Genomic DNA, 115343 nt, shown 5'->3' on the forward strand with positions numbered 1-115343 from the left:
CTTTCATGGCTTGGATCCGTTGCCGCCGGACTTGCCGTGCAGCGTCTCGAACGGCGTCTCGGCGAAGAGTTCACGGTAGTTCTGCGCCAGCGTGGAGCGGTTGTTCACCCCCCAGCGGCCCGCCACATCCAGGATGCTCACGCGCGAGCCTGTCGCGCTGGTGGTCTGCAGCTCCGAGCGGATGCGCTCCATACGGCGGCGGCGAATGAATTCAGCCGGTGTCAGGCCCAGGTGGGCCCGGAAGGCCAGTTGCAGCGAACGCTCAGTGACGCCGGCATGCGCAGCCACGTGGCGCACGGACAGGTTGGTGTCCGACAGATGCTCCAGGATGAACTGGTAGGCGCCGCGATAACGCAGCGGCAGTCGCAGCCGCACCGCATCACCGCCCTCCGCGTCCGTCTCCGCCGGGTTGGCCAGCACGGCCTGGTTGAAGTCGCGCTTGAGCACGTAGAAGGCCTGCTCCACATGCTGCTTGTAGGCCGCCAGCGAATCGCCAATGCGGCCCTGCGTCTGCAGCAGCTTGGAGCGGCAGTACTGCAGGTCCATCGAATAACGGCTCTGGCGCACCTGCGACTCGTTGTGCGCCAGCGTGCTCAGCATGTCGAATGCGGCATTCGAGGCCCCACCGGCCATCAGCGCCATCGCGCTTTCGATGCGGGCATTGGATTCCAGACCCGCCAGGCGCCGGTCCTTCAGCCAGGACAGGCATTCGATGAGCCGGCCCGCATCGCTGATGTCGCTGGCGCCGCAGGCCGAGGTGATCAACAGCTGCAGGTGCTGCAGCCGGTGGGCGACCAGCACCATGTCACCCACCGATCTCTCCTGCTCCGCGAGCTGGCGGCGCAACGCCACCGGCGCGGGCATGGTGCCGGCGCGTTCTCGGAAGCTGGTGGCAAGCGCATGGTCGGACAGCTCATCCGAGCGCCGCGCCAGCTGCACGGCGGCCAGTTCCAGGCGATGGCATTCCACCACCTGGGCCAGCTGCAACCAGCCCTGCTCTTCACACACGGCGGCGGACGCGGTCACCAGCGTGGCGCCACGGCGGCATTCCCCGAGCAGTTGCAAGGCGTCCGCCTGGCAGTTCATGGCCTCCACCATCAGGTCCGGCGGCGCGGCCGCGTCGTCCACGATGGAGCGGAAGCATTCAATGGCGCGGCCCGGGCGGTTCAGGCAGAGAAAGGTCCAGCCCTGGTCCAGCGACGAGCACCACCGCAGCCACTGCCGGGACACGCGCCCATACAGCTTGCGCACGTCCTGCAGCATCTCCTGCGCTTCCTGTTCGCGGCCCAGCGCCAGCAGCGTGCGGGCCACCATCTGCACCAGCAGCGAGCGCTGGCGGTCCTCCATGTCGGTGGGAATGCGCCAGAGGCGGCGCAGGCCGATGTGGGCGGCCTCTTCTAGGTGTCCGCGCAGGATGCGGTCTGCGGTGTCGGGGTCGGCTTCGCGGCAGCGAAGGACGCTCAGGGCCAAGGGGATCTGCATCGGATGTTTCCTCCGGCTGCGGATTTCACAGGGGGGGTGCGGGTGACCTTCGGGTCGCCGCGAAGCCATGTGCGGTTATGCGATGGGGTTCGCGTCCCGGGACAACGCTTCGGCCGCGCACGCTTGCATCCGCAGCACGGCTTCTAGATTCGCGCGGCGTGATCGAGAAGCCGCGTCACACGAGGCCTCGGTCTCGACATCCGCAGGAGGGCGGACCATGTCCGATGAAAAGACCGAGAAACCGACACAGAAGCGGCTTCGCGACGCGAAGCGAAAAGGCCAGCACGCCAAGAGCCAGGACGTCACCGCGGCCATGGTGCTGGGCGCGATGACCGCCTGCCTGGCCGCCGCTGCCGCGATGACGGCCGACCGGCTGCTCTCGGTGGTGTCGCGCCTGCTGGACGACCTGGGCCAGGTCCGCGCGTCGACCGACCTCATGCCGATGCTGGCACCCATGGTGGGCGAAGGCATCCTGTGCCTGCTGCCGTTCATCTTCACCGCCATGCTGGCGGGCATCGCGGGCTCGGCGATGCAGGTGGGGCTGAACATCTCGATGGAACCGGTCTCGCCCAAGTTCGACAAGCTCAACCCCGCGCAGGGGCTCAAGAAGATCTTCTCGATGAAGTCGGTCATCGAGTTCGTGAAGACCGTGGTGAAGGCGCTGGCCATGGCGGCCGTGCTGTGGAAGGTCATCCTGGACCTGATGCCGGCGCTGATGAGTTCGGCCTACCTGCCGGCCGCCGCCATCGCCGCCGCGGGCTGGGACGCGGTGCTGCACCTCATCTTCGGTGGTCTGCTGCTGTTCCTGGTGATGGGGCCGCTGGATTTCGGCCTGCAGAAGTTCCAGTTCCTCAAGGACCAGCGCATGTCCAAGGACGAGGTCAAGCGCGAGCACAAGGAATCCGAAGGGGACCCGCAGCTCAAGGGCAAGCGCAAGCAGATCGCCCGCGAGATGGCCACCTCCGCGCCGAAGGAGACCGTGCCCGGCGCCTCGGTGGTGGTGACCAACCCGACGCACTACGCGGTGGCGCTGCGTTACGCCCCTGGCGACACGCCCGTGCCCATCATCGTGGCCAAGGGCGTGGACGAGGAAGCAGCCGTGATCCGCCGCCTGGCCGAGGAGCACGGCGTGCCGCTGATGGCAGATCCGCCACTGGCTCGCGCGCTCTACACGCTGCCGCTGCAGGAACCGATTCCGGAGCGCATGTTCGAAGCGGTGGCCGCCATCCTGCGCTGGGTGGCGATGGTCAAGGCCGCCGGTGGCGGCCCCGCGCCCCGGCAACCTGGCGGAGGCATGTAAACCATGGCCATCAAACTTGGTGCCGGCATCGGCAATGACCTGGCGATGGCCGGGCTGGTGGTGGCGATCGTCAGCCTGATGATCCTGCCGCTGCCCACCTTCGCGATCGACTCGCTGCTGGCGGTCAACATCTCCATCAGCGTGCTGCTGCTGATGACGACGCTGTTCATCCCGAACGCCATCGCGCTATCGACCTTCCCGTCGCTGCTGCTGTTCACCACCCTGTTCCGTCTCTCGCTGAACATCGCCTCCACCAAGTCCATCCTGCTGCACGCCGATGCGGGCCATGTGATCGAGACCTTTGGTGAACTGGTGGTGGGCGGCAACCTGGTGGTGGGCATCGTGATCTTCCTGATCATCACCATCGTGCAGTTCATCGTGATCTCCAAGGGCTCGGAGCGGGTGGCCGAAGTGGGCGCGCGTTTCACGCTGGACGCGATGCCGGGCAAGCAGATGAGCATCGACGCCGACCTGCGCGCCGGCCTGCTCACCGGCGAGGAGGCCCGCAAGAAACGCGCGCTGCTGGCGATGGAAAGCCAGATGCACGGCGGCATGGACGGTGCGATGAAGTTCGTCAAGGGCGACACCATCGCCGGGCTGATCATCACGCTGGTGAACCTGGTGGCCGGCATCATCGTCGGCGTGATGTACCACGGCATGACCGCCGGCGAGGCGGCCAACCGATTCGCGGTGCTGTCCATCGGCGATGCGATGGTCTCGCAGATCGCCTCGCTCTTCATCTGCGTGGCCGCCGGTGTGCTGATCACCCGCGTGGCCGACGATGGCGAAAAGAAACCCCGCTCCCTGGGTCAGGAGGTGGGGGCCCAGATCACCGGCAACGCGCGCGCCATGTATCTGGCCGGCGCGCTGGTGCTGGCCTTCGCCGCCGTGCCGGGCTTCCCGGTGCTGCAGTTCCTGGGCATCGCGATCGGGCTGGGCGCGGCCGGGTGGGCGCTGGACAAGCGGCGCCGCAAGCAGGAACAGGTGGCCATCTCCAAACCCATCAGCGCCTTGCAGCGCGATGGCGCCAAGGGCGAGCCGCCCTCCATCCGGCAGGAGCCCCCCCTGTTCGCCAAACCGCTGGCGGTGCGCATGTCCCGCCAGCTGGGCATGCTGCTGGAGGCGGATGCGCTGGACGAGGCCATCACCACCGAACGGCAGCGCCTGCAGGAAGAGCTGGGGCTGCCCTTCCCCGGCGTGGCGATGTGGGTCACCAACAACCTCGAGGCCCTCGAATTCGACGTGCTGCTCAACGACGTTCCCACCCGCGAGGTCAAGCTGCCCGGCCGCATGATGCTGCTCACCGACCCCGCGTCGCCGCTGGCCGAGCGCGCGGAGCGCCATGGCCCCGTGCTGGACCAGCCCGAGTCGCTGTGGCTCAAGGAAGGCCCGCTGCCGGAGGCGGAACGCCGCACGGTGCTCACCATCGAGAACGTCATCGCCCGCCACGTCACCGGCGCGCTGCGCCAGCATGCCCACATGTTCATGGGGGTTCAGGAGGTGCAGTGGGTCATGGAACGGGTCTCCGCCGAATACCCTGGCCTGGTGGCCGAGGTGCAGAAGATCCTGCCGGCCCAGCGCATCGCGGAGGTGCTGCGCCGGCTGCTGGAGGAGCAGGTGCCGGTGCGCAATGTGCGCACCATCCTGGAAGGCCTGATCGCCTGGGGCCCGAAGGAGAAGGACATGCTGCTGCTGACCGAATACATCCGAGCGGACCTGGGCCGCTACCTGGCCTACGAGGCCGCTGGCGGGGGCACGGTGGTGCAGGCCATCCTGATGGAACCGGATGCCGAGCAGATGATCCGCCAGTCCATCAAGTCCACACCGGCGGGCAACTATCTGGCGATCGCGCCGGAGGCCTCGGCGATGCTGGCCGACCAGATCGCGCAGATCGCCGGGGACCAGGCGCGCAAGGGCGTGGCCGTGGTCACCTCCATGGACATCCGCCGCTATGTGCGCAAGATGATCGAGGCCCGCCTGTCCTGGTTACGCGTCTATTCGTTCCAGGAGCTGGGCAACACCATCGAACTGCGGCCCATCGGCCGGGTGGCGGTATAAGGAGCGGAACCGCATGAACCGTGACATCAACCGCCTGCCGGAATCGGGCACCACGACGGACACGCCGGGCGGTACCGGCGCGACGGCGCTGATCGCGCAGTTGTTCCGCCAGGTGCTGCGCCTGCAGCCCCGCACCGAACGCAGCGGGCGAACGCCCTTCCCCGATGCCGACGCGGCCGGCCCCAGTGCCGATGCCGCCTGGCGGGCGCCCGCGCCGGACAGCGCGCGGCTCACCCCGGACACTCCGCTCCCCACCGGACCGCAGGCCCGCCTGCCGGGGAACGCCAGCCGGCCAGGCCCCGGCGCCGGCGACCGCCACGCCTCGCACGACGGCGGCGTGGACGCCGCGGCCGACATCAAAAGCCGTCGCGGCATCGCCGCCATCGGCCAGGTCGCTGGCGCGGACGGCCGTGGCGCCGGCAGAGGACGCCTCTCTGATGCGGCGGACCTGGGCGGCACCCCGGCGGTCCAGGCGGCTTCCGACATCCTGGACCGGCACCAGGCCGCCGGGGATGCGCTGGACCAGCTGGCCCGGCAGCTGCAGGGGTTGTGCACCCGTGGCGCGTCCATCTCCCAGCACTGGAGCGCCACGCTGAACCTCGATGCCCACGCGCTTCCGGATACACGGCTTCGCATCCAGGCTTCGCAGAGTTGGATCAGGCTTCGTTTCTCCACGCAGTCGGCCGACAGCGTCCGCTTAATTTCCGACCATACGCCGGCGCTGCGCAGTTCCCTGGAGCAGTCGCTGGACATGAAAGACCAGGTCGACATCGATTTCGAATGAACGCTGCCCTCTTGTCTCCACCGGCCGCCACACAGCCGCGCCGCGCCCCGCCCGCCATGCCGGAACACCTGCCCGTGCTCCATGACGCGCTGCCGGACCTGCGGCTGGCCTTGCCCTCGCTGCCCCTGGCGGCGGCTGCGGCGGCCCGGGTCGCCTTCGACCCCCGCTGCCCCGCCCTGCTGTCGCGTTATCTGGGCAATGCCACCGTGCGCATCGGCCGTCGCCAGGGGCTGCCGCCGGGGCTGCGCGTGGCGTTGTCTTCACTGGCGGGTGACGTGGTGGTGGAGCTGGACCCACGCCGCTGCACCGCCTGGGCACTGCTGGACCGGCTGGCTCGCAAGCCGCACCAGCAGGCACTGGCCTGCGCGTTGGCAGGCGAAATGATCGACCGCGCCTCGCGCGCCCGGGGCTTCCAGGACGTGGGGCTGGAGGTGCGCTCGCTGGTCTCCAGCGACGCGTCCCGTCCACCCACCACGAGTGTGGCCACGGTGCGCATCGATGACCACGAGGTCGAACTGCTGGAGATGGACCCGGCCTTCAGCCTGTTCGCGGCCGAAGAGATGCGGGAACGTCCCGTGGCTGTGCCGGCCGAACTGCGCGCCTGGCAGCTGACGGGGGTCGCGCAGCTGGGGGAACGCACGCTGAGCGCCCACCAGTGGGCCACCGTGGCTCGCGGCGACGTTTTCCTGCTGGAGCAACCTCCGCTGACGCTGCGCTGGCGCATCGGCGCCGGCCGTGCCTGGCGAGCCACCGCGCGGCTGTCGATGGGAGACGCGCTCGTGAGCCCGGCCCACCAACGGCAGGCCCTGACATTGACCCTGGAAACCGCCCCCGCGAGGGCCGAGGAGCATCCCCCGATGGACACCCCCATGGACAGTGCCCTGCCGGGCACCCTGCCTGAGATCGAGCTGCCCGTGCAGTTCGAGCTCCAGACCGCCAGCCTGCCGCTGGAGGAGATCGCCGCCCTGGGCCCGGGCCAGGTGGTGGCCCTGGACGTGCCGGTGGACCAGGCCGTGGTCCAGCTGATGTGCCAGGGCCGCCGCGTGGGCAGCGGCCAGCTGGTGGTGGTTGGGGACCACCTCGGCGTCCGGATCGACCGCATGGCCTGGGCGCGTGATGCAGCCGCTGATCGCTGACCCGATCTCTCTGCTGCTGGTGCTCATGGCGATGGGCATCGTGCCCTTCGCCGCGATGGTCATCACCAGCTACAGCAAGATCGTCATCGTGCTCACGCTGCTGCGCAACGCGCTGGGGGTGCAGCAGGTGCCGCCCAGCACCGTGATCAACGGCGTGGCCATCATCCTGAGCTGCTACATCATGGCGCCCATCGCCATGGAGGCGAGCGATCGCATCCGCAACATCGAGCCCCGGCCGGACTACACCGCCTCCCAGCAGATGCTCAACGCGGGCGGCGCGGCGCTGGAGCCCTTCCGCCGCTTCCTGCAGCGGCACGCCGACGAACGGGAAAAGGCCTTCTTCGTGAAGTCCGCGCTGGCGATCTGGCCCAAGGAGCGCGCCGACAAGCTCTCCAAGGACGACCTGCTGGTGCTCGCCCCCGCCTTCCTGCTCACCGAGCTGACGGCGGCGTTCAAGATCGGTTTCCTGATCTTCCTGGCCTTCACCGTGGTCGACCTGGTGATCGCCAACATCCTGCTGTCCATGGGCCTTTCCCAGGTCACGCCCACCAACGTGGCGATTCCGTTCAAGCTGCTGCTGTTCGTGGCGCTGGATGGCTGGGCCCGCCTGGTGCATGGGCTGGTGCTGACCTATCGGTGAGCCTGTTGATGAGCCTGTTGATGAACCCCTTGTCCATGCCCTCACTACAAGGAGCACCCCATGGGTTATGACGCCGTGCTCGAGCTCGCCTCCGAGGCGCTGCGCATGTGCCTGCTGCTGTCCTTGCCCGCAGTGCTGACCGCCTCCATCATCGGCCTGCTGGTGGCCTTTGTCTCGGCCATCACCTCGCTGCAGGATTCCAGCATCTCGCAGGGCATCAAGCTGCTGGCGGTCACCATCGTGGTGCTGATCGCCATCCCCTGGGCGGGCACCACCATGCTGCAGTTCGCCGACAAGGCGCTGTCGCTGGCGTTTCAACCATGAAGATCGGCGGCGACGCTCATTGGCGCGGATCGTCCGGGGATGAGGTCCCCCGCGCGCGCCACGGGCCCACCGCCCCGGAGCGGCGGCCGGGACCCCGTTCCGGTCGCTTCGGCGGCTTCGCCCCCGGGGTGCAGGAGACGCTGGACCAGTTCCTGGCCTGCATCGAGGACGGCGACCCCACCCAGCGCCACATCGCCCTGGTCGACTTCCTGCTGGCCACCACCACCCTCGCCCACGAGCTGCGGCGCAGCGGCACCCCGCTGGCCGCGCTGCAGCTGGTGGCGATGCAGGCCGCCACGGAGGCGGGCGTCGGCGATCGCGAGCCGCCGCCTGGAGACGACGAGGCCGGGCGGCCCCAACCCTTCAGCCTGGCCGATGTGAAGGCGCTGCTCATCGCCCGCATGGAAGCAGCCCGCCGGGCACAGATGCTCGCGGGCGTGGACACCGCCAGCGCGCACCACCAGGGGGGGGACGGCATGCGTTTCGCGCTGCTGCCGCTGGTGGTGCTCAATGCCCACCGGCCACGGCCACCGCTTCATCGGCGCATCGCGGCCGACCGCACGGCGCTGATCCGGGCCGGGCTGGCGCTGGCCACCCAGGGCCAGACGCCCGGCCCCAGCCCGGCCGCGAGCGCCACGCTGAACGCGATCTCCGGCATGGCGGAAGGTGGTCTTCACGATCACGGGGCCAGGCCCCGGGACGGCACGGCAGGTGGCATCACCGGGCCGATCAACAACGCGCCCGCCAGCGGCCAGCCGTGAGCTACCAGCGCTTCGAAGGGCTGGTACGCGATCTGTGCCAGGTCCTCAACCTGCCGGACGCCGAAGGCGTGCTGCGCAGCGGCTACCTGTCCATCCAGGGCTTCGAGATCGTCGTGGCCAACTACGACAGCGATCCGGAGGCCATGTACCTCAACTTCAATTTCGGCGTGGTGCTGGCCGGGCGCAGCCTGCGCATCTTCCGGCTGATGCTGGAGGCCAACCTGACGGTCTATGCGCAGGACCAGGCGCAGCTGGGCATGGATGCGGACTCCGGCAGCGTCCACCTGATCGTGCGGGTGCCCATGACCGCCGGCGTGGACGGCCCCTGGCTGGCCGAGACGCTACAGCATTACTTCAGCCACGGCAGCTACTGGCGCGACACCCTGCTCAACTCCAGCGACGAGATGTTCTACGGCGTGGCCGCCGGCCACTATCAATGGATACGGGCCTGACCCTTCGGGATTTCGGGTTTCCCGCCGGTTTTTCGGAAGCGCAGGGGTGTCAACCCCCGGGACGACTACGCTGGCAACCGATCGTGTCGAAGGAGACCCGGATGATTCCAACGCTGCATGCCGTGCCCGGTCTGCTGCCTCACGCCACCAGCCTCGCGTCCGGATGCACGTCCGGCGCGGCAGCCACGCCCGACTCACCCGACTCACCCGCCTCACGCTTCCAGGCGCTGATGCAGGCGGGGCCATCCCCGGAGGGCGCCCTGACGAGTGCCGGTGACGGGAACTGCTACAGCCCCATGACCACGGAACAGCTGCAACAGGTTCAGCAAGCCCGGCAGGCGCGGGAACAGGCGCAAGCGCAGGCACGGGCACAAGCCCAGGCGCTGGATTCGCAGGTGCTGTCCGGCCTGGTCGGATCGACCGGGCTGGGCGGTGGCGGCGACCAGGCTTCCGATGACGAATAGCGAGGCACACAACATGAAGGTGGATAGCGGAGACGGTATCAACCCGCAGCCGGAGACGGGCGATCCGGAATCACGGATGGACATGACCGAGGCGCCCCTGAGCCGTGGCGGCAAGGTGGAGCACTTCTTTGGCGAGCTCTCGATGCTCCTGGGGCTGGACCGGGACAACCTGGCCGGGCTCAGCCCGCGCCAGCCCTTCAGCGGTCCGGACGGCATGATCTGCCGCATCGAGACCCAGCAGGACGGCAGCCAACTCGTGGCCCGGCCGCAGGTGGTCCTGCCGCTGGACAACGAGGAGATCGGCCGCCTCACCGTGCCCCGGGTGCTGTCGCTGCAGCGCACGCTGCTCTCGCAGCTGGGATGGCTGCTGGGCGAATCGTCCGAAGGGCTGCTGCAGCTCTCGCCGCTGCGCTGGACACGTGAGGCGCAGGAGGTGGCCAGGGAGCTCGACCTGGGGAGCGCTGTCGGCCGCATCGTGCTGACGATGCTGACCGATGAAGAGGGCGCGGACGGCCAGGCGGCTGCGCTGCCGTCGCTGCCACGTCCGTCGCACTGAACGTCCAGCTCCCCCACGAGCCCCCGCGGCATCGGTATGCACGGGGTCATGGGGCTTGTGGCGGGGAACGTGAGCGCGCGCCCGGACCGTCTCCCGACGGTTACCGGGCGCCCCCATCCAGCCGCCCCATCACGCGCTGCACATAGTCCTGGGTCTCGGCATACGGCGGAATGGCCATGCCATAACGCATCACCGCGCCCTCCCCAGCGTTGTAGGCCGCGACCACCAGGTCCAGGCGGTCGCCGAACATACGGCTGAGGTCGCTCAGGTAACGTGCGCCGACGTCAATGTTCACCTCAGGCTGCATCAGCTCCGAGGGGTTCTTCACGCCATACCGCGCACCGGTGCCCGGCATCACCTGCATCAGACCCAACGCGCCCGCCTTCGAGCGCGCGCGGGGGTTGCCATTGGATTCGACACGGATGATGGCGTGCAGCAGCTGCGCATCCAGGCTGTAGCGCCGGCTGGCGGCATGCACAAGATCGGAGAAAGGCCGAGGACCACTCTCGCCGCCGCCGGCGGCCGTGTCGGCGAGCCGCGACCGCTGGCCCATGGACCGCCCCGCCAACCCCGCCGCCTCGATCACCATGACCGGCGCGCCGGCCATGGTCGTATTGGTGGTCGTGTTGGTGGCGGGCGCGGTGCCGGCCAGCGTCGGGTTGGCGGCCACCGCGGGTCACGGCCGGCGCCGCCTGCCACCGGCACCGGCGAGCAGCGCGCCAGGCTCATCGGAAAGGCGCCAGGGTCGATCATCAGCGTACGAACCTGTCCGTCGCTGAACTCGCAGCGCTGCAGCACAGGCGCCGCCACGGCGGGCGTGACCACCAGCAGCGCCAGTATCACCACCCGCAGACCTGCGCAGAGATACCCACCGTGGCGGCCCGTCAGGCGGCCGGTCAGGCGGCTGCACAGCCCTGTGGACGAGGGAACTCCCCAAAGGGCGCTAAGGCCGGCGCGTTTCGCCGGCCTGGACCATGCGGGCCGTGCTCGCATGGTCCCGCTTCAGAAGCCGTTCTGGTTGACGCTGCCGCCGCCGAAGCCGCCGCCACCCGAACCACCACCGCTGAAGCCGTCGTTGAAGCCCGAAGTGAAGGCATTCATCGCGTCGTTGCCGAAGCCACTGCCCGAGCCGGTACCGGTGCCGCTGTCGGTGGCGGGGCCCTTGCCTTGCATGGTGCGGCCCAGGTCCTCCAGGAACTTGCCCAGGGCCTGGTTGCCCTGATTGCCTTGCGAGCCCTGCGACCCTTGCGAGGGTGAACCACTGTTGTTGCCGCCGCTGCCGCTGTTGCCGGAGCCGCTGCCTTGCTGATCCTGCTGCTGCTGTTGCTGTTGCTGTTGCATCAGCATCATCAGCAGCATCTGCAGCAGCTTCATCATCTGCTGCATCTGCTGCTGGCCACCAGCGCCGCCTGCGCCGCTCACATCACCGGCGCCGCCGGCTCCGCTGGCGCCATCGGCGCCATAGCTTCCGTATCCGCCGCCGGCGCCATACAGCGAGGTGGCACCGCCGCCTCCCACGCCGCCGACACCGCCGACACTGAAGTCACTTCCATTTGCCATGACGTTCTCCGTCTTTCCTGAGGTTGGGACATGCGGGGCGATGCTCAGCCTCGTTTCCCGCCCATGCAGGATAGGAATCGGCGCCTTGGCCAGTGGGGCCAATGCGAATGAACGTCAGGGATTTGCGAACGATCGTGATGAGCCGACCGTGGTGCCGCAGTGTTCAGCGATAGTGAGACGGCGCGGCCGCCATCACTGCGTGGTCGGGCCGGCCTTGGGGGCCTGCGGCGCGGGCCCCAGCAGTTCCAGCGCCAGGTCCGCCAGGGACACGCCGAGATCCAGCTGCCGGGCCGCCTCTTCCGGGCTGGTGACCCAGGCCGATGGACAGGCCTGCAGCAGCCCTTCCGCCGAATGGCCCAGCACCCATTGCATCTCCGCCAGCAGAACCTGCTGCACGGCCAGCAATTGATTGGCATCGATGCGGCGGATGTCCGATTCCACCAGTGGCAGGATCACTTCCGGCCGCGCATGCAGCCGTCCCTCCAGCCTCACCAGCTGGAAACGGCAGATCAGGTCGCCCGGGCCGGTGAAAGGCACACCGGCGCCCAGACGGCGACGTTCGTTGGCGGGCAGGTCCAGCAGTTCGGCCACCTCGAGAAAGAAGGCCTTGGCATCGTTCGAATCGTTGTGTGGTCCCATGGTCGCGACAGTGGTCGGCGCGTCAGGTCGCGGCACCTGGGGCTCCGCCACGGAACGTCCGCGAGCTGGAGTACATCGGCTGCGAAAGGTTGTACAGAGGTGCCCCAATGGCGACACCTGTGATCTTAATGACGCGTACAGGTTGGCAGTGTCCCGTTTCCCGATGGCGCCACGTTTTTCATCCGCTTTGTGCGCTCGGTGGCCGCTTGTTGGCGTCGGTCTTCTCAGGCGCCCGGATCGTACAGCCTATCGTGCACCGTGCCACTCGCCATCGGGGTTTCGCATGGGGAACGCCATCGCAACGAATGCCGCACGTCCCGTGCGGCCAGCGGCTGGACAGTCCATTGCAATCGATACCAACGTCATTCTTTCATTCAAGCCGAATCCGCATCCCCCAATTGGGGTGATGCGTCCATGAGACACCACGAGTCCTGGTCGGCATGCCATCAGACGCGGATGTACAGAGCGGGATCGGTTCATGCCTTACGGCCTATCCGCTGGGCTGATCGCCAGGTTCGAGATCCTCGTCCGGTGTGCCCGCCCAGTCATGACGACTGCCGTGGCAGCCCCTGCAGCGTCTGCGTCGGGCTCTCGGTATAGACCTGTCGGTAGTTGTGCGCCAGGGTCGAGCGGTTGCTCACGCCCCAGCGTGCCGCCACCTCCTGCACGTTCACCCGCGCGCCGTTCGCGCCGGCGGCCTGCAGTTCATCGCGGATGCGCTCCATGCGGCGGCGGCGGATGAATTCAGCCGGGGTCATGCCCAGGTGCGCCCGGAAGGCCATCTGCAGCGAACGCTCGGTGACACCGGCCTTGGCCGCCACCATGCGCACCGACAGGCCCGGGTCGCCCAGATGGTCCAGCACGAACTGATACGCGCCGCGGTACTTCAGCGGCAATCGCAGCCGTGCCGCATCCCCACCTGCCGGCGCCGTGGTGGCGCGCGCATGGGCATCAATGCGATGCGCCTGTGCCAGGTCGCGCTTGATCATGTAGACGGCCTCTTCCACATGCTGCTTGTAGGCGCGCATCGCGTCGCTCACCTGCCCTTGCAGCAGGTACAGCTTGGAGAGGCAGTACTGCACATCCATCGAATACTTGCCGGCACCCGCGCGCGGTTCGTCGCGCCCCAGCATGGCCAGCGATTCACGCGCCGCGCGACCATTGCCACGCGCCAGCAGCGCGATGGCCGTCTGCACACGGGCATTCATTTCCAGTCCGGCCAGGCGGCGTTCCTTGAGCCAGACCAGGCACTCGGCAAAACGTTCCACGGCGCTCGCCTGGTCCGAGACGCAGGTCAGCGTCAACTGCAGATGCTGCAGGCGTTGCGCTACCAGCGGCTTGTCCCGCATGAGGTGTTCGCGCTCGGCGAGTTCACGGCGCAGGTCCGCGGGCGCGGGGGCGCCAGGCAGGCTGTCGCGGAAGCCTGGCGACAGCGCGTGGTCCGACAGTTCGGCGGCGCGTCGCGCGATCTGCAGCGCCATCAGTTCCATGCGGTGACACTCCGCCAGCGCGCACATCTCTTCCAGCCCTGCGGCGGCGCACTGGTCCACCGAGCTGTCCAGCAGGTTCAGGGCCCGCTGGCACTCGCCCAGCGCCATCAACGCATCAGCGGCGCCATGCATCGCCTCCACGGCCATCTCCACCGGCGACTCGGCGTCCTCCACCACGGCGCGGAAGCACTCGATGGCGCGGCCGGGACGGTCCATGCACAGGAAGGTCCAGCCCTGGTCCAGATTGGAACTCCAGCGCACCCATTCCCGCGAGACCTGGTCATGCAGCCGCAGTGCGGCCTGGAAGTGCTCCTGCGCCTCCTGCTCCCTTCCCAGCGCCAGCAGCATGCGTCCGATCATCTGCGCCAGCAGCGACAACGACATCGCGTCCGCGCCGCCGGGACGTGCCGTGCGTAGCGTTGCCACGCGCAAGGCTTCCTCCACACGGCCGGCGAAGACCAACATGGCCGCATCGGGCTCGTTCAGGCCACACCGGGCCATGCTTACCGCCAAAGACATCTGCATCAGGACCTCCACTGCTTCGCGCCTCGATCAGGGCGCCTCTCCTTGCATTCGTGCCGGAATTCACGGTTTCGGGTTATGCGCTTTACTTAGGGCTTGTACGCAGAAGTAAGACTTTCTTCACGATGTTTCGAAAACCATGTCGTCAATGACAACCGGCGGCGATGACAGCGCCGTGAGACAGCCGGCCAGGCACGGGACTGGCGTCAGGCCACCTTCAGGCCACCTTCAGGCCACCCACAGGCCAGAAGAAGCCGGATACCCCTGGAAATCAAGCAGCCCTCGTCCATGCGCGAAGGCTGGAGCGAGGGCTGCGGGGGGTGATCACCGCCTGGTGGGCAAGGGATCAGCGCCGTTCAGGCATGGCTGAGGAATGGTGGTGGGCGATCAGCCATTGGCCGTTCACCCATTCGTAGTCGAACGTGTAGCGCGCCTGCACCTTGGAGCCATCCCTGAAGCGGAAGGTATAGGTGCCGACATCGCGGGCCTCGTTGCATCCGATCTTGATGGTCCGCTTGTCGATCGTGCCCTGCGGCGCGTTCTTCAGGAACTTCACGAAGTAGTCCCGGATCTCGGCAGGCGTGGTACGCGGCTCGTTGGTCACGGTCGGCAGCAGGACGGCGTCGGTGGTGTAGTTGGCCGTGACCCTGTCAGGATCGAGCGTGGCCAGCGAGGCGTTCCAGCGGTCGAACAGCGCGGCCACCTGGGCCTGGCTCGCGGCGGCGCAGGTGGCCGTACCAGCGGCACGGTCCTGCGCCAGGACCGGTGCGGCGGCCAGCGCCAGCGCAGCGACGGCTCCACCCACGGCGCCCCGGCGCAGCGTGGCGTGAACGGAGGAAACGCGGGAGCGGACGGAAACGGTCATGCTGATGAATTCCTGGAAGATGTTGAGCAGACACCCCGGAGGGCGCCACATCGGCGCTGGTGTGCGTCGGTGCAGGACAAATTCTGGAAAGCGCAGATGAACCGATCCGCCTTGGACGATGAATCGCGGATGAAGCCTTGATGAATGGCAGATGAACGGTGTGAGATTCCCGACCGGCTGGGCTAGGTCCGCCGCTCCAGGCATTTCATCAGCCACTGCGCCAGCACCTCCGTCACGAAGGCGGCATTCTCCAGATTCGAGATATGCCCCGCCCCCGGCACGATCACCTGCTCGCAGCCGATCACCTCGGCCATGCGTGCGGTCTCCTCCGGTGGACGGGGGATATCCGAGTCGCCGCACATCAGCAGCACACGTTCGGGGTCGAGCTGCGCCAGGCGCTCCAAGGCATCCGGCCGGCCGAAGATCACGTGGCCCAGGGGCACCACGGAGTTGCGCAGACGCTCAGCGGAGAAGCCTTCCAGTGCACGCCGGAAGGCCATGGGCAGCGGGCCATCCGGATCGGCGCCACGCCGGAAGAACAGCGGCACCACGGCATCCAGCAACGGCGGCGGAAACTTGCCCAGCACCTCGACCGTGTCGAGCATCTGGAAGTAGCGTACCCGTGTGGCCTCCGGCTCGGCACCCAGATAGGTGTCCATCAGCACCAGCGAGCGCACCCGGTCGGGTTCGTTCAAGGCCAGCGCCGCCCCCCACATGCCACCGACCGACAGGCCCACCACCGCGCATTCCCGGATGCCCAGCGCATCCAGCAGCCGGCTCATCTGCCCGGCGAGATCCTCTGGCGTGCAGGTGGCCTCGGGCAACGCACCGGACTGGCCGTGCCCCCACAGGTCGGGCGCGATGACGCGGTGGGTCCGGGACAGCGCCTCGATCTGCGGGGCCCACATATGGGAGTCCCAGAGATAGCTGTGGCCCAGCAGGACCGGGAAGCCGGTGCCGTGGTCCTGGTAGTGGAGAGGATGGCCGTCGAGATCTAGAAATGGCATGGGCGGTACCGGTGGGGAGAAAGGAGTCAAATCCAGCGGGCGCCCGGGTTGGGTCAGCGCCCGGGGATTGGTCAGGGCGTCCCGAGCACGGGCGATTCACCCTTGAGGGCCGGATCCCAGTGCTCATCCGCCTTGCCGCCGACGATCCGCCAGGTGTCGTACCAGGTGGTCGTGTAGGCCCCCTGTTCGGTGCGCACCACCCGTGGGTAGAGCACCGTGACCAGATCCCCTTCGGCGATCACCGCCAGGATCGGCGTGCGCAGCGAGGGCGACAACGGCTGCGGCTTCTCGCCCAGGGTCTCGGTGAAGAAGCGCACGTTCGGTCCCGAGGGAATCACCGGCCAGGCAGGCACGGTGGGCACCGGGGGACGCGCGGCCGCCACCAGCGGCACGGCCACGCTCAGGGCCAAGAGGCTCATGTGGAACAGCTTCATGGTCGGTCCTCGTTGACATGGACACAAAGGGCAGGCGCATCCTTCCCGGGTGCGGTCCGCGGCGCAAGGCATCGCACCCCCTGTGGGGATATGCAACTTCGCATTCCCGGACACCGCTTCGCAAACGCCTGTCAGGGCTTGGGCAGGCGCTGGATCTCGATGCGCCAGTCCAGCCCGAAACCGATGTTGTGGGCGGCCGCGAAGCTGCCCTGATTCAAGGCCAGCGACAGGTTCATCAGGCTGTTCACATACACCAGCGGCTGACCGACCGGCACCTGGCCGAAGGTGCGCGCATACGGGGCCTCCAGCTCATCGACCAACGTATCGCCCCGGAAGATGCGCACATGGACCCGCTCCCCCGTGGCCACCCCCAACTGGTCGAAAAGCGCCTTCGGGATGTTGGACCAGACATTGCCGAACTGGATGTCCAGCACCGGGATGAGGCCGGTCACCCGGTCGCCCTCGCGTGTGGGCTGACGGTAGGCAAGCTTCACCAGCGAGTCCGGCGGCAGCGAGGGGCCGACCTGCTCGAAGCTGATCCGGCCGGCCGCCAGGCGGGCACCCGTGTAGCCGTAGACATCCCGGCCATGGAAGGTGTGCGATTCCCCCGAACCCGGCCGCCGATTGACGCGTTCATCAATCTCCCGCAGCCCCGCGATGCCGTCGCGCTCGGCCACCAGGGTCAGCAGGCCGTTCTCCGGCCCCACGAAGTAGTGGCCGGTGCGGGTCTTGAGCACGATGGAGCGGCGCGGGGTGCCCACGCCCGGGTCCACCACGGTGACGAACACGGTGCCGGCGGGCCAGAAGTTCTCCGCCTGGCTGAGGCGGTAGCCGGCGGTGAAGATGTCCCCGGCCTCGTGCGTGAGGTCGGAGATCAGCAGGTCCTGCGAGACACCGTAGTCTTACTGTGTCATAACAATGGTGACGTTCGGCCGCAGCACGTACATGGGCCGAGACGAAGGTTCAGCTCATAGCTCAGCAGGTGACGCAGAGACGTGATTGAGGTCGGTACGTGACGCTGAGCGCGCTGGGCTACCCCTCGGGACGTAATCTTTGGGAAGGTCAGGCAACGCGCGGATTGCGAAGTTTTTTTTGCCGCCGATTGGCTTCTCGGCAGTCAGTCGTTCGGCCATCAGAAACCCATATGCCGCGATGCACAGGGCGGCGTGATGGTGAAAGCCGCGCCAGCCGCGACCTTCGTAGTGATCAAGACCGAAGTCCTGCTTCAGGTCTTGATAGTCGCGTTCAATGCGCCAGCGCTGGTGGGCGGCGCTGACAAGCTCGTTGAGCGACGTCGTTGCTGGCAGCGTAGACAGGAAATACTTGGTCGGCTCGGCTTGCCCATGCGGCCACTCGATCAGCAACCACTGTTGCGCACGAAGCCGTGCTTTGCCGGAGTTCCCGCCAGCGTGACGCACGCGCACCGCCGCGAAGCGATCGCTGAGCGTGTGATTCGTGCCCTCGCGCCAGCTGATCGTTTGAAAGGCCGAGGCGGGCAGAGACATCGCCAACGATTTGACGCTCAGGGGCTGCAACTCTGGCGTGCGTCGAGGCATCACAGGCGGGCGGCCGTTACCGCTGTAGGGTGCGGGCGGCAACGGCTCAACGCCGGGTGGCCACACCACGACTGCGGAGGTCACGCCGACTACGTACTCAAGCCCCATCTCGGTCAACGCTCGGCGGAATTCGGTGTCCACGCCATATCCGGCATCGGCCAGAACGCAGTGCTTCGGCGCGCCCTCAGCAAGCAAGCGCCGCAACTGTTGCAGCGCGATCTCGGTCTTGGTTGCGAAACGCATGGCCTCAGGAACCCCTGCCTTGCGCCGGCGCTCATCGTCGGCAATCCAGTCCTTGGGCAAATAGAGCTGCCATGCCACCGGCAGGCTGCCCTGACTGCACGACAGCGAGACGCTGACCGCCACTTGGCAGTTGTCTTGCTTGCCCAGGACCCCGCAATACTGGCGAGCGACGCCTACCGAATGGCGCCCCTTCTTCGGAAATCCTGTGTCGTCGATGATCCACCAGCCACCTTCGCTGAAGTCCATCTTGGGCACGACCCACTGGCAGACGCGACGAAGCATTTGCTCGTCGGACCACTCAGCCTTCGCCACGAAGTGATGCAGCGACTGATGTCGCGCACTGGCATGAACCGGGTCCACACGAGCGGCCATGGGCTCAACGCTCTTGCGAGCCAGCGGCAACATCAGTCCCGTGCAATAGCCACGAAGCCCCTCGTGGCGGTCGGCGTGTCCAAGGCCCGAGGCCAAATGCTCCAGGTATTCCTCAAAGCGGTCTGCGGTGTTCATCGATCCTCAACCAAAGAACCAAGAAGTCCTCATAATGCCTTGATTTTATTGACAAAGTAAGACTATGGTGGCCGATACCGGCGCCCCCCCGGGGGCCGGCATGCGAAGCAGCTTGCGGGACCGCGAAGGGGCAGGACTGGAGACCCCCGGGGTTCACTCCTTCAACGACCCCGGCGTGGTCTCCCTTTCGCGCTGCCGCAGGTTGGCCCATCCCGGGGTGTCGAAGATGATTTCCCGCTCCCCTTCCACGGCCGCCATGCGGCTGCCACGCGCCACCGCCAGATTGCCGGCCGGGCCGTCCTGTTCGATGTTGCGCTGGAAGGCGATCAGCGAGGCGGGCATCCACGACTCGTCCGAAGACATCAGGGCGGCCCGGCGCGCCTGGATCTCGGCGTGCGCCTCCTTCATCCGTGGCGGCAGCTGCTGCTCCACCAGCGACAGGCGGTCCAGCTGTTCGGCCACCGCCGGGTGCAGGCGCTCCCGGGCGTAATAGACATGATTGGACTCGCGGATCGCGTCGATCTTGTGGAAGAACGCGGTCACCGCCTCCTGGCCCTTCTGCTGGGCCTGCTCCGGCGGCAGGTGGCGATGCGGATAGGCGAACAGGTCGACCCACTTCTGCTGGTTGGACAGCACCGCGCGCTTGAACAGGGCCTTGTCGGAGGTCTCCGTGTCACTGAAGGTCTTCTCCGGCACGATCTTGCCGTCGCGCAGCGGCACCCGCACCCGCACACTGCTGCTGGCGTCGTCATACATCAGCGAGCCGCTGGCCAGTTGCATGGCCGGAATGCCGACCGAACGCAGGTAGGCGCTGCCGTCCAGGCTGGTGTTGGCCCGCAGGCGGTCGTACCAGCCGCTGCGCACGTTGTTGATCTGGTAGGTGCCGGTGGTGTCGCGCTCACTCACCCGGGTGGACCAGCCCTTCTCGTAGGAGGCGCCGCTGGAGACACCAAAGCGGCCGCCGTTGTCGCCCCCCGTGGCCACGGACAGTGCGCCGCTAAGCGACGCATCGGAGCGATGCGTGGCGCTTTGCTGCTGCATCAGCGTCACGGAGAGTCCCTGGTCGGCGAAGCGGGCGATGAAGTCCTCCAGCAACTGTTCACGCTCCACATCGTCCCGGCACTGCGGCGCGCGGTCGTGCAGCATGCGGGCCATCTGGCCCATGGTTTCGCGCACGTCGGCATCGTTCTGGCGGAACACGGGGCCCGTGGGCGTCTCCTCGTCCCTTTCGATGCGGCGATCCACCCGCCACATGGCGCCCTGCAGGTCGCTGCGTTCGTAGCCGTAGGCGGCAATGTCCACGCCGCCGGCCGCGCGGCCGAGGTCGCCCCGATGCCCCGGCATGATGTGGCCGACCTGCAACCCGCCCCCGCCGGTCACTCGCCAGCGCTGGTCGCGGCCCATGAACATCTCGCCGCCATGCGTGGCGGCGCCGGCGCGGAAGATCTGCTCCAGCGTGCCCTCCCCGCGCGCATCGAAGCGCACGTTCAGCGGCCGCTTGCGGTCCCGGACGGACGGCAGGTCGACCTGGGAGTTAGCCAGATTGACACTGGTGCCCCGCGCCGAGGCGCCCAGGGTGACGGCATCGCTCACCCGGATGTGGTTGCCGAACTGCACCTTGTCCAGGAACTTGCCCACCACCTCGCCCGCCTCATGGGCGTTTGGCTCGGCGGGTCTGGGCGAGCGGGCCTCGATGGTGGCGATGACGGTGTCGGCGGCCTTGCGCGTGGCGTCGTCCAGCGGGATGCCCAGGCGGTCCGCCAAGGTCAGCAGGGCATCGAACCCGAGCGGGAGGTGGGCCGCCTCCTCATACATCCGGTGCCGGAGCCGGTCCAGCGCCACCGATTCATACAGCGGTGTCCGCTCGATGCCCTCGGTCGAGAGATCCAGCGGCCGCTGCGCCAGGTACTGCCGGGCCAGCAGGTCGATGGTGGTGTTGATGACGCCATCGGGGCCCTCCTCGGGCCTGGGGCCATGCACGATGTCGGCCGTCGACAGCCCGGCCCGGTGGTCCGGCGACCACGACTGGCTCAGCGCCAGCGCCGCCAGCCCGCGCACGGTGGCGTCGTCTGGGTCGGCAGCCCAGGGCAGATGGGTCTGCACGTGCGTGGCCAAGTGGCTCTGGATGTTGCCGACCAACCGCTCGATGGGCTCGGCCGCGACTTCGGCCGCGAGCTTGGTGGCCTCGTCGGCCAGGATGTGGCGGTCCGCGCCCGCCAGGCCATAACGGATCATGGAATTCAACGGGCCGCCCTGGTCCACCGGCCGGCCCAGTTGTTCCATAAAGGCCAGGGCATGCTGCTTCACCTGCTGCAGCGGCGTGCCCGGCCCCTCGGCCCGGAAATGGTTGTCCCAGAAGAAGTCCTCGGCGATGGCGGCATGGGACTCGGGGGGCGCGCCACCGGCCAGCGCCTCGCGCGCGCGGTCGCGCACACGCTCGGCCAGCGTGGGGGCGCCCGGCCCCTGCCCGGCTTCCAGGTCTCCCAGTTCGATCTCCTCTCCCGGGCCGGCCCGGCCTCGCGCCGCCGCCTGCTCCGTCGCCAGCTGGCCGGCCTCCAGGTAGCGTTGCAGCGCTGGCAGTTGGCCGGGCGGCAGTTGCGGGCAAAGCACCCTGGCGAGATCGGCGAACTGGTCGTTGCCCGCGATGTCCTGCAGCACCGCGCGGGCCAGCGTCAGGGCCGGATCGCGGTCCGCCGCGGGCAGGCCGTCCTGGTGCAGCAGCTGGTCGATGAGGTGCTCATCACGCAGGGTGGCAAAGACCGCGGGGGCCAGGGTCACGCTGCCATGCGGCAGCGCCGCCAGGGCATTCAGGCAGGCCAGCGACACGGCCAGCCCCAGTTCCGGCCCGTGCTGGCGGGCGATCTCGTCGATATGGGCCAGCACGGGGGCCTTCTCCGGCCCGAAACGCGCATGAACGGCCATGGCCTCGCTGTCCCAGAACGCGGACACGCCGTTGTCCCCAGCCAGGGCCCGCACCGCGGCCTGCATGGCCGGGCTGGAGCGGCCGCCGGTGGCGCCAATGGATTCGGCGCGCAGGTCGCGCAGGGTGCCCGCCATCCAGGCAATGTCGTCGGGCAGGCCGACCATGCGCTTGGCGGCATCCCGCACCCGGGTGAAGACGCCGGGAGCCGGCATCGTCACGTTGGGCACACCGCCGGGCGCGGCCAGCTCCCGCGTGGCGGCGGCGAAGCGCTCCAGCGTGGTGGCCTGGCCCGTCAGCGCGTTTTGGCGGGCCGGGCGGCCGTATTCGAGGCGGTTGATCCGGGACATGGCCGGACGCGGCGTGCCACGCCCCGGCAGGTTCTCCAGCGTCGGGTCCGTGCTTGGCGCCGGGCGGGGGCTGCCGCCCGACAGCATCGGCGGGGACAACTCCTCCTGCGGCGGCGAGGCAAAGCTCGGGCCGCCTGGAGCGCCGGACTGGATGCGATCATCTGCCATGAGGACTTCCTTTCTGCCGGGGACGTTGGCGCAGGGATCAGCGCTTGTGGCGGGCGACCAGCTCTGTCACGGCCAGCGCGGTGGCGATGATCTCGTTGAGCTGCGGCAGCAGCACCTGCGCGGGCTGGGGCAGCGGCGTCCACAGGATGGCCAGGTGGCCCTCCACCACGACGAAGCGCTGGTTCTCGCCGTCAACGCCCCAGGTGGCGGCTTCGGACAACGCGCTGATCCACAGCTCGTTGTTGAGCGCGCTGGCCTCCGCGATGCGGAAGAACGCGGCCAGGCGGCCGTTGCGGCCCGGCGCGATGGCGACGGTCAGTACGTCGTTGATGGTGATCGCCAGGCCGGCGTCGGGCGCGCTGCCCAGGTCCGTCTTCAGTGCGCGGGCGAAGGCTTCGAGGCAGCCGCGCACGGTGGGGGTGGATGCGTGGGCGGAAGAGGTCTTGAGGGTCATGGTGATGAATTCTGAACAATGAGATGAAAGCGCCAGGGCGGATGGGTCCGCCCCGAGGTGTGGATCAGTGCGCCGGCTCGTACGCGGGCCGTGTAGTGGGGCGGGTGGGCGACGCGTCACCGCTGGCGGGACGCTTGCTCGCGCTCGCCTCGGGCGCATCGTCATCCGTGCACAGCAGCCGCGAGACATCGCTCAGCACACCCGGCGTGGCCGGTATTGGCAGGCCGGAGCGGCGGATGGCCTCGCGCGCCTGCGCTTCCAGCGTGTCGATCAGCGGCAGGTCCGTGCCATCCGGCTTCTTGATCATGCCGGTCTTGAGCACCAGCGGGATCTCGGTGCAGGCCAGCAGGATGGCGTCGGCCCCCTTGTCGGCCAGTTCCTGGGCAGCCTTCAGCAGCAGCTGGTGGCCCACGTCGTTCTTGCCGGCCTTCACACCGTCATAGATGCCGGCCATGACCGCATCCTTCTGCGTGTCGGCGTTCGGGGTCAGCCACTCCCGGCCCTTGGCGGACTCGTGGTTCTGGTAGACGCCGGTGTTGACCGTGCCGGAGGTGGCGAGCAGGCCCACATTGCGGGCGCCAGGCGCGTGCTGGTCCAGCAGCTTCATCGTGGCGTCGACGATGTGGATGACGTCCAGGTTGAGCTTTTCGTCCTCGATGATCTTGGCCAGCTGCGGATAGAAATAGTGCGCCGTGTTGCAGGTCATCACGATGTCGTCCGCGCCCGCGTTCTTCAGCCGGCGCAGGCTGGCCGCCATCTCGGGAACCGGGTCGCGGCCGCCGGAGAGGATGGCACCGGTGCGGTCCGGGATGTCGGTGGCCTGGTCCAGCAGCAGGGGCACGTGGTCCTGGTCCTTGGTCGCCTTGTCGTTGAACTTGACCATGTAGTCACTGAACTGCATGGCCGCGGCCGGGCCCATGCCGCCCATCACACCGATGCGGCGCGGACGCGCCTCGCCCTCCGCCAGCGCCGTCATCACCCCTTGCAGGAAGTTGGTGGCCGGGGACGGCTTGACGGTGAAGGTGCCCGCCGGGGTGGTCAGGCGGCTGGCCTTGGTCTCGGCGCGGGCCAGGGCTTCCTTGCCCAGCGCCTCCAGCGTGTCGATCAGCGGCAGGTCGCCGCCATCGGCGTCCTTGACGTGGCCGGTCTTGAGCACCAGCGGAATCTCCGTGCAGGCCAGCAGGATGGCGTCGGCGCCCTTGTTGCGGAGCTCCTGCGCGGCGGCGAGCAGCATGGCCTCGCCCTCCTTCATCCTGCCGGCCTTCACGCCTTCGTAGATGCCCTTCATGACACAGGACTCCTGCGTCGTCTTGTCGGGGTAGATCCAATCCTTGTGGTGGCCGGTCTGCTCGGAACGCTGCTCGTAGATCCTGGAGTCCAGCGTGCCGGAGGTGGCCAGCAGGCCGATGCGCCTGGCGCCCGGCTTCTGCGCTTCCAGCTCCTTCATGGTGGCATCCACGATGTGCAGCAGGTCCAGCTTCAGGCCGAATTTCTCGATGGCCTCCAGCATGTCCGGATGGAAGTGGTGGGCCGTGTTGCAGGTGATGGCCACGATGTCCGCACCGCCCTCGTCCAGCCGCTTCAGGCTGGCGGTCATGTTGGGCACCGGGGACTCGGTCCCCTTCAGGATGGCCGACGTGCGATCCGGGATGTTGGTCGCCTGGTCGAGCAGCACACGGGCATGCTCCTGGTCGGTCTTGGCGTCGGTTTTCAGCTTGATGAGCTGGTGGCCGAACTGGTTGGCGGCGGCGGGCCCCATGCCGCCCATCACGCCGATGACGGCGCGCGGGCGCTGGCCGGTCTCGCTCTCGGGCGCCACGCTGCGCGGGCTCAAGGGGACGGTGGAGGTCGGCGTAGAACTGGGGCCCGCGGGCTGCGAGTCTTCGGACGTCGAGTGGGACGGCGATTCCGGAAGAACCGGGGTGTTCTGAATTTCGGTGAGTTTCACCATTGGTCACTCCTTTGATGCAGGCATGGCAATGGTTCTCAGCGCGCCTTTCCGGCGCAGGGCCCAACCGAAAATGTGGATGGAAAAACGAGCGGCGTCGTGGGCACCGGGGACATGCCGGCCGCGATCGTCACAACCGGGTCACGAAAACTGGACGCCGTTTCGCATTCACCCGCCCTGCAGGGACGCCGTGGCGGCCCGCATCGCGGCCACGAACGCCTCCACCGGCTGCGGCGAATGCTCGCCCGGCGCGATCAGCGCCCGCACCTCGACTGGAATTTCCGGCGTGATCGTGCGCACATGAAGCTCTTTGCAGCGGCTCGATTGCGCGGTAAACGAATCGATGATCGCCGGCCCGAAGCCTTCCTCCGCCAGCACCATGGCGATGTGATGCGTCTGCACCGAGATACCGGCCGAGGGCACCACGCCCAGCCGGTTCCACTGGTCGGCCAGCATGGCACCCAGCGGGTCGCGCTCATCGATGCGGATGAAGGGTTCGATCAGCACGTCCGCCAGGGCGATGGTGGTGCGCTTGTCCGAGCCCGCGCGCTGCAGCCGCGCCACATGCACCAACCGGCCAGTGGCCACGCGCTCCTCCCGCAGGCCCGCGTGCTGCACGTTGCCGTAGACGATGCCCACGTCCCCCTCCTGCAGCGCCATGGCGCGGGCCACCTCGTTGGAATGCAGCGTGCGCACGGAAATCGGCATCTCCGGATACCTGCCGCGGAAGCGCGCCAGCGCCTCCGGCAGCGCCCGCACGGCCAGCGACGGCACGATGAGCACCCGCAGCGTGGTGTCCGTGCCGGTGCGCAGGCCCACCGCGATGCGGCGCACGCCTTCCAGCTGCGACATGAGCTGCTGCATCGCCGGGTACAGCACCTGCGCCTCGCGCGTGGGCATCAGGCGGTTGCGCTGGCGGGTGAAGAGCTGGTAGCCCAGCTTGAGCTCGGCATGCTGCAGGGTCTGGGTGACGGCCGGCTGCGTGACATGCAGCAGCCGCGCGGCACCACTGACGGTGCCGGTGATCATCAGGGCATTGAAGGCTTCGATATGGCTCAGGCGCATGCATCACTCCGGGGCATGAGGGTTCCTGCCGGTGCACCGGCGGCACCGCTGCCGCACGATGGGGCGCAGGCATTAGTACAGCTTATGGTGGGATCAACATTCGCGATGCAGGCATCGTGCCTGCTTCCCTACGATCGGATACACCAAATCCCCTGAACCGATGGAGAACCGAATGTTCCGTGCCCTGCCCCATCCCCGGATCCGCAAGCTGTCGATCCTTCCGGTGCTGCCACTGCTGGCCGCCCCCGGCCTGGCGCTGGCCGACCCTGGCACGCTGGACAAGGCCAGGCAGAGTGGTGCCATCACGGTGGCCTATCGCGAGTCGTCCATCCCCTTCTCCTACCTGGGCGGTGACGGCAAACCGACCGGCTTCGGCTGGGAGATCTGCAACAAGATCGTCGAGCAGGTCAAGGTGGCCACCGGCCGCAAGGACCTGAAGGTCAACAGCCAGCCCGTGACCTCGCAGAACCGCATCCCCCTGCTGCAGAACGGCACGGTGGACATCGAGTGCGGTTCCACCACCAACAACTCGGAGCGCAACAAGCAGGTCGGCTTCGCCATCAACTATTTCTATACCGGCACGCGCTTCATCACCAAGGCGTCCAGCGGTCTGAAGTCGGTGGAGGACTTGAAGGGCCGCAAAGTGGTCTCCACCGTGGGCACCACCAACTTCCAGGTGCTGCGCCGCCTCAACGCCGAGCGCGGGCTGGACCTGGACCTGATCGGTGCCAAGGACCACGCCGAGTCGCTGCTGCTGGTGGAACACGGCCGCGCCGACGCCTTCGGCATGGACGATGTGCTGCTCTACGGGCTGCGCGCCAGCGCCAAGGATCCGGCGGCACTGGCCATCTTTGGTGATCCGATCCGGGTCGAGCCCTATGCCATCATGCTGCGCAAGGACGACGCGCCCTTCAAGGCGCTGGTCGACCGCGTGCTGACCGGGCTGATCAGGAGCGGCGAGTTCGAGCAGCTCTACAAGAAGTGGTTCCAGTCCCCGATCCCGCCGCACAACATCAACCTGAACGCGCCGATGAGCGCGGAGCTGCAGGCCAACCTGAAGGCGCTGTCGGACAAGCCGACGTTCTGACCCGCGGGCCGCTCCCACGCTCGACACGCCCGGACCTCAGGGCCCCGGGCTGTGGTCCAGCCGATAGCCCAGGCCCCGCACGGTCTTGAGCAGCGGCAAGGCATGGCCGGCGTCGATCTTGGCGCGCAGGCGCCGCACATACACGTCCACGATGTTGGTGAGCGGGTCGATGTGGGTACCCCACACATTGGCGAGGATGCGCTCGCGGCTGAACAGCCGCCCCGGCGCGCTCATCAGCAATTCCAGGAAGGCCAGTTCCTTGGCCGTCAGCGTGATCGGCTGGCCGGCGCGCTGCACCTGCATGCGCTCGCGGTCCAGCACCAGGTCGGCGACCTGCAGGGTCTGCACCACCGCGCGTTGCTCGCGCCCGCGGCGCAGCAGCGCATCAATGCGCGCCAGCAGTTCTTCGAAGTCGAAGGGTTTGGTCAGGTAGTCGTCCGCGCCCAGGCGCAGGCCACGCACCTTGTCGCCGGTGCCGTCCATGGCGGAGAGCATCAGGATGGGCACCTGGCAGCCCTCCGCGCGCAGGGTCTGGCAAAGGTCCAGGCCGCCCAGGCCGGGCAGCATCAGGTCCAGGATGATCATCGACGTGGCCTGGCCGCGCGCGCGGGCCAGACCCTCCGGGCCGGTGCGGGCGACTTCCACGGTGAAGCCCTCAGCTTCCAGTCCGCGGGAGAGAAAGTCCGCGATGCGCGGATCGTCTTCAATGACAAGCAGGTGTCGGTTCATGACTGCGGGAAAGAGGCAAGCGGCAGCCGCATGCGCACCGTGGTGCCACGGTCCACTTCGCTGTGCAGGTCGATATGCCCGCCATGCGCCTGCATGATGGTGCGGGCGATGGACAGGCCGATGCCGGTGCCGTCCGCGCGATGGCGCCGGGCCCGGGGGCCGCGCACGAAGCGGTCGAACACCTGCGTCAGTTCTTCTTCCGAGATGCCGATGCCCTCGTCGGTGACACTGAGCTCCACCTCCTCCTGCAACACCGCGCACGCCACGCGCACCCGGCCCTGCGGGCGGGAGTAGCGGATCGCGTTGTCCAGCACGATCATCAAGGCTTGGCGCAGCCGGGTGGGGTCGGCGTCGATGGTGAGGTCGTTGGGGATGGCGCCGGTCTCCAGCCGCTGGCCGTGCAGCGTGGCCAGGGCCTGCGCTTGGGCCACGGTGTCGGCCAGCAGCGGGCCCAGGGCCAGGCGTTCGGGCAGGATGTCCAGCTCGTCCGCTTCGGCACGGGCCACCAGCAGCAGGTCATCCACCAGGGAGGTCAACTGCTTCACCGCCGCGACGATGCGCTGCAGCGTCATTCGGTGCTGCTCGCCGGTCATGCTCAGCGAGCGCAGCGCGATGTCCGCCTCGCCCCGGATCACCGTGGCGGGCGTCCGCAGTTCGTGCCCAAGGTCCGCGAAGAGCTGGCGGCGGCGCTGGTCCAGCTGCTGGAGCGTGCCATGGGCCTGCTCCAGCTCCTGTGTGCGGGCCTTCACTGCGTCCTCCAGCCGGCGCCGCACCACGTCCATGGCGGCGCGGTGCTGCTGGAGCTCATGCGCCATGGCGTTGAAATGGGCGGCGACACGGCCGAACTCGTCGACGTCATGCACCGGAATGCGGTGCTCCAGCCGCCCGGCCTGCAGTGCCTGCGTGCCGGCGAGCAAGTCGTCCAGCGGGCGGCGAAGCCGGCGGCTCAGGTGCACATACAGCGCCACCGCCACGCCAAAGGTCAGCCCCACCATGCCCACCGCCTGCAGGCGCAGCCGGTGGATGCCGTTTTCGGTGGCGGCGCGGGCGATCGGCACGGCCTGGCGCTGGCGGTCGATCGCGCCGTTGAGCAGGTCGCGCAGGTCGCGGCCGTGGGTGGTGTCGAACACCTGGTTCAGGTGGCGCCACACATCCGCGAAGCTGGAACGGTCCGGATGCGGCTCCAGCTCGCGCAACTGGGTGCGCAGCTCCGTGATGTTGGCCCCCAGCAGGCTGGTGATCTCCACGAGCTGCGCGGCGTCGTCGGGGATCTCCATGTCGTCGCGGGCGGCGATCTCGCGCCAGGAGGCCAGGTTGCGGCGGGACATGTCGGTCAGCCGCTCTGCGCTGGCGGACATGCGGTCCAGCAGCCGCTCCCGGATCTCTGGCAACGCCGACACCCCCATGGTCTGCTGGGCGGCCCAGGTGCGCAGGCGCTGCTTGTCGGCGGAGAGGTCCAGCAGTTCGGACAGCAGGTCGCTGGTGAGCCGGCTGTGGGCCGTGTAGCTCTCCACACGCATGGTGCCGAGATAGACAAAACCGGCCTGTATGCAGACCAGCACCAGCATCGCGGCCAGGGCGAGCGTCACGCGGGATCGGAACATGGGGCTCGTGGAGGTCGGGTCAGGGGCAGCGCAGCCCCTGGATGCCCAGCAGGCGGGCGGCCACGCAGGCATTGATCGGCGCCGTGGCCGAGGTCATGGATTCTCGCAGCGCGCGGCGCAGGCGGTCCGCATCGGCCGAAGGCACCAGCGAGCGCAGCAGCGCCACCACACCGGCGGCGTTGGCCGAGGCCAGGGAGCTGCCGGTGTCCATGTCGTACTCGCCACCGGGCACCGTGGTCAGCACCGAGCGGCCGGGCGCGGCCAGGCGCTCCTCGACCGTGCCGGCGGTGTTGATCGCTCCCACGGCCGGCAAGGGGTCACCCGCCGTGGCCACCACCAGCGTGCCGGGCACATTGCTGGGGAACCCGGCGGCCAGCCGCTCCGGCGGGGCCGCCGCCACCACCACGGCACCCCGGGCCTGGGCATGTTGCAGCAGCCTGGTCAGCAAGGGGTCGCTCGGGCCACCCAGGCTGAGGTTGATCACATCCGCCCCGTCGGCAATGGCTGCGCCCAGCGCCTGGGCCAGGGTGAAGGAGTTGCAGCGGGCCGTGGCGGAACCGCTCTCCCCGCTGCGGACGGTGTCGGCCCAGCAGGCGCGGTAGCTCAGCAGCATGGCACCCGGCGCCAGGCCGACGATGCCGGTCCGGTTGTTGACCCGCGCGGCGATCAGGCCCAGCACCTCGGTGCCATGGCGTTCGGGGAACGTCTCCACATAACCGCCGCCACCGCCCACATAGTCGCGCTGGCGGGGCAGACGGCCCTGCAGGTCGGGATGGCGGGCGTCGACCCCGGTGTCGATGACGGCCACCTTCACGCGGGCGCCCGTGCCCAGCTGCTGCAGCGGCGCCACCGCCATCTGCTGGAAGCCGCGCTGCAGGCCGTAGTACGGGTCGTTGTAGGGGGGCGTGGCACCAGTACCGGTGCTGTTGCTGTTGCTGGTGGCGGCACCCGCTCCGCTGGTCGAGACGGCGCCAGCAGGCTGCGCGGTCGTGCCCATACCGGAAACCGCGCCGGTGTCACCACCGGGGGCCTGCAGCACCTTGGTGCCGGTGAAGGTCTCGAACTCCTGCAGCGGCTGCGCCAGCTGGACCCGTTCATCTTTCTTCAGCCGCTGGATCACCGCGTCCAGATCGTCGCCCGGAGCGATGGCAAACAGCATGCAGCGCAGGTTCAGCGGGGCGATGGTCCAGGCGGCCCGCTCCCGCAAGCCGTACTCGCGGGCCACGGCCTCGGAGACCGCCGCGGCGCCTGCGCTGCCGGCATAACCCGCCATGCGGCGATAGTCCCCACGCGGAGAGCCTCCGGCGCCGGACAAGGGTTCGCCCGCGTCCTTGACGGCCAGGATGAGGCGGCGTTCAACAGGGCGGGGACCGGCCTCGGGCACCCCATCGGGGCCGCCGGCCTCGGCCTGCGCTCCAGGCCCACGATCAGATCCGGTGGCGGGGCCACCCACTGTTCCCGTCGCCTGACCCCAGACGCTCAGCGGCGCCATCACCAGGCCCGCCAGGGCCAGCACCGCCGCCAGCATCATCCCGAATCTTGTTGTCCTCACACTGCTCCTGCCTCGCACAGCCTGACCGCCACCCCCTGGCCGCTCGCGCCCGCGCTCATCGCGAGGCTTCCGGCAGGGCCACGCCCACGGGGACCACCAGCACCACGCCCGGCTCGCTGCGCAGGTGTTGCGCCAGTGAACCCGCCGCCGACGCGGGAATGGACTCCGGATGCAGCGGCGCCAGCAGCAGGCTGCTGGCCTCCTCGTCCGCCCCCACGATGCGCAGGCTATGCTGGGTCAGCAGGCGGCGCAAGGTGTTCACATCGATGTTGCCATCGGGCACCAGGCGCAGGATGGCCCCCGGCGGCAGCGCCGCCGGCTGGCTCAGGGTCACGAAGTCGGGTTGCTGCGGGTCCATCATCACGCGCAGGCCCAGCACGCAGATCGCCACGGCCTGCACCGCCACCGCCATGATCAGCCAGCGCTTGTTCTTCGAGCGGCCGGCCACCACGGTGGCGGTGGCCAGGTCCAGTTCGTCATTGCGGGCCGGGCCGCGGCGGGCGCCGGCGGCCATGGCCTCGGCCTCTTCCTCGCGGGCCCACAGACGCTGCAGGCCGGCGCTCATCGCGGCCTCGTCCTCGGCCGCCACGGGGCCGTCCTGCATGCCGCGGAAGATCTGCTCCTGGTAGTCCAGTTCGTCGCTGCAGTGGCGGCAGTCCACTACATGCTCCTGCACCATGCGAGCCTGCTCGGGCGTGGCGCTGCCGGCCACCACCCAGGGGATGGTGTCCCACACCTGCCGGTGCTCGTTCAGCGCAAAGGCCTCCGGCTCGGCGCCCGCGCGCAGGTCGGCGGAGAAGTCGCCATCGGACGATTCCTGAAAAGAGCCGCTGGGGAGCCCGGTCATGGGCTCGTTGCTCGCCGGGTGCTTTGGCCCGACAGTCGGTCCGTTGTTCGCTTTCATGGCCCGTGTCCTTCGGTGCCGCTCATGGGGCGGCTGACGCCACCCAGTTCGGGCAGCACATTGCGCAGGCGGATGCGTGCATGGAACATGCGTGCTTTCACCGTTCCCGTGGCGCAATTCATGATGCGGGCAATGTCCTCGCAGGATTCGCCCAGGTAATAAGCCAGTTCCAAGGTAACCCGTTGTTCCATCGGCAAGGCGGAGAGCCCACGGGCCAGCCAGTTGCGCAGTTCGCGGTCCGGCCCCTCGTTGACCGAGGGTTCCGCCATCGCGAGTTCCGCCTCGTGCACGGACGAGGCATTGATTTCTTCCGACGCCACCCCGTCCCGCAAGGCCTTCAGCATGCAGCGGTAGGCAATGCCATGGACCCAGGTGCTTACCCGGGATTCTCCCCGGAAGTTGCCGGCCGTGCGCCAGACCACCCACAGGGCCTCGTTCACCACCTCGTCGGCCAGGTCCTGGCGGCCGCAACAGCGCAGCACGAACCGCGAGAGCCGGGGCCGGCAGTGCCGGTAGAGCTGCTCGAAGGCGGATCGGTCGCCGGCGGCGGTGGCCTGCAACCAGGCGCGCAGGCACGGTTCAACGGCCGTATCCGTTTCGTTGGCAACGCTTTTGAGCATGACGTGGACTTTTCTGCAGAGAAGTGTCGTTCGTAGGTGCCACAATCCGCGCCAATGGTTGTTTCCCGCCGTAAAAAAAACGAGATGACTCGTCAGGAATTCCGCGTCTCCTCCGGGAGGGCGGACGCATGGCGAGCCCCACCAGGGAAAACCCCCAGCCGCGTCGCCGCACGCTGCGCGCCCTTGCTCGCCGCGCTGCTGGCCGCTCCCACGGTGCATGCCCAGACCTACAGCGGCACCCTGTCGGTCGTGACCGAACGGGTCTCACGGGGGATCAGCATGAGTGGCGACCGTCCCTCCGCGATGCTGGACCTCGGCTACCGGGACGACCGCAACTGGGCGCTGGGCCTGGGCCTGGCCACCGTGCACGGCCAGGGTGACGCCACGGCCGAGGCCATTGTCTCCGCCACCCGCTGGTGGCAGATTGACGACAAGCGCACCCTCACCGTCTCCGCCGCCCATTACGACTATGCCGGCGGCGGCAATGCCAGCCGCCTGCGCTATGCCGACTTGTCCGTCGGCGGGCTCTGGGATTCCCCCACGGGCCAGTGGGCCGCTTCGGTCTCGCTCTCGCCCGACCTGCCGGTCACCACCGGGGACGGCTACCAGGGCCACCTCGGCGGCACCATCCTGGAACTGACCTGGCACCGGCGCCTGATGGGCGCCGTGGCGGCCGACGTGGGCTGGGGGGTGGTGGACAACTGGGACCGCAAGACCAGCTCCTACACCTTCGCCAACGGCGGCCTCAGCTACACGGCCGGCGCCTGGCGCTTCAGCCTCGTGCGGCTCTATAGCGCGGTGCCCCCGGACGCCAAGGGCGCCCGCCCGCGATGGATCGCGGGCATGGCCTGGACGTTCAAATAGCCCTCACCCGCCGCCGCTGGCGGACGGCCGGATCAAGGACCCGATCAGTGGCCAGATCAGTGGCCAGATCAGTGGCCGGACTGGCGACCCGCCGGCTGTCCGGGAACGCCGCCTACAGCGCCTGCTGCTCCAGGAAGCGCTGCGCATCCAGCGCCGCCATGCAGCCTGTCCCGGCGCTGGTGATGGCCTGGCGGTAGACGTCGTCCTGCACGTCGCCAGCGGCGAAGATGCCGGGGACGCTGGTCATGGTGGCGTAGGCCCTCGGCCCGCCCCGGGTGACCACATACCCGTCACGCAGCGCCAGTTGCCCCCGGAACAGCTCAGTGTTGGGCACATGGCCGATGGCGATGAAGCAGCCCTGCAGCGCGATCTCGCGGGTCAGGCCCTCCCGGGGCACGCTGAGCGTGCTGCGGATGCGCACGCCGGTCACGCCCGAAGCATCCCCCAGCACCTCGTCCAGCACCGCATGCAGGTGCAGGTGAATGGCGCCGGCCTGGACCTTCTCCATCAGCTTGTCGACCAGGATGGGTTCGGCACGGAACCGGTCTCGGCGGTGGATCAGGTGCACCTTGCTGGCGATGTTGGAGAGGTACAGCGCCTCCTCCACGGCCGTATTGCCGCCGCCCACCACGCAGACCTCCTGCTCGCGGTAGAAGAAACCGTCGCAGGTCGCGCAGGCGCTCACGCCTCGGCCCATGAATTCCGCCTCGGACGGCAGCCCGAGGTATTGGGCCGACGCGCCCGTGGACAGGATCACGGCGTCGGCGGTGTAGCTACTGTGGTCCCCCTTGAGCACAAAAGGCCGGCGGGAGAAGTCCACCTCCTGGATGTGATCGAACAGCAGGTTGGCCTGGAAGCGTTCGGCATGGCGCTGGAAGCGCTGCATCAGCGCCGGTCCCTGCACGCCCATCACGTCCGCCGGCCAGTTGTCGACGTCGGTGGTGGTCATCAACTGGCCGCCCTGCGCCATGCCAGTGATCAGCAGCGGCTTGAGGTTGGCGCGGGCGGCGTAGATGGCGGCCGTGTAGCCGGCGGGACCGGAGCCGAGGATCAGCAGGCGGGCATGGCGAGGCGGGGGCGACGAAGAATGGCTCATGGTGCTTATGGGGTCCAACGAAAGTCGAGCGATATTCAGATCAGGATTGCGGCGACGCCGGGGCCAGCGGAGCTCAAGCGTCCATCAAGGCGGGAGGCGGGAGGGGGCGAAGGCTCAGAGTTGCGCATGGTCCAGCCGCTTGGAGAATTCTTCCGGCGGCAGGAAACCGATGGTGCGGGCGGCCGCCAGTTCGCGGTCCTGTCCATCGAAGAACAGGATCCCGGGCGGGCCGAAGAGCTGGAAGCGCTTGAGCAGGGCCTTGGCCTCGGCGCTGTTGGCGGTGACGTCCGCCTGCAGCAAACGGGCCTTGAACAGCCGGGCCGCGATGGCGGGATCGGCAAAGGTCAGGTGTTCCATCTCCTTGCAGGCCACGCACCAGTCGGCATAGAAGTCCAGCACTACGGGCCGGTCGGTGGCCGCCAGCGCGGCGTCCAGCTGGGCCACGGTGGTGATGCGCTCGAAGACCGGCGCCCCCGTGCCAGCGGCCTGGGCGGCCATGGCCGCCACCGGGCCACCCGCGCCTCCCCGCGCCAGATGGCGCAGCGGCTGCAGCACGCTGTCCCCGCCGGAGAAGGCGCCGCCGATCATGGCCACGGACCACAGCGCCACCAGCGTGCCGCCGGCCCGCAGGGCGCGGGGCTTGCCGCCGTCGAAGGCGCCCAGGCAGATCACAGTGACCAGCGCGACCGCGCCGATCAGGAACATCAGCGCGCCCGTGGGCAGCACCGGCGACACCAGCCACACGGCCACCGCCAGCAGCACCACGCCGAAGAAGGTCTTCACATGCTCCATCCAGCGGCCCGCGCGCGGCAGCAGCGTGCCGGCGGACAGGCCCAGCGCCAGCAGCGGCACACTCATGCCACAGGCCAGCGCGAACAGTGCCGAGCCGCCCAGCACCACGTCGCGGGTCTGGCTGATGTAGACCAGCGCGCCGGCCAGCGGCGCGGCCACGCAGGGCCCCACCAGCAGCGCCGACAGGCCGCCCATCAGGAACACGCCGATATGGCGGCCACCCTGCAGCTGGTTGGAGGCATTGTTGACCCGGTCCTGGATGAAACCCGGCATCTGGAACTGCCACACGCCGAACATCGACAGCGCCAGGATCGACAGCAGCAACGCAAAGCTGCCCAGCACCCAGGGGTTCTGCAGTGCGGCGGCAAAACCAGAACCCAGCAGTCCGGCCACGATGCCCGCCGCCGTGTAGACCAGCGCCATGCCCATTGAATAGGCCAGCGCCAGCGTGAAGCCGCGCATGCGCGACACCGGCTGGCCCTGCCCCACGATCACCGAGGACAGGATGGGCAGCATCGGCAGCACGCAGGGCGTGAAGGACAGCAGCAGGCCGCCCAGCAGGAACATGCCGATGACCTTGAGCAGGCTACCTGATTGCAGCGCGGCGGCGCTGCTGTCGAGGGGGGCGGCGCCCGTGGTGGCGACGGCGTCCGCCGCGCTGGTGGGGGTGCTGGTGGTCCGCGCCGCCGCCCTGGGGCCACCGGAGGTGGCCGGCGTCTCGGGCAACGGCACGGAGAGCGCATCCGGCTGCGCATCCCAGCGCGCGATCAGGCCGCCCGCGCCGTCATCCTTCAGGTGCACCAGCGCCTGCTGCGGCGGGTAGCAGAGCCCCCGGTCCGCGCAGCCCTGGTAGCGGACGGTCAAGACCGCGGGCGCCGGCCCGGCGGGCAGCGGCTGCACCACGCGGATCTTGCCGGCCCACAGGGTCATGGTCTTGTTGAAGTTGGGATCGAATTCCTCCTTGCCCCCCGGCAGCCGGGCCGCGGGCAGCGTGGCGCCCTCCGCCTCGATGGCGAAACGCTCGCGGTACAGGTGGTAGCCGGGCGCGATATCGAACGCCACCACGGCCGCACCAGCGTCCACGGAGGCGCTGCCGACAAAAGCCAGCGCCGGGTCGAGGAAGTTGTTGGGGTCCGCCGCCGACGCTGGCGTGGGCGCGGCGGAGAAGGCCAGTGCCAGCGCGCTCAAGGCGCCGGCCAGCAGGGAAGCGATGTTTCTCATGATGGGATGCAGACTTGAAGCAGTTGATCGGGATCGTGGTGATGAAGGTCGCCATCAGGGCCGACCAGCAGGAAGCCGACCCCCGGGGTACTGAGCCGTTGGGGGGCCTGGGGCCCGATCAGCATGGCCATGGTGGCCAGCGCGCCTGCGGCCACGCACACTGGCGCGACCACGCTGACCGCCTGCCAGTGGCGCACCGGCTGGCCGCTGCGCGGGTCGAGGATGTGGCAGCAGCGGCGGCCGTCGCTAGCGATGAAGAAGCGCTCGTAGTCGCCGCTGGTGGCCAGGGCGCCGCCCGTGAGTTCGATGTGGCCGCAGGTGGCGTCCGCCTGGCGGGGATGCTGGATGGCGAAGCGCCAGGCGCGGCCATCGGGCCGGGCGCCCAGCACGCGCAGGTCGCCGCCCAGGTTGACGAAGCCGTGGCGGATGCCGAGTTCCGCCAGCGCGGCCACCGCGCGGTCGGCGGCATATTCCTTGCCGATTCCGCCCAGGTCGATTTCCATGCCGGGACGGGGCAGGCTGATGCTGCGGCCGTCCCACCCGACCAGGCCCCAGCCGACCCGCGGCAGCAGCGCCTCCAGGGCCTGGGCCGTCGGCTCGATGCCCGCCTTGAAATCCCAGAGCCTGCGCAGGCAGCCGCTGGTGATGTCGAAAAGGCCTTCGCTCTGGTGGTGAAGCTGGGCGGCGAAGTCCAGCAGCCGGGCGGTTTCGGCATCCACCGCCAGCCCCCCGCCCTGCCCCGCGCGCTCATTGATGCGCGAGACGACGCTGTCCGGCCGGTAGCGGGAGAACTTGCGCTCGATGCGGCGCACCTCGCGCTCCACCGCGGCGCCGGCCTCGATGGCGCGGGCCGGCGGAACACCCGCCAGAACGACCTCGCAGGGCGAGGCCATGGCGGTGAAGGCGTGGCGATGGGACATCGTCTCGAGGGGGTCAAAGGGCGGGCGGCTGGCCATGGCGCGGTGGACGCCAGGTCAGAACTTGTGGGAGATGCCCACCTGCAGCCAGTCCGCCTGGAAGCGGTCCAGCCCTGGCGAGCCATGGCCGCCCAGGCGCCAGTCGGCGCGCTGTTCGTAGTGCTCGATGGAGAGGTCGGCCACCCAGCGAGGACGGAACTCGTAGGCCACCTTCAAGCCCGCCGTCACCGCGCCGAAGGCGGAGAGCCGATGGTCGCCGGAGATGTACTGTGGCGAGGTGCTGGTGTAGCCGGGCGGGAACGGCGCACCCAGGGTGGGGTCGTAGACCGGGTCGTAGTAGAAACGCGCCGCGCGCTGGGTGGTGTAGCGCAGCAACGGCGTCACCGTCCAGCCGCCCCGCAGGGGCTGCACCCAGGCGGTCTCCAGCGTGTTGGCCCGCACGCCGTAGCTGTCCGCGTAGTAGCGCCAGCTGCTGCGCAGGGTGGTCTTCCAGTCCTGGAAGTGGTGGTTCCACCGCAGCATCGCGGTGTATTGGTCACGGGTGTCGGGGCGGCGGTCGGGGAACTTGTAGGGGTCGTTGTAGAACCCGTGGCCCCAGCTGCCGCCCAGGTTGAACTGCAGCAGGTCATTGGCGGTCCAGGCCTGCGTCACGCCCGCGATCATCTGCAGCGTGTTGCGGCTGCGGCTGAGCGTGGGGTCGTCGCTGGAGCCGATCCAGTCGTTGCTGTAGGCGGCGCCGATGTTCCAGCTGCGGTTGTTGTCCTCGCTGGAGCGGCGGTAGTCCGCGGAGAGGGTGCGCGAGCGGTAGTCGTGTTCGATGGAATAGGCCGCGCCGACGGACCAGGCGTCCCGGTCGTTGTAGCGGGTCAGGCGCACGTCGCCGGCCTTGCGGTACTCGTCCAGGCGGGAGGCGCCAGAGATGGCGCTGTGATAACGCGGCGAGGCCCCGGAGACGCTGTCGGTCACGACGCTGCCCTCCACCGACCAGCGGCCGGCAAACGGCACCATCAGGTAGACGGACGGCGCGTTGACCTTGATGCGGTCCAGCCCGGGCTGGCGGTCGCGGTAGCTCAGGAACTTGGCAGCGATCTCGGCCTGCGCGGGCGGCTCCTCGGCGAACACGGGGGCACCGCCGGACAGCAGCAGCGCGGCGGCGACCACCCCGCCCCAGGCGCCGGGGACCGCGCGGGTGCCGTCACCGTGGCCGGTGCCGTCGCCGGCGTCATGACTGGTGCCATGGCCAGCATTCGCGTCGGCGTTCATCGGCTCGGCCACCGTGGCACCGGTGCCTGCATCGCAGGCCGGGAGCGTATCCATGACCTCAGTTGCAGCCACAGCCACCTCCTCCCACGCCGTTGCCGCCGGAGGCGTTTTCCTTGCTGGTGTAGATGTGCTGGGTGAAACGATCGCCCAGCACATCGCCCGCCATGGTCATCTCAGGACGGGCCAGCGCGCCCTTCTCCCAGGGGCTGGGGGGCTGCAGCGCACAGCCGGTCGCGGACAGGACGCAGAGCCCGGCCAGCACAAGGCGGGTGGCGCGGCCCGTGCGCCGGACGTGCGGACGATGGGCCTGTTGCGGCGTAGAAGGGCCTGGGCGGAGGGCTTGAGACGTTTCGTCTGGCGTGTGAGATGTCTTCATGGGTAGGGACCTTCTTGTTAGCGGCCCGACAGCGCGGCGGCGATGCGGGATTCAAGCTCCGCCTCGTCCTCGGCACGGAAGCCCGCGTGCTGCATCAGCACCTTGCCGTCCGGCCCCAGCAGCACCGAGCTGGGCATGGCACGCACGCCCACGCGTCGGGCGGATTCACCCTTGGGATCAAAACCCAGCGTCACGGTGGCCGGCACCTCCTTCAGGAAGGCCTGGGCGTCGGCGCGGCTGGTGTCCAGGTTCACGGCCACGATGCGCAGGCCCTGCGGGCCGTACTTCGCCTGCATGCGGTTCATCCACGGAAAGGACTGGCGGCACGGGCCGCACCAGGACGCCCAGAAGTCGACGTAGGTCAGCCTGGCCTTGCCGTCATGCAGCGGCACGGCGGTGCCGTCCGCGCTGGGCACACTCGCCACCGGCAGGGCCTGCCCCACCTCGGCCGCATGGGCCCTGGGCGACACGAGCGCCAGCACACAGGCAGCGGTCACGGCCAGCAAGGGAGCCAGACCATGGGCCACCATGGCGGACACCCGGGGGACCCGGACGGTGGCCGAGGGGACCGCTCTGCGTCGGACCAACGCCGGCATCGACATGGCCTCCGCAGCGCCGCGCTCGACCGCTGGAGCCGTTGTTCGGTTCGCTCGTAACGAAACAGTGAATGTGGTCATGGTGTTCCCTGAGAAAAGATGTGTTCGGGCTTGCGAGGCCCGGCAGCGGCCTCGCGGCGTGTCTTCACCGCGGCCGGCGGCGCCACAGGATGACGGCCGCGATACCGGCCATCACCAGCAGCAGGGGGTCGGCCGCACCGGTGCCGGCACCGATCGAGCAGCCGCCACCGCCACGGTTGGCCGGTGCCGTGCCGTCGGGGGTGCCGTTGAGCGAGACGGTGGCGGTGGCCGGGGTCATGTCCCCCTGCAGCGTGAGCGTGGCGGTCTCCGCCGTGCTGCCCTGCCAACGCAGGGTGAGCCGGCAGTTCGCGCCGGGCTGCAGGGTGAACGGCGCGGTGCCGCAACCGCTGGTGCCTGACCCGTCCACCACAAACTGGCCGCCGCTGAGCGTCACCGCGCTGATGTGCAGCACCCCGGCGCCGGTATTGGTCAGCGTGAGCGCCTGCCCGGCCGTACCGGTGCCGCTCAACGTGAAGGACGTGGCGGAGAGCTGCAGCCCGGGTTGGGCGGCGCCCTGCCCCGTGCCGCTCAGCGACAGCGGCAACGGCAGGCCGGCGTTGTCCGCCACCACGGCCAGCGTGGCCACACGGCTGCCCGTGGCACGCGGGCTGAAGCCCACCGCCACGTCGCAGGTGGCGCCCACCGCCAGCGAGGCGCCGGCCGTGCAGGTGGTGCTGGTGTCGATGCGGAAGTCCGCCGCGGCGGCGTCAGCCAGCGCGAAGCTGCCGAGCGTGGCGGCAGCCGTGCCGGTATTGGTGAGCGTGAAGTGCTTGAGCGCGGCGTCCGCGCCCACGGGCACGGTGCCGAAGTCCGCCTGCGTGCTGCCGCTCCAGGTGAGCACGGCCACATTGCCGACTACACCCATGCCGCCCAGGGCCACCGCCTGCGGGGAGCCGGTGCCATTGCTGGCCAGGCTCAGGCTGCCTGCGGCCGCGCCCGTGGCGGTCGGCGAGAAGGTGACGCTGAGCGTGCAGGTGCCGCCTGCGGCCACACCGGCGCCGCAGTCCTGCGTCACGGCGAACGGGCCGGTGGTGGTGGCACTGCTCACCACCAGCGATGCCGTGCCGGTGTTGGTCACGGTGATGGCCTGCGCCTGGCTCGTGCCGCCCACCGTGGCCGCGCCGAAGGCCAGCGCGGTGCTGGATAGACGGGCCACCGGCGTGGCGGCCGCCTGGCCGGTGCCGCTCAGGCCGATGCTGACCTGCGCCGTGCCGCTGCCGCTGCCGCTGCCGCTGGACACACTGCCCGTGACCGCGACGGAGGCCGAGCGTGCGCCCGCGGCAGCCGGCGTGAAGGTAGCCCTCACCGTGCAGGTGGCGCCCACCGCCAGCGGCGTGCCCACGGCGCAGGTGCCGCCCTGCGTGAAGTCGGTGGCGTTGGTGCCGCCCACGGTGATGGCGGAGAAGTTCAGGGCTGCATTGCCCGTATTGGTCAGTGTGGCCGTGCGGGCCGTGCTGGTGGCGCCCACGGTCTGGGTGCCGAAGTCCAGCGCGCTGCTGTCCGCGCTCAGCCCGGCCTGCGCCGTGGCGGCCGTGCCGGTGCCCGCCAGCGCGATCTGCACGGGCGTGGAGATGCCGTCGTGGCTGATGGACAGCGTGCCCGTACGCGCCCCTGAGGTGGTGGGTCGGAACAGAACGCCCACGGTGCAGCTGGTGCTGGCGGCCAGCGTGGTGCCGCAGGTGCCGCCCTGCACCACGAAATCACCGCTGATGGTGGCCGCGAGGCTGCCCAGCGCCGCCGTGCGGCTGGCACTGACCGTCACGGTGGAGACCGCGCTGCTCTGGCCCACGCTGGTCTGCGCAAAGCTCAACGAGGACGGCGAGTTGCCGAGCCACGCGGCGATGTCGGCCAGGTCCGTGGCCGTGAGACGGCCGGACAACGCGCTGTTCATCGCGCCGACGTTGTTGATCGCGTTCTGGATCATCGCCGGGTTGTTGCGGCCGCGGTCCACCGAGGCGGTGGACGCCACCGTGTGGCAGGACGCGCAGTTCTGCGAGAACTTGGTCTGGCCGGCCACGGGGTCGGCAGCCCAGGCCGTGGGGGCCGTGAACGCCATGATGGCGGCCAGGGCCCCGAAGCCCGTCGTGGCCTTGATGGCGAAGGCCGTGATCGCCCGGGCGATGGCCCCGGGGTGCCGCGCCGTCAAGCGCGCTGGGGTTTCGGCCGCCGCGGGAAGCCGCAGGAAGTGTGGAGTCATGAAGTGCATCTCTTCAGCGAGTCAGCAGGAGGGAGCCGCCGCCCAGCAGCCAGGCCGCGTTGAACCACGCATGCCAGGCGACGCAACGGAGCAGTGAGCGGTGCCGGCCGTAGTCACGGCCGATCCACCAGGCGGGAATGGCGGTGGACAGGGCCAGCGCCAGGGATAACGAGGCGGGCCAGGCGGCCGGCGGCGACAACACCGCATGGGCAACGCCAAAGGCGCCGGCCGTGATCACTGCGGCGTGCCGCCGAAGGGCGCTCCAACGGCATCGGGACAAGGCGTCCTGTAGCCCGAGGCGGAAGACGATTTCTTCCAGCCAGGGCGAGAGCAGCAGAGGCCGCAGGGCGAAGTGCCACGGCAGTAGGCACAAGGCCAGGCCGGCCGGCAGCAAGGTGAGCACCGCCAACAGGCCCGGCCGGGAGGCTGGCGGGGACACAGCGCGCAGCCGCTCCCCGCGCCCTGACGGGGCGGGAGTCTCGACATGCGACAACGTGTGGGTCATGAGGGCGGTGTGAAAGCGAGGTTCTCGCTTAGGTACCCACCGCCACTCAAAAGGTTGCGCGAATGTGCCGGAGATAACGTATCCGGATGTTGAGCCGCCGTTGCTGCGAGACCCGTCAGAACCCCACCAGCCTGGCCATCACCATTTCCCGCCCAGTTGCTCCCAGATTTTTTCCACCATCTCATTGCCACGCTCGGCCAGGCGGTACAGGCGCACCTCCAGCTCGCAGGACCAGCGCGCCGGGCCGGCCGCCACCAGGCGCCCCTCCTTAACCTCCCGCGTGGTGGAGTTCTGCGGCAGCCAGCACAGGCCGTGGCCCGCCAGCACCATGGCCTTGAGCGCCTCGGCCATGTGCGTGTCAAAGGAACGGGTGAGATGCAGAGGCTCCCCCGCGCCCAGCAGGATCATCTCCACCACCTGCCCCAGATAGGTGCCCGCTGAATAAGAGAGGAAGGGCAAGCGCTCCCCTGGCCGGCCTGGCAGCTTGAACTTCGGTGCGCCGCTGGGCAGCGGCGCCGAGAACGGGGCCATGCGCTCGGTGGAAAGCCGCAGGTGCGGAAACCGCTTGGGGTCCAGCAGCACAGGCAATTGCGAGTGGTGATAGACCAGCAGCAGGTCCGTGGCGCCTTCGGTCAGCGCGCGGGCGCCATCGGCCACGTTGACCGCATTGACGTGGGCCAGCACGTTGCCCAGCCCGGCGCGCAGCTCGTTGAGCCACTGCGGGAAGAAGGTCACCGAAAGCGAATGCGCCACGGAGAAGCGAACGAGGCTCTCCGCCGTGGAGGTCTGGCCGCGCAGCAAGGTCCGCATGTCGTAGGTGCGGCGCAGCATGTCGATGCCGAATTCACGAAAGATGCGGCCCGACGGCGTGAGCTGCACCCTCGCACCGCGGCGGTCCACCAGTTCCACCCCCAGCCACTCCTCCAGCGCCTGGATATGCCGGCTGAAGGTGGGTTGCGACACATTGCGGCGCTCGGCCGCCTTGGCGAAGCCCTTGGCGTCCGCCAGGGTCAGGAAGTCCTCGATCCATCTGATCTGCATGCGTGCCTCTCCACGATACCGCCTCCGATGCACTTTCTGATCCGGAAATTCGCACCGTCTCATGCAAAAGATGAATCGTCACATCGATTTCTTCTTTCGCACTTCTATTATCCATGCGCTTTTTGAAACAAGCTTTCACCCACCACCATACTTAGAACCGCCCGTCCACCGGGCATGGAGACACCAAGGTGAAGTTCAACAAACTGACCTCCTGGATCGGGGTCGCGCTCGTGCTCGGGATCGGCACGGGATATGTCTGCCACGCCATGGCGCCCGATGCGGCCGCCGCCAAGGAGATTGGTGCCTATTTCACGGCCGTGGCCGACATCTTCCTCCGGCTGGTGAAGATGATCATCGCGCCGCTGGTGTTTGCCACCCTGGTGGGCGGCATCATCAAGATGACCGACGGCCGCAGCGTGGGCCGCATCGGCGCGCGCGCCATGGGCTGGTTCGTGGCGGCGTCGCTAATCTCGCTGTTCCTGGGGCTGATGTGGGCCAACCTGCTGCACCCGGGCACCACCATGCAGCTGGCGCTGCCGGACGCGCATGCGGCGACCAACCTGAAGACCTCGTCGCTGAACTTCAAGGACTTCATCGTCAACATCTTCCCCAAGAGCATCTTCGACGCGATGGCTTCGAACTCGGTGCTGCAGATCGTGGTGTTCTCGCTGTTCTTCGGCTTCGCGATGCGCGCGGTGCGGGAGCAGGCCGGTGAAGCCATGGCCTCCATGGTGGACGGCCTGATGCACGTGATGATCAAGATCACCGACTACGTGATGCTGTTCGCGCCGGTGGGTGTGTTCGCGGCGGTGGCGGCGGCCATCACCGTGCAGGGGCTGGGGGTGCTGGGCACCTTCGCGAAGTTCATCGCCAGCTTCTACCTGGGCCTGTCCTCGCTCTGGTTGGTGCTGATCCTGGCGGGCTACGTGGTGCTCAAGGGCCGGATCTTCCGCCTGTTGGGCCTGGTGAAGGAACCCACGATGATCGCCTTCTCCACCGCCAGCAGCGAGGCCGCCTATCCGAAGACGATGGAGCAGCTCAAGCGCTTTGGCGTGAAGAGCGAGGTCACCGGCTTCGTGCTGCCGCTGGGCTACGCCTTCAACCTGGACGGCTCCATGATGTACCAGGCCTTCGCGGTGCTTTTCGTGGCGCAGGCCTACGGCATCGAGATGAGCTTTGCCACGCAGCTCTCTCTGCTGCTGTTCCTGATGATCTCCAGCAAGGGCATGGCGGGTGTGTCCCGCGCCTCGCTGGTGGTGGTGGCGGCCACGCTGCCGATGTTCGGCCTGCCCGAGGCGGGGCTGCTGCTGATCATGGGGGTGGACGTTTTCCTGGACATGGGCCGCACGGCCACCAATGTGATCGGCAACAGCCTGGCCACCTCGGTCATCGCCAAGTGGGAAGGCAAGCTGGGCCCCGAGGAGACTGAATCCGCCCGGGAAGCCGCCCCCGCGGTGCCCGGACACCCGCCCGCCGGCGCCAACGCTTCCGCTCGCATCCGCGTGGCGGAGCCGGTGGCCTGACTTGCCTTGAGGCCTGGCCAGGGCACCACGACCGACAGCACCGCAGAAAGCACCTCTCATGCAGTTCAACCATCCGGAGTGCCGTTTCGGCATCGTCGGAGGCCTGGGCACCCTGGGCCCGGCCGACCTGTTCTTCAAGCTGGCGCAGGCCCTGCCGGCGGCCCCCGGCCACGGCCAGACCGGGCTGATCTTTGAACAGCGCCCCTTCCATGAAGGCGTGCAACCCGGGGCGGCCACTGCCTCGCAGAGCGGGCGCATGCTGTATGTGTTCGACCTGCTGCGCAGCTTCGAGGCGCGGGGCGCGCAGTCCGTGCTGCTGCCCTGCTTCCTCAGCCACACCTTCCTGGACGAGCTGAAGGCGGAGGTGGGCGTGCCCATCGTGGACATGATGGCCGCGATCAGGGACGACATCGTGCGCCGCCACCCCGGCGCCCGGCGCATCGGGGTGCTCACCTCGGACTATGTCCGCGCCCGGCAGCTGTTCGAGCGCTACTTCCATCCGTCGGACTGGCGCATCGTCTATCCGGACGAGCAGGTGCAGGCCGAATGCGTGATGGGCGCGATCTACGGCCCGGAGGGGCTGAAGACCGGCCACCTGAGCGCCCGTTCCGTCGACCTGCTGGCCAGCGCGTGCGCCCACCTGGTGCGGCAGGAGGTGGACCTGATCGTGCCGGGGTTCTCCGAGATCCCGGTGGTGATCGACGCGCTGCGTGGCCGGGGCTTCCCGGTCTTCGACACCAACCACGCCTATGTGCGCGCGGCGATGGCGCAGGAAACCGGCGCCTCCCGGCCGATCAAGGTCGGGGTGGTGGGCGGCGTGGGCCCGGCCGCGACCGTGGACTTCCTGGGCAAGCTGGTGAAGAACACGCCCGCAGAGAAGGACCAGGACCACATCAAGGTGGTGGTGGAGCAGAACCCGCAGATTCCGGACCGCACCGAAAACCTGGTGCGCGGCGGCAGCGACCCGACGGTCTCCCTCTATGCCACCTGCAAGCGGCTGGAGGCGGCGGATGCGGCCCTGATCGCCATCCCCTGCAACACGGCGCATGCCTTCGTGGAACGCATCCAGCCCTATCTCTCCATCCCCATCATCAGCATGCTGGAGACCACGGCCGAGCACCTGCGCTCCCACCTGCCCGCCGGGGGCAAGGTGGGCCTGCTGGCCACCTCCGGCACGGTGCAGAGCGGCATCTATGCGGAGGCCATTGTCCGTGTGGGGCTGGACCTGCTGATCCCGGACGCCGAGCACCAGGAACAGGTGATGGGCGCCATCTACGGGCCCGAAGGCGTGAAGGCGGGTTTCACCGCCGGCCTGTGTGCCCAGCAGCTGGACACCGCCCTGCGCCACCTGGTGGAACGCGGTGCGCAGGCCGTCATCCTGGGCTGCACCGAGCTGCCGCTGGTGGTGGCCGCCAACGAGGCCCTGACCGTGGGCGGACGCCTGATCCGGGTGGTGGATCCCACCGAACTGCTGGCCCGGCGCTGCGTGCGTCTGGCCATGGAGGAACGGGCCTGATCGCCTGATCGCCCGAGGATCACCGGACCCGGGCCGTTGGACCCTTGGAAGCAACACCTCCAACACCGCCACCCGCATCGAACACGACCTGCTGGGCGACCGTGAGGTCGCCGCCCATGCCTACTATGGCGTGCGCACCCTGCGCGCGGTGGAGAACTTCCCCATCAGCGGCATTCCGGTGTCCGTCTATCCGGACCTGGTGAACGCGCTGGCGGCAATCAAGCAACGAACACGTCAACATGAGCCAGAGCACGAACGACGTCTACCCGACGGCGCTGAAGGTGGCTGGTCATGTGGGCGTGCAGGGGCTGATCGAGGCGATGGAGGTGCTGCGCGGCGCCTTCCATGAGAAGGCACAGGAGTTCTCCAGCGTGCTGAAGATGGGCCGTACGCAGCTGCAGGACGCCGTGCCGATGACGGTTGGCCAGGAGTTCTCCACCTACGTGGTGATGCTGGAGGAAGACATCCAGCGGCTGCGCGAGGCCTCGCGGCTCATTCTAGAAATCAACCTCGGCGCCACCGCCATCGGCACCGGCATCAACGCCCACCCGGACTATGCCCGTAAGGTTTGCGAGCACCTGGCCAGCATCACCGGCATCGGTTTCCTGACCGCGCCCAACCTGGTGGAGGCCACCCAGGACTGCGGCGCCTTCGTGCAGCTCTCCGGCGTACTCAAGCGTGTGGCGGTGAAGGTGTCCAAGGTGTGCAACGACCTGCGGCTACTCTCCTCCGGCCCGCGTGCGGGCCTGGGAGAGATCAACCTGCCGCCCATGCAGGCGGGCTCCTCCATCATGCCGGGCAAGGTGAACCCGGTGATTCCGGAGGTGGTGAACCAGGTGGCCTTCGAGGTCATCGGCAACGACCTGACGATCTCGTTCGCGGCGGAGGCCGGCCAGCTGCAGCTCAATGCCTTCGAGCCCATCATCGCCCACAGCCTCTTCAAGAGCGTGAGCCATCTGCGCGCTGCCCTGCTCACGCTGGCCGAGCGCTGTGTGCGCGGCATCACCGTCAACCGCGAGGCCCTGCAGCGCAGCGTGCAGAACTCCATCGGCCTGGTGACGGCGCTGAATCCCTACATCGGATACGTCAACGCGACGCTGATCGCGCAGGAAGCGCTGGTGACTGGCGACAGCGTCTACAACCTCGTCATCCGCAAGCGCCTGCTGACGCCGGAACAGCTCCACAAAATCCTGCAACCCGAGGTGCTGACGCAGCCGCGCATTCAGCTTCAACTCCAATAAGCTAGCTCCACCTGAAACTCAACCCTGGAGCACCGCCTGGTAGTGGTAGCCGCGGAGGTAGACCACGATCGGCTTTCCCGCGCCAGGCCAGATCGGACACAAGCGTGAAAGTGTCGGGATGATCGCCGCGCTGATTCAAGGATGAAATGGCGAACCAGGTATTTAAATGGCACACCGACACGATCAATGCGATGAATAAAAAAGGCGCCGGTCCTGGATTCTTCCATCCCTCCTGAAGAAATCTCTGACTTCGTCTGGCATGGCTCTACCGACCCACCGGATTGGGAGAAACTCGATCGGGCCGGACACCACACCGACGGCCAGCTGACAGGCTCCCGCAAGCTTCGCCCGGACCTGACATCCTAGAATTCCGCGTGACCTGCCCCACGCCCTTCATCGCCCTGCCCCGTCTCTTGAGGCTGCCGCTGCTTTGCGCGGGCGCCCTGGCGAGCACCACCCCCTCATGGGCCGCCGGAAGCCTCGTGCTGATGGACGCCCCCCCGGCTGAATCGACCTGGTCGGGCGGTGTCTCCACGCGCAGTTGGCCGTCCGCGCCGGGCAGCCGTGCCCGGAGCGACGACGTGTTGCCCGCGTTCGAATACCTCGCGCCCAGCGGTGCCTTCGTCTCCACGGACCTGGGCGTGGGCTGGAATCTCGTTCCTCTTCTGGCCGGCGCCGAGTCCGCCAAGACCTGGCAAGCGGGTGCACGCCTGTGGCCGCAGTTCGGGCGCCCCTCGCGCTTCACACCACAAGGCATCGACCGGCTCGGCACGCGCATCACCTCCGAGGCCTTTGTCAATGTACAGGCGACGTCCTGGCTGCTGCTGCAATCGGGCGCGTCCTGGGGCAGCGGGCGACATCACGACGGCCGGCAGCTGGAGCTCGGGCTGACTTCGGGCATTCCCATCGGCGACGACCTGATCGGCCTGACGCTCGCAGCGACCACCGCCAACGCCGCCCACTTGCGCAGCAGCTATGGCGTCGGTCCGCGTGAGGCCCTCGCCAGCGGCGTGCCCGAATGGCGGCCTCGCGCCGGAATGATGGACTGGAGCATCGCGCTCAACGGCGAGCACAAGTTTTCCTCGCGCTGGTCGGTCAGCGGCCAGTGGCTCAACGCCCGGTTGGTCGGCGATGCGGCGCATTCGCCGCTGACCACCGCCAAGTCGCAGCAGACCTTCAGCGCCAGCCTCTGGTACCGGTTCTGAGCGCGCGGGGCCTGATCGAGATCCAGCCGCCCCCCTCCACGCTCTTGCCATCCGCCATGCGCCATCTCCCGCCCACCATCGTCGTCCGTCACCGCCACTTGCCATGCATCGTGTCCTCCTGATCGCCGTCCCGCTGTTCACGCTCTGCATGGCCCTCGAGTGGTGGTGGAGCCGCCGGCACGGCCGCGACACTCACGACCTGGCGGACTCGCTGAGCAGCCTCAGCCAGGGCCTGATGAGCCTGGCGGTGGCTGCGGTGACACCACTCTTCCAGACTGGCCTCTATGCCGGCGCCCTGCCGCATGTCGCGCTGGTGCCGGCGTCCGTGTGGTCGGGCTGGTGGGGATGGGCCGCAGCGATCGTTGTCTACGACTTCTGCGATTACTGGCTGCATCGCGTCAGCCACGAGAGCGCGATCTTCTGGGCGGCTCACGCGGTGCACCATCAGAGCGAGCGCTTCAACCTGACAACGGCGCTGCGGCAGGAGAGCTTCTACGCGGTAATGGGCGCGCCCTTCTTCCTGCCGATGGCGCTGCTGGGGATGCCAGTCCATCTCTACCTGGGTGCGGGGCTGTTCGTGCTGCTGTACCAGTTCTGGATCCACACCGAGCTGATCGGTAAGCTGGGCTGGTTGGACCGCGTGATTTCGACGCCCTCCAACCACCGGGTGCATCACGCGGTGAATCCAGGCTATCTCGACAAGAACTACGGCGCGGTGCTGGTGATCTGGGACCGGATGTTCGGTAGCTTCGCCCTGGAGACTGAACCCTGCGTGTACGGGACGGTGAAGCCCCTGCACAGCTGGTCGCCGCTGCGTGCGATCGGCCAGTTCTACGGCGAGCTTTTTCGAGCGCGCGCGGGCCACGCCGCGCTGGCGTGATCGCGTGCGGGTGCTGTTCAAGTCACCCGGGTGGGCGCCGCCGGGTCTGCCGCCCTTTGCACCGCCGGATGAGACGCGGCTGCGGCAACCACGCTTCGCCTCGCGCATGGAGGCGCTCGATGTGGCGCGGGCGATCAGCCTGTTCCTGGTGACGGCGGCCGCGACGGCAACCTGGCTGGATGCCGCCGAGGATCTCGGCGAGGGCCGCAATCTGCTGGCCGCCGCAGTGGTCGCGATCGGCTTGTCGGCGACGGGCGCGATGCTCACGCGCGGCGTGCATGACGGTCAGCTCGATGGCCGCGAGCATCGCGCCAGCGATCGGTCCTCCCGGCGGCGGGCATGGGGCATCTACCTCGGCGCGATGGCCTTGTGCGTGGGGTTGATCGCGGTCATGGTGGGGTAGCCCTTTCCCTCTCCGCCTCTGCAGGGGTGCCTGCTGCGCTTGCACAGCCGCCGGTTTTTGTGACTGAGCGTCTCAGGCAGGCGCTCAGGTACGGATAGGGCCGCTGGCAGCGACGTTGCAAATCCGACTGTTCCGAGACTTCCTAACGCCACGGTCAGAACAATCCATGATGATCTTAGGGAAACCCCTTTCATCGCCGGATGAAAGCCGCTTCAGCATCTAGCGGAAACAATGCCCATACCCCAGGAGACCTGAATGCGCCTGCTCTCGTTGCTTGCACTTGCTCTACTGCCACTGGCCGCCCACGCCGACCTGCTGATTGGTCAAACGGCAGGATTTACCGGCCCGGTCGGTGCGAGTGTTACCGAAACAACCGAGGGCGCGAAGCTCTACCTTGACTCGATCAATGCGGCCGGAGGGATCAACGGCCAGACGGTGAAGCTGGTCTCGCTGGATGACAAGTTTGACCCACCCACCGCTGCCGCCAATGCAGCGAAATTGATCACCACCGACAACGTACTGGCCCTGTTTCTGACACGAGGCACGCCCCACAACCAGGCGATCCTGCCGCTGCTGGCGACGCATCATGTGCCGCTCATTGCGCCGTCCTCGGGCGCAGCGCTGCTGCACACCCCGGTCAATCCTTGGGTGTTCAACGTGCGTGCCACCTACCAGCGCGAAGCCGAGCGCGCGGTGCGTCACTTGAGCCTGATCGGCATTGAAAGGATAGGGATCGTCCAGGTCGACGACTCGTTCGGCGCCGACGCAGTGATAGGTGCGAACAATGGCCTTGCCGCAGTGAACAAAACGGCTGCGTTCTCGACCAAATTTGACCGCGCGAAGCCTGACTTCAAGGCGGCAGCACAAAGCGCTGTCTCTAGCAATGCGCAGGCCATCATGTTCCTGGGCTCCGGCCAAGCGGTCGCAGACGGCATTGCCGCCATTCGCGCAGCAGGCTCCAAGGCGCAATTCGTGACCTTGTCCAACAATGCCGCGCATGGTTTCGTGAACCAGTTGGGTGAAAACGCGCGCGGCGTGATGGTGACTCAGGTGTTCCCGTATGAGCGCTCCAAAGCCAGCAAGATCGTGACAGAGGCCGCCCAGATGTCGCAGGCCAAGGGCAAGGGCGACATCACACCTGCCATGATGGAAGGCTTCGCCGCGGCCAAGGTACTGGTGGAAGGCCTGCGCCGCGTCGGCCCGAATCCGACCCGGCAGAAGCTGCGTGACGCGCTCGAGGGCATGCGCAAGGTCGATATCGGGGGCCTTGAGGTCTCTTTCTCGCCCACCGATCACACCGGGCTCGACTATGCAGACCTGTCAATCATTGGTGCGGACGGCAAGTTCATGCGCTAGTGCGGTGCTCAGGCCCAGCCATGGCTCCACAGTGAAGGCTGCGGCGGACGAATGCTTGCTGTCGCGATCCAGCGCGAAGAATCGCGCCGGTCGTGGTGCGCAGCGCTGAGGCGGTCTGGGGAACACCTTTGCTCTGTGGCTGACCTTGTGGTGCCCGTCTGGGCCTCCCCCCCCGCCCCGCCATTTGGCGGCACGCTTCGTTCAGTTCAGACGACAGCTTTTGCCCGCCATGGTGTCAAGACCGTCACCGCACACCAGAGCCAGCAGACCGAGATGGAAGGCTGGTCGCCCGCACAATCGGGAGCATGCACATCTGCACCGTTGCGACGCCAAGTTATCTCGCGCGACACAGCACACCACAAGATCCTGAGCAGCTTCGCCTCCATAACCTGGTGGCCGGCCAAAACGGCAACCGAGCGCTGGCTTGGCGTTTCAACACGCCTTCGGGCCCTCTGGAGATCGAGCCGAAGGGAAACATTCGAGCCAATGACGCAGAGGCTGTTCGTGCAGCGGCGCTGTCAGGCCTTGGCATCGCTCATGACGCTCAAGCCATGTTCCAGCCGGATCTGGACGAAGTCGCCGTTCGTGCCACTGCTTCAGGCATTCAGGCCAGCGCCGAGGGACATCCATGCCGTCACGGCGGTCTCTCGCCGTGTGCCGCATCGCCTGCGCGTGTTCATGGACCTGCTGGCGCAGATGGCAGATTCGGAAAGCTTGACGTCCTGGTCAATAACGCTGGTATTGCGATTCAGGGCCATTGGGTTGACGATCCAGAGTTGGACGGTGAGAAGTACAACCAACAGTGGCAAGTGAATGTCCTGGGCACGATTGCCAACACGCGTGCCGCAGCGCCGCGCCTGACGGACGGTAGTCGCATCATCTTCATTGGCTCCTTGCTCGGTACTGCGGTGCCGTTCCCTGGCGTTGCGGACTATGCAGGCACCAAATGAGCGCTTGCCGTATACGCCAAAGGCATTGCGCGTGACCTCGGCCGCCGCAACATCACGGTCAATGTGGTGCAGCCCGGCATCATGCCGACGGACATGGCGTCGGACGTTGCCGGGGAGCTGCCGGACCGCGAGGCCATTCTCGACATGCACCCCATTCGTCGCATCGCGACCTTGGAGGAAGTTGCGCAGACCGTGTGTTTCCTCGCGGGTCCCGCAGCGGGTTACATCACGGGCGAGACCATCAACATTGCGGGGGGACTCGCCATCTGAAGGCTCATCCCGGACCTTGAATGCACCCCGGCGTATTCACCATCATCGCGCCCATGCGGCCGAGACCGCCAGCGTGATTGAATCGAGTACGCCGGGAGCTTTTGTTCATGAGGAAATCAACCCGCTCGTTTTGGGCGGTGGGCGCCTTCCTGTACCTGACCCAGGATCGAACCTACGATTCCAAGAGAAAATTCCGACTGGATGTCGCCAACCCGCTTTGACTGATGGGCCAACGAGGTGGGCCGACGCCGCCTCACTTGAACCAATAAAGCGCCAGAACCGCCAACGCCAGCACACTCAGGCCCATGACGACCTGCCGGAATTGGTCATTTCGATCCTCGTTGCCGCCCAGGAACTGCTGCCGCCGACGTTCAAACTCCGGATCGTTGACTGAGTGCACCGCCATGCGCTTTGCTTCTTCCTGCTGCTGCTCCTTGGTTTGAGGCTCGGCGGTTTGCTGGGCCTCCATGACCGGAAGCGGCGTATTGTTCTGTCTCTCCAATGCAAGCGCCTCAAGCTTCCTGAGTTCCTCCCCGACATAGTCTTGTCGCTCTGCGTTGGCAGAGAGCGTTCCGTCCTTGTATTGACCAAGCGCTTGCATGAGCACCTGCTGGGTGTCTTGATTGATCCAGCCTTCCTTCAACGCGCGACTGATGTTGCCTACCTGGGTCTTGTAGCGAAACGACTGTCCTTTGGCGCTCCCATAGATTCCGAACCAGCAATAGTTGAGACCCACCGCCGTCTCGAAGGTGCCCCGATCCTCCCCATCCGCCACGATCACCGGCGCGAAGTGGTTCTCCCAACCTCGTCCCCCCATCACATCGCCGACGTCATGGGTGACATTGGCTGTGTACAGACTTCGGCCAGGCGGCGCGTTTTCGTTCTCCTGGGTTTCCGTGATGCCAGTGACTGCCCGAGAGAAATGACCACATTGCATCTGGTCCATCGCCGGCTTGTTGGCGAGGTCCGCTTGCACCTCGGACATCGGGGCGCCGTTAATGTGGACATCGCACCTCTCCTTGTTGAAGGTAACGTGCTGAAGCTTGAATGGTGTGACTTCATGAGCCACATACAGCTGGCCATGCTCCCCTTCGTTGCGTACGGCGAATTGCCCATTCGCCGAGACCTTCAAACCATTCGGGGCCTGTGTGTATCGTTGGGCCACAGCGCCACTCGCCTCGGGCCTGCGCTGCAAGGCTTGGCGCTCGCTGGCAGTCTTGGGGCCAGCATTCGGGAAGACCTGTTCGATCAGCCGTCGTTGCGCTGAGATGCGTGGCGATGTGTCAATGGTCGCTTGCGCCCTGCTGTTGCTCTGCCCGTGAATGGCCGCTAGCGGCCCATCCACTGACCCTCGGGATTCTGCGGGGGAAACACGAAGCATCATTGACGTCTATTGAGAGCGCGGGGCATCGGTTCTCCAAGATGCCTGGCCCATGCGCCTCCGTCCATCGGTGGGAATCGGAGTCTGTGCGGCGTCAATGCTGAGAAGGCGATGACCAGCAGCGGATCGACGCACTGCCCATATTCCACTGTGAGCGGCTCAAGAGGGAAGCTTGGGTGCAGCCGCCCGCTGCCGACATGCCTGAATGACGCCGCGACGTCTGGCTCTCCCACTACGGCAATGCGCGTGCCCCAGTGCCCGGGATCTTGAACACCGCCACAGCCAGCACGAGGTCTTCCGACTGCGACTTGAGGCTGCTGGTGGCCGCCGCCATTTCCTCGACCAGCGCTGCATTCTGCTGCGTCACCTGATCAATGGACTGCACCGCCTCGCCGACCTGCGCCACGCCCTGTGCCTGCTCTTTGCTGGCGGCACTGATTTCGCCCATGATCTGCGTCGCGCGCTGGATGCTTTCCACCACCTGCGACATCGTGACGCCCGTCCGGTCCACCAACGCGGTCCCGCGCTCCACACGTTCCACGCTCGCGTTGATCAGCGTCTTGATTTCTTTCGCGGCTGCGGCGCTACGGCTGGCCAGCGAGCGCACCTCAGACGCCACCACCGCAAAGCCGCGGCCCTGCTCTCCCGCTCGCGCCGCTTCAACGGCCGCATTCAAGGCCAGGATGTTGGTCTGGAAAGCAATGCCATCAATCACACTGATGATGTCGCTGATCTTCCTGCTGGCGTCGTTGATGTCCTTCATCGTGGCAACGACCTGCGACACCTCCTCACCGCCCGCGATCGCCACCTTGGAGGCCGTGATCGCGAGCTGGTTGGCCTGGGACGCACTGTCAGCGTTCTGACGGACAGTCGAACTCAACTGATGCATGCTGGCCGCCGTCTCCTGCAGCGCGCTGGCTTGATTCTCGGTGCGCGACGACAGATCGTGGTTGCCGACAGCGATCTCGGAGCTGGCGGTGGACACACTCTCGGCCCCTTGCCGCACACGGCTGACCACGCTGACCAGGCTCGACTGCATGCGCTTGAGCGTGGTCAGCAACTGCGCCACTTCGTCCTTGCCGTGCAACGGAATGTCGGCGCCGAGGTCGCCCTCCGCAACACGCTGGGCCACTTCATTGGCACGCGCCAGCGGCTTGACGATGGACATCGCCAGCAGCCAGGATAGCACCGCACCCAAGGCCACGCTGACGGCGCCCAGTGCCACAAGCAGCTGACTGCTGGAAGCGCGCTTGGTCTGAATGCCCAGGGCCAGTTCGTCGATCTGTTTGCGTTCAGCTTCAAGCAACGCGTCGATCTTTTGCAGGTACAGCACGTTCTTCGCGAGATATTGCTCGTCGAGAACCTTGTTGGCCTCGTCGGTTTTGCCGGCACGTTTCAAGGCAAAGATTTCGTCGCGGGCTTGCAGGTACACCTTGCGGATGCTGTCGATGTCCTCCATCAACGCTTTTTCCTTGGGCGTTTGCAATTGCTTCTGGATATTGGCCAGCAACTCCGCAGAGTCCTTGGAGGAAGCGGTCTGTTCCGCCTTGAAGAAGTCGACCAGCGACGAGTCGCTGCTGCGGGCAATGGCCGTGGTTCGGGTTGCGGCAGCACGCACGTTGCGATACCAGTCACTGACCAGCCGCTCCGTCTTCAGCGGAGCGTTCATCATGGTCTCTGTGGCGCGGGCCACCGCATCCAGTTGATAAATGCTCAACATGATGACGCCGACCAGCAGCGCAAGAATCAACGAAAAGGCCAGTGCCAGTCGTTGCGTGACAGACATGTTCGAAAGCGTGCTCATAGCGTCCCTATTGACCATAGCGGCGCCGCTCGAATGGGGAGTGAGCAGCTGCCATTCGAGCACTTTCGGAGCACTTTCGAATGAAGAAATGGCCGCGTAAGAAGGAGAGCGCTCGTTCACCTGAGCACTCCGGATTGACAGCGGGAGTATTTCAGAAGCCAAGCGCCCCAATGCGCTTCATTCAAGGAATTCGGTAATTTTTTGGGATTGGGATGGGCAGAGGCGTCGAGTGCGCGGAACCGTCAAGCTTGGGTTTCACCGCGGCATCAGTGCCGCATCTCGCACCGCCACGAATGACGGATTGAGCACGTCTGCCTTTCCATGACGCAGCGGAGCCCCCTGCAAATCCAGCACCGCGCCGCCCGCTCCCTCCAGCACCGCCTGAGCAGCAGCAACATCCCACTCGCAGGTCGGCGAGAGCCGGGGGTAGACGTCCGCCATGCCCTCTGCCACGCGGCAGATCTTGAGCGAACTGCCCGCCTGGACCAGGCTGACCGCGCCCAAGCGGTCAATGAATGCGCGCGTGTCGTCATTGAGGTGGCTCTTGCTGGCGACCACGCGGCAGACGGAAACGGCCGGATCCACGGCCACCCGGATGCAGCTGGTTTCTGCGCCCACACGGCGCCAGGCACCAAAGCCCGCCCCCCCCCAATAGATCGTGTCCATTGCGGGTGCATCAACCACACCGAACACGCTACGGCCGTTTTCGATCAGCGCGACATTCACTGTGAACTCTCCACTGCGGGCGATGAACTCCTTGGTTCCGTCCAGCGGATCGATCAACCAGAATCGCCCCGACCCGCAGCGATGCGACTGCGAGGCGTCACACTCCTCGGACACGACCGCGCAATCCGGCAGCAGCCCCGCCAGTTCAGTGGAAAGTATCCGGTGAGAGGCCAGATCTGCCTCGGTCAGCGGGCTCTGGTCCGCTTTGTGGCTGACCACTCCCGGTCCGGCGCGGTAGATGCTCAGCACGGCCTCGCCGGCCATTCTCACAATGGCCAGCAGCCTCTCGATCCACTGGTCTTCATTGATCTGTCCCATACAAATGGCCTTTGGGCAGTTTTGGCAGGGGTGGCCGATCGATCCTACCACCCAGCCCATGAGCCCATGAGCCGCCACACACACCCACACTCAATGCATTCCCCACAGGGGTGGTCTCTCAAGGCCGGAATCTGGCCTCCTCACACGGCCAGTGAGGTCTGGATCCGGTCGGGGGCGGCCTCGCGGTGCGGCGCACCGGCTCCGGGCTCTTTTTCCACCGCCACCACCTGACCGTCTTCCATGCGGACCACCCGGTCTGCCAGATGGAAATATCGGTCGTCGTGTGAGATCACCAGCACGCATTTCCCACGGGCACGAAGCTCCGGCAGCAGCTCTCTATAAAACACTTCCTTGAAGACCGGATCCTGGTCCGCCGCCCATTCATCGAAGACCAGGAACGGCCGGTCCTCCAAATAGCTCACCACCAGCGCCAGCCGCTTGCGCTGCCCTTGAGACAGCTGCCGGGTCGTGAACGCCCCCTCTTTGACCTGCACCTTGTGATCCAGCAGCAGCTTGCTCAGCAGACGGTTGCCGCGTTCGTCCAGGTCGGCCGAGCCACCGTCCAGCAACTGCTCGAACAGGTGGAAGTCCGAAAAGATGGCACTGAAGCATTGGCGATAGGCATCGCGGTTTCCATCATCCACCACGGCACCGTTCAGAAGCACCTGCCCACCCTCCGGCCTATACAGCCCCACCAGCAGTTTGGCCAGCGTGGTCTTGCCGCTGCCGTTGCCGCCCACCAGGAAGGTGATCTGCCCAGGCCGGAAATCCAGCTGCACCGGGCCCAGCGCAAACACCTCGTTGGCACCTTCATGAAAATACTGATGACGCACGCCTGCCAAGGCCAGCCCTTCGAAGGCGGGGACAGGCGGCGCAGCGACTTCCGCCTCGATGCGTTCCAGCTGTTCCGTCAGTTCGTCAATGCGGGCGCCAGAGACACGTGCCAGATTGGCCTTTGGCAGGCACATCAGCAGGGTCTCCAGCGGTGCCACCATGTAGACGAACACCAGCGCAAACCCGGTCATCACCCGCGCCCGATCCGGCACGTCTCCCACCAGCACAAACAGCACCAACCCGATGAACCCGTAGATCAGGAAGTTGCCCCAGGAGGCTGACAGGACGAACACCGACATGCCGGTGGCCCGTTCCCGCCGTACGGTCTCAATGGAGCGCCCCAGCACCAGCTCTGCAAAGCGCGCCCGCTTGGCGGCATTCAAGCGCAGTTCCTTCGCCCCTTCGACCAGCGAGCGGAAGTGGTCGAACAGCCGGTCCTGTTCCTTCGACGCGACGTCGAGGTGGCGGATGGCCCGCAGATGGGCCAGGTGATAACCCGCCGAGCCGAGCCCGATCACCAGCACTGCTGCGGCAAACACGGTCCAGGAGAGCCAAGCCAGATACACCATGCACCCCAGCACGATGATGGCGTTGACCAGGATGGTCGGGAAACTCACGAAGAACTCCGCCACCCGCGCGCTGTGTTCAGACAGCGCCGACAGCACCCGCGGCCCACCCAGTTCTTCCATCTTTCTGAAATCGGCCGCCAGCGCTCGGGCCGAAATGAACTGGCGCAACTCCGCATGGGCCCGCTGGCTCAGGCGCTCGAACAGCACCGAAGCCACCATCTGGCTGACCATCGCCCCCAGCGCGACCGCAGCGAATCGCCAGGCCAGGGTGGACAACTCAGTCGCCCCGTTTTGGGTCAAGGCCGCGTTGATCTGCGCCACCAGCAACACACTGCAGACACCTGCCACCACGCTGGTCAGGCCGGCGGCCCAGAGCAGGTAGCGGGACTTTTGAATCAGATAAGCCAGCACGGTCCACCCATCCTGTAAAGCGGACCGCCCCGAACGCCCGCCGTCCGTGCCCTGTCCGTTGGCAGGGGCACGCGCACGTCGCCCCTACCTGAACGTAGACGACTCAGCCTGCGGATTGTTCAGCAGCACCTGGGCCTGGCGGATGTGTCGTGACGATCCGCCGCCAGCACCAGCCCAGCGTTTGCACGCGGCGGAATTGAACAAGCCGCTGCGACGCATCGTCTTCTCAAGGCCGCCTCACCGTGCGGCCACACCCTGACCATGATTCCGCGACTTCAACCCATCTTTCAAGGCGAGTGGGCCCCGTGGGGCGAGACCCTGCATCTCGCGCCGCATTGGCCCGCCTCGGCGGTCGGCCTGGCCGACTGGCTGAGCCAGCCCGACGCCCTGCCCGATGCACTCCGCCGCTACGCGCTGCGCTGGGGCACCGGCACGCGAGACCTGCGTGCGGTGGCCTCGGCCTGGTCCATGGACTATCTCTGGACACTGCTGCCGCCCGTGGTGGCCGGGGCCACCGTGTTGCATCACTGCTTTCCGGTAGAAGCGACGCAGATCGCACTGAGCCTGGATGACCTGGGCTCCCCCAAAGGTTTCCACATCACGGCCGAGGGCCTGGCGATGCCAGGGAGCAGCACGGTGCAGCGCTACAGCGGTTTGATCGACGGCCATTTACGCCCGCTCTTTTCCGCCTTGCATCGCCACACGCGGCTGGCCGAGAAGGTGCTGTGGAGCAATGCGGCCCGTTACCTGGGCGACATCCTGGACGAAGCGCAGGAGCATCTGCCCGGTCCGCCTCCCACCGTTCAGGCCGACCGGGACCAATTGCTGGGCCGTGGGGGCCGGCAGCCCGGCGATGGGCACAACGACCGTCTGATGCGCACACCGCCCGCGCCCTGGCCCACCAACCCGATGCCCGCCCTGCCCCGCCGGGCCGCATGCACGGAGGCTGGCCAGATCGTGCCCCTGCACAGCCACTGCTGCCTGTATTACCTGCTGCCGTCCCAGGCGTATTGCGGCGGCTGCCCGTTGGCGCCGCAGCACCGGGGCACGGTCAGAACAACAGCTTCAGGCGCTTGAGGCGCGGATCGCTCGTAATGTCCTGTTCCCGGAATGGAAATGGCAGCCAATCCTTGCGGGAATAGCGCTGCACCGGCGCCAGCCCCTGCCCCCCAACCAGCGCCGATTCATCCTGGCCCATGGCCTGCAAGGTCCAGGCCTGCACACCGACGCTGCTGAAGGTCACCACCTGCATGTAGCTATTGCCAAAACTATCGGGGCCCAGGGACGAGGGGCGGCCGCTGTCGCCACCGCCATCGCCATTGCAAAGCACCACAAAGTAGCCGACGCCATGGCACCCGCCGTAGATCGGCACCCGCTGCTTGCCGCTCACCACTGCGCGGACGTCCCCTGGGTTGGCGTCCAGGGCCTGGCCACGCCGCCCCAACGCCTCCACCGCCCCGGCCAATGCCCTGGCCACCTGGGCCTGCTTGTCGCTGGCACGCTCCCCGCCCGGGGCCGCCGGTGTGGTCAGCGGGGCGTCGCTGGAAAACGGCGTCCGATAAAGCTGGCCGGCCGGCCATGCCTCCAACCGATCCCAGAACGCGTCCCACAATGGCGCGCCCATGTCGTGTACTTCCGCCTGTCCGCTCCAACGCTCAAGCACCTGGCAGGCGGTGGAGACGTCGACCCGATGCCGCACGGGTACCGGTGCGGCCTGGCCTTCTTGCAGCCCCTCTTTTCCTGACGGCGCGTCCACCCACTCCACCACGGGCTGGGCGCAGGCCTGTTCCAGCAGCTCGGTCTTGAAACGTTCGGCCGAGTAGGCGCGAGGCGTCAGCGCCGCCTGGCGAAGCTGGCGGCTGAGCGCTGCGGCAGACCCGGCATGGGACTGAAGCAATTCCGCCGCCATCTGATGCCCCAGGCGCCCCCGCAGCGACAGGGCCTTGCGCTCCCCACCCAGCACCGACGGATAGCCCTCCAACGGCGCCGAAGCGTTGGTCAGCCAATAGCTGTCGTTCATGTTGGCCACATAGTCCTGGCGCAGCAACTGCGGCATGGCCGTGGCCGCCATCAGGCCCGGCCGGACGTCGCCTTCCTGTTTCGCCCAGTCGCAGGCGGCGCGGCTGCCGTCCAGGAAGGGCGTGGTGGCATCCAGCCGGGCAAAACCGGCCCCCAGCGGCGTGGCGCAGGCGCGGCGCTGCTCGTCGGAGACATTCGGTACCGCACCGATGTCAGCAAACCAAACCCGCCCGTCCCCTCGGCCAACGGCGGTGGTGGTCACCCACGGCATGCCCGCTTCGCGTTTCTGGATCGCGATGAAGTCATCCAGCGACTTCGCCCGATTCCAGAAGAAGAAGTTGCGGAAGGCCCGGAAGTTGTCTTCATTGGCATCCCGAATGGCCAAGGCTGTCGACGCGGTCCAGCGGAAGGCCGGGCTGTAGTTGCCCAAATCCAGCACCGGGCCGAAGCGGCTACGGTACAGCGTGCGGCGCACCCGTTTCACCTCGCCCCCCTCGCGGACTTCCACCTCGACCAGGCGCGCCTGTAGCGCTTCCGACTGCCCGTCGACCAGCACTCGAGTCGGGTCCGATGGGTCCAAGGCCAGCTGAAAGAGTCCAAACCGCCGCGCCGCCGAAACCGTGTGGCTCCAGGCAACGTTGTTGTTGAAGCCGATCATCACCAGCGGCACCCCGATAAAACCTGCCCCCGCCACATTGAGCTTGCCTGGGATGGTCAGATGCATTTGGTAGAACCGGTCCGGACCGCCCCAGAACCAGTGCGGGTTGCCCAGCAGCACGCTTTGGTTCTCGCCGGTGGCCTCCCGGCCAAATGCCAGCGCATTGCTGCCCAGCGCGGGCTGGTCCCCAACGCCATGGGACAGATGGGCCTGCAGAGCGGCTTCGCCCGCACGCACGGAGGCGGCAGGCGCCGACGCCCCGCCCTCCGGCAGTGGCGCCGCTGGCGGCGCCGCATTCACGATCTGCGGAATGAAGCGCGTCAGGCCGGCCGCCACTTGGGCGGCGTACATGCGTCGGTACACATCCTCCGGGCGGATATCGCGCAACCATTCGGCGCGCGCACAGGGCCGATGCGCCTGCGCCGCCGCATCCGCACGCAGATGGGACAGGTAGCGGTTGTAGCCCACCGCATAGCCCTCAACCAGCGCCCGGAGTTCGGGCGGATGCTCCGCGCGGTAGCGTTGGATGACGGTGGCGTCGGCGAAACCCCGGAAAAAGAAATCGAGGTCCAGATTCTTTGACTGGCCGAACGTGGAAGCACGCGCTGGCCGTTCCTCGGCGCCAAAGAACCAGGCGCGGCGCCCTTCATAGGTCACAAACGCTTCGGCCAAAGTACACAACGCGTCCTCTGCCTGCACGTAGCCGATGCCCGCCCCCAATGCGCGCCAGTCCCTGGCGAGCACGTGCGGGACGCCGTCCGTGGTGCGGCGGATCTCGACCGCATGGGCCACTAGGATGGTCGGACGGCGGGCGGCCTTTGGAGCCTGAGCGGCCTGAGCGGCAGACCCAGGGGCGGCCAATGGCTCGGTGGGCGCCTGGTGGGGCGCGGATGCTTGCCCGTGCGCCAGCACCGGACCCAGCCAGGAAAGACCGCAGAGCACGGCCAGCAGCGAGGCCGGGACATACCACCAGGGTTTGTATCGACCGCTGCTTGCGGTCTGACCGCCTCGTTGGCCAGCCCTGTGGTCGACCATCTGCGCGATCACCGCACGCGGGTGCCGCCTGCCCTCAGCCTCCAGCGCGCCCGAGTGGCCGTGGCTGAGAGCGTGAACTGTCATCGTCATACCAATCCTTGATCCAGAGGCGGAGAGCCCCCAAGGCAGACGATTCAGGTCTGCCGATGTTCAGCAACATCGCCGCGCAGCCGCCACCCGCTCGCGACCACTGAACAACGGCCCGCGCTGGATCGTCAGGCAGGGATGGGTGTGCAACCCCACACCTGCTCTCAGACGAGGAGTTCATCTATGTCGATGCCGGCGGTTTCCGATCTGGACTGGAGCCTGGCTACCACCGTCCGTAGTTACCCTGAGGGCGAAGCGCATGAGGCGCTTCGCGATGGCCAGAGCCTGCTGGTGGGCGCCGCCGCCACCGCCGCACGCCAACGCTGGCAGTTCGCCACCGGCCCTCAGGGCCTGGCCCTGGACTGGCGCGGCACCGGCGCCCCCACGGTCAAGGACGTTCTGGCCGCCCTGGAAGCCACGTTCACCTTCCATCCAAGCTCCCGGCACTGCGTGCTCACAGGCCCCCCCTCCTGGCCGGAGCCGCTGTTCCGCCTGGGCGCCCTGCGCCGCGAGCCCCACGGCATCACGGCCAGCCGCGAGCTGTTGTGGCAGTTGCCCGCGCTCTGGTGCCCGGGCGCCTCCGGCGCCGTGCCGCTGCAGTACGCGCTCAGCCCCGAGGGGCGGCGCCATCCCTGGCGCGCGCCCAAACCGCAGGGGCTCATCTACCAGCGTTTCATCCCCTGGTTGGGCAAGACCTTCAGCTTCCGGGCTGTGGATGCCGAGGCGGACCTCCCGCGTATCCACCGCTGGATGAATGACCCGGACGTGGCGCAAGTGTGGCAAGAGGACGGCGACATGGACAAGCACCGCCGCTACCTCGCCGGTCTGGCGGCGGACCCGCACATCTACCCCATGATCGCCAGCCTGGACGGCGAACCCTTCGGCTACTTCGAGGCCTACTGGGCGAAAGAAAACCGCGTTGCCCCCTTTTATGACGCGGACGACTACGACCGTGGCTGGCATGTGCTGATTGGCGAGCCTGCCTGTCGCGGCAAGGCCTTTGCCACCGCCTGGCTCACGTCGATCTCGCACTACCTGTTCCTGGACGACCCGCGCACCCGACGCACCATTGGCGAGCCGCGGGCCGACCACCTGCAGCAGATCCGCAACCTGGACCGTTCCGGCTACGCCAAGGTCAAGGAATTCGATTTCCCGCACAAGCGGGCACTGCTGGTGACGCTGCTGCGAGAGCGCTATTTCACGGACGCCTTGTGGTGGCCCCGCACTGAACCAGCGGCCCTTGCCGCCCCCGCGCCCTCCTCCAACCCCTCCAACCCTGCCGCGAAGGAGGCTTGAGCATGCAGATTCATGATCTTGTGGGGATCGGCTTCGGCCCCTCCAACATCGCCCTGGCCATTGCCCTGGATGAGCAACGCCAGTCCGGCCGCCGGCTCGATGCCCTCTTCATCGAGCGCCAGTCCAGCTTTGCCTGGCATCCCGGCATGCTGCTGGACCAGACGCACATGCAGATTTCCTTCATCAAGGACCTGGCCACGCTGCGAAACCCCACCAGCCGCTTCAGTTTTCTCAACTACCTGCACGAGAAGCAGCGCCTGGCCGACTTCATCAACCTGAAGACGTTCTACCCCAGCCGCCACGAGTTCAATGACTACCTCGCCTGGGCCGCCGCGCAGTTCGACGACCGCTGTGCCTACGGGGAAGACGTGGTGGACGTGCTGCCGGAATACAGCGGCGAGACGGTGGTGGCCTTGCGGGTGCGTTCCCGCGATGCGTCCGGCCACCTGCGCGAGCGGCGGGCTCGCCACCTGGTGGTGAGCCCGGGCGGCAGTGCCAACATTCCCGACGTGTTCAAGCCGCTGCTGAGCGACGCACGTGTCTTCCATTCCAGCCGCTACCGCGATGCCATTGGCCAGTTCCCTCAGGCCCGGCGCGTGGCCGTGCTGGGCGCTGGCCAGAGCGCCGCAGAGATCTTCCTGGACCTGCAAGGACGTTCGCCGGACCTGGAAGTGGACCTGCTGATGCGCGCCCGCGCCATCCGCCCGTCCGACGACAGCCCCTTTGTGAACGAGATCTTCAATGCGGAGTTCGTCGACGACGTCTATGCCGCCAGCGAAGCCGAGCGTAACTCCATGCTGCGGGAGTTCTGGCACACCAACTACGCCTGCCCCGATCTGGCGCTGATCCAGGACATCTACAAGGTGCTCTACGAGCAGAAGGTCCATGGCAGCACGCGGCTGCGCCTGAAGCGGCGCCACCAGGTGCTGGCCGCCACCGCCGCCGATGACGGCATCCATCTGCGGCTGACCGATCTGCAAACCGGTCACAGCACCGCCGAGCGATATGACGCCGTGGTGCTCGCCACCGGCTACGAGCGGTCCCTGCACCGCCAACTGCTGGCACCGCTGGCGCCGTGGCTGGGGGACTGCAGCGTGGATCGGAACTATCGCGTGCGTAGCCCGTCGAACTTCCGGCCCTCCATCTTTTTGCAAGGCGCCTGCGAGAACACCCACGGACTGAGCGACACCTTGCTCTCGGTCACGGCGGTGCGGACCGGCGAGATTTGCGACGCCCTGATCGAGGCCCAGCGCAAGCCCTGGCCCCAGCCGGCGCAGGTCTGCTGATGCAGGCCTGCTGAGACGGGAGGTTTCACCCAGACAATCGTTTCCCTGCCGCCAACCGGCCGCCCCGAGGGTGATCCACCGGGCGGCCGTTGCGCATTTGTTTCACCACGACAGCTCTTTCAACAACAACCATGAGCTCAACCATGACTGCTTCCCATCGGGCTTCCGATTTCCGTCTAACCCCTCTGAGCCTTGCGCTGCGTGGCGCGGTGGCTGGCGCCGCCGGCCTGCTGATGGCCCAAGCCGCACTGGCACAAAACCAGACGTCGACGCCGGCATCGGGGCAGGCCTCCGCCCAGCCGCCCGCTCCTGCGGCCAGTGCGTCTTCGCCTGCCGACACCGCACAGCCCGCCCTGCCCACCGTTCGAGTGCAGGGCAACCGAGACAAGAGCATCGTGGTGAAGCGCAGCGCCACCGGCACCAAGACCGACACAGCGCTCATCGAAGTGCCGCAATCGCTCCACGTCATCACCGCCCGTGAAATGGAAGACATGGGCTTGACCACGCTGACGGAAGCGGCCCGCCAGGTGCCGGGGGTGTCGGTGAACCCCTATGGCTCCGATTCCCGGGCGCCGGACTGGGTGGTGTTGCGCGGCTTTGACGGCTGGTACACCAGCAGCTATCGGGACGGGTTGATCCAGACCGTGGGCATCACCTACCTGGGGCAGCAGACCGAGGTGTATGGCCTGGAGCGGCTGGAGATTCTGCTGGGCCCATCGTCGGTGCTGTTCGGCAAGGGGGATGTGGGCGGGGTGGTCAACCGTGTGAGCAAGGTGCCGGACGCCGGCATGGTGCCCGAGGTGGAGGTGCAGGTGGGCAGCTATGACCGCAAGCAGATCAACACCGACCTGGGCGGCGCACTCACCGAAGATGGGCGCTTGCGCTGGCGCCTGGTGGCGCTGAAGCTGGACACCGGCACGCAGGAGAAATACCCCAACGGCGAGCGCATGGAGCGCAAGCGCGACTACCTGGCCCCCTCGCTGCGTTGGGAGATCACCCCCCAGAGCTCGCTGACGCTTCAATACGAGCACCTGCAGGACGACGCCTCCGACGATGTCCAGTATGTGACCGGCGCTGACGGCAATCCCACCAATGTGAAGGAAGGGGATCCGCGCTATAGCCGCATCAAGACGGGCTCCGATGCCGGTGGCTACCAGTTCGAGCATCACTTCGGTGGCGACTGGCGGTTGAGCCACAAGCTGCGTTATGCCGACCGCACCATGGACAAGCATCACATCCAGTCCTTCCTGGATGCGGACGGAACGACGCTGGAGCGGCAGGCCCGGCATGACGTGGAGTCCGTCAAGGAAACCACGATCGACACGTCCGTGCAGGGCTCGGTGACCACCGGCCCGCTCACCCATGGGCTGCTCTTTGGGGTGGACTGGGACCGCAGCCGCGCCAGCTGGCAGCGTTGGGCGGACATGACCACCCCGCTGGACATGAACGATCCGGTCTACGGGGTGGACATTGCCAATCCGACCACCCCGGCCGCCGACACTCGCATCACCACCACCCAGTTCGGCGCCTATGCCCAGGATCAGCTCAAATGGGACGATCACTGGCGTGTCACTGTGGGCCTGCGCCATGACCGCGTGAAGACGGACAGCGACGACCGCCTGTATCAGAGCCAGTCCACGCAGAAGGACAACGCCACCACCGGTCGCGTGGGGCTGAACTATCTGGTGGGCAATGGCTGGTCGCCCTACGTGAGTTATGCCGAATCCTTTGTGCCCAACATCGGTGTGGATGCCTCCGGCAAGACGTTTGTCCCCAGCGATGGCCGTCAGGTGGAACTCGGCGTCAAGTACATCCCGCAGGACAAGCCACTCTCCTTCACCGCCGCGTTCTTCAATCTGAAGAAAAGCAATGTGGTGAGTTATGACCCGGTGTCCTACGATGCGCACCAGATCGGCAGCGTGCGTTCGCGCGGTATTGAACTGTCGGCCAAGGCGGAGTTGACCCGCCAGCTGCGCCTGACCGCCGCCTACACCAGCTTCGACCTGAAGGTGCTCTCCAGCGCCAACCCGGATGAAGTGGGTCACACGCCGATCCTGGTGCCTGAGCAGACCGGCAACCTGTGGCTGGACTACAGCCTGGACGGCGTCCTGAACGGCCTGGCGATCAGTGGTGGCCTGCGGTATGTGGGCAAGCGTTGGAACAACGAGGCCAACACCTCCTCGGAGCCGGCCTACACCCTTGCCGATGCAGGCGTGCGCTACACCACCGGCCCCTGGCGCTTCTCATTGAGCGTGAGCAACCTGTTCAACAAGCATTACTACTCCGCCGTGGCCTACGGCAGCTACTTCCGGGGTGAAGACCGCGCGGCGCTGTTGAGCGTGAAATATCGCTTCTGAGGCACTGACGAGGATTCCACCGCTGCCCGACGCCTTGTCGGGCAGCGGTTTTTTTCGTCAAGCGCGGTCGGCCGCCGACAGGTGGAGGGCCAGCGCGTCCAGGAACCCGGGGCTGCGGATGATGCTGAGGTGGTTGCTGCCGGCCACGACGTGGCGGCCTGCGACCGGCGCATGGGCCGCCCACTCCCGCAAGCGCCCGTCGGAGGTCAACGAGTCCTCCGCGTGATAGACCTGCAACGGCACCTCGCTGGGCGGGTAGGCATAACGGACGGCTTGCACCCGCTTGTCCAGCGTGACCCACAGCAGGTATTCCTGGGCGTCCTCATCGGTGCCGTCCAAGGGCAGCGGCGACTCCTCCCGCAGCGCATGCTGAATCACGCCGTCCCACTCCTGGGCATCCATGCGGTCGATCAGCCCGCGCCAGGCGTCGGCCATGGTGGACCGACCCAGCCACGCTTCAATGCTTGCCCGCCCCTGGCTGCGCTGCTCGTCCGTCAGGGTGCCCTGGGGCCGGAGTGGTTCCGTTTCAAACACATCCACCATGCCAACAAAGCGCACGTCGACCCGTCCCTGGAGCCGGTGCACCAGTTCGTGGGTGAGATCCCCACCTGACGACCAGCCCAGCAGGGCGCAGCGACCATCAACCGCCGTGGCCGTGATGTAGCGGGCATAGTCGTCCGCCAGGTCGGCCATGGCGAAACCGCGCCAGCGACGCGGGGTGTAGACATGGCTGACAAAGGCATGCACCGCACGCTGTGATCCCAGCGCACGCGCCAGCGGCTCGAATTCCCGCGTGTTGACGATCATGCCGGGCACGCAATAGAGCGGCAGCCCGGCCTCCGCGGCCGCATCGGCGGAAGGGCCAGGGCTGAGGCGGACGGCGTCATGGGCTGCCTCCACACCTTGGCGCAGCGCGTCGGCCAGCGCGCCGAGATGGGGGGCTCGCATCACGGTCGCCAGACTCAGCCGGTCGCCGCCCGGCACGGTGCGGCGCAGCCGCGTCATGAGCTTCAGGCTGAGGATCGAGTCCCCGCCCAGGCCAAAGAAGCTGTCCTCGCGGCGAATGCTGTCGGCCGGCAGGCCCAGCAGCTCGGCCCACAGCGTGGCGATAGCCCCCTCAGCAGGGTCACGCGGTGCCGGCCGGCAAGCCGGTTTTGGCCTTGGTTCATGCGTGCTGTTGTGGTCCGGGCTGCCTTGGCCTTGGAACGTCGGGCCCGGCATGTCAGAGGCGAGCTGCGCGGACCGCGAGGGTGCGGGGAACCCACGGCGGTCGACCTTGCCATTGGCGTTCAGCGGCAAGGCGCCCAGCGGCACCAGGGCCGCCGGCATCAAATGCGCGGGCAGGCATTCGTGAAGATGCGCGCGCAGTGCCGGCAGGTCCAGGTCCATGGCGCCGGTGGGCACGACATAGGCCCAGAGTTCGGTCGTTCCGGCGTCGTTGCGGCCCGCCATCACAAAGGCGTCCGCCACCTGCGGCCACGCCCGCAGCACGGCTTGCAACTCACCGGGTTCAACGCGGAACCCACGAATCTTGATCTGATCATCCTGGCGCCCCAAGAAGTGCAGCGCCCCGTCTCGGCCCAGGCGTACCTGGTCCCCGGTGCGGTATAGACGTGCGCCCTGGATGCCGTGGTCACCCAACGGTGAGGCCACAAACCGGCTGGCGGTCAGGCCTGGCTGGCCCGCATATCCTCGCGCGAGGGCGGGTCCGCCCATGAAGAGCTCGCCCGTCATGCCCGGCTGGACGGGTTGCAGCCGCTCATCCAGCACATAGGCCGTCAGGTTCGGCAGCGGACGTCCCAGCGGCAACTGCGTGGGCAGGTGTGCTTCTGGCGGCAAGGCCTGGGTGAGCACGCCCACAGTGGTTTCGGTGGGGCCGTAATGGTTGAGGATGTGCAGGTCGGGCCGCAGCGCGCGAACCTGCTCCAGCAGCGTCTGGTCGGCAGCCTCCCCCCCCAGCACCAGCAGCCGGGACGGCAGTACATCGGCGGCATGCGGCGTGTCCGCGACCGCGTTCAACAGCCCACGCAGGTGGCTGGGCACGATTTTCAGGGCGGCCGCGCGGGTCTGCTTCATGCGGGCAGCGAAGGCATCGGCGTCGAAGGCCTCGTCCGGGGCCAGGAGGTGCAGGGCCCCGCCTGAGCACAGGGCACCAAACAGGGAGGTGTGTCCCAGATCGGCCGCGACGGTCGACACCATGGCAAAACTGGCGCCGGGCGGCAGTGCCATCCGGGTCAACAGACCCTGGACATAGTTGGCCAGCGCGCCATGACTCACCACCACCCCCTTGGGTCGACCGGTCGATCCGGAGGTGAAGATGAGATAGGCAGCCTGCGCTGGATGGACAAGGACCTCGCCCAGCGACGCCGCAGCGGCGTTGGAACACGCATCCAAGGACGGCTGCAGCACCGGAATCCCCCGCGCCCAGGACTCGGCTTCCGGCGTGGAGAAGAGCGCTGCCGCCCCGGCCTCCTTCAGCAACTGCTCGCGCCGGCTCACCGGCGCTGCGGGGTCCATCGGCACAAATGCGCCTCCGACCTTCAAGGTGCTCAGCAGGGCCAGAACGAATGCGGGAGACCGTTCCAGGCAGATCGCCACACGATCCTCCCGCCCCACCCCCAGCGCTCGGAGCGCGCAGGCGCCTTGCGTGGCGGCGTCATCGACTTGCTGGTAGGTGTAGTGCTGGTCCGCTTGTGTCAGCGCCGTTGCGTCCGGCGACCGGGCGACGACCTTGGTCCACAGTTCCAGGATGGACGCAAGCGCCACGGGCTGAACCTCTCCCGTCAGCACCGACGCGGCATCGGGCAATGCGAGGTCCCCCAGGGCCCGGTGTGGGTCCGCCACCACCTGCGCGGCCAATGCCTGGAACGCCCGCACCAGCCGCTCAATGGTGTCCGCGTCGAAGAGCTCTGTGGCGTAGGCCAGATCGAAGCGCAGCGACTCACGCTCGACGGTCACATCCAGGCTGAGATCAAAGTGGATGTCATCCACCAGCAATGCCCGCGCTTCGACCTGCAAGCCCTGCCCCACGCCGGTGTCCATCGCCGACGCCTGCTGCGCGCATTTGACCTGGAAAAACGGATGAACACCCGGCTGCCGCTCGACGGCCAGACGTTCCACCAGCAGATCCAGCGGCAGGTCTGCATGGCGCTTGGCCTCCAGCAGGCCATCACGCACCTGCAGCAGCAGCGGGAGGAAGCCGGCCTCTGCATCCACCCGGGTGCGCAACGGCAGCACATTGGTGAAATGACCCACGACGCCATCGAGCTCTTCCCGGCCCCGGTTGACTGTAGGCAGGCCGATGCAGATGTCCTCATCGCCACAAAACCGGGCCAGCAGCAGATTGAGCAGCGCGACGGTCACCATGTAGGGCGATGCCGCATGCTGACGCGCCAGCGCCAGCATGGCCGCGCTCACGTCTGCCTCCAGCCGGAAGGACTGCAGGGCGCCGTGTGCCCCCTGCTGGTGTCGACGCGCACGGTCCAGCGGCAGGCGCGTGGTGGCTGGCAGGCCGGCCAGTTGAGACTGCCACCAGGCCAGTTGCCGCTCCTCTTCCCCGGCCTCCAGCCAGTGGTGCTGCCACGTGGCGTAGTCGGCATAGCTGATCGCCAGGGATGGGCGGTCTGGCGGGCTGCCGGGCGTCATCAGGTCCTGCACCAGTTCAGCCATCAGCAGTTCCACCGAACTGCCATCAGCCGCGATGTGATGGACGCTCAGCAGCAGGTCCATCACGCCGTCCGTGAAGCTGTGCAGTTCGGCGCGGAAGACTTCGCCCCGCTCCAGATCAAACGGTTGAAGCGCAAAGTGTTGCGCGTGCTCAGCCATGGCCTCGCCCTGGCTGCCGCTGGTGCCCGCCCAATTCTTGTGCGACCAGTCCATCTTCGTGGCGGGGAGCACACGCTGAATGGGCTGGCCGTCGTCATTCAGGACAAAGGCCGTGCGCAGGGCAGCATGGCGCTCCACCAGTCGCCTCACGCCCGCCTCGACCTGCGCTGGATGCAGGGCACCGCGCAAGGTAAGCCGGCCGGAGAGGTTGTAGGCCGCCGACTGCGGTGACTGGTGCCAGGCCAGCCAAAGGGCCCGCTGAGCCCGGGCCAGCGGCGCCTCCTGAGTCGGATCCCGGGGCACGATGGGCAGCGCGGCAAAGTCCAGTCCTTCGCCTTGCAGGCGCTCAAGAAAGAGCCGGCGCTTGGGGACGGTCAGCCGTGCAAACCGTTGGGCCAGGGAAACAAGTTCCGCATTCATCGTCAATCCTCTGTCTCCAAATCATCCAAAAGCGCGGCCAAGCGACTGGTGCGGGTGCTAAGGCCGACCGCAGACGGGGCCCTTCCCGCGCCCTGAGCTGCGCCCTGCCCCGAGTTCTGCCCCGAGCCTTCCTCGGAACCTTCCCCGGAACCTTCCCCGGAACTTTGGCCGGAACTTTGGCCGGACGTCCGTATCGGTCGACCTTGTTCACCATCGGGCTCGTGATCGCCCGCCAGCCGCTCCGTCCCCGGCGGCGGGGCAGCGCCCTGCCCGGCCAGCCACCGCGCCAGTTCGCCCAAGGTCGGGTGGTCGAAGATGACCCGCAGGGCCACCTCGATCGCCAGCGCCTGGCGTAGCTTCGTCACCAGCCGCACTGCGAGCAGGGAGTGGCCGCCCAGTTCAAAGAAGTGGGCCTGTCGGGTGACGGAACTCAGCCCCAGCACCTCACACCACAGCCCGGCAAGGAGTGTTTCCAGCGGCCCCTGTGGAGCGTCCCCGGCGGTTGAGCGCGGAGTCTCCGGGCGCGGCAGTGCGTGGCGGTCCACCTTGCCATTGGCATTGATGGGCAGCGCCGGCAGGACGGTGATCAGGGCGGGCAGCGAATAAGCGGGCAGCCGCTGCGCCAGGCGCGCCCGCAGCGTGGCGCCGTTGATCAACGTCGCCTCCTGGGAGTGGCCGCGCGCGTCGCTGACCGATTCGATTCCAGCTCCAACGGCGGCTCCAGCTTCGGCCTCTGTTACGACCTCGGTTCCGGCATCGCCCGCAGCGGCCGCTGTCCAGTCCTTCGACGGTTGCAGCGACACATAGGCCAGCAGGCGAGCCTCGCCCCCTTCCTGATCGGTGATGACCACTGCCTCCCGCACCTCCGGCTGCGCCAGCAATTGCGCCTCGAGCTCGCCCAGTTCTACCCGGAACCCACGGATCTTCACCTGGTGATCCACGCGGCCCAGATATTCCAACTGCCCCTCGGCACTCCATCGCACCAGATCGCCGGTTCGGTAGAGCCGTCCGCCGGCTGAGGTGAACGGGTCCGCCACAAAGCGTTCGGCCGTGTGTGACGCACGCTGCCAATAGCCCTGCGCCAGCTGGCTCCCCCCAATGCACAGTTCACCCGCCCCACCAGGCGGCACAAGGTTCAGATCGGCATCCACCACATACAACCGACGGCCTGGCAAGGGCGTGCCAATGGCCACCGGGCCCACGCCGGTTTGTGGATGCGGCAACGCGTCGCTGCAGTCCAGCACCGTGGCTGTCACCGTGGCCTCGGTAGGCCCGTAGGCATTGACCAAGCGCAGCCCTTGCAAGCCGGCCGCCGCCCACGCCCTTAAGCCCTCCTGCGGCATGGCCTCCCCACTGGCATGCATGCGTCGCAAGGGGCCATAGTCCCGAACGCCCAGACGTGCAAAGTCCTGCATCAGCAGCATCCAGTAGGCGGTGCTCAGGTCCGCCACGGTGATGCCATGCTGATGGACGCGCCGCAGAAATGTGCTGCTGTCCCACAGCTCGGGGCCACGCAGCACCATTGCGGCGCCCGCCATCAGCGGCGCGAACACTTGCTCAACGAAGCCGTCGAAGTTCACGGTGGCGAACTGAAGCACCCGGTCGGTCTCCGCCAGTTCGAAGTACTGGCTCGCCACCCGGGCCTGATGCACCAGCGCCCGGTGCGAGATGCCCACGCCTTTGGGTGTGCCGGTGGAGCCGGAGGTGTAGATCAGATACGCCAGTTGCTCACCGTGAAGGGGTGCGGCGGCGCGGCCCTCGTCATGGCGCGACATGTTCGGCGCCGCCGTTGGGGAAAGCGCGTCCCCCAGGTCATCCAACAGGAGCACCCGTACGCCACCAGCCTGCGGCAATCGCTCGCTGACCTCGGCCTGGCTCAGGACCAGCGAAACACCACTGTCTTCCATCATGGCGGCCAGCCGGACGATGGGATAGTCCGGGTCGAGGGGCACGTAGGCGCCGCCCGCCACCAGGGCGGCAAGCACGGCCACGATCATCGCCGGGGAACGACGAACGGCAATACCGACGCGATCTCCCGAGCTCACACCCGACCGCCGCAGATGCGCAGCCAGTTGCTCGACGCGCCGGTTCAACTCGCGGTAGGTGAACTGCTGTTCCTCGAACACCAGCGCCACGGCCTCCGGCCGCCGCGCCGCGTGGCGGGCCAGGCATTCATGGGCAAAAGCATCCACGCCGCCCGGCAGTTCATCGCCCTGGCTCCAGGCTTGCAGGACAGGCAGATCGTCAGCGCCCGCCACCGCCACCTGGCCCAGCGGCCGGTTGGGTTCGCTGACCAAGCGGCCCAGCAGGTCGGCGAATCGGCGTGCCAGCGCGGCCACGCGGTCGGCATCGAAGAGGGTCTGCTCATGACCAAAGTCCAGGGTCAGCGCATCGTCGAGAAACACCGACAAGGTCATTGGATAGTTCGCATCGTCCTGATTGCGAAGCTGCTCGAAGCGCAGTCCTCCCGGGGCGGCTTGCCGCAGCGCCGCGTCGATCGGGTAGTTCTCGAACACCACCAGCGAGTCGAACAAGGCTTGCCCGCCTTCCGCAGCCCAGCGCTGAACCTCGTAAAGCGGCGTCTGGTCATGTTCCCGGGCGGCCACGCTGTCCGCCTGGATACTCCGGAGCCAGTCCCCCACCGGTTGCGCCGCAGGCAAGGGAACCACCTGGGCCAGGGTGTTGATGAACAAACCAACGATGTCCTCGGCGCCTGGAAGTTCCGGGGGCCGCCCGGACACGGTGCTGCCAAACACCGCCACACGCTGCCCGGTATAGCGGCCGAGCAACAGGGCCCATGCGCCCTGCACCAGCGTGTTGACGGTCACCCGCTGGGCGCGAGCGGCTTCCGCCAGCCGGCGCGTGGCCTCGGGCGACAGCCTTTCGATGTGATGGGCGATTCCGGCCAGACCGGCAGGCCCCTTGTGACCGGCAGCGGAGCCCGCCGACGGACGCGGCCAAGCCTGGGCCAGCAGACAAGGGCCCTCCAGTCGCGCCAGTTGATCTTTCCAGAAGCGTTCGCCGGCCTGCGGGTCTCGCGCCTGCAGCAGGCGGATGTGGTCACGGTAACGCCCCACCAACGACGGCATGGGCAGACCCGCATAACGCCTCAACACCTCGCCCATCACCCGGGACGCGCTCCAGCCGTCCAGCAACAGGTGATGGCTGGTCCAGATCAGGTGGTGCGACTGCTCGCCGGTACGGATCAGCAGCAATTGCATCAAAGGCGGTTGGCGAAGGTCCAGGTCAGCGCTCAGCGCTTCGCCCGCACGCGTGTCCAGCGCGCCCGCCAGATCCGGCCGGCCCCGCCAGTCCAGTAACTCCAGCGGGACCTCGACCGCACGGGCCACCCACTGCAACGGTGGGTCTTCATCCGCGAGGAAGCCGGTTCGCAAGACGTCATGCGCGTCCATGGTGGCCTGCCAGGCCGCCCGGAATCGAGCCGGATCCAGTCCGTGCACCTCCACCCGCATCTGCGTCCGGTAAGCCGCCGTCGACGGCTCGGCCAGCACGTGGAAAAGCATGCCGGACTGCATGGGCGACAGCGGATACAGGTCTTCGACGTTCGCCGCTGGCGTCGGCAAGGCATCCAGGCGCGCCTGGCTGACCCGGGCCAGAGGCACGTCCGAGGGCGTGAGCCCGGTGGCCCCTTGACAGCAATGCGCCACCAGCGACTGGATCTCCGACTTGAAGCGGTCCACCAAGGCTTGTACCGACGCTGCGTGGTGGCGATGGCGGCTAAAACTCACCAACAACACCAGTTCACCGGCCACCACACTGCCGTTGATTGCGAACTCATGCGACTGCTCAGCAGCCTCGTGCATGGGAGACCCGGCGTTTTCCGTGGCCAGTTGCCAGGCGCTCTTGCCAAAGCCGCGGTCCACCTGCCCCAGGTAGTTAAAGACGATCTGCGCCTTTGGCAGCGCCTCCAGCGTGCGGCGCTGCTCACGGCTGCCCATCCAGCGCAGCAGGCCATACCCCAGGCCGCGCTGCGGTGTGTGGCGGATGGCTTCCTTGACGCGCTTCAATGCTGCGCCCGGCTCGCCCATCGGATCCAGCGCCAGAGGATGGATGCTGGTGAACCAGCCCACCGTGCGAGACACATCCAGCCCCGTGCCCTCATCCTCCCGACCGTGACCTTCCACATCCACCAGCACACGCGCGTGACCTTCCACATCCACCAGCACACGCGCGTGACCGGACCAGCCGCACAAAGCGCGACCCAGCGCGGTCAGCAGAAGATCGTTCACCTGGGTTCGATAGGCTGCGGGAGCGCGCTTGAGCAAACGGTCCGTCTCCACGGGGTCCAGGCGCAGCTCGAGGTGATCGAGGCTGTCCAGCCGCCGATCGCCCTCCGGATGGTCGCAGGGCAGCGCGCTTGGCACGTCGGCCAGCCCGCGCCAGAAGGCCAGTTCCGGTTCCAGCGCGGCCGCATGGTGCCGCAGCGCTTCGGCCCATTGCTGGAAAGAGGCCGTGGGCGGAGGCAATTGGCAGCGTTCGCTGGCCAGACGCTGCCCGTAGGCCAGCAACAGATCTTCCAGCAAGACCCGCCACGACACCCCGTCCACCACCAAGTGGTGCACCACGATCAACAGCCGCCAGGTGCCATCTGCCATCTCCACGCCCAGCGCCCGCCACATCGGACCCTGGCTCAGGTCCAGACTCCGCTGCACTTCGTCACACAGGGTCGTCAGCGCATCGGCGCTGGCAGCCCGCCGCCACCACAGCCACTCCCGCCGTTCGGCAGTGGCCACTGGGGAGTAGTGTTGCGTCCAATGGCCCTCCCCGTCCTGCCGATATCGGAGACGCAGACTGTCGTGATGGTCATGCACCGCCTCCAACGCCTCCTGCAAGGCACTTCGGACCAGCGGAACGTCGCTGCGCAACAGCACGGCCTGGTTCCAGTGATGACGCGCCTCGGACACGCTCGCAAAGAAGTCGGCCTGGATGGGCAGCAACGGCACGGTGCCGGTCGCGGGCACCCGCTGCTGCGTGGACGCGGCGCCAACGGCGGGCGCTGCGGGCTGTGCCGTGCTCGCCACCGGGGCCAGACGCGCGATGGTCTGATGCTCAAACAGCTGACGAGGCGTCAGCAGCCAGCCCGCACGACGCAGGCGCGCCACCGCCTGAAGACTCAGGATGGAATCGCCGCCGAGCTCAAAGAAATTGTCGTGACGCCCGACCTGCGGCACGTTCAGCAGTTCCGCCCAGACGGCTGCGATTGCCTGCTCCACTTCACCCTGCGGTTCGGCTTGCTCGGAACGGGCAGCCAGCGTCGGCGCAGGCAGCGCATCGCGGTCCAGCTTTCCGTTGACGGTGCGAGGCAAGACCGGCAGCACCCACAACAGCGCCGGCACCATGTGCTCGGGCAACTCGGCGGCCAGGCGGTGTCGCAGCCCCTCGGCGGCCACGGAGTGGCCCGGTGACAAGGCCACATAGGCGAGCAAGCGTGCGCCGGAGGTGCCGGCTCCGGCGACCACGGCGGCATCGGCGACCTCCGGCTGACGACGCAACACCGCTTCAATCTCACCGGGCTCAATGCGGAAACCGAGGATCTTGAGCTGCTGGTCGATGCGCCCCAGGTACTCCAGCTGCCCATCCTCACGCCATCGCACCAGGTCACCGGTCCGGTACAGGCGACCGCCATCGCGGTCGAAGGGATCGGCCACAAATCGATCGGCCGTCAGGCCGGGCCGGCCCAGGTAGCCCCGGGCCAGACCCATGCCGCCCAGATAAAGCTCCCCGGGCACGCCCGGTGGCAGCAATGCCAGATCGGCATCCAGCACCATCGCCTTGCGATCGCCCACCGGTCGACCGATGGGCGCATAGGCGCAGGGCACGTCGGTCCCGGCGGGAACCTTCCACAGCATCGGCGTGACGACCGCTTCGGTGGGGCCGTACCCGTTGATGAGCGTGCGTGGCGCCAGGCGGTTGCCGACCAGGCTCAATCCCGCCCGGGGCATTGCTTCGCCGCCGAACGACAGCAATTGCAGCGCGGGTGCGGACGATGGCTCGGCATCGGCGGCCAAGGCCTGCAGGTAGGCCGGAGGAAAACCCGCATGGGTGACCTGATGCTCGCGCAGGGCGGCCAGGGTCTGATCGGGTGTCCATAAGTCGGCATCACGCAGCACCAGGCTCGCCCCGCACGTCAGGGCCGTGAACAGCCGCTCCTGGGCCCCATCAAAGGAGAACGACAGGAAGTGCAGTTCCCGCGAGCGCTCGTCCATGTCGTAGAGGGTGGCCGTCTCCTGACAATGCATGCTGAAGGGCGCGTGGGCCACCGCCACACCCTTGGGACGACCGGTGGAGCCGGAGGTGTAGATGATGTAGGCCAGCTGCTGGCCGTGGACGGGCCGGGTGAGGCCAAGGTCCGGATCACTGTCGGTATCACCCAAGGTGCCGGCTTCTTGCCACCACTGCGCCACATCCAGCCGCTGGTGGGCCGGCATCCAGGCGCCCAGCCCGGCATGGGTCAGCAGCCATTGAATGCCGCTGTCCTCCGCCATGAACGCAAGCCGCTGCGCCGGGTAGGCCGGGTCCATCGGCACGTAGGTAGCGCCCGCCTTGAGCACCGCCAACAGGCTGCTCACCAGCCATGCCGAGCGCTCCATCAGCACGCCCACCCGGGTTTCAGGACCAACACCGATGGCGCGCAGATGACGGGCCAGCCGATCGGCTTGCTGGTTCAAGCCACCATAAGTCAACGTGGTCTGGCCGATGATGAGCGCCGTGGCATTTGGCGATCGCTTCGCATGGGCCTCGAAAAGCTGGTGCACCGGCGCCAGGCTGCCAGTCCATGCCGATCCGGCACCCCAGGCGAGCAAGGCCTGCTGTTCGTCCGGGCCGACCAGAACAATATCGCACAGACGCTGAGCCGGGTCCTCTGCGAAGGCCTGCAGGAGGCGAAGGTAGTGGCTGGCCAGGCGCTGGATGGTGGCAGGCCGGAATAGCGCTTCGGCGTAGGAAAACGACGCCTGGATCTGGCCCTCCGCCGACTCCATCAGGTTCAGCACCAGTTCAAACTGAGCCGCAGACGGTGGCAGCGGCTGGTCTTCAAGCTTCAGGCCCGGCAGGTGCTGCAGCGCCGCCATGTCACGGCGCTGGTGGTTGAACATCACCTGGAACAGCGGCGCCTGCGTGAGGCTGCGTTCCGGCTGCAGGGCCTCGACGAGGTGCTCAAACGGAAGGTCCTGGTGGGCCTGGGCGCCCAGCACGGCCTCCCGCGTGGCTTGCAGGACCTCCTCCAGGGTGATCGTGCCGTGAATCACATTGCGCAGCACCTGGGTGTTGACGAAGAGTCCCAGCAGACGCGTTGTTTCCGGGCGATGGCGGTTGGCAATCGGGACCCCCACGCGGATGTCCGTTTGCCCGGTGTATCGGTGCAGCAGCGCCTGATATGCGGCCAACAGTACCGTGAACGGCGTGGCTCCGGTCGCCAGGGCCCGGGTGCGCACCGCCTCGATCAGCGCAGGCGGTAGCGGTTGGGTGAAGGCCACCGACGTATAGCGGGCGTCCGCACGACGGGGATGGTCGGTCGGCAGCTGGAGTGTGGGGAGGTCGGCGCCCGGGTGCCCCAAATGCTTCAGCCAGTAGGCCAGTTGCTGGTCCTTGCCTCCTGCCGACAGCCAGGCGCGCTGCCAGGCGGCGTAGTCGGTGTAGCGGAGCGCCGGCTCGGCCGGGCCAAGTCGGTGATTGACTGCCTGTTGCCGCTCCAAGGCCCCATCGGTTGGGGCTCCACCGGTCGCAGGCAGCGCCACACGGTTGCGGTACTCGCGGGCAAACTCATCAACGATCAACTGCACCGACCACCCGTCGGAAATGATGTGATGCATCACCACCACGAGCATCTGGACATCGGCAGCCAGTCGAACCACGCCCATGCGCAGGAGCGGGCCGCTGGTCAGGTCGAACGGCATCTGGGACAGCTCACGCAGGGCGCGGTCGACAGCATCTTGCGCGTCACCGTCCTCGCTGCTCGGTGCATCGTGGGCGCTCAGGCCGCCAGCCGTGCCGCCGGGGTCGCGGCTCAGATCGATGGAGATCAGCGCCAGTGGCTCCGCCGGCAACACCACGGGCCGGGCCAATCCGTCCTCCGTGGGCACAAACACCGTTCGCAGCACCTCATGCCGCGCCACAAGGGCGCTGAAACTGTCCCGTAGCGCCGCCTCCTCCAGCCGGCCTGACAGCCTCAGCGCCCCCGCCACGTGATAGGCGCAACTGGATGGGTCCATGCGCCACAGGAACCACTGCCGCTGCTGGGCGTAAGACAACGGGGCCAACTGCCCCTGCGGCATCGGCACGATGGGCAGGCTGGCAAATTGGAGCCCCTGAGCCTCCAGCGCCTGGATGAAGGCTGCTTGTCGATCAGCCGGCAGCCGCGCAAAGCGCTCGGCAATGTCGCGCTTCTTCTGTTCCATCAGGACTCCAGGGTTTCCAGGGACGCCATCAGGCGGTCCATGTCATTGACCTCGGCGACCGCCGAGGACTGCAGTGCAGAGAGCGCGGCGGCTTGGCCAGCCACGGTCCTCAGTTCAAACCACTGCCGCAATTCCAGGCGCGCGCCCAGCCGTTTCTCCGCTTGCGCCTGCACCTGCACCAGCGCGAGGGAATGGCCGCCCAGTTCGAAGAAATCGCTGTCTCGTGTCACCTCCCGCAGGCCCAGCACCTCGGCCCAGATGGCGGCCAGCGTGCTTTCCACGGCGCCTTGCGGCGGCTCACCGGCTTGCCCGGCTCCGGCTTGGGGCATGGGCAGCGCGCGACGATCCAGCTTGCCGTTGGCGTTCAGCGGAATGGCGTCCAGCACCTGCAGCACCGCCGGCACCATGTGCTCCGGCAAGCAGGTCGTCAGGCCGCGTCGCAAGCCCTCCACCGTCACCCCATGGCCGGGCTGCACGGTGACAAAAGCCACCAGCCGCGGTCCAGCAGGCGCCTGATCCACCACCACGGCGGCCTGGCGCACCCCCGGCTGGGCCAGCAGCCGCGCTTCAATCTCGCCCAACTCGATGCGGAACCCCCGCAGCTTCACCTGTTCATCGATGCGGCCCAGGTAGTCGATGCCGCCATCGGACCGCCAGCAGGCAAGGTCTCCGGTCCGGTACAACCGTCCGCCGTCGGTACGGGTGGGGTCGGCAATGAATCGCTCGGCCGTCAGTGCGGGCCGGTTCAGGTAGCCCCGTGCCAGGCCATCGCCAAAGACGTGCAATTCACCCGGCACGCCGATGGGCACCGGCTGGAGGTCGCTGTCCAGGATGCGCAGGCCCAGGTCGGGCAAGGCCTGGCCGATGGGGCTGCCGCCCACCGCCAGGTCTGCAGCCCGCAGCCGGTGCCAGGTGACATGCACCGTGGTCTCGGTGATGCCGTACATGTTGATCAGCGCGGGATGGTCCAGTCCGAATCGATCCGCCCATGGCTGCAGGCTTCGGGGCTCCAGCGCCTCACCGCCGAAGATCACCAGCCGCAGCGCCAGGGCGGTGGTCTTTGCAGTGGTCGGTTCGGCGCTCGGTGCGGCGCCCGGAGCGGTGGGGGCCGTGGCCTGCCGTGCGACCGCCACCTGCATCAGCTGCTTGAATGCTGAAGGGGTTTGGTTGAGCACCGTCACACGCTGCTCGCATAGCAGTGCCAAGAACTCGTCCGGGGAACGGCTGACGAGATGCGGAACGATCACCACGCGCCCGCCGCTGCACAACGCCCCGAAGAGCTCCCAGACGGAGAAGTCAAAGGCATAGGAATGGAACAGCGTCCAGACATCATCGACGCCGAAGTGGAAATGGTCCGCGCTGGCATCCAGCAGGCGCACCACATTGCGATGCGTGAGTTGTGCCCCCTTGGGCCGACCAGTGGAGCCGGAGGTGTAGATCACATAGGCCAGCGAGTCCGCCGACGTCAGCACCTTCGGATCGAAGTCGTGCCCGTCGGCGCCCGCTGCCTGCCGGATCGACAGCGTTGGGACCCCCTGCGAGCCCGCCCCGGGGTCCGTCCGGAGGCCGTCATCGACCCCAGGCGCATCCGTCAGCACCAGCGCAACGCCACTGTCCTGCACCATGTAGGCCAGACGCTCCGCCGGATAGGCGGGGTCCAGCGGGACATACGAGGCGCCTGCCTTGAGGATGGCCAGCATGCCCACCACCATGTCGAACGCGCGTTCCGCCGACAAGCCGACGCGGTCCTCCGGGCGGACACCCCGGGCGATCAACTGATGGGCCAGCCGGTTGGCGCGGCGGTTGAGGGCCCCATAGCTCAGGGTCTGATCGCCCAGCACCAGGGCAACGGCATCGGGCTGCCGGGCGGCCTGCGATTCGAAGCGCCGATGAATGAGATCGTCCAACCGGAATTGCGTGTGCTGCGCCCAGGTGTCCAATTGCGCCAGCTCATGCGATGTCAGCAGTGGCACCTCCCTCACGGCCTGCTGCGGATGCGTGACCAGGGCTTCCAGGAGCGCCAGATAGTGGCCGGCCATGCGCTCGATGCGCTCACGGTCAAACAGATGGCTGGCATACCGGAAGTGGGCTCGCACCTGCCCGTCGGCCGCTTCGACGGTTTCGAGCGTCAGCTCAAACGGGGCCTGGCGCTCACCAAAATCGATGGGCTCGACCCTCAGCCCCGGCCAGGGAGCCACCGCACGGCCATCCACCCGGAGGTGGTTGAACAGCACCTGGAACAGCGGGCTCGCGCCGCCTTGCCGGGGCGGCTTCAGCGCCTCCACCAGGCACTCGAAGGGCAGTTCCTGGTGGGCCAGTGCAGACAGCGTGGTGTCTCTGACCTGCTCCAGCAATGCCGAAAGCGGCAAGCGCGCCGACACCTCGCTCTGCAGGACCACGGTGTTGGTCAGGAATCCCACCACCGTGGCCGTTTCCGCACGCTCGCGATTGGCCACCGGCAGACCGCTGCGGATGCGAGACTGGCCGGTATAGCGGAACAGCAAGGCGTGGAACGCAGCCGCCAGACCCATGAACAGCGTGGCCTGGTGCTGGCGAGCGTGGTCCCGCAGGCGCAGGGTCAGCGTGGCCGGCAGGTCCAGCACCACCGAGGCGGCCCGCCCCTCATTGGCGCTGCTGCTGCCAACTCCACCGCTGCCACGTGGACGGTCGGTGGGCAGTTGCAGCGGCGTGTGGTCATTGCCCAGATGGCTGCGCCAATAGTCCAGTTGGCGCTGCCCTGCCGGGCTGCCTTGCCAACGTTGCTGCCACTGGGCGAAGTCGAGGAAGCGGATCTCTGGCTGAGGCAGCGCGAACGGCGCGCCATTCAACGCGCAGGCGTAGGCGGCGGCCAGCTCCCGCAGCACGATGTCGACCGACCATGCGTCGGAAATGGCATGGTGCAGGCATAGCAGCAGTTGATGCCTCTGCGGCGCCAGTCGCAGCAGCACGACCTGCATCAACGGCCCCTGGGTGAGGTCGAAGGGGGCGGTGAGAACGTCCTGGACCGCCTGATGCCGCCGATGCTCGCGCTCGGCTTCGTCGCAATGGGCGAGGTCGATGGAAGGGATCGCCCCCAGCCGCTCCGCACTCATCACCTGCAGCAGCTGATCCTGTTCTTCGGCTCGAAACACCACCCGCAAAGCGTCGTGGCGGCTCACCACCTGGGCCAACGCCGACTGCAGCGCTTCAACGTTCAACGGGCCTTCCAGGCCCAGCCCGCCGCCCACGTGGTAGGCCGTACTGGCGGGATTCACGCGCCAGAGAAACCACAAACCGCGCTGGGCTGCCGTAGCCGGGGCCGAGTTCCCCGCCTGACGCGGAATGCGATCGGCGTCTCCCCCGCTGCTGGCGGATGCGACCGGACCGCCACCGGCCAAACGCTGTTGCAGCCGCTGCAACTGTTGGGGAGACAGGCGCGCGCGGCGGGCGGATAGATCTTCAGGACTACTGCTCATGATGCGAGGTTCAAGCGTGGTTGGGCGCCTCGTCGGCGCTGTCGTGTTCGATCTCGTCCAGCAGACGCCGCTCGATCTCCTGCGCCTGCTGGGCGATGGTGGGCGCGCGGAAGAAGTCCGCCGGGTGGAGGTCCACCCCATAGGTCTTGCGCACCCGCGACAGCAGCCGCACCGCCAGCAGTGAATCACCACCAAGATCAAACAGGCTGTCGTGGACGCCAATGGGACTGACGCCGGTCATGTCGCTCCACAGCGCCGCCAGGCCCTCTTCCAGCACCCCTTCGGCGGCCACATAAGCCGTGGGCAGGACCGGTCGGGGTTGGCCAGACGTGACCGCGCTGGCCGTGACCTGGTTTTCGAGGGCGGACAAAGCGCCCTGATCGAGGGGCGCGAGCCGTGGTGCGAAGGCGGTGGTCGACACCACCACATGCGCCAGGTCGGGTCGGGCCACGATGCGCTCGAAGGCCTGGATGCCACTGAGCTCGTCCAGCCCGATGCCGGCAGGCAGGTCCATGTCGACCGCAATGCCAACGTCTCGCCAGGCGTCCCAACTCACCGAGACCACCGGCAGCCCCGTGTCGCGGCGGGCAGCCACGGCCAGCGCGTCCATGAAGGCATTGGCGGACGCGTAGTCGCTGCGGTTGAGCCCACCGATCAGGCTGGCCACGGACGAACACAGCAGCACGAAGTCCAGCGGCTCGTGGGCGACGGCATCCAGCAGGTAACGGGTGCCCTCCCGCTTGGGGGCGAAAGCCGCCTCCACCTCGGCCCGCTGCCGCTCCCGAATGAGCCCGCGACCAGGATGGACCACCGCATGGATCACACCGCGAATCGGCCCCAGGCGGTGATGCACCTGTTCAACGGCGCCCTGCAGGTCCTGCTCCCGGGTCACATCGCCTTGCAGGCAGAGCACCTGGGTGCCCTGAGCCTCCAGTTCCATCAATTGGCGAAGCTGCCGACGCAGCACCGGAGACTGATCCTCAGCGTGGACGAGCTGCTGCCATTGGTCCCTGGGCGGAAGCGGTGTCCGGGACAGCAAGGCCAATCGGGCGTCCCACTGGCGCGCCAGATAACGGCTCAGCGCCAGTCCCACGCCCCCCAGGCCACCCGTGATGAGATAAACGCCGCCGCGGCGAAGACCGGTGGTTGGCGCGTTGACCGGCAGTTCGTAGGGCATGGCGGGGAGCGACGGCGGCGGCAACGGCTCGAAGCGGCGCACCCAGCGATGCTCCCCACGTAAGGCCACCAGCAGGTCGTCCCCCCGCTGCGCTTCATTCACCACTGCCGCCGCCAGTTGCCGCTCGGCGGCAGGAGCGGTGGGCAGAGGAACAAGGTCGACGACGCGGAGCTTGAGCTTCGGGTATTCCTGGGCGGCCACCTTCGCCAACCCCTTGAGCGTGGCTTTGGCAGGCCGTAAGGGTTCAATGCCAACCACGTTCTCCAGCCCCTCAGCCACCACTGTCAGCGCGGGTGGTTGATGCTCAGCCAGACCTGTGCGGTCCATCGCCTGGATCAAGGCCAGCAGGCTGAAGTAGGCGTCGTCGCCGGTGCCGGGTGATGAGCTGCCTCCCAGCCCCCAGAGATGAAACACCTGATCCAGCGGGCCATCGGCCTGCACGGCCTCCAACAGCGACTGGAGATCGGCCTTGTTGTCGGGCCGAACTTCGAAGCCGTCGGGCTCTGGATGCTTGAAGGCCGTCCCCGCGTATGCGGACACCGGCCTCAAGCCGCGAAGCCGAAGATCCGCCACCAGTGCCTGGACCAGCGTGCTGCCGGGATCCCCGAGCACCAGAGCCTGCGCCAGCGTCCGGGCCGAATCACCAAGCACTCGCACCTGTGCGGCCGGAGGCTCCTGAGCGGCAGACTGATGAACGAAGGGGGCCGCCAGCATGGGCCGATGGGCGTGGCGCAAGTCCTCACGCTCCCAACGCTGGTGATAGAGCTGGTCCGGCGCGGTCTGGACCTGCGGGGCGGTGCTGAGGGCCGGTCCATGGCCAGGGACCGCGGTGCGGGTGCGCCGCGCCGCTGCACCTGCATGGACCGCCGTCGATGGGTGCTGCGGCCCTTGCGCATCCACCCAATACCGTTGCCGCTGGAAGGGATAGGTCGGCAACGGCACTCTCCGCGCCGCTTGCCCATCGGCCCAGGCCGTCCAGTCGACATTCACTCCGGCCATCCACAGCCCGGCCACCGCTGTGGCCAGTTGCCGCTCATTCCGCTGGTGCTGCTGCGGATGCGACTGGCTCGACCAGCTACCGGCTGCAGTCTTGTGTTGAGGATGCTGGCGGGCCAGGCCCGTGAGGGTTTCACCGGGCCCCACTTCCAGCAGCACGCGGCCCGGGGTGCCGAACGCCTGGGCCAGCCCATCGGAGAAGCGCACCGTCCCACGCAGATGGCGGCCCCAATAGCTGGGGCTGCAGGCTTCTTCAGCGGTGATGGGCCGACCGGTCACGTTGGAGATGAACGGCCGCTGCGGGGCCTGACGCGGGACCGACGCCACCATCCGCTCCAGCGCCGCGACGATGGGGTCCACCAGCGATGAGTGCGAGGCCATGGCCACATGCAGCCGCCGTGGCAGCCCATGCGGTGCCAAGGCGGCTTCCGCCCGCTCAATAGCGTCCACCGGGCCCGCCAGCACACAGAGTTCCTCGCCGTTCACTGCGGCGAGATCGCAGCCATCCGCGAGGAAGTCCTGAAGTGCCTGCTCCCCCAAGGGCACCGCCGTCATCGCACCGCCCTTCACGGTCTGCATCAGCCGACCACGCTCGGCCACCACACGCAAGGCATCTTCCAGTGTGAAGACGCCTGCGATGCAAGCCGCGACGTATTCGCCGAGGCTGTGCCCAAGCATCAGCGTGGGTGTTACGCCCAGATGCATCCACCAGCGAGCCATGGCGTACTCCACCGCAAACAGCGCCGGCTGGGCCAGCGACATTTGTGAGAGCGTCTGGTTGGCCTGCGCCTCTTCTTCAGGAGGTGCGAGCAGCAACGGCCGGAGCTCCACCCCCTCGTTGCGTTCGAGCAGGCTGAGGCATTGATCGAGGTGCTGACGGAAACACGCGCTCCGCCGATACAAGGCGGCGCCCATGGCTGCATGCTGCGTGCCGCCGCCAGGGAACAGAAAGACCACCTCCGGGGCGCTGCCCGCCTTCATCGCCTTGACCGCAGGCACCGCTGCGGCGAGCAGGTCGGCCGCTCCCCCTGCGGCATCCGCCACCACGGCCGAGCGCCAGGCAAAGGCTTGCCGCCCTTGTTGCAAGGTATGGGCCACATCCACCAGCGACGCTCCCGGCTGCCCACGGAGATGCTCGGACAGTGCCCGCCGCTGCTGAGCCAGCGCCGCCTCACTGCGGGCCGATAGCGGCAGTACCGACCAGCCATCTGTCCCGGATGACGGCGCCGGCGCCGACGCTTCCTCCAGCACCACATGGACGTTTGTGCCACCGATGCCGAAGGCGCTCACCCCGGCGCGTCGGGGTTGGTCCCCGCGTGACCATGGCATCACCTGCGTATTCACACGGAATGGGCTGCCCTCAAAACGAATCGCGGGGTTGGGCCGCTCGAAATGCAGACTGGGCGGCAGGGTCCGATGCTTGAGGGCCAGCGCGGTCTTGATGAGCCCCGTGACACCGGCGGCGGCATCCAGGTGGCCCACATTCGTCTTGACGGAACCCAGCGCACACCATGGCGGGCCGGACGCGCCCCCCTCCCCGGCCGCAAAGGCCTCCGCCAGCGCCTCCACTTCAATGGGGTCCCCCAGCGTGGTGCCGGTGCCATGCGCCTCCACATACCCGATGCTTCGCGGCGACACCCCGGCGACCGACTGGGCGGCACGGATCACCGCTGCCTGCCCGCTGACGCTGGGGGCGGTGAAGGCCACTTTGTCCGCCCCATCATTGTTGGCGGCGCTCCCCTTGATCACGGCATGCACCGTATCTCCGTCACGCCAGGCGTCCTCCAGCCGTTTGAGGACCACCACGCCCGCTCCGCTCCCGACCACCGTTCCGGCAGCGGCGGCGTCAAAAGCGCGGCAACGGCCGTCGGGCGAAAGGATGGCGCCGGGCTGGTAGTGATAGCCATCTGTCTGCAGCAGATTCAGCGAGACTCCCCCCGCCAGCGCCATGTCGCACTCATGCCCGAGCAAGGCCTGCACCGCCGTGTGCACGGCAGCCAGCGAGGTGGAACACGCGGTTTGCACGGTGACGGCCGGTCCGCGGAGGTTCAGCTTGTAGGCCACCCGCGTACACAGGGCGTCGCCCACATTGCCGCTGAGCAGACCCAGCAGGTCGGCAATCTGTCCCCCTTGGGCGAGCCGGTCCGGGTCCAGCAGATGACGCATGAGGTAGACGCTGGCGCCCGAGCCCGCATAGACCCCCACACTGCCGGCATACCGCTGCGGGTCGTAGCCCGCGTGCTCCAGGGCCGACCAGGCACATTCCAGGAAGATGCGATGCTGGGGGTCCAGCATCTCTGCATCTCGCGGGGTGTAGGCAAAGAAGTCGGCGTCGAACAGGTCAACACCCTCAAAGGGCACGGCCGCCCTGACGTAATGCGGGTCGGCGAGCACGTCGTCCGGCACGCCGCGCTGGCGCAGTTCGTCCTCGGTGAAACGGCGCACCGACTCCACGCCGTCGCGGATGTTGCGCCAGAAGGTCTCCACATCCGGTGCATCCGGAAAGCGGCCGGCCATGCCAACGATGGCGATGTCCAGACCTGCATCGGCGGGAACGCCGGAGGCGTTGTGGTGGTCAGACATCAGGAAGTCCTTTCAGAAGCAGCCGTGGAGCGTTTGCGACGCAGCAGCGCATCGCGACGGCTGGATGCAGGGTTCTCGGGTGGCGGGGTGACCGGTGCTGCGTCCTGATGCAGCCGGCGCGCGAGTGACGCCACATTGGGATATTTGAAGAGGTCGACCAGCCGCAGTTGTGCTTGCAGGCGGTCTTCCAGCAAACGATGCAGGCGGATCATCAGGAGCGAATGCCCCCCGAGGTCGAAGAAGTTGTCGGTGCGGCCGACGTGCGCGACGCCCAGCACCTCCGCCAAAAGAGCCGCGACGGCTTGCTCCAGGTCCGTCAGCGACGGATCGGCCGCCAGTTCGGGATCAGCAGGCAGACCACCGGGCGCCTGCCCGGTTCCCGTGCTATCACCCGGGGCCGGCAACGCCGCACGGTCGACCTTGCCGTTGACGGTGACCGGCAAGGCCTCCAGAACCTGCAACACCGACGGCACCATGTAGTCCGGCAGCAGGTCGGCAAGTTGCGCCCGGAGCTGGTGGCCGTCCAGGTGATGACCCGGTTGCGCCGCCACGTAGCCGATCAGACGCGCACTGCTGCGGCTCCATCCGCCTTCGCTCACCCTGGAGCCACTCACCACGACGGCGGCCTGTCGCACGCCCGGCTGCGACAGCAGCGCCGCCTCGATCTCCCCGGGCTCGATGCGGAACCCGCGGATCTTGATCTGCTGGTCGGCGCGGCCTAAATACTCCAATTGCCCGTCGGCATTCCATCGCACCAGATCGCCAGTCCGGTAAAGCCGCCCGCCATGGGCATCGAAGGGATCGGCGACGAACCGATCCGCCGTCAGCGCCGGCCGGCCCAGGTAGCCGCGGGCCAGACCGCTGCCGCCCAGGTACAGCTCACCCACCTGCCCCGCCGGCAGCAGATTCAGCGACGGGTCCAGCACCAAGGCCTTGCGGTCACCGACCGGCCGCCCGATGGGCGCATACGGGGCCATGGGCAGAGGCGCTGAGCTGGAGGTCTTCCATAGCGTGGGCGTGACCACGGCTTCCGTCGGACCATAACCGTTGATGAAAACCTGGGCCGCCAGATGGTCCCGGGCCAGTGCCAGCCCCTCTCGAGGCATGGCCTCGCCACCAAACGAATAGAGATGCACCGGCGGAGCCGTGCCCTGGCTGGCAGCGGTGTGGGCCATTTCCTGCAGGTACACCGCGGGAAAGCCGGCATTGGTGACACCCTGCTGCTCCATGACGGCCAGGGTCTCCTTCGGTGACCAGAGCGCTGTCTCCCGCAGCACCAGGGACGCACCACAGCACAAAGCGGTGAACAGGCGCTCATGGGCCCCGTCGAAAGAGAACGACAGGAAGTGCAGTTCTCGGGAGCGCTGGTCCATCTCGTAGAGCTCTGCCGTCACCACGCAATGCATGGCGAACGGGCCGTGCGCCACGGCCACACCCTTCGGCACGCCGGTGGAGCCCGAGGTATAGATGATGTAGGCGAGGTTGTCCGGATGGACGTCAAGGTGCGGGGCCGTGGACGGAAGATCGGCGAGGTGCAATCGGTCCACCTCCAGCACGGGGATGGAGATCTCCGGCCGCCACCGAGGGTGCTCGCCGCTGACAGTGAGCAGCAGCCGCATGCCGCTGTCCTCGATCATCAGCCGCAGTCGATCGGCCGGATGTGCCGTGTCCAAAGGCACATAAGCGCCACCGGCTTTCAGCACCGCCAGCAGGCAGACCACCAGTCGCGGCGAGCGCTCAAGCGCCACACCGACGGTCACGTCGGGGCCCACGCCGCAGGCCCGGAGATGGTGCGCCAGTTGGTTGGCCTGACGATCCAGCTCGGCATAAGCCATCGTGGACTCACCGGCTGTGAGTGCCGGGGCTTGCGGCTGTGCGTGCGCCTGAGCGGCGAACCGGGCATGAACCGGCTGGAAGGGACACCAGCCGGGCACAGGCGTGGTGACCAACGAAGTTGCAGGCGAGGTTGAAGAAGCCGTGGCGGCCGCTGGAGCCCCCCAAGCCAGTAGCGCCCGGGTCTCCGAAGGAAGCAGCAGCGGCACATCCCGTACGCAGGTGTTCGGCGCCTCGGCAAGCGCCTGCAGCACCTGCTGCAAATGGCCGGCCAGGCGGTCCATGGTGGTCCGGTCAAACAGGCGCTCCGCCCAGATCCAGGTGCTGGTCACCTCGCCGGAAGACCGCTCGCGCGTCTCCAGCGTCAGTTCGAATTGGGCATGGGCCGGCGGCAGCGGAAGGTCCGTCACGGTCCAGCCGGTGGGACGCTGCAGCGGATCGTGACCCACGTTCAGGTGGTTGAAGACAATCTGGAACGGAGTTCGGGGCGCGCTGGTGGAACCGCTGGATCCCTCCCTCATCAAGCGATCCAGCGGAAGGTCCTGGTGATCCTGCGCCGCCAGCACCGTCCTCCGAACCGCTTGCACCACCTCACTCAAGGTGGAGGTCGGCGCCACCGTGGTCCGCAGCACCAAGGTGTTGACGAAGCAGCCAATCACCGACTGCAGCTGCGCCGATGCCCGGTTCGCAAAGGGCACCCCGATGCGGATGTCCGGGTCGGCGGTATAGCGCTGCAGCACGATGTTGAATCCCGCCAGCAGCACCATGAAGAGTGTGCTGTTGTGTTGGCCCGCCCGATGACGCAAGGCGGCCACCAGCGGTGCGGGCAGGTCCATCGTCAGGCTGGCGGTTCTCGAGAGCGGGCCCGGCTGGCGCGGCTGGTCGGGGGTCAACACCAGCGGCGGCAAGGGTTCTCCGGAGTCGCTTCGGACCTGGTGGCGCCAGAATGCCAGCAGCGTGTGGTCTCGCTGGGGATCATGACGCTCGTGACACCAAGCGGCGTAGTCCCCCCACTGGAGCGCCACAGGCGGCAAAGGCATTCCGGCATAGAGGGCCGCCCACTCGCCCAGCATCACTTGCAAGGACGTTCCGTCCGCCACGATGTGATGAACGATCAAGGCCAGCACATGCGGCCCATCGTTCACACGGATCAAGCACGCCCGGACCAGCGGCCCCTTGGCCAGATCAAACGGCACCTGGATCAGGTCGCTGATGCGCAAAAGCGCATCCTGCCGGGTCGATGCCGCGTGCAGCACCAGGGTGGGCATCACATCGCCCTCATCCATCACCCACTGCTCGACATTGCCATCCAGGCCGGGCCGGAACACCGTCCGCAGAGCCTCATGCCTCGCTACCAGCGACGCGAAGGCAGCGTCCAGCCGCTGCGCATCCACCTCACCGTTGATCTGCAGCACGCAGGGAATGTGATAGGCGCTGCTGGTGGGGTCCACCCGCCAGAGGAAATACTGTTGCTGCTGGGACGGGGTCAAGGGCACTGGACCCAACCGCAGTTCGGCAGGCATGGGGGCAACACGCGTGGCCGGGACGGCCGCTGCGGGGTGGCTGACGGGGTGGCTGCTGGTGGTGGGGTGGCCGACGCCGTCCATGCTGTCGACGCCACGAGTGCCGCTAGGAGTGCCGCCACCATTCGCGCCAATAGCTCCAATAGCACCAATCGCACCAATCGCAGGGGTGCCGCTCGTTCCGCCCGTGTGGCGGGTGCCGTGAGTGGCAAGCACAGCGTCCAAAGCATCCGCCTGCGCCTGGAGCCGCATGGCATCGAAGAGCTGGGCGGTCGGAAGGTCCACCCCCCATCGCTCGCGGATGCGCTGCGCCAGTTGCACGGCGAGCAGCGAATGGCCGCCCAGGGTGAAGAAATGCGCATCCGGGCCGAGGGCCCGAGCATCCGACCGTGGCAGCAATTCTCGCCACAGCGCTGAGAGCGCCTCGGCCGTGGGGCTCAAGGGCGGCTCGGCTGGTGATGCGCCCATGGCCATGGACGACGCCGACCAACGGCCCAGTTCCATCCACGCATAAGCATCCAGCGAGCGGTCCATCCAACCCAGGCGGCAAGCCGCACGCTGCAATTTCCCGCTGGAGGTCTTGGGCAACCCGCCCGGGTTGAGCAAGGCAATCACCGACGGGGCCTGTCCGGCCACACCACTCACCACTTCACCAAGCAGATCGGAGAGCGCCTGCGGCGTCACCAGCTTCTGCAGACCTCGGGAGACTTCAGCAGCAATGCCGATGCCCTCCTCGCCGTTCACCGTCACCGGGAAGGCGGCCACCCTTCCCTTGCGTACGGCTTCCACGTCCGCTTCGATGGCTCGCTCCAGGTCCTGCGGGTAGACGTTGTGCCCCCGCAGAATGATCATGTCCTTGAGACGGCCTGCCACATAGAGCTGGCCTTCATGCAGAAAGCCCAGATCCCCGGTGCGCAGCCAACGCTGAGCGTTCTGCATTACAAAGGTCTCTTCCGAAGCATCCGGACGCTGCCAATAGCCGGAGGCCAGGCTCGGCCCCGACGCCCAGATCTCACCGATGCGCCCGGCTTCTTCCCGCTTTCCGGTGCTTGGGTTGACGATCTGCACCTCGTGATGGCGGGGCGGCCGACCGCAGGCGACCAGCAGTGCGCCGCGCTCGTTCGAACCGTCGGCGGTTGCTTCGTCCGCGTCGGCAGCGCTTCGTTCCGTCCGTTCCGCCCGTCCAAGGGCCAATGCCCTTGCATCAAAGCGATGCGCCACCAACCCATCACCCCGTACACCTCCCGTGACAAACAGCGTGGCCTCGGCCAGCCCGTAGCAGGGATACAGCGCATCGGCGGTCAATCCGGCGGCCACAAAGCGCTCTTTGAAGGCCGTCAGCGTGTCATACCGCACCGGTTCCGCCCCCGAAAACGCAACGCGCCAGCTGGACAGATCCAAGGTGGCCAATTGCGTGTCCCGAACCCGGTCGACACACAGCCGGTAGGCAAAATCAGGCCCGCCACTGATCGTTCCCCGATAGCGGCTGATCGCCTGCAGCCAGCGCACCGGACGTTCCAGCATCAACCGGGTAGGCATCAGCACCAGCGGGATGCCGCGGTGCAAGGGCTGCAACATGCCGCCGATGAGGCCCATGTCATGGAACAGCGGCAGCCAGGTGACGAACACGTCCTGCGGCCCCACGCCCAGGCCTTCCTCGATGGCGCGCTCGTTGGCCATCAGGCTGGCATGGCTCACCATCACACCCTTGGGTGAGGAAGTGGAGCCGGAGGTGTATTGCAGGAAGGCGATGTCATCGGCGGCGGGCCGATGCGGACGCCATTCGCCGGCAAGCCGATCCCCAGGCGCATCCCCAGGTTCGCGGGGCACCGACTCCATCGTCACCACGGTGACACCCGTGAGCTCCTGCAGCACCGCACTGAACTGATCCGCCACCGCCTGCAGGGTCAACAGGCAGCGGGGCTGGGCATCCGCCACCATGCCGCGCAGACGGGCCAGATGTTGAGGCCGTGTGGTCTCCGGCGGGAACGCGGGAACCGCAATCAGGCCGGCATACAGGCAGGCCAGGAAGGAAACGACGTAATGCTCGCTGTTTTCCAGCAGGATCAGCGCACGGTCTCCCTGCGCGAAATGCTGCTGCAGCACGGCCGCCAGCGCCCGCACCCGATGGGCCAATTCACCATAGCTGAGGGGCAGGTCGGCCTGACCGTCTTCCAGGTCCCCCACGGCCACCAGGGCCAGGTCTTGCGGACGTGTGGCGGCCAGCCCCTCCAGATGGGACACAAAATCGACTGGCGGCGGTGCGGCAGGGGTGGCGTCGTCGGAATGCGGTGCAGGCCGCGTGGTTTCGCGGACAGTCCCGCCGACAGTCCCAGTGTCGGTCCCGGTGTCGGTCCAAGGGTGCTTCTGATGGGCCATGTTCATCTTCCATCCATTCCAGACGGCCGCATTCAGAAGCGACCCAGATTGCTGTGGGCCTCCGCCATGGCCACGATGACCTTGCGGGGGCCGCGGAACGGTGCGCGGCCATGGGCGGCCAGCATGTTGTCCAGCATCAGCACATCGCCGGCCTGCCAGCGAAAGAACACCGACTCCGCGTCCAGCACCGCGCGGATCTCATCAAACACGGCATCCGGAATCACCGAGCCATCTGCAAAGAAGGTGTTGCGCGGCAGGTTCTCCGCACCCAGCAGGTCCTCCAGCGATTCGCGCACCTCGGGCTGCAGGTTGGAGCAGTGAAACAGATGCGCCTGGTTGAACCACACGGTGTCGCCGGTCACAGGGTGGACCTCGATGGCCTGGCAGTGCTGGGTGGTGCGCAGCGTGCCGTCCGCCTTCCATTCCCAACGAATGCCGGCGTGTTGGCAGAACCGTTCCACCTCTGACCGCTGGTCCGTGTTGAAGACCTTCTGCCAGGGAACATCAAAGTCGCCGTAGTTGCGCACATAGAGGATGCCGGGGGCAAAACGCTCCCGGATGTGCGCCGGCATGCGGCGGTAAACGGCCCGACTGTCGGCAATCGGCGTCTCACCGCCCTCTGGCGAGGCCGTCATGCAATGGAACCAGATCTTCATCGGCCATTCGCGGGTGTAGGCCTGCTCGTTGTGCAACGGAATCCACTGGTGGGCCGGGTATTCCGTCGAGGTGTAGACCCCGCTGCCACCGCTGCCCACCTCCGTGCGGGGTGTCGACCCAAATTCGTAACTCAACAGCGGGTGGCCAAAGCCCGCCGCAAAGGCGCGGAAGGCAGCCGCATCCGGCACCTGAAAGCCGCGCAGCAACACACCGCCCACGCTGCGCAGCAAGGCCTCGATCTGCGCGCGCAGCCTCGGCAATGCCTCGTTCAAGGGTTCGTCCAAGCGGTCGGGTTCGATCAGCGCCGGCAGCACCGATCCCTCCGGCGCACGGCGTTCCAGCCCTGCGATTCCTGCAGTCATGCAAAACGTCCTTCTTGAGAGCCAGGCTTTCAGGCCGTGGCAACGCTTGCGCTGTCCGGCAGTGTGAGCAGCGCCCGGAGCTCCCGCTCCAGCACCGTCAACACCGCCGGCTCCTGCTGGCGAATGAAAAAGTGGCCGCCGTCAAACCAGTTCATGGCAAAACTGGCGGCGGTTTCCTGTGCCCAGGCCTGGAGATGGGCAGGGGGAATATCGTCAGCACGTCCGCCCAAGGCATGGATGGGCAGGGGCAACGGGCCCGACGGAACTGACGAGACGCCGTGTCGGTAGCTGGCGCAGACGCGGTAGTCGGCCGCGAGCGTGTCCAGCGTCATGCGCAGCAGCTCCGGGCTTTGGAATAGCTCCTCCGGCGTACCACCTTGGCGACGCAGGTCGGTGATCAGGGCCGTGTCTGTCAGCCCACCGGCAAATCGAGTGACGTCGCGCAACGCAGGCGCGGCGCTGCCGCAAACGAACAAGGCTTGTGGCAGCGGGCGGTTCCAACGGCGCTGCGCCTGGGCTAGTCCGTAAGCCAGCAAGGCACCCATCGAGTGGCCCAGCAGCACGTACCGTCCCTGCAGGTCCTGCGAATGGCGTTCGACGAGCTGGCCCACCAGCGTCTGGAAGTCCTCAACAAAAGGCTCGCCATGGCGCGTCCCCCGGCCTGGCAACTCCAGCGGAACGAGCCGCACGCCGGTCGGCAGGCTTCGTCGCCAGCGCAGATACATGGTGGCACTGGCGCCTGCGCAGGGCAGCGTCAGCAGATTCACGGTCGGTGCCGCAGCCATGGCGCTCACGCGATGGGGGTGTCACTGCCCGCTGCGCTGCCGGCGGCCTGCGCTTGCATCCACTGCCTCAGCGACAGCGGTCGCATGTCCGTCCACGCCTGGTCCACGAAGTCGGTGACCGTCTTCTTGTCACCCTTGATGCCTTCCACGGCGGTCCAGCCACCGGGAATGGCCTTCCACTCGGGCCAGATCGAATACTGCTCCTCATGGTTGATGAGGACGATGAAGACTTCGCCTTCGCGATCGAAACAACTGCTGGACATGGCACTCCCCGGCCGGTTGACGGGGCCTGAGCTCCAGCATGCCCCAGGGACTGAGGCAGCATTGGACAGAGGCTCCCTGGCACAGCAGCAAGATCTCAACCGGCGGGTGCCGGGCGCTTGCGTGCTGCTCTGTTCAACCAGACGAATGAGCCGGGGAGGATGTTCAGCGATCTTCCTCGCCGTCCCCAGTGGCACCCCGAGTGCCGTGGAAGGCTTTACGCAACGCCTCAATATCCAGAGGGACGTCAGGGTCCGGGTCCACGAACCGGGTGGGCACCAGGCTGGCCTCGGCCCACACGCGGCAGACTTCGTCGAAGCGCTGCTGATGCAAGGGGTCCGCCCGCAGCCAGGCCCGGAATTCGGCGCGCTCGACGTCGGTCCACGGGCCGTCCTGCTCCCGCTGCCGCCATTGCCAGGCGGTGCGCCAGAGGAGATCGCCGGTCATGGCTGCGACTCCCGCACCGCCACGCTGACGGTGGCGCAGGCGCCCCGCCCCCCTGCAGAGGGGTCAGCAAGCAAGAGGAAAAGGAAGGGACTCACAGAGCCAGAAATTCCGGTGTCAGGACCTCGTGATGGTACCTGCAGCCAAGCCTTGCCCATTAGTCGCCGCTCCCCGTTGCTGATGAGAGGCGCACCCCACTGGCCCGCCCCGCATCCCAGACGTCTGACAGGGGCCCGGTGTTCAATCCCACGCCATCAGGTGGCGGTGCCGGTAAAGCACTTCCGACGCTTCGGCAATCAAGGCATTCACCAAGCCGACGGACACCGCCAGCGTCTTGCTGATGTCGCGCTGGGTCATGCCGCGCACGATGTACATCTCGTAGGCAATACGGGTGCGCGTGGGCACGTCGCTCAGGGCCTTGTGGAGGATGACCAGGTTCTGACGGCGCATGGCGTGCAGGTCCGGCTGACCATAGGTGGCCTGGGCGTACTGCCCCTCCTCTTCTTCGCCGAGAAGTCCGGCCTCGAAGGACTGGCGACGCAGATGGTCACGCGCCATGTTCCGCACGATCTGCCCACAGTACGCCAGCGGCTGGTGGACCACCAAAGCGGTCTGGGCGCTCAGCAGCTTGAGATAGGCATCCTGCAGCACATCGTCCGCCCCCTGCGCGTTCTGGACAATCGCAAGCGCAATCCGGCGCAGGCGCGAGCGGTGCGTCACAAAGATTTCGGTGAGATCGCAGGTCTCCTCTGCCACCTCCACCCCCTTGTCGTCTGGGTAAGACATCCCTGAAGTCCCTTCACTGATTCCCGCTTTTGTCTGCCTAATAGGAATCATTCTCATTATGTAGCAGAGTTGGGGCTTCAGAGCACTTTTAACTTTGGTGACGCAGGGTTAATACGGTGATCATCACAAGCACCCATGGAGCGAGCGGCATGGCGGCTCCGCCCGGCCGGCAGGGTGGTGCTCTTCGTGGCGTGGTTCAAGGCGTCATCCGGCTTCACAGGCCGTGGGCCTTCACCCCCACGCTGGCACCCCGTCATCGCGGGGCGATGGACCGGGCCTCTGTCTTCACGCCCGCAAGATGGCGGGGCGGAATTCCCAGCAGCAAGCGCGCCACCAGCGCACAGAGCAAGCTCCCAAGCGTCAGTCCCAGCGCGGTGCCGTCCGCGTGCTGGCCGATCACCAGCCCCACCAACCCACCCCCGATACTGGTCAACGCGCCCTGCACCGCCGCTGCTGTGCCGGCGCGTTCGCCCATGCCCGCCATCGCCACCGCCCCCAGGTTGGACAGCGCCAAACCGAAGCAGAACATCATGGGCACTTGAAAGACCAGAAAGACGCCCAGGGTTTCCCGCCCCCACCACGCCATGGCCGCATGCCCCAACGCCAACATCAAATAAGCATTCACTGCATGCCCGGCCGTCACGCTGGCACCCCATCGCGTGACCAGGCGCTGATTGACGACCGCCGCAATCGCGACCGACACGGCAACACCGCCGAATACGAGAGGAAACAGGGACGGTACCCCGAAGCCATGAGCAATCAACGGCTGGCAACAATTGATGAGCCCATACAGCCCGCCCAGCAATGCAGTCATCGCGGCGGTATGCACCACAAACGGACGATCTGCCGCAATCGCGGCCAGATGACGCCGCACCGCTGCGGCCTGCACCCGCTGCCGTCGCTCGGCAGGCAAGGACTCGGGGAGCCGGCACGCCACCCATACCCACACCACCGCGCCGCAGCCTGCAATGAAGCCAAACACGCCACGCCATGACACCATGGCCAAAAGGCCCTGACCCACGGCCGGCGCCAATACCGGCACGGCCACAAATGCCGCAAAGGCCAGTGAGAGGATTCGAGACAGAATCGGCCCGCTGTAGCGGTCGCGCGCCACTGCCAGGGCCAGCACACTACAGGCCCCGCCCGCCCCCTGCATAAGGCGCAGAAGCACCAGCAGCGGCCAGCTCGAAGTCATCGCGATCAACGCCGAACCCACCACGTACACAGCCAGCCCGCCCAGGATCAATCGGCGCCGGCCGACATGGTCGGACACCATGCCAAAGAATGGCAGCGCGACCCCATATCCCAGGACATAACCGCCCACAACCCACGTCAATCGTGTGGCAGGATGCACCCCAAGCGCCACGCCCATGGCTGGCAGTGCCCCGAGCATCGTGTCGATCGCCAATGCATTCACCGACATCAGCGCTGCCACGATGCCCACCAGCTCGCGCAAGGACGGCTCTGGCACGCACATGCGCTGCAGATGCGATGAATGACGGGGCTGGGGCGAATCTTCAACGGCCATGAGGCACAAGCATCCCGACGCGGTTGAACTGCGCCTATACGCCGTTCGGCGTATTGAATGGCAGGCCCTGCACCAACACATTAGACCCATCAAAACGGCGTCACATTGAACGCCGCCCCTCGCGTAGTGCGCTTCGGCGCCGGGAGTATGCGAATGCTGATAGGGCAGTTGTCGGATCCACACGTCCGTCCTCAGGGCGTGCTGTATCAAGGAGTCGTGGACTCCAATCAGGCGCTCATCGACGCCATTGACCATCTGCTGGCCATCGACCGGCAGCCCGATGTGGTCGTGGTGACCGGCGATATCGTCGATGAAGGACGCCCCGAGGAATACGCCATGGCGCGGGAGCTGTTGTCCCGGTTGCCCATGCCTTACCTGGTGATTCCCGGCAATCATGACCACCGGGAGAACTTCCGTGCCGCGTTTGCCGACCACACCTATCTACCGGCTTCGGGTGCGCTTCACTACTGTGTGGATGAATACCCCGTCCGCCTGATCGGCCTGGATTCATGCGTCCCGGGCCTGCACCACGGACACATCGATGAACAGGGGTTGAACTGGCTGGAAGACGTATTGGCCGGCAACCCGACCAAGCCCACGCTGGTGATGTTGCATCACCCGCCGTTTGTCTGTGGCATTCCCTACATGGACGAATACCGCTACATCAACCCCGGGCCTCTGGCTTCCGTGCTGGCCCGTCACAACAACATCGAACTGGTGCTGTGCGGCCACGTGCATCGGTCCATGCTGCGCCGCTGGGCCGGCACGGTGGTCTGCGCCTGCCCAAGCACCGTCACTGAGATCGACCTCCAACTGCAGCCAAGCGCCAAGCCCAGCAGCCATGCCGGGCCTCGGGGCTGCATGTTGCATCTGTGGGATCAGCAGCTTGGCATGCTGAGTCACACCAGTCTGATGGGGGCATGGGCGGGGCCTTACCCCTTCGCCTGAGCGGCTTCCCAAGCCCCGACGCACCCGACCTCCGGTTGTTCAAGGTTGCGGACACCTCCGCTGGCGGAGCCATGTCCAACCCAGTGAGTGGCTGGTTCAAGGCTTCGCCTCAACAGGACTCGATGTGGACTATCCGAATTTTCTGCGCAGCAATGTAGAGGCCTTTCTGGCAGGACGCGGCATCGCCTTCAACGAGCTGCGCCAGTTGGCCAGCCGCCAAGGGTTTGGCGATGCCCGGCTGCTGCTCACCAGTTCACCGGTACACGGCATCGCCACGCCCACCAGCGACATCGACCTGATCTGCCTCTGCCAGGGTCCGGTGAGCACTGGGCAGATGGCCACCCAGATTCATCACGACGGCCACCATGTGGAGGTGCTGCCCTTCGCCGCTGCTGATGTGCAGGCCGCTTTTATGGCCTGGGGAACCCTGGCCAACGGCGCGCTGCACCGACGCCTGAAGGGCTACCAGGACTGGGACCAGCACCACGCCCTGCGGCTCAAGTATCTGGAGCGCCTGGTGTATGGGGTTACGGCCGAAGGAGACGCACCGTTCCTGGTGCACCAGGATGAAACGGCTCGCATCGTCGCGGCGAACGAATTCGACACGCTCCATCAGAACCTGATCTGTGCCTGTTTATCCACCCGCGCGGGTGAGCCCGATGCGGCGCAAGCCTACCTGCTGAATGGCGCTCTGGCGGCCATGAATCTGCTGCTCTCACAAGCGGGTTGGGTACTCTCCAATCGCAAATGGACCCTGCGCCGGTGGCAGATGGTGGCGGAGCTTGCTCCCGGTCTGATTGACGCAGGCTTGTACCGGGACATCTCCGCCCTTTGGATGCAGGTGCAGTCGGCACACAGCGGCGTGGAGCACTCCGCCGGACCCATCTCCCACGGAGCGCCCTCCGACCGACTGGGCGCGCTGGCTCGCATTCACCGTCAGCTTCTCCAGCTGGTGAACGACGCAGACCCGACCATCACGAACAACACGTTGACGCTCACGCCTGCGGCGCGCGCCTGCAAGCACACCATGATGGACACGCAGGCCGCTTATCTGCATGACCCGCAGGGCGGATCCCGGCTCGAATCCATCGCCGCCCTGCCCTCGCTCCCATCAGACATCAACGGCTTGGACCATCTTCCCCCGGCGACCGCTGCACGCGTGCTGCGAGGCCTCCGGTCCGGTGAATGGCATTGCTCGCTCAGCACGCTGCTGGGCTCGGCCGCAGAGGAGATCGCCGATGTCGCCGCATGATCAACCACCGGTGCGATGGTTTCCACGCCTGAACGCCGGCTACCTGCAGCCTGCCCAGTCGCAAGTCCGCAGCACCATCACCGCCGCCTGGCTGCTGATGACCGAGTTGTATGCCTATCTGGAAGACCTCGAAGGCGCCCGCGGACGGCCCGAAGTCGGTGGGCTGGTGCGCATCAAGCTGGCGGAGCTGCTGCTGCAGGTCGACTGTGTGTTGTCCGGTGCGAGGCTTCCGGACGAGCTGCATCGCCTCCCCATGTTGATGGCCTATGGCCTGGGCGACGTTGCCGCGCTGGATGGCCCGGCAGTGATTGAGCGCCTGGGGCTTCGCCGGCCGATGGACGACGCGGAATGTGCATTCCTCACTCGCCAGATGCATGACCTGATCGATGCGTTCCCCCTCCACCTGGTGGATGGATTGAAGCCGGAGCATCAGAGCCACTTGCTCCGTTTCCTGAGGTCCGCCAACAAGGCCTGTGGACAGGTGGGCTGCGATGCCGGCTTCCTGGCCCCATTGATGCGCTCATTATGAACACCCTGACCTCCACTTCCCTGCCCGACGCAAGCGCGGCAACCGAGAAGGCCCGCAGCGCGTTTGCGGACCGCTATGGCAGCGTGTTCGGCCGCCAGCAGGGACTGATGCTGAAGATGGCCGGACTGGCAAGCGCCGAATGTGGTGCCTCCGGCCCATGGGTGGTCGACAGCACCCACCGCCGCTGGCTGGACTTCGGATCTTTTGGTGTGCATCTGCTGGGGCACCGCCATCCCGAGGTGGTGCGGGCGCTGATGGAACAGGTGCAGCAGCTCGGTCTCTCCACCAAGATCCTGGCCAACGAGCCGATCGTGCGGGCCGCCGAGCGGCTGCGGCAGCTCGCCCGGCAGGTGCATGAACAGATGGACCACCGGCTGCAGGCCCTGGGGGCGCCACCGGACAACGTGATCTTCGCCAACAGCGGCGCGGAGGCCGTGGAGGCGGGTTTGAAGCTGGCCCGTATTGCCACCGGCCGGCGGCGCATTCTGGCCTTCCGACATGCCTATCACGGCCGGACGGCCGGTGCGTTGAGCGTCAGCCATGGATACCTGCACCATGCGGGCCTGATGACCGACGGACAGGCCACGTTTGTGGAGGTCGGCGACCATGCGGCGGTCCACGCGGCCCTGTCCGGCGGCGAATTTGCTGCGGTCATCATCGAGCCGGTTCAGGGCGAAGGCGGCATCCGTCCAGTGGACCCGAGCTTTCTGGAATTCCTTCGATCCGAATCCCGCCGTCACGATGTACGGCTCCTGCTCGATGAAATCCAGACCGGCCTGGGGCGAGCCGGCTCCCTGTTGTGCCCGGTTCCTGCCGACATCCGGCTGCTGGGCAAGGTCCTGGGCGGAGGCATGTTCCCGGTCGCGGCCGCTCTGGTGGACACCACCCGTTTTGGCGCGGCTGCGCGCGACCCAGTGGTGCATGCCTCGTCATTCGCAGGCAGCGCGCTGGCCGGGGCGGTCATCAATGCCGTGCTCGACGTGGTCACCGCCGACAGCTTTCTCCCGCGCATCCGCCACCTGGAGCGGCTGTGCCGTGACCACCTGCTGGACCCCTTGCGTAGCCACGGTGCGATCAGTGCGGTGCGGGGCGACGGACTGATGCTTGGCCTGGAATTCAAGGAAGTGAGCCATGCCGGTGAACTGGTGATCGAAGCGGCCAAACGCGGTCTGCTGCTGGCCTTTTGCCTCACGGCGCCCCGTGTGATACGGCTCTATCCGCCCGCCACCATTGAAGACCACGACCTGATCGACGGCCTCGCCCGCCTGCGTGCCGGCGTGGACGCGCTCCCCTCTCTCAGCCAAGGAAGCCTCCAGCATGCCTGACGTCCATTCACTCCTGACCATCGGTCATGTCGACCGCGACCGGGTCTGGTCGGCCCTGTGCGACTTTGAGCGCTACCCCGAGTTCATGGCGGATGTGCTGGAGGTCACCGTGGAACGCCACTCCGCCCGGGAGATCGTCAGCCATTGGCGCGTGCTCCTGAACGGCAGCGAGCTGTCCTGGACCGAACGGGATGTGCTCACCGATGACCATCGCATCGTCTTTGAGCAGACCGATGGAGACCTGGAGGTCTGGGCCGGCCAATGGCGTCTGCTGGAGGATGCGGACGGGGCGTTGCGGGTTGAGCTAGAGGTCACCTTCGATCTGGGCATTCCTTCTCTTGCGGAGGTGCTGCACCCCATCGGAGAACGCGCCATCCGCGCCAACAGCCGGCAGATGCTGGAAGGAATACGCACGCGGGTGATCACCAACGAGACGGAGGCTTTGCGGTGAAGCTGCTCCTCAGCGGGGCCACCGGCACCTTGGGCGTGCCGCTGGTCCAGTCCCTGCTCACGGCCCATCCCGAACTCCGCATCCATGCCGTGCTGCGCTCCGAGCGAGCCTGGCTTGCGCTGCAGGAGACCCTGCCTCCAACGCTCCAGGCGCGTGTCCGTCCCCTACGGGTCGATCTCTCCGACGCTGCCAACGTGGCCGCGCTCGCGGAGGTGCTCCATGCGACTGAACGGGACAGCGCTCCCATGACCGGCCTCCATCTGGCCGCGGACGTGTCCTGGGACAAACCTTGCGAGGACATGGTGCAAGTCAATGTGGAAGGCTCCCGCAACTTCTGCCGCCTGCTCTGTGCCCTCTCGTCCCAACCCCGGATGCTCTACGTCTCCACGGCCTACACCCGGATGCATGACTGGCCCTATCGCAATGGCTATGAAGAGAGCAAGGCGCTTGCAGAGCGCACCATCCGCGCGGCGTTCGGCAGCCACATGCCCATGGCCACCTTCAGCTGCAGTCTGGTGGTGGGGGACAGTCGCGACGGCCAGATCGCGCGCTTCAACGGGCTCTATCCACTGATCAAGTTCCTGGCGCTGTTCCATCCGCCGTTTCTGGTGGGGCATCGGGACGGTCTGCTGGATATCGTTCCGGTCGACTGGGTGGTGAGAGAACTGGCGGCCCTCGTGGAGGACCTGCATGCCGGGCGCGCACCGGACGAGGTGGTGGCCGCCGCTGGGGCCACTCGTATCCGGTATGAAGCGGTGGTCCGTCTGATCGAAGCTCGGCTCAGCCACCATCGCGCGCAACACGGCTTGCCACCGGTGCCGGAGGTGCCCATCCTGCGCGACCGCCAATGGAGTTTCCTGAAGCGATCCTTGGCTGCCTGGCAGCCCCCGGGCCTGAGCAGCGGCGACTTCCGCTACTTTGAGCGGCTGCTGCAGGTGTATGGCACCTATGCCAGCAGTGACCGTGTACGTGCCCCGCTAAACGTGCGCACCCCCGCCCCCGATCCTCAGGACTTCCTGGGCCGCACGGTCGATTACTGGATCTCGCGACACCCACGGGCCCTGCGTGCGCGCGGCGTGGGCGCCACGGACGTGGTGGGGGAAGCGGCATGAGCGACACCGTCCACCACCCCGAGGGCGTCCATCACCGGCGTTTCCGGGTCGACCCGAGGCTGCACACGGACCTGCGCGGCCTGCGCCCCTGGATCTGCGCTGCACAGATCACCACGCAGTGGCTGGTCTGCAGCCTGGCCATTGCCACCGCAGAACATCTGCATCACTGGTACGTCACCCTTCCAGTGCTGATGGTGATCGCCACACGCCAGCATGCCCTGCTGGTGCTGATGCACGATGCGGCCCACGGACTCATCAGCCGGCGCCGCTGGCTCAATGACCTGATCGGCCATCTGCTGCTGTCCTTTCCGATGACGGTCAGCGTGGCCCGTTACCGCCGGCATCACCTGCTTCACCACCGTCATCTGAACCAGTCGCTGGACCCCGATCGGACTGATTCCATCCTGCCGGCCTCTCGGTCCGACTTCCTGCGCTTGCTGCTGCGCGACGTGACCGGTCTCACCACGCTGACCACGCTGCGTTCGGCGAATCACTTCGGCATGTTGGGCTTGTTCAGCGCCAACGCCCGGGGCAGTCTCCAGGACCGCCTGCTGGCCGTCTTCTTTCTGCTCGGTCTGGTGCTCACCTTGTGGGCGGGAGGCTGGGGATGGCAGTTCCTGTTGTACTGGATCGCTCCGATGCTGCTGTTTCTGCCGGCGTTGCTGAGGGTTCGGGGCATTGCCGAACATGGGGGACGGCTGGACCATCCGGCCGACCGCAACGCGCGAAGCATCCGGCCTGGATGGCTGGAACGCCTGGTATGGGCCCCCTGCCATATCCACCTGCACTGGGAGCATCACAGTTGCCCCGCCGTGCCCTCCTACAACCTGCCTCGGCTGTCTCGCCGACTGGTGGCGGCCTACCCCGCCAGCGAGGCTGCCCAGGCGCTGGACGGCTATTTTCTGGGGCGGCGCAGTCTGTTGAACGACCTGTTCCCACGCGCCGATCGTGCACGACCCGAGGGGGTTCGACCATGATGCTGACCGGCAGCGAAATCCACCGCATGGTGCATGCCGGCAAGGTGGTGATTGAACCGTTCAACGAGCAACAGCTCGAGCAGAACTCCTACGGCTGTCGCCTGGGAGCGGAACTGCTGGAGTACACCTCGTCGGACATCGATCCCCATGCCGGCCTGGAGGTGCGCACGCACCGTATTCCGGAAGAAGGTTTTGTGCTTCTGCCCAATCGCTTCTATCTGGGCACCACCGCAGAACGCATTGGCGGCATCAATTTCGCCAGCGAGTTGTATGCCAACGTCTCAGCGGCCGCCTGCGGCATGTTCATCCAGACCAGTGCCCCTCTGGGCCATACCGGCGCGGTCATCTGCTGGACGCTGGAGATCGTGGTGGCGCAGCCGCTGCGGGTCTACGCGGGCGCGCGCATCGCCAAAGTCTGCTTCTGGACCAATCTGGGCCAGGAGCGCAGCTATCAGGGCCGCTACGTGGGCTCCGATGGCGTTGTTCCCTCACGCATCATCATGGACACCAAATGATTCTGACCGGCGAGGAAATTTCCCATCGTGTGCAGACCGGCGAGATCGTCATCACGCCGTTCCTGCCCGAGAACGTCAATCCCAACAGCTACAACTTCCGGCTGCACAGCCATATGAAGGTGTATGAAGAGGGCGTCATCGACATCAAGGAAGAAAAGCCGACACAGGACATTCACATCGGCCCGGAGGGCATTGTGCTGGAGCCTATGCGTCTATACCTTGCCAGCACCATCGAGACCATGGGCAGCACCCATTTTGTGCCGACCTATGCGGCACGTTCGTCGATTGCGCGCCTGGGCATGTTCATCAACCTGAGCGCGTCCCTCGGGGACATCGGTTTCATCGGCCGCTGGACCATTCAGCTGCTGGCGGTCAATCGCATCAGGCTGTACGCCGGCATGAACATCGGGCAAATGATGTTCTGGAATGTTCAGGGCGACATCCGCCTGTATGAAGGCAAGTACCAGGGCGCGAAAGAAGCCTTCTCCTCCCGCATCTACATGGACTACGCCAAGGCAGCCGTAGCGGCTGCAGCGGCTGCAAAGGCGCAACAGGGTGCTGATGCGGAGCCCGCGCCCGAGGCCGCGCCGGAGCCCGTCACCGATGAGGCCCTCGATGCAGTGAGCCACACGGGGACCCATGCCATCAGCGACACCCGGATTGAACGACCCACGCTGCGTTGTGCCTGAGGAGTGGCCCGCCATGTCTGGAAAATTCTCGACCTTGCAGGCCCTCTCTGGCCGACTGCCTGTGCCCACGCTCTTCGCCCTGTCCGACGACAGACTGGACCGTTTGTGGTCCAACCGCGCCGAGGTCCAGGCGGAGGCGGCGGCCGCGCTGCACCACCTGCATATCACCGCAGCCGCCTTTCTGGATCGGGACCTGGCCACGCTCGCCAGCACTGCACCGCTGCTGTGGCGCCCGGACGCGAATGCGGTGCTGGAGGAGCTGCTGAGCGGCGCGGGCCTGTCGGTGGACACACCCGTGGCCGTTCGCTCCTCGGGGGGCATCGAGGACGGCGCGAGTCACAGCTTCGCGGGCATCTTTGAATCGGTGCTCCAGGTCCGGGGTGTGGCGGCATTACGCAAGGCCATCGAACAGGTGTGGCGCTCTTCATTCTCCCGGCGGGCCGTGATGGAGCGGCTCCGTTGCGGCCTTCTGGAAGCGCCGCTGGGCATGACGGTGTTTGTGCAGCGCATGATTGATCCCCAGTGGGCGGGCGTGGCTTTCAGCCGCGACCCGGTGTCGGGACACCCAGGCATGCGGATCGAGGCGGTTCCCGGGTTGGGTGAGCTGCTGGTGTCCGGGGAACGGCGTGCCAGTACCGCGCTGCTGGACCCGGAACATCCATCGACGGTGAGTGGTGATGCGGAGCTTCTGGCACAAGGCCCCATGCTGCAGGACCTGCGGGCCCTGGTGCGTGCCGTGGAAACCGAACTGTCCTTGCCGGTGGACATCGAATGGGCCTACGACGGCCACGCCGTCTGGCTGCTGCAGGCCCGCCCCATCACCACGATGAGTCGCCACGCAGTGGAGCCGCCGACCTGTGAGGCCGTGGCGCTCTACCTTGCAGAAGATGCCGCACTGGCCGCATTCCAACCGCTTCCGGGCTTTGCCCACTATTTCCGGTCTAAACGGCGACCCTTGGCGCTCCTGGCGTCCCAATACGAGGTCGCGGCCGGTACCGCATTGCTGGTGCGTGCCAATGCCAGTGGTTTCGCCAATCCCGCCGAGCGAAGCGCCTTGCTGTCATCACTCGCGACAGACGCCGACACCCGTGTGGTGCTGGATTTCTCCGAAGGACTGCGCCAGCAGATTCTCCCCTTCAGCGAGCTGGCCACCCGCCTGGACGAGCTACTGAGCGAGGTCACCACCGTCTTCACCGTGCGACAGTACATCCAGGGCGATTTCGGCCTGATCAGTCAGCCCACCGTGGCCACCCCGGGGCATGCCCGTCAGGTGCTGTGCGAGATCTCACCCGACGGGTTGCTGGCCATCAATCGGGGATCCGCCACCACCACCAGTTTTTCCATTCATGAGCACAGCCTTCATGGCAACCCTCACGGCAACCCTCACGGCAGCCTCGACGGAGTACCGCCCGTGGAGAACCAGGCGATGGGTGAGGCGCTTGATCCGCCAGACCCGGCGGCGCTCCTTAGGCCCGACCAACAGCGGATCTTGTTCGAAGTCAGCATGGATGCGGTCAAGCGCTTTGGTTCGGTGCAGCTGGAATGGGTGCTGGAGGGTGACCGTCTCCGATTGATCGACTTCTCAGAGGTGGCCGCCTTGCATCAGACGCAGCAGGACCAGGACCAGCGCACCGTCTCGCCGGGATATGCATTCGGTCCGACGATGCGGGTGGAGGATGGACAGGCCCTCCGGGACATCAGCATCGCAGCGACAGTCTCCATCAACCACCTGCCCAGTGCCGAGAGCCTCGGGCCGCTGATGACGCAGCTGCTGGCCCAGGCGCTGGCGGGCAACGCGCGCCCCATTGTGGTCTCGCCCCGGCCTTATGCCGCTCTGGCGGCCCTGATTCCCCACGTGGCCGGGTTTGTTTTTGAGCAGTCCTCCTTGCTGTGCCATCTCGCGATTCTGCTCCGTGAAGGCCAGGTGCCGGCCGTCGAGTCTGCGGTGCTCTACCAGCACGCCCACTCAGGCCGACCCATCACCATCCGGGCCAGCAGCGGGCAGGTGCACGAGGTGACGGCATGACCCGGCTTTACCTCGGCCTGACCCTGCCAGGCGCCGGCCTGCCTGGAGACACCTCCGTGCCGATGCCCGGCCTGCTGGAATGCAGGGGTGACGAACTCCGCATGGGGTCCAACGGCCTGTACCTGCGCGCCGGAGACCTGCGGCCGACCGCCTGGTGGACCGAGGCGGGCATGCAACCCTTGCCTGACCTGCCACCGTTGGAGTTCCGGGGCCTCAATGCCGGCCAGCGCCAGCAGAGCCGACAGTTCTTCGACGCTCTGGAAGCGGCGGTGCCGTCGCTGAAGGAGCATCGGGGCCTTGGGTCCACAGGTCGATGGATGCCAACGATCGCGGCCACCGCCTCGGAGACTGCACCCTCCATGTTCGCCTGCTTCCACCTGGTCCAACTGGGCGAGCCCGGCGCCATGTATGTGCACTATCACGATGAGTCCGTGCCTCTCGCTTCCACCCGGCCAGGCCTATGTGAGCTGCTTCAAGCACTGAACGACGGCAACTCCCGACATGGACAGCGCCTGGACGCATTGCGCCCCGCGCTCGGAGACGAATGCTGGTACACCAAGTGGCGGCCCGATGTGGAGATGGAGCGCAAATTCACCTTCCGCGGGATTCCAGACACCTGGAGCCTGCTGCATACCCTTCACCGTGAGATCACACGCAGCAGCGCGTCCGGGTTCGTGCCTGAGCTGGACCGGGAAATCCAGGTCTGGGACTATGAACAGCACATCTTCGAGGTGTTGGGCGCCAATTCAGAAAGCGGCTACATCGCCTACATCCCGCAGGCGGATGGCCATATGACGGTGAAACGCAAGTGGTTCATCGAGAACAGCGAGATTCGCCGTGAGTCCCTCTGGGTGGACCATCAACTGCAACTGTGCGACATCGACGCCCACGTCCGGACGCTGACGGCGGAGCACACGCGACGTTTGCCCGGCTACCGTCGCAAACGCTTTGATGCGCAGTTTGAGTCCCTGCACACCGGCAACATCTTTGGCATCTACATGGACATCTGCCGCACGCTGGACGGCCGTGATTCATTCACGCAGTGCGAGATCGAATACTGCCGCACACGCACCTTTGGCGATATTCGCCTGGTGGAGCAGGACTTCAACCACTTCTCCACCTATGTCGCGGCACAGTTCGAACGCCTGGGTGTGGCATTTCAGCAGGACCTTTATTCAAAGCTGGATTTCGTTCGCAGCATTGCGGATTCGCCTGCTGCCCGGGAGGCCGCATGACCGCCGCTGTGCAGCCACCTCAGGGCGATTCATCCAGCAGCGCCAAGGCCCGGTTGTTGCTGGTGCTGGGCAACTGGCGCCTGCGACATGCCGAGCCGGTTCCTGAGTCGGTGCAAGATCTGCAATTGGTGCCATTGCCAGCAGGTGCACGCCTGGGTGCCCGGGCTGCGCAAATGGATTGCCGTTGTTCTCTGCCACTGCTGGCGACCCTCGGCCCGCAGGATTGGCGCACATCGGGCAGCGACGTCCGCCTGAATGTCGCCAATCTGGATGTGGAGCGGATGCCGCTGGCCATCGTCCGCCTGGCAGGTGCCACGCTCGAAGATGGCCTGCTGCTGCAAGCCTTGGTCGACCGAACCGATCTTCACGGGGCGCATTTCCTGGCCCTGCCGCCCGGCGGGCCGGTGATAGCACCGCAAACGTTCTGGCACCAACTCGCCGAGGCGTTCAACACCCACCATCTGCTCACCAACAATTACGAGTGCTTCTACACCAGCACCGCCGCGCCGCCGCCTTGGCGCCTGGTGCTGAACCCGCCTGCACCGGATGTCTGGCAGATGGGAGAGGACTGGCTGGACGACCTGACCACCTCGCCTCCGGAGGCGGTCTTCGGATTCGTGCCCCAGTTGGGCGAAGAGTGGCAGTTTGTGCGTCACGACAATGTCGCCTGTGAGGTCCTCCGCGTGCCAGAGGGCCCCACCGGCACAGTCAATGCGGCACTGTTCAGCGTCAAGCGCAAAGCGCAGGTGCTGGACCGATGGGCGCAGGTCACTGCGTCGCTGACCGGCCTACCGGGCATGAGCCCATCACCGGCCTGGAGGGACGTGCCCCTCACGGCCTCTGCGCAGGAGCACATGGCCGGCTGCCTGGAACTCCCCTTGCATGAGTCGCTGCACTGGCGGCGCACCGCCTTTGTCGGGCATTGCGAATCCCTGTCCAGTGGACATCTGCTGAAGGTGAGCTTCAGCCTGAATCAATCGCTGGAAGCCCCCCGGGACACGATTGCGCTGTGCGGCATCGATTATCTGAAGACCCGCGGTCTTGAAGGCGCACGCTCACCGAAGCAGGACGTCCAGGACCTGGCGAACCTGCTCACCGGGTTTCTGAAGCGCCGGGGGGGGTCTGTCGTGCCTTCATCGCAGCGCCCTTTCCCCCCTCCAGCCCGACGCCTCTGCGCGGCGGCTTTCCTCTGATGCTCAGGCCCTGGAGCCCCACCCATGACCCAATGTCTGACCAACGGCGTCTTCAACATGCGCCTCGACGTGGCCGACCTGCCGGAGGTCTCCGCCCTGGCGCTCCGGCTGACGACCTTTCTCTTCCCTTATTTGCAGCCCGTTGATGCCCCACGCGAGGTCGACCTGGACCTTCAGCTGTTGCCAATCTCGGACTTCAATCCCTCATGGAAGGCCTGCTGCACCCAAGCGGCCGTGATCCGTGAAACCTACGCAGAAGGATTCACCTTGCGGGTAATGCGTGGGTGGCTGCCCGACGGCCGACTGGTGGCGTGGGATGAAGAGCGGCAGGTAGGCTATGTGATTCATCAGGCCAGCCGTCAGGTGAAGTTCCACGGCGACCACCGGGCCTTCATCCACATCATCGAACTCGTGCGTTATTACGGCCTGCTGGTGGAGCAAGGCCAGGGCACGGCCATTCTGCATGCGGCAGCGACCCTGCATCCCACCACCGGCGAGGCGCAGGCCGTGGCGGGCATCAAAGGCGCAGGCAAAACCACCACCATGCTGGGCCGCGTGCTGGACGAAGGCCACACCTACTTCTCAGGCGACAAGCTCCTGCTGGACCTGGTGGAGGGCCGCGTGCGTGCTCGCGGGTGGCCGGACTTCCCGCACATTGGGTTGGGCACGCTGAGGCAGTTTCCCTCGCTCGTCGAAGCCCTGTCCCGTGAGCCCGGCGAGGGGCTTGCGGGACGGCTTCATCCCGACCTCCCGGACCAGCACAAGATCTTGATTCCGCCGGAACTGTTTGCCCGTCTGCTGGGGCGCAGCCCGATGGGCAGGACCTGGCTCGGGGGCGTTCTGCTGCCGGAGGTGATGGTGGATGCACCGCTGCGCAGCCGTCGACTGTCCCGGGATGCCATCCAGCAGGTGCTGGCCGAGCGCAGCATCTTTGAATGGCCACACACCTTCATCACCTCCACCTGGCACGGCATGCCCCCGAGCGGCGCGGGGCTGACGCATCACCTGAGCCCGGCGCTGGTGCAGGCCTTGTGCGAGCTGCCCTGGACCCGGGCCAGCGGGCGAGCCCAGCGACAGCCGGCAGCCGTCTGAGATCGAAACCCAGACTCTGACAGCCCTGCGCCATACGTTGACGAGGAGTCTTCATGTCCGCTTCCCCCCCACGAGTGCTCCTTCCGGATCCGATGGACCCACAGGCCACGGATCGCCCGCCGCTGCGTCTGTGCCTGGTGGCTCCCAGTGGTTCGGGCAAAAGCACCACAGCGGGACTGATGCGTGAGTGCTTCGAGGCGCAGGGGCTCACGGTACGTGTCCTGAAGCTGGCCGCGCCGCTGTACCGCCTTCAGTCCGTCATCTACGCCGAAGCGGGCCTCACCGTGGGCCAGGGCGCGCAGGATCAGTGCCTGCTGGAGAGCCTTGCCCAGCATTTGCGCCGCATTCAACCGCATGCCCTGGCGCGTCGGTTTCTGGAGGCCCTGGCGGCGGCAGAAACGGACACGGACGTGATCATCAACGACGACCTGCGCGACGACACCAGCGACTGGCCTGCGCTGCGTCAGGCCGGCTTCTCGGTCATCAAGCTGGTGGCGCAGCCCACGCTGCGACAACAACGGATGGCCATTCGCAACGATCTGAGCGTGGTGGTCCACAGTCCGCTGGATGCCCAGATGGCGAGAATCCCGCCGGACTTTGTGCTCACCAACAACGGCTCTCTGGCGGCATTGCGGCGGCAGGTGGAGGCGCTGTGCACCTTGTTGGTGGAGCGGGCTCCGGCATGACCCACGGACGTTTGCTGTGGTTGCTGGTGGACGGGTTGTCCCTGCCGCTGTTGCGCCTGCTCGCCCCTCGCCTGCCGCCCTGCGCCACCACCTTGCCATTGCGACCTCTGGCGCCCAATTGCCAGACCCCGCCTTCGCTGTTCAGCATTTGGAGCGGGCTGCCTGAATCCGCACATCGGCTGACCGGCTACGACATGCCGGTGGAGGGGCATGCGTCCCCTCTGGCGATCCGTGAAGCCTTTGCCAACTGGCCTCAAGACGTCGCGATGGTCTGGGACGACTGGGCCGCAGGCGGCGGGCAGGTGCGCACCTGCGCGGTTCCATTTGTTCAGCCCCAGCGCCTGGCGGGGGCCCTGCTGTCCCACAGCCAGGTGTACACGCCCGCGCTGGCGGCGCCCCGGCTGCTGCGTGCCGGTGAAACGCTGGTGATTGAAGCACTGGGTGTGCAGTGGCCCGTGGAGGGCCATGGGGACAGCCTCCGCTTGCGGAACACCCCTGAGGGCGTGGTGGACCTCCCTCTCCACCAGACCCGCCACCTGCGCTTGTCGGACGCAGTGCCGGCCACGGTGGCGGGCCACACCCACCGCGCCATTGCCCTCCGCACGGTACGGGTGGAGGGGGAGCTGCGACTGTGCATGATGGGGTTCCAGCCGGTCTGGATTGAAGGGCGTGACGCGCCACAGCGCCAGGCCGCTTTCCGGCACCGGGCCTATGCAGCCCTCAATCCGGCGCGTCTTTATGCCGACGGGGCCCTCGGCCTCCGGCTGGATGCGGGGGGGCACGGCCACGCCGAGACCCTGCTGCTGGACCTGCTGCACGTGGTGCATCAGAGCTTCCTGGAGGACATCTGCTGGACCCTGGACGCGCCAGGGGGGGAATTGGTGGTGGCCTACTATCCGGTCATCGACCTGCTGAGCCACCAGTTGCTGCGCACGATGGTGTCTCCGGCCAACGCGGCCGAGCGGGACGTGGCCGGCCAGATCCTGGCACGGGTGGCGGAGTGGCTGGGCGAGTTGCTGCTGAGCTGCCAGCGGCGGCTGGCGCCGGGCTCCCGACTGGTGGCCCATGCGGACCATGGCATGCTGCCCATCCACCAGGAGTTCAGCCTGAACCGCTGGCTGCATCAGCAGGCATGGCTCACGCTGGACGCCGAAGGTGGCATCGACCCGCAGCACTCGCTGGTGTTCTACCACCCGGCCGAGAACGGATGGCTCGCCGTGCATCCCGAGCGTCTGGCAGCGGCGCAGCTGGACCTGTCCAGCCTGATCGGAACGCTGAACCAGTGGTTCCTGGACGAAGGGCCTTCCCCATCGGCGATGACCCCGGCCTTCCGGCTGATCCCAGGGCCCGAGGTATCTACGGGCCAAGGCTGGCAGAGCCAGTGGTACGTACAGCCGCCGGACGGGGTGAGGCTGAGGGCCGATGTCCATCGGCCTATGCTGGCGCCGGCACGCAAAGGCGGCGACCACACCTGCTGGTCCCCGAATCCGTGGCTCGAAGCTGCGCTGCTGGACACCGAGCCCACAGGTGTGACCTGGCCGTCCACCGTCGCGCTGACGGACCTGGCGCCCGCCCTGCTCGGCTGGCTCCGATTGCGCCATGCTGGCGCCCCCGCTATGGCGTCCACCACCAGCACCACCAGCACAAAGACCGAAGGCGCTGCCCCTCACGCCTGCGCGCCCGCCGCCACCGCTCCCACGGCCCCCACACCATGACGCTGAAAGCATTGCTGATCGACATTGACGGCACCCTGATGTTCAAAGGTCAGGCGCTGCCTGGCGCCGACCACATGCTGCACACCCTGCAGCATGCAGGCTTGAAGGTCCGGCTGCTGACCAACATCAGCGCTCGTTCAACGGCCGACATCGCGCAGGAGCTGAACGACGCCGGCATCTCGGTCTGCCCGGCCATGATCCAGACCGCCGGGGTGGCCTGCGCCCAGCATGTCCATGCCCGCCCGGGTGCCAGCTGCCACCTGCTGGTGCCGCAAGCCATGGAAGCGCTGTTCGATCAGATTCCCAGGAGCGACCAGTCGCCGGACTTCGTGGTGATCGGCGACATCGGCGAGCGCTTCGACTACCGGTGTCTGAATCAGGCCTTTCGCCTGATTCGTGCGGGCGCCACGCTGCTGGCCCCGCATCGCAATCTCTACTGGCACAGCTGCGAGGGCCCCATGCTGGATGCGGGTGCGTTCATCCAGGGCCTGGAGGCCGCCACCGGGCGTGAAGCCCTGGTGACCGGCAAACCATCCCCGCTGTTCTTCCAGGGCGCATTGGACGCCCTGGGGGTGACAGCGGCCGAGGCCATGGTCGTTGGGGACGATCTCCGCACCGATGGCGCTGGCGCGCGTGCGCTGGGCATGGCCTACGTCCAGGTCGCCACTGGCAAGGGCCTCGACACCGTGCCGGACCTGCCGCCTGCCCGGCACCGCATCCCCAGCATTGCCGCACTGCTGGACCACCTGAACTCTCTGCCAACACGGGAAGCATGACGATGGATCTCGCCACTACCTTGACCTCGCCCGATGTCGACGCCTTCTACACCTTGGACCGGAGCCGCCTGGCACGCACCACTGAACGCTTTGTGCAGGCCTTCCCTGGGCGCGTGCTCTATGCCGTCAAGGCCAA

Annotated in this window: 83 protein-coding genes and 3 pseudogenes (2 of these 86 cut by a window edge); 41 read left to right on the forward strand and 45 right to left on the reverse strand. The window is 67.1% G+C overall.

Translation table 11 applies throughout. The features are described from left to right. Positions 1 to 7, reverse strand: the 5' end (the start) of a protein-coding gene (locus OU995_RS18690; protein ID WP_267831530.1) for a hypothetical protein. It extends 1028 nt beyond the left edge of the window; only the first 7 of its 1035 coding nucleotides appear in the window; its start codon is at positions 5 to 7; the stop codon falls past the left edge of the window. Next, complete coding sequence (locus OU995_RS18695; protein ID WP_267831531.1) at positions 4 to 1482, reverse strand: helix-turn-helix domain-containing protein; 1479 nt, start codon at positions 1480 to 1482, stop codon at positions 4 to 6. Before OU995_RS18695 ends, OU995_RS18690 begins: the two co-directional genes overlap by 4 nt. Positions 1483 to 1699: 217 nt before the next feature. Between OU995_RS18695 and sctU the strand changes: the two genes are divergently transcribed. The 10 genes from sctU (at position 1700) to OU995_RS18745 (ending at position 9957) form a co-directional block, all read left to right on the forward strand. Further along, positions 1700 to 2782, forward strand: a complete 1083-nt coding sequence (gene sctU, locus OU995_RS18700) for a type III secretion system export apparatus subunit SctU (protein ID WP_267831532.1) — start codon at positions 1700 to 1702, stop codon at positions 2780 to 2782. 3 nt (positions 2783 to 2785) lie between these two features. Beyond that, entirely contained in the window at positions 2786 to 4840 is a 2055-nt protein-coding gene (gene sctV, locus OU995_RS18705; RefSeq protein ID WP_267831534.1) for a type III secretion system export apparatus subunit SctV, read from the forward strand. Positions 4841 to 4853: 13 nt separating this feature from the next. Then, positions 4854 to 5624 (forward strand): type III secretion HpaP family protein, encoded by a 771-nt coding sequence (locus OU995_RS18710; protein ID WP_267831535.1) that lies wholly within the window; start codon positions 4854 to 4856, stop codon positions 5622 to 5624. Then, the gene (gene sctQ / locus OU995_RS18715) at positions 5621 to 6760 is read left to right on the forward strand and encodes a type III secretion system cytoplasmic ring protein SctQ (protein ID WP_267831536.1); all 1140 of its coding nucleotides are present in this window, start codon (positions 5621 to 5623) and stop codon (positions 6758 to 6760) included. Before OU995_RS18710 ends, sctQ begins: the two co-directional genes overlap by 4 nt. After that, entirely contained in the window at positions 6741 to 7400 is a 660-nt protein-coding gene (gene sctR / locus OU995_RS18720) for a type III secretion system export apparatus subunit SctR (protein WP_267831537.1), read from the forward strand. Before sctQ ends, sctR begins: the two co-directional genes overlap by 20 nt. Positions 7401 to 7460: 60 nt before the next feature. Further along, positions 7461 to 7724: a type III secretion system export apparatus subunit SctS gene (sctS, locus tag OU995_RS18725; RefSeq protein ID WP_267831539.1), complete on the forward strand. Its 264-nt coding sequence runs from the start codon at positions 7461 to 7463 to the stop codon at positions 7722 to 7724. Further along, entirely contained in the window at positions 7721 to 8485 is a 765-nt protein-coding gene (locus tag OU995_RS18730) for a hypothetical protein (RefSeq protein WP_267831541.1), read from the forward strand. Before sctS ends, OU995_RS18730 begins: the two co-directional genes overlap by 4 nt. Continuing rightward, the gene (locus OU995_RS18735) at positions 8482 to 8937 is read left to right on the forward strand and encodes a molecular chaperone Tir (RefSeq protein ID WP_267831542.1); all 456 of its coding nucleotides are present in this window, start codon (positions 8482 to 8484) and stop codon (positions 8935 to 8937) included. The genes OU995_RS18730 and OU995_RS18735 overlap by 4 nt, the downstream gene beginning before the upstream one ends. A gap of 101 nt (positions 8938 to 9038) precedes the next feature. After that, on the forward strand, positions 9039 to 9401 hold the full coding sequence (locus OU995_RS18740; RefSeq protein ID WP_267831543.1) for a hypothetical protein: 363 nt from the start codon (positions 9039 to 9041) through the stop codon (positions 9399 to 9401). Beyond that, positions 9391 to 9957, forward strand: a complete 567-nt coding sequence (locus tag OU995_RS18745; protein WP_267831545.1) for a hypothetical protein — start codon at positions 9391 to 9393, stop codon at positions 9955 to 9957. Before OU995_RS18740 ends, OU995_RS18745 begins: the two co-directional genes overlap by 11 nt. Positions 9958 to 10057: 100 nt before the next feature. Here the strand turns inward: OU995_RS18745 and OU995_RS18750 are convergent, their stop codons facing one another. The 13 genes and pseudogenes from OU995_RS18750 to OU995_RS18810 all read right to left on the reverse strand — a co-directional run bounded on the left by OU995_RS18750 (position 10058) and on the right by OU995_RS18810 (position 25685). Then, complete coding sequence (locus OU995_RS18750) at positions 10058 to 10627, reverse strand: lytic transglycosylase domain-containing protein (protein WP_267831546.1); 570 nt, start codon at positions 10625 to 10627, stop codon at positions 10058 to 10060. 332 nt (positions 10628 to 10959) lie between these two features. Then, entirely contained in the window at positions 10960 to 11517 is a 558-nt protein-coding gene (locus OU995_RS18755; RefSeq protein WP_267831547.1) for a hypothetical protein, read from the reverse strand. A 192-nt stretch (positions 11518 to 11709) separates the two neighbouring features. Then, positions 11710 to 12156: a hypothetical protein gene (locus OU995_RS18760; protein WP_267831548.1), complete on the reverse strand. Its 447-nt coding sequence runs from the start codon at positions 12154 to 12156 to the stop codon at positions 11710 to 11712. A 545-nt stretch (positions 12157 to 12701) separates the two neighbouring features. Beyond that, positions 12702 to 14171: a helix-turn-helix domain-containing protein gene (locus OU995_RS18765; protein ID WP_267831549.1), complete on the reverse strand. Its 1470-nt coding sequence runs from the start codon at positions 14169 to 14171 to the stop codon at positions 12702 to 12704. Between the two features lie 343 nt (positions 14172 to 14514). Next, a complete protein-coding gene (locus OU995_RS18770; protein WP_267831550.1) occupies positions 14515 to 15033 on the reverse strand; it encodes an SgcJ/EcaC family oxidoreductase in 519 nt (172 codons plus the stop codon). A gap of 182 nt (positions 15034 to 15215) precedes the next feature. After that, positions 15216 to 16040: an alpha/beta fold hydrolase gene (locus OU995_RS18775; RefSeq protein WP_267831551.1), complete on the reverse strand. Its 825-nt coding sequence runs from the start codon at positions 16038 to 16040 to the stop codon at positions 15216 to 15218. A gap of 71 nt (positions 16041 to 16111) precedes the next feature. Further along, positions 16112 to 16357 (reverse strand): annotated as a pseudogene (locus OU995_RS18780) (hypothetical protein); the annotation flags it as partial. 248 nt (positions 16358 to 16605) lie between these two features. After that, entirely contained in the window at positions 16606 to 17355 is a 750-nt protein-coding gene (locus tag OU995_RS18785; RefSeq protein ID WP_324288762.1) for an SAM hydrolase/SAM-dependent halogenase family protein, read from the reverse strand. Between the two features lie 87 nt (positions 17356 to 17442). Next, on the reverse strand, positions 17443 to 18780 hold the full coding sequence (locus OU995_RS18790; RefSeq protein ID WP_267831554.1) for an IS701 family transposase: 1338 nt from the start codon (positions 18778 to 18780) through the stop codon (positions 17443 to 17445). Positions 18781 to 18933: 153 nt separating this feature from the next. Then, positions 18934 to 22218, reverse strand: a complete 3285-nt coding sequence (locus tag OU995_RS18795) for a hypothetical protein (RefSeq protein ID WP_267831555.1) — start codon at positions 22216 to 22218, stop codon at positions 18934 to 18936. A 37-nt stretch (positions 22219 to 22255) separates the two neighbouring features. Next, positions 22256 to 22672, reverse strand: a complete 417-nt coding sequence (locus OU995_RS18800) for a hypothetical protein (RefSeq protein WP_267831556.1) — start codon at positions 22670 to 22672, stop codon at positions 22256 to 22258. Between the two features lie 64 nt (positions 22673 to 22736). After that, entirely contained in the window at positions 22737 to 24623 is a 1887-nt protein-coding gene (locus tag OU995_RS18805) for an aspartate/glutamate racemase family protein (RefSeq protein ID WP_267831557.1), read from the reverse strand. 165 nt (positions 24624 to 24788) lie between these two features. Further along, complete coding sequence (locus OU995_RS18810) at positions 24789 to 25685, reverse strand: LysR family transcriptional regulator (RefSeq protein WP_267831558.1); 897 nt, start codon at positions 25683 to 25685, stop codon at positions 24789 to 24791. A 172-nt stretch (positions 25686 to 25857) separates the two neighbouring features. Between OU995_RS18810 and OU995_RS18815 the strand changes: the two genes are divergently transcribed. Next, on the forward strand, positions 25858 to 26772 hold the full coding sequence (locus OU995_RS18815; RefSeq protein ID WP_267831559.1) for an amino acid ABC transporter substrate-binding protein: 915 nt from the start codon (positions 25858 to 25860) through the stop codon (positions 26770 to 26772). Between the two features lie 36 nt (positions 26773 to 26808). Here OU995_RS18815 and OU995_RS18820 read toward each other — a convergent pair whose 3' ends face one another. The 5 genes from OU995_RS18820 to OU995_RS18840 form a co-directional block, all read right to left on the reverse strand. After that, positions 26809 to 27501 carry a response regulator transcription factor gene (locus OU995_RS18820; protein WP_267831560.1) on the reverse strand — a complete coding sequence of 231 codons (693 nt, stop codon included), beginning with the start codon at positions 27499 to 27501 and terminating at the stop codon, positions 26809 to 26811. Next, positions 27498 to 29105, reverse strand: a complete 1608-nt coding sequence (locus OU995_RS18825) for a sensor histidine kinase (protein WP_267831561.1) — start codon at positions 29103 to 29105, stop codon at positions 27498 to 27500. The genes OU995_RS18820 and OU995_RS18825 overlap by 4 nt, the downstream gene beginning before the upstream one ends. Before the next feature lie 19 nt (positions 29106 to 29124). Then, complete coding sequence (locus tag OU995_RS18830) at positions 29125 to 30636, reverse strand: S8 family peptidase (protein WP_267831562.1); 1512 nt, start codon at positions 30634 to 30636, stop codon at positions 29125 to 29127. A 76-nt stretch (positions 30637 to 30712) separates the two neighbouring features. Then, positions 30713 to 31504, reverse strand: a complete 792-nt coding sequence (locus tag OU995_RS18835; RefSeq protein ID WP_267831563.1) for a hypothetical protein — start codon at positions 31502 to 31504, stop codon at positions 30713 to 30715. Between the two features lie 53 nt (positions 31505 to 31557). Next, positions 31558 to 32181, reverse strand: a complete 624-nt coding sequence (locus OU995_RS18840; protein ID WP_267831564.1) for an RNA polymerase sigma factor — start codon at positions 32179 to 32181, stop codon at positions 31558 to 31560. Between the two features lie 84 nt (positions 32182 to 32265). Between OU995_RS18840 and OU995_RS18845 the strand changes: the two genes are divergently transcribed. Beyond that, positions 32266 to 33045 (forward strand): hypothetical protein, encoded by a 780-nt coding sequence (locus OU995_RS18845; RefSeq protein ID WP_267831565.1) that lies wholly within the window; start codon positions 32266 to 32268, stop codon positions 33043 to 33045. A 112-nt stretch (positions 33046 to 33157) separates the two neighbouring features. Here the strand turns inward: OU995_RS18845 and trxB are convergent, their stop codons facing one another. The 9 genes from trxB to OU995_RS18890 form a co-directional block, all read right to left on the reverse strand. Continuing rightward, positions 33158 to 34141, reverse strand: a complete 984-nt coding sequence (gene trxB / locus OU995_RS18850; RefSeq protein WP_267831566.1) for a thioredoxin-disulfide reductase — start codon at positions 34139 to 34141, stop codon at positions 33158 to 33160. 114 nt (positions 34142 to 34255) lie between these two features. Next, on the reverse strand, positions 34256 to 36154 hold the full coding sequence (gene dsbD / locus OU995_RS18855) for a protein-disulfide reductase DsbD (RefSeq protein ID WP_267831567.1): 1899 nt from the start codon (positions 36152 to 36154) through the stop codon (positions 34256 to 34258). Then, positions 36151 to 37074, reverse strand: coding sequence for an FAD:protein FMN transferase (locus OU995_RS18860; RefSeq protein ID WP_267831568.1), 924 nt, complete (start codon positions 37072 to 37074; stop codon positions 36151 to 36153). The genes dsbD and OU995_RS18860 overlap by 4 nt, the downstream gene beginning before the upstream one ends. 54 nt (positions 37075 to 37128) lie before the next feature. Continuing rightward, positions 37129 to 38388 (reverse strand): DUF3570 domain-containing protein, encoded by a 1260-nt coding sequence (locus tag OU995_RS18865; RefSeq protein WP_267831569.1) that lies wholly within the window; start codon positions 38386 to 38388, stop codon positions 37129 to 37131. 4 nt (positions 38389 to 38392) lie between these two features. Beyond that, positions 38393 to 38710 (reverse strand): DUF4266 domain-containing protein, encoded by a 318-nt coding sequence (locus OU995_RS18870; RefSeq protein ID WP_267831570.1) that lies wholly within the window; start codon positions 38708 to 38710, stop codon positions 38393 to 38395. 17 nt (positions 38711 to 38727) lie between these two features. Beyond that, positions 38728 to 39387, reverse strand: a complete 660-nt coding sequence (locus tag OU995_RS18875; RefSeq protein WP_267831571.1) for a TlpA family protein disulfide reductase — start codon at positions 39385 to 39387, stop codon at positions 38728 to 38730. Between the two features lie 64 nt (positions 39388 to 39451). Next, on the reverse strand, positions 39452 to 41584 hold the full coding sequence (locus tag OU995_RS18880) for a choice-of-anchor D domain-containing protein (protein ID WP_267831572.1): 2133 nt from the start codon (positions 41582 to 41584) through the stop codon (positions 39452 to 39454). A 13-nt stretch (positions 41585 to 41597) separates the two neighbouring features. Continuing rightward, on the reverse strand, positions 41598 to 42089 hold the full coding sequence (locus OU995_RS18885; protein ID WP_267831573.1) for a JDVT-CTERM system glutamic-type intramembrane protease: 492 nt from the start codon (positions 42087 to 42089) through the stop codon (positions 41598 to 41600). Positions 42090 to 42227: 138 nt separating this feature from the next. Continuing rightward, positions 42228 to 43130: a LysR family transcriptional regulator gene (locus OU995_RS18890; RefSeq protein ID WP_267831574.1), complete on the reverse strand. Its 903-nt coding sequence runs from the start codon at positions 43128 to 43130 to the stop codon at positions 42228 to 42230. A 188-nt stretch (positions 43131 to 43318) separates the two neighbouring features. On the opposite strand from OU995_RS18890, the gene OU995_RS18895 reads away from it, so the two are divergent. The 8 genes and pseudogenes from OU995_RS18895 to OU995_RS18930 all read left to right on the forward strand — a co-directional run bounded on the left by OU995_RS18895 (position 43319) and on the right by OU995_RS18930 (position 52474). Beyond that, a complete protein-coding gene (locus OU995_RS18895) occupies positions 43319 to 44653 on the forward strand; it encodes a dicarboxylate/amino acid:cation symporter (RefSeq protein ID WP_267831575.1) in 1335 nt (444 codons plus the stop codon). A 58-nt stretch (positions 44654 to 44711) separates the two neighbouring features. After that, entirely contained in the window at positions 44712 to 46169 is a 1458-nt protein-coding gene (locus OU995_RS18900; protein WP_267831576.1) for an aspartate/glutamate racemase family protein, read from the forward strand. 76 nt (positions 46170 to 46245) lie between these two features. Beyond that, a pseudogene (locus OU995_RS18905) lies at positions 46246 to 47410 on the forward strand (aspartate ammonia-lyase). 488 nt (positions 47411 to 47898) lie between these two features. After that, positions 47899 to 48615 (forward strand): MipA/OmpV family protein, encoded by a 717-nt coding sequence (locus tag OU995_RS18910; RefSeq protein WP_267836305.1) that lies wholly within the window; start codon positions 47899 to 47901, stop codon positions 48613 to 48615. A gap of 103 nt (positions 48616 to 48718) precedes the next feature. Beyond that, complete coding sequence (locus tag OU995_RS18915; protein WP_267831577.1) at positions 48719 to 49495, forward strand: sterol desaturase family protein; 777 nt, start codon at positions 48719 to 48721, stop codon at positions 49493 to 49495. Positions 49496 to 49499: 4 nt separating this feature from the next. Further along, a complete protein-coding gene (locus OU995_RS18920; protein ID WP_267831578.1) occupies positions 49500 to 49898 on the forward strand; it encodes a hypothetical protein in 399 nt (132 codons plus the stop codon). Between the two features lie 255 nt (positions 49899 to 50153). Then, the gene (locus tag OU995_RS18925; RefSeq protein WP_267831579.1) at positions 50154 to 51254 is read left to right on the forward strand and encodes an ABC transporter substrate-binding protein; all 1101 of its coding nucleotides are present in this window, start codon (positions 50154 to 50156) and stop codon (positions 51252 to 51254) included. 182 nt (positions 51255 to 51436) lie between these two features. Next, positions 51437 to 52474: pseudogene (locus OU995_RS18930) on the forward strand (SDR family oxidoreductase). A gap of 253 nt (positions 52475 to 52727) precedes the next feature. Here OU995_RS18930 and OU995_RS18935 read toward each other — a convergent pair. From OU995_RS18935 to OU995_RS18950, 4 genes are all read right to left on the reverse strand, one after another. After that, positions 52728 to 53858, reverse strand: coding sequence for a hypothetical protein (locus OU995_RS18935; RefSeq protein ID WP_267831580.1), 1131 nt, complete (start codon positions 53856 to 53858; stop codon positions 52728 to 52730). A 229-nt stretch (positions 53859 to 54087) separates the two neighbouring features. Further along, a complete protein-coding gene (locus OU995_RS18940) occupies positions 54088 to 55641 on the reverse strand; it encodes a methyl-accepting chemotaxis protein (RefSeq protein WP_267831581.1) in 1554 nt (517 codons plus the stop codon). Between the two features lie 273 nt (positions 55642 to 55914). Continuing rightward, entirely contained in the window at positions 55915 to 56703 is a 789-nt protein-coding gene (cysQ, locus tag OU995_RS18945; RefSeq protein WP_267831582.1) for a 3'(2'),5'-bisphosphate nucleotidase CysQ, read from the reverse strand. A 140-nt stretch (positions 56704 to 56843) separates the two neighbouring features. Continuing rightward, positions 56844 to 58517 carry a cyclic peptide export ABC transporter gene (locus OU995_RS18950; RefSeq protein ID WP_267831583.1) on the reverse strand — a complete coding sequence of 558 codons (1674 nt, stop codon included), beginning with the start codon at positions 58515 to 58517 and terminating at the stop codon, positions 56844 to 56846. Positions 58518 to 58778: 261 nt separating this feature from the next. Between OU995_RS18950 and fhuF the strand changes: the two genes are divergently transcribed. Continuing rightward, entirely contained in the window at positions 58779 to 59594 is an 816-nt protein-coding gene (fhuF, locus tag OU995_RS18955) for a siderophore-iron reductase FhuF (protein ID WP_267831584.1), read from the forward strand. Here the strand turns inward: fhuF and OU995_RS18960 are convergent. Then, positions 59569 to 62313, reverse strand: coding sequence for a penicillin acylase family protein (locus OU995_RS18960; protein ID WP_267831585.1), 2745 nt, complete (start codon positions 62311 to 62313; stop codon positions 59569 to 59571). The two genes, fhuF and OU995_RS18960, sit on opposite strands and share 26 nt — an antisense overlap. A 186-nt stretch (positions 62314 to 62499) precedes the next feature. On the opposite strand from OU995_RS18960, the gene OU995_RS18965 reads away from it, so the two are divergent. From OU995_RS18965 to OU995_RS18975, 3 genes are all read left to right on the forward strand, one after another. Beyond that, on the forward strand, positions 62500 to 63612 hold the full coding sequence (locus OU995_RS18965; protein ID WP_267831586.1) for a GNAT family N-acetyltransferase: 1113 nt from the start codon (positions 62500 to 62502) through the stop codon (positions 63610 to 63612). A 2-nt stretch (positions 63613 to 63614) separates the two neighbouring features. Next, the gene (locus OU995_RS18970; RefSeq protein ID WP_267831587.1) at positions 63615 to 64898 is read left to right on the forward strand and encodes a lysine N(6)-hydroxylase/L-ornithine N(5)-oxygenase family protein; all 1284 of its coding nucleotides are present in this window, start codon (positions 63615 to 63617) and stop codon (positions 64896 to 64898) included. Positions 64899 to 65041: 143 nt separating this feature from the next. Further along, positions 65042 to 67255 (forward strand): TonB-dependent siderophore receptor, encoded by a 2214-nt coding sequence (locus OU995_RS18975; protein ID WP_267831588.1) that lies wholly within the window; start codon positions 65042 to 65044, stop codon positions 67253 to 67255. 57 nt (positions 67256 to 67312) lie between these two features. Here the strand turns inward: OU995_RS18975 and OU995_RS18980 are convergent, their stop codons facing one another. From OU995_RS18980 to OU995_RS19030, 11 genes are all read right to left on the reverse strand, one after another. After that, entirely contained in the window at positions 67313 to 71500 is a 4188-nt protein-coding gene (locus OU995_RS18980; protein ID WP_267831589.1) for an amino acid adenylation domain-containing protein, read from the reverse strand. 2 nt (positions 71501 to 71502) lie between these two features. Further along, the gene (locus tag OU995_RS18985) at positions 71503 to 79917 is read right to left on the reverse strand and encodes a non-ribosomal peptide synthetase (RefSeq protein WP_267831590.1); all 8415 of its coding nucleotides are present in this window, start codon (positions 79915 to 79917) and stop codon (positions 71503 to 71505) included. After that, positions 79917 to 83372, reverse strand: a complete 3456-nt coding sequence (locus OU995_RS18990; RefSeq protein ID WP_267831591.1) for an amino acid adenylation domain-containing protein — start codon at positions 83370 to 83372, stop codon at positions 79917 to 79919. Before OU995_RS18990 ends, OU995_RS18985 begins: the two co-directional genes overlap by 1 nt. A 10-nt stretch (positions 83373 to 83382) precedes the next feature. After that, the gene (locus OU995_RS18995; RefSeq protein WP_267831593.1) at positions 83383 to 88128 is read right to left on the reverse strand and encodes a type I polyketide synthase; all 4746 of its coding nucleotides are present in this window, start codon (positions 88126 to 88128) and stop codon (positions 83383 to 83385) included. Further along, positions 88128 to 93869, reverse strand: a complete 5742-nt coding sequence (locus OU995_RS19000) for a non-ribosomal peptide synthetase (RefSeq protein ID WP_267831594.1) — start codon at positions 93867 to 93869, stop codon at positions 88128 to 88130. The genes OU995_RS18995 and OU995_RS19000 overlap by 1 nt, the downstream gene beginning before the upstream one ends. A gap of 26 nt (positions 93870 to 93895) precedes the next feature. Then, complete coding sequence (locus OU995_RS19005; protein ID WP_267831596.1) at positions 93896 to 94882, reverse strand: TauD/TfdA family dioxygenase; 987 nt, start codon at positions 94880 to 94882, stop codon at positions 93896 to 93898. Positions 94883 to 94911: 29 nt separating this feature from the next. Then, positions 94912 to 95667 carry a thioesterase II family protein gene (locus tag OU995_RS19010; RefSeq protein WP_267831597.1) on the reverse strand — a complete coding sequence of 252 codons (756 nt, stop codon included), beginning with the start codon at positions 95665 to 95667 and terminating at the stop codon, positions 94912 to 94914. A 5-nt stretch (positions 95668 to 95672) separates the two neighbouring features. Next, entirely contained in the window at positions 95673 to 95930 is a 258-nt protein-coding gene (locus OU995_RS19015; RefSeq protein WP_267831598.1) for an MbtH family protein, read from the reverse strand. Between the two features lie 163 nt (positions 95931 to 96093). Then, positions 96094 to 96375, reverse strand: coding sequence for a FecR/PupR family sigma factor regulator (locus tag OU995_RS19020; protein ID WP_267831599.1), 282 nt, complete (start codon positions 96373 to 96375; stop codon positions 96094 to 96096). Between the two features lie 237 nt (positions 96376 to 96612). Beyond that, positions 96613 to 97158, reverse strand: a complete 546-nt coding sequence (locus OU995_RS19025) for a sigma-70 family RNA polymerase sigma factor (RefSeq protein ID WP_267831600.1) — start codon at positions 97156 to 97158, stop codon at positions 96613 to 96615. A 253-nt stretch (positions 97159 to 97411) separates the two neighbouring features. Continuing rightward, entirely contained in the window at positions 97412 to 98686 is a 1275-nt protein-coding gene (locus OU995_RS19030) for an MFS transporter (RefSeq protein ID WP_267831601.1), read from the reverse strand. 153 nt (positions 98687 to 98839) lie between these two features. On the opposite strand from OU995_RS19030, the gene OU995_RS19035 reads away from it, so the two are divergent. The 17 genes from OU995_RS19035 to OU995_RS19115 all read left to right on the forward strand — a co-directional run. Next, a complete protein-coding gene (locus OU995_RS19035; RefSeq protein ID WP_267831602.1) occupies positions 98840 to 99634 on the forward strand; it encodes a phosphodiesterase in 795 nt (264 codons plus the stop codon). A gap of 124 nt (positions 99635 to 99758) precedes the next feature. After that, positions 99759 to 100886, forward strand: a complete 1128-nt coding sequence (locus OU995_RS19040) for a DUF6001 family protein (RefSeq protein WP_267831603.1) — start codon at positions 99759 to 99761, stop codon at positions 100884 to 100886. Continuing rightward, complete coding sequence (locus OU995_RS19045; protein ID WP_267831605.1) at positions 100873 to 101415, forward strand: DUF6031 family protein; 543 nt, start codon at positions 100873 to 100875, stop codon at positions 101413 to 101415. The genes OU995_RS19040 and OU995_RS19045 overlap by 14 nt, the downstream gene beginning before the upstream one ends. Beyond that, positions 101412 to 102740, forward strand: coding sequence for an aspartate aminotransferase family protein (locus OU995_RS19050; RefSeq protein ID WP_267831606.1), 1329 nt, complete (start codon positions 101412 to 101414; stop codon positions 102738 to 102740). Before OU995_RS19045 ends, OU995_RS19050 begins: the two co-directional genes overlap by 4 nt. After that, complete coding sequence (locus OU995_RS19055) at positions 102733 to 103191, forward strand: type II toxin-antitoxin system RatA family toxin (RefSeq protein WP_267831607.1); 459 nt, start codon at positions 102733 to 102735, stop codon at positions 103189 to 103191. Before OU995_RS19050 ends, OU995_RS19055 begins: the two co-directional genes overlap by 8 nt. Further along, positions 103188 to 104303, forward strand: coding sequence for an SDR family oxidoreductase (locus OU995_RS19060; RefSeq protein ID WP_267831608.1), 1116 nt, complete (start codon positions 103188 to 103190; stop codon positions 104301 to 104303). The genes OU995_RS19055 and OU995_RS19060 overlap by 4 nt, the downstream gene beginning before the upstream one ends. Then, the gene (locus tag OU995_RS19065) at positions 104300 to 105280 is read left to right on the forward strand and encodes a fatty acid desaturase family protein (protein WP_267831609.1); all 981 of its coding nucleotides are present in this window, start codon (positions 104300 to 104302) and stop codon (positions 105278 to 105280) included. The genes OU995_RS19060 and OU995_RS19065 overlap by 4 nt, the downstream gene beginning before the upstream one ends. Further along, a complete protein-coding gene (locus OU995_RS19070; RefSeq protein ID WP_267831610.1) occupies positions 105277 to 105795 on the forward strand; it encodes a dCTP deaminase in 519 nt (172 codons plus the stop codon). Before OU995_RS19065 ends, OU995_RS19070 begins: the two co-directional genes overlap by 4 nt. Next, a complete protein-coding gene (gene dcd / locus OU995_RS19075; RefSeq protein ID WP_267831611.1) occupies positions 105792 to 106484 on the forward strand; it encodes a dCTP deaminase in 693 nt (230 codons plus the stop codon). Before OU995_RS19070 ends, dcd begins: the two co-directional genes overlap by 4 nt. Before the next feature lie 13 nt (positions 106485 to 106497). Then, complete coding sequence (locus OU995_RS19080) at positions 106498 to 108510, forward strand: PEP/pyruvate-binding domain-containing protein (RefSeq protein ID WP_267831612.1); 2013 nt, start codon at positions 106498 to 106500, stop codon at positions 108508 to 108510. Next, the gene (locus tag OU995_RS19085; RefSeq protein WP_267831613.1) at positions 108507 to 109745 is read left to right on the forward strand and encodes a hypothetical protein; all 1239 of its coding nucleotides are present in this window, start codon (positions 108507 to 108509) and stop codon (positions 109743 to 109745) included. Before OU995_RS19080 ends, OU995_RS19085 begins: the two co-directional genes overlap by 4 nt. Continuing rightward, a complete protein-coding gene (locus tag OU995_RS19090) occupies positions 109742 to 110938 on the forward strand; it encodes a hypothetical protein (RefSeq protein WP_267831614.1) in 1197 nt (398 codons plus the stop codon). The genes OU995_RS19085 and OU995_RS19090 overlap by 4 nt, the downstream gene beginning before the upstream one ends. Before the next feature lie 24 nt (positions 110939 to 110962). After that, positions 110963 to 112030 (forward strand): hypothetical protein, encoded by a 1068-nt coding sequence (locus OU995_RS19095; protein ID WP_267831615.1) that lies wholly within the window; start codon positions 110963 to 110965, stop codon positions 112028 to 112030. A 53-nt stretch (positions 112031 to 112083) separates the two neighbouring features. Beyond that, positions 112084 to 112716 (forward strand): hypothetical protein, encoded by a 633-nt coding sequence (locus OU995_RS19100; RefSeq protein WP_267831616.1) that lies wholly within the window; start codon positions 112084 to 112086, stop codon positions 112714 to 112716. Further along, on the forward strand, positions 112713 to 114431 hold the full coding sequence (locus tag OU995_RS19105) for an alkaline phosphatase family protein (protein ID WP_267831617.1): 1719 nt from the start codon (positions 112713 to 112715) through the stop codon (positions 114429 to 114431). The genes OU995_RS19100 and OU995_RS19105 overlap by 4 nt, the downstream gene beginning before the upstream one ends. Then, positions 114428 to 115207, forward strand: coding sequence for an HAD-IIA family hydrolase (locus tag OU995_RS19110; protein ID WP_267831618.1), 780 nt, complete (start codon positions 114428 to 114430; stop codon positions 115205 to 115207). Before OU995_RS19105 ends, OU995_RS19110 begins: the two co-directional genes overlap by 4 nt. Positions 115208 to 115209: 2 nt before the next feature. Next, positions 115210 to 115343, forward strand: partial view of an alanine racemase gene (locus OU995_RS19115; RefSeq protein WP_267831619.1) — the start only. 1009 nt of this gene lie beyond the right edge of the window; 134 of the gene's 1143 nt are visible here — the first part of the coding sequence; it begins with the start codon at positions 115210 to 115212; the stop codon falls past the right edge of the window.

Source organism: Roseateles sp. SL47 (assembly GCF_026625885.1).
Classification (GTDB): domain Bacteria; phylum Pseudomonadota; class Gammaproteobacteria; order Burkholderiales; family Burkholderiaceae_C; genus Roseateles.

Bases quoted from the DNA above. Each gene is read 5' to 3' on its own strand.
- sctS (WP_267831539.1), top strand. From the start codon at position 7,461: ATGGGTTATGACGCCGTGCTCGAGCTCGCCTCCGAGGCGCTGCGCATG.
- OU995_RS19095 (WP_267831615.1), top strand. From the start codon at position 110,963: ATGACCCAATGTCTGACCAACGGCGTCTTCAACATGCGCCTCGACGTG.
- OU995_RS19025 (WP_267831600.1), bottom strand. From the start codon at position 97,158: ATGTCTTACCCAGACGACAAGGGGGTGGAGGTGGCAGAGGAGACCTGC.
- OU995_RS19050 (WP_267831606.1), top strand. From the start codon at position 101,412: ATGAACACCCTGACCTCCACTTCCCTGCCCGACGCAAGCGCGGCAACC.
- sctQ (WP_267831536.1), top strand. From the start codon at position 5,621: ATGAACGCTGCCCTCTTGTCTCCACCGGCCGCCACACAGCCGCGCCGC.
- OU995_RS19005 (WP_267831596.1), bottom strand. From the start codon at position 94,882: ATGACTGCAGGAATCGCAGGGCTGGAACGCCGTGCGCCGGAGGGATCG.
- OU995_RS18795 (WP_267831555.1), bottom strand. From the start codon at position 22,218: ATGGCAGATGATCGCATCCAGTCCGGCGCTCCAGGCGGCCCGAGCTTT.
- OU995_RS19090 (WP_267831614.1), top strand. From the start codon at position 109,742: ATGACCGCCGCTGTGCAGCCACCTCAGGGCGATTCATCCAGCAGCGCC.
- OU995_RS18770 (WP_267831550.1), bottom strand. From the start codon at position 15,033: ATGACCGTTTCCGTCCGCTCCCGCGTTTCCTCCGTTCACGCCACGCTG.
- OU995_RS18910 (WP_267836305.1), top strand. From the start codon at position 47,899: ATGGACGCCCCCCCGGCTGAATCGACCTGGTCGGGCGGTGTCTCCACG.
- OU995_RS18965 (WP_267831586.1), top strand. From the start codon at position 62,500: ATGTCGATGCCGGCGGTTTCCGATCTGGACTGGAGCCTGGCTACCACC.
- OU995_RS19105 (WP_267831617.1), top strand. From the start codon at position 112,713: ATGACCCACGGACGTTTGCTGTGGTTGCTGGTGGACGGGTTGTCCCTG.
- OU995_RS18835 (WP_267831563.1), bottom strand. From the start codon at position 31,504: ATGACCGGGCTCCCCAGCGGCTCTTTTCAGGAATCGTCCGATGGCGAC.
- OU995_RS18865 (WP_267831569.1), bottom strand. From the start codon at position 38,388: ATGGATACGCTCCCGGCCTGCGATGCAGGCACCGGTGCCACGGTGGCC.
- OU995_RS18995 (WP_267831593.1), bottom strand. From the start codon at position 88,128: ATGTCTGACCACCACAACGCCTCCGGCGTTCCCGCCGATGCAGGTCTG.
- OU995_RS18805 (WP_267831557.1), bottom strand. From the start codon at position 24,623: ATGGTGAAACTCACCGAAATTCAGAACACCCCGGTTCTTCCGGAATCG.
- OU995_RS18980 (WP_267831589.1), bottom strand. From the start codon at position 71,500: ATGAATGCGGAACTTGTTTCCCTGGCCCAACGGTTTGCACGGCTGACC.
- OU995_RS19070 (WP_267831610.1), top strand. From the start codon at position 105,277: ATGATGCTGACCGGCAGCGAAATCCACCGCATGGTGCATGCCGGCAAG.
- OU995_RS19000 (WP_267831594.1), bottom strand. From the start codon at position 93,869: ATGAACATGGCCCATCAGAAGCACCCTTGGACCGACACCGGGACCGAC.
- sctU (WP_267831532.1), top strand. From the start codon at position 1,700: ATGTCCGATGAAAAGACCGAGAAACCGACACAGAAGCGGCTTCGCGAC.
- OU995_RS18790 (WP_267831554.1), bottom strand. From the start codon at position 18,780: ATGAACACCGCAGACCGCTTTGAGGAATACCTGGAGCATTTGGCCTCG.
- OU995_RS18915 (WP_267831577.1), top strand. From the start codon at position 48,719: ATGCATCGTGTCCTCCTGATCGCCGTCCCGCTGTTCACGCTCTGCATG.
- OU995_RS18825 (WP_267831561.1), bottom strand. From the start codon at position 29,105: ATGTTCCGATCCCGCGTGACGCTCGCCCTGGCCGCGATGCTGGTGCTG.
- OU995_RS18800 (WP_267831556.1), bottom strand. From the start codon at position 22,672: ATGACCCTCAAGACCTCTTCCGCCCACGCATCCACCCCCACCGTGCGC.
- OU995_RS18760 (WP_267831548.1), bottom strand. From the start codon at position 12,156: ATGGGACCACACAACGATTCGAACGATGCCAAGGCCTTCTTTCTCGAG.
- OU995_RS18960 (WP_267831585.1), bottom strand. From the start codon at position 62,313: ATGACAGTTCACGCTCTCAGCCACGGCCACTCGGGCGCGCTGGAGGCT.
- OU995_RS19030 (WP_267831601.1), bottom strand. From the start codon at position 98,686: ATGGCCGTTGAAGATTCGCCCCAGCCCCGTCATTCATCGCATCTGCAG.
- OU995_RS18755 (WP_267831547.1), bottom strand. From the start codon at position 11,517: ATGGCAAATGGAAGTGACTTCAGTGTCGGCGGTGTCGGCGGCGTGGGA.
- OU995_RS18810 (WP_267831558.1), bottom strand. From the start codon at position 25,685: ATGCGCCTGAGCCATATCGAAGCCTTCAATGCCCTGATGATCACCGGC.
- OU995_RS18990 (WP_267831591.1), bottom strand. From the start codon at position 83,372: ATGAGCAGTAGTCCTGAAGATCTATCCGCCCGCCGCGCGCGCCTGTCT.
- OU995_RS18820 (WP_267831560.1), bottom strand. From the start codon at position 27,501: ATGAACCGACACCTGCTTGTCATTGAAGACGATCCGCGCATCGCGGAC.
- OU995_RS18885 (WP_267831573.1), bottom strand. From the start codon at position 42,089: ATGACCCACACGTTGTCGCATGTCGAGACTCCCGCCCCGTCAGGGCGC.
- OU995_RS19055 (WP_267831607.1), top strand. From the start codon at position 102,733: ATGCCTGACGTCCATTCACTCCTGACCATCGGTCATGTCGACCGCGAC.
- OU995_RS19035 (WP_267831602.1), top strand. From the start codon at position 98,840: ATGCTGATAGGGCAGTTGTCGGATCCACACGTCCGTCCTCAGGGCGTG.
- OU995_RS18870 (WP_267831570.1), bottom strand. From the start codon at position 38,710: ATGAAGACATCTCACACGCCAGACGAAACGTCTCAAGCCCTCCGCCCA.
- OU995_RS18935 (WP_267831580.1), bottom strand. From the start codon at position 53,858: ATGATGCTTCGTGTTTCCCCCGCAGAATCCCGAGGGTCAGTGGATGGG.
- sctR (WP_267831537.1), top strand. From the start codon at position 6,741: ATGCAGCCGCTGATCGCTGACCCGATCTCTCTGCTGCTGGTGCTCATG.
- OU995_RS19080 (WP_267831612.1), top strand. From the start codon at position 106,498: ATGTCTGGAAAATTCTCGACCTTGCAGGCCCTCTCTGGCCGACTGCCT.
- OU995_RS18890 (WP_267831574.1), bottom strand. From the start codon at position 43,130: ATGCAGATCAGATGGATCGAGGACTTCCTGACCCTGGCGGACGCCAAG.
- OU995_RS18815 (WP_267831559.1), top strand. From the start codon at position 25,858: ATGTTCCGTGCCCTGCCCCATCCCCGGATCCGCAAGCTGTCGATCCTT.
- OU995_RS18730 (WP_267831541.1), top strand. From the start codon at position 7,721: ATGAAGATCGGCGGCGACGCTCATTGGCGCGGATCGTCCGGGGATGAG.
- OU995_RS19045 (WP_267831605.1), top strand. From the start codon at position 100,873: ATGTCGCCGCATGATCAACCACCGGTGCGATGGTTTCCACGCCTGAAC.
- OU995_RS18765 (WP_267831549.1), bottom strand. From the start codon at position 14,171: ATGCAGATGTCTTTGGCGGTAAGCATGGCCCGGTGTGGCCTGAACGAG.
- OU995_RS18695 (WP_267831531.1), bottom strand. From the start codon at position 1,482: ATGCAGATCCCCTTGGCCCTGAGCGTCCTTCGCTGCCGCGAAGCCGAC.
- OU995_RS19015 (WP_267831598.1), bottom strand. From the start codon at position 95,930: ATGTCCAGCAGTTGTTTCGATCGCGAAGGCGAAGTCTTCATCGTCCTC.
- OU995_RS18900 (WP_267831576.1), top strand. From the start codon at position 44,712: ATGCAGTTCAACCATCCGGAGTGCCGTTTCGGCATCGTCGGAGGCCTG.
- OU995_RS18830 (WP_267831562.1), bottom strand. From the start codon at position 30,636: ATGATGCTGGCGGCGGTGCTGGCCCTGGCGGGCCTGGTGATGGCGCCG.
- dsbD (WP_267831567.1), bottom strand. From the start codon at position 36,154: ATGAGAAACATCGCTTCCCTGCTGGCCGGCGCCTTGAGCGCGCTGGCA.
- OU995_RS18940 (WP_267831581.1), bottom strand. From the start codon at position 55,641: ATGTCTGTCACGCAACGACTGGCACTGGCCTTTTCGTTGATTCTTGCG.
- dcd (WP_267831611.1), top strand. From the start codon at position 105,792: ATGATTCTGACCGGCGAGGAAATTTCCCATCGTGTGCAGACCGGCGAG.
- OU995_RS19100 (WP_267831616.1), top strand. From the start codon at position 112,084: ATGTCCGCTTCCCCCCCACGAGTGCTCCTTCCGGATCCGATGGACCCA.
- cysQ (WP_267831582.1), bottom strand. From the start codon at position 56,703: ATGGGACAGATCAATGAAGACCAGTGGATCGAGAGGCTGCTGGCCATT.
- OU995_RS18860 (WP_267831568.1), bottom strand. From the start codon at position 37,074: ATGTCCCATCGCCACGCCTTCACCGCCATGGCCTCGCCCTGCGAGGTC.
- trxB (WP_267831566.1), bottom strand. From the start codon at position 34,141: ATGAGCCATTCTTCGTCGCCCCCGCCTCGCCATGCCCGCCTGCTGATC.
- OU995_RS18970 (WP_267831587.1), top strand. From the start codon at position 63,615: ATGCAGATTCATGATCTTGTGGGGATCGGCTTCGGCCCCTCCAACATC.
- OU995_RS19065 (WP_267831609.1), top strand. From the start codon at position 104,300: ATGAGCGACACCGTCCACCACCCCGAGGGCGTCCATCACCGGCGTTTC.
- OU995_RS18840 (WP_267831564.1), bottom strand. From the start codon at position 32,181: ATGCTCAAAAGCGTTGCCAACGAAACGGATACGGCCGTTGAACCGTGC.
- OU995_RS18845 (WP_267831565.1), top strand. From the start codon at position 32,266: ATGACTCGTCAGGAATTCCGCGTCTCCTCCGGGAGGGCGGACGCATGG.
- OU995_RS18880 (WP_267831572.1), bottom strand. From the start codon at position 41,584: ATGACTCCACACTTCCTGCGGCTTCCCGCGGCGGCCGAAACCCCAGCG.
- fhuF (WP_267831584.1), top strand. From the start codon at position 58,779: ATGATTCCGCGACTTCAACCCATCTTTCAAGGCGAGTGGGCCCCGTGG.
- OU995_RS19085 (WP_267831613.1), top strand. From the start codon at position 108,507: ATGACCCGGCTTTACCTCGGCCTGACCCTGCCAGGCGCCGGCCTGCCT.
- OU995_RS18745 (WP_267831545.1), top strand. From the start codon at position 9,391: ATGACGAATAGCGAGGCACACAACATGAAGGTGGATAGCGGAGACGGT.
- OU995_RS18925 (WP_267831579.1), top strand. From the start codon at position 50,154: ATGCGCCTGCTCTCGTTGCTTGCACTTGCTCTACTGCCACTGGCCGCC.
- OU995_RS18710 (WP_267831535.1), top strand. From the start codon at position 4,854: ATGAACCGTGACATCAACCGCCTGCCGGAATCGGGCACCACGACGGAC.
- OU995_RS19010 (WP_267831597.1), bottom strand. From the start codon at position 95,667: ATGGCTGCGGCACCGACCGTGAATCTGCTGACGCTGCCCTGCGCAGGC.
- sctV (WP_267831534.1), top strand. From the start codon at position 2,786: ATGGCCATCAAACTTGGTGCCGGCATCGGCAATGACCTGGCGATGGCC.
- OU995_RS18985 (WP_267831590.1), bottom strand. From the start codon at position 79,917: ATGGAACAGAAGAAGCGCGACATTGCCGAGCGCTTTGCGCGGCTGCCG.
- OU995_RS18775 (WP_267831551.1), bottom strand. From the start codon at position 16,040: ATGCCATTTCTAGATCTCGACGGCCATCCTCTCCACTACCAGGACCAC.
- OU995_RS19110 (WP_267831618.1), top strand. From the start codon at position 114,428: ATGACGCTGAAAGCATTGCTGATCGACATTGACGGCACCCTGATGTTC.
- OU995_RS18875 (WP_267831571.1), bottom strand. From the start codon at position 39,387: ATGACCACATTCACTGTTTCGTTACGAGCGAACCGAACAACGGCTCCA.
- OU995_RS18975 (WP_267831588.1), top strand. From the start codon at position 65,042: ATGACTGCTTCCCATCGGGCTTCCGATTTCCGTCTAACCCCTCTGAGC.
- OU995_RS19020 (WP_267831599.1), bottom strand. From the start codon at position 96,375: ATGACCGGCGATCTCCTCTGGCGCACCGCCTGGCAATGGCGGCAGCGG.
- OU995_RS18740 (WP_267831543.1), top strand. From the start codon at position 9,039: ATGATTCCAACGCTGCATGCCGTGCCCGGTCTGCTGCCTCACGCCACC.